Here is a 110,001-nt window from a genome sequence, read left to right on the forward strand (position 1 = left end):
CGAGCGAGATCACTGCGGAGATGAAGAAGCCGCGGTTGATGGCGGTCATGCCGCTGCGGTCGGTACGGCGCGGGGAAACCGCGAAGATGCCGATCATCGCGGTGACCACACCGATGGCGGGGACGATCAGCGGGAAGGCGAGGCCCAGGTCGCCGAAGGCGGCCTTGCCGAGGATGAGCGCGGCCACCAGGGTGACGGCGTAGGACTCGAAGAGGTCGGCGGCCATTCCTGCGCAGTCTCCGACGTTGTCGCCCACGTTGTCGGCGATGGTCGCGGCATTGCGCGGGTCGTCCTCCGGAATGCCCTGCTCGACCTTGCCGACCAGGTCGGCGCCGACGTCGGCGGCCTTGGTGAAGATGCCGCCGCCCACGCGCATGAACATCGCGATCAGGGCGGCTCCGAGGCCGAAGCCCTCCAGGACCTTGGGGGCGTCGGCGGCGTAGACCAGGACGACGCAGGAGGCGCCGAGCAGGCCGAGGCCGACGGTGAACATGCCCACCACGCCGCCGGTGCGGAAGGCGATCCGCATGGCCTTGTGGGAGACCTCGGTCAGGTCCTTGGCGGGCTCGCCCTCGGCGGGGGTGGCCTCGCGGGCGGCTGCGGCGACGCGGACGTTGGCACGGACCGCGAGGCGCATGCCGATGTAGCCGGTGGCCGCGGAGAAGATGGCGCCGACGAGGAAGAAGGCGGAACGTCCCGCCCGCTGCGTCCAGTCGTCGGCGGGCAGCAGGAACAGCAGGAAGAAGACCACGACGGCGAAGATGCCGAGGGTGCGCAACTGGCGGCCGAGGTAGGCGTTGGCGCCTTCCTGGACGGCTGCGGCGATCTTCTTCATGCTGTCGGTTCCCTCGTCGGCGGAGAGGACCTGGCGGACCAGGATCTGCGCGACGACGAGCGCGGCCAGTGCCACGGCCGCAATGACGATCACGATGAGCCGATTGTCATCGGTGAGTACTGCGGATGCCAGATCAGTGGTGCGATCGGGCGCGATAGGGGTGAAGAGCCCCGTCATTCGTCCTCCTTGACGTGATGAGCTCAAGATGTGGACGGATTGTAGGGAGCGCGCCCTGATCAAAACAGTGCGCGGGAAACGGAATTGGCCTGCTCTTGCTCCTCAGCAATAGATCGCGTCACTCCATTACCCTCGAAAGGGGTAATGGGACAAAGGCATTGACGCCTGGTCATTGATCTAGGAATTTGCGCGAGAGGCGGCGCGGAAACACAAAAAAGGCCCTGCTCAGCAGGGCCGGGATAAAGATCGGAAGATACGACGACCCGCGCACGCGGCGGCGTTGGACGGCGGGATCGGGGGCGACCGGGGGCCACCGGAGGCGACCGGGGGGTGGTCGGCGGACGGGCCGTCCGAGCAGCAGACGGCCAGCAGACGCACCGTCGGACGCGCAGCCGGTCTCGCAGCAGGGAGCGGGCAGGTCGGCAGGGCGGGGCCGGGCAGGGCGGGCAGCACAAAGCGCGCCGGGGCCACAGGCCCGGCGCGATCCCGGCGGTCCGGGCGACCCCCACCGCAGGAGGGTCGTGCCCTGACGCCTTACGGAAGTTCGGAAACCCCGGCCACGGGCCAGCTCATCCGGATGGTCCCGCCCGCTTCCCCGCTGGTCACCTCGACGTCGTCGACGAGCCCGCTGATCACCGCGAGGCCCATCTCGTCCTCGCCCTCGATGTCCGGGTCAAGGACGGCGTCGATGCCGGGCACGGCGTCGGCCGGGCCTCCGGGCGGCCCTGGAACCTCGTCGCCGACCTCGATGGAGAACACCTTCTCCTCCTCGGTCAGCACGACCCGGACGGGCGCGGTCAGCCCGTTGCTGCGGTGCAGTCCGACGGCGCGCGAGCAGGCCTCGCCCACGGCGAGGCGAACCTCGTCGAGGACGGCTTCCTCCACGCCGGCCCGCCGCGCCACGGCGGCCGCGACCAAGCGGGCCGTCCTGACGTGTTCGGGCTGGGCGCTGAAGCGCAGTTCAACGGTGGCCATGCGCGTCCCCCTCGGACTACGGGCGTGCCTTGCAGGGGCCCGGACCGCCTGTGGTCCGGTACCCCCCGCTCCTCATGCGGCTCCTCGGCGGCTGCCCGCCGGGCGGCTGCCGGGAAGCCGTCAGTCGGTGGCGCTGACGGCGTCCTCCACCGAGGTGTGGATGGGGAACACCTTGGTCAGGCCGGTGATGCGGAAGATCTTCAGGATGCGCTCCTGGTTGCAGACCAGACGCAGCGAGCCCTCGTGCGCGCGGACGCGCTTGAGGCCTCCCACGAGCACACCAAGCCCGGTGGAGTCGAGGAAGTCCACTCGCTCCATGTCGACAACCAGGTGGTAGCTGCCGTCGTTCACCAACTCGACCAACTGCTCGCGCAGCTTGGGCGCGGTATACACATCAATCTCGCCACCGACCTCCACGACCGTACGGTCGCCGACAGTGCGAGTCGACAGGGACAGGTCCACGGATCCTCCAGCACCTTGCTATCGAGCGGCGCCCCCCAGGGGCCTCCCCACCCGAAGGTAGGCGAGGGATTGGCTGCCGCGATGGCATTCAATCACTTACCGGCAGGCGCGCACGACGCCTTGGGACCATTGTCCCGCACGCCAGTGACACACTCGGTTCCAATGGCCAATACTCACCGCCCCGGTCGGCCCACGGCACCCGTGGACCCACGACCCACCCCCGCCACGGTCCTGGACCGGCTGGCAGGGGGGCCATCCCGGGCTGCGCGCATCACCCATACGGAGCACTTGCCCCCTCGGGCGGGCCGTCATGCGGTCTGGCCCGACCGCATCCGAACTGATGTCGTAGCCGCCATCCAGGCAGCCGGCATCGACCATCCGTGGGAACACCAGGCCGCGGCGGCCGAGCACGCCCTCGACGGCGAGTCGGTGGTCGTCGCGACCGGCACCGCCTCGGGCAAGTCCCTGGCGTACCTGGCTCCCGTGCTCTCCGCCCTGGCGGACGGCGCCGAGGCCCCCAACGGGCGCGGTGCGACCGCCCTGTACCTGGCCCCGACCAAGGCCCTGGCCGCCGACCAGCGACGCGCCGTACGGGAACTGGCCGCCCCGCTGGGCAACGCGATCCGCCCCGCCGTCTACGACGGCGACACCCCCGTCGAGGAACGCGAGTGGGTGCGCCAGTACGCCAACTACGTCCTCACCAACCCCGACATGCTGCACCGCGGGATCCTGCCCGCCCATCCCCGCTGGTCCTCCTTCCTGCGGGCCCTGCGCTACGTGGTGATCGACGAGTGCCACAGCTACCGGGGAGTTTTCGGCTCCCACGTCGCCCAGGTCCTGCGCCGGCTGCGGCGGCTGTGCGCCCGCTACGGCTCCGAACCCGTCTTCCTGCTGGCCTCCGCCACCGCGAGCGACCCGGCGGCCGCCGCGTCCCGCCTGACGGGCCTGCCGGTCGTCGAGGTCGCCGACGACGCCTCCCCGCGCGGCGAGGTCGTCTTCGCCCTGTGGGAGCCGCCCCTGACCGACCTCAAGGGCGAGAAGGGCGCCCCAGTACGCCGTACGGCCACGGCCGAGACCGCGAGCCTCCTCACCGACCTGGTCGTCCAGGGCGTACGCACCGTCGCCTTCGTCCGCTCCCGGCGCGGCGCAGAGCTGATCGCCGTCATCGCCCAGGAACGGCTCGCCGAGGTGGACCGCTCACTGCCCCGGCGGGTCGCGGCCTACCGGGGCGGCTACCTGCCCGAGGAGCGCCGCGCCCTGGAGCGGGCCCTGCACTCCGGGGAACTGCTGGGGCTGGCCGCCACGACCGCCCTGGAGCTCGGCGTGGACGTCTCCGGGCTGGACGCCGTACTGATCACCGGCTACCCCGGCACCCGGGCCTCCCTGTGGCAGCAGGCCGGCCGTGCCGGGCGCTCGGGCCAGGGGGCCCTGGCCGTGCTGATCGCCCGTGACGACCCGCTCGACACGTACCTCGTCCACCACCCGGAGGCGCTGTTCCGCCAGCCGGTCGAGGCCACGGTGCTGGACCCGGACAACCCGTACGTCCTGGCCCCCCACCTGTGCGCGGCCGCGGCCGAGATCCCCCTGACGGAGGCGGACCTCGACCTCTTCGGCCCGGCGGCCCGGGAACTGCTCCCCCAGCTGGAGGCGGCCAAGCTGCTGCGCCGCCGGGCGACGGCCTGGCACTGGACCCGCCGCGAGCGGGCCTCGGACCTGACCGACATCCGGGGCGACGGCGGCCGCCCCGTACAGATCGTCGAGGCCGCCACGGGGCGGCTGCTGGGCACGGTCGACGAGTCCGCCGCCCACACCAGCGTCCACGACGGGGCGGTCCACCTCCACCAGGGCCGCACGTATCTCGTGAAGCACCTGGACCTGGAGGATTCGGTGGCCCTGGTGGAGGAGTCCAGCCCGCCCTTCTCCACCACCGCCCGCGACACCACCTCGATCTCGGTCCTGGAGACCGAGACGGAGGTCCCGTGGGGCCGGGGCCGGCTCTGCTTCGGCTCCGTCGAGGTCACCAACCAGGTCGTCTCCTACCTGCGCCGCAAGCTGATCACCGGCGAGGTCCTCGGCGAGGCCAAGCTGGACCTGCCGCCCCGCACCCTGCGCACGCGGGCCGTGTGGTGGACGGTCACCGAGGACCAGCTCGACGAGGCCCGGATCAACCCGGAGATCCTCGGCGGCGCCCTGCACGCCGCCGAGCACGCCTCCATCGGCCTGCTGCCGCTCTTCGCCACCTGCGACCGCTGGGACATCGGCGGGGTCTCCGTCCCGCTGCATCCCGACACCCTCCTCCCGACGGTCTTCGTCTACGACGGCCACCCCGGCGGCGCCGGATTCGCCGAGCGCGCCTTCCACACGGCCCACGCCTGGCTGAGCGCGACCCGCGACGCCATCGCCGCCTGCGAATGCGAGGCCGGCTGCCCCTCCTGCATCCAGTCCCCCAAATGCGGCAACGGCAACGACCCCCTCCACAAACGCGGCGCCATCCGCCTCCTGACCCACCTCCTCAAGGAATCCCCCCACCCCTAACCCCGGGCCGGCCCTGGCGCCGGGGGCCCCAACCCGGCACGGGCACAGGTCCCGCCACCGCACCCCGGAGCCCCGGACCGCTGGCCCCAGGTCCCGCTGCCGCGCCGCGGAACCCCGGGCCCGTCCGGTCCCGCAGGGCCCGCTGCCGGACCAGGCCCCCGCGGCCCGGGCCAGTCCCGGGGCGGGGGTACCGGGCCGCGGGGCCAGCCCCGCCCCGGATCCGGACCGGTACTGGTCCCGGCAGGGCCTGGGGCCCGTGACCCGGACCCCGGGGATCGGGCCGCCAGCGGGTCCGAGCCGACACCGGGCGAGCGGGCCGGTACTTGTCCGGCCCCAAGCCCCGGACTGGAACCGAAGTCCGGACCTTGAGGCCGGTTCGGGCCGGTACCGGAACCACGGTCCAACCCGGCACCGGAATCCGGGCCCATACTGGTCCGGGCCGACACCGCGGTCCGGGGCCACGCCAAGGCGCGGACCAGAACTCGTCCGCCCCCAGCACCCGAGCTGGAACCACGTACCGGGCCGGCACCGGAGTCCAGGCCGGTACTCGTCCGGGCCGACACCCGGGGCGGGCCGGTACGTGCCGGACCCGGATCCCGGGCCACAGCCACGGTCTGGGCCGGAGCCCGGAGCCGAAGTCGGACCCCGAGCCGGGCCAGAACCCGGACCCGGGCGCCCACCGGGAGGCCCCCAGAGCCGAAGTCGGATCCCGAGCCGGCCAGAACCGGGACCCGGGCGCCCACCAAGGCCTGGTTCTGGCCTTAGCTGGGCCGACTGCGGGGCCGGGACCGTGCCGTACTCAGGGCCCGGGGTTGGGGCGGCGGCAGGGCCCTGGACGGGCTTCGGCTCAGGTCGGGGGCCCGGCCGGGGCGGGCGGCCGTTGCCCCGGTATGGCGCCGCCGTCCGGTGGCGGCAGGGGCGGGCCCGCCCGGGCGCGGATCGGCGGTGTGAACGGGCCCGTCGCCACACGGGCCGTGACCTGCGCCGTCTCTCCCGTCACCACGCACCTGGTGACGCGCGCACCCTGCGCCGCGGCAACCCGTATCGCCGTGGCGCAGGCGGCCTCCGGGCCGTGGGTCCAGCTCGCGGCGGCCGAGAGGGCCGCCAGGTCGGCGGCCGCCGCCGCACGGTGGCGGGCCACGACGGCCTGGCCGAGCAGGAGCACTCCGCCGAACACCGCCCCGAGCACGGTCATCACGAGCGCAGCCCATACCGTCGCCGACCCTCGATCCCCAGCCCGGCCCCGAGCCGGACCCACAAGACGACTCGCGCCCCGGCCCCGAGCCCGCCTCCCAGCCCCGTCCGGGACCCGCCCCGCCACCCAGCTCAGGGCCCGGCACCTGGCCCTACCCCGGCTCCCGGACCAGCCCAGAGCCCGGTTCGGGGGCCCGTTTGTGGACCGGCCCGGGGGCCAGCACGCAGTCCAACCCACGGCCCTGCCCACAGACCGGCCCAGGGACCAGGACACGGCCCGCCTCAGGGCCCGGCCCACAGACCGGATCAGGGGCCAGCCCACGGACCGGCCCGGGGCTCGGTTCGCCGTCCAACCCACGGCCCAACCCGGGGGCCGGCTCAGGACCCGGTCCATAGCCCGGCCCCGACCCCGGCTCTCGGACCGGGCGTGACCCCGGTTCGGTGACCGGCCCACGGGCCGGCCCGGGGCCCCGTTCGCGGTCCGACCCACGGACCGGCTCAAGGGCCAGTTCGCAGCCCGGCTGATGAGCCAACACGCGGCCCAGCCCGGAGGGCGGCTCGGGACCCGGGCGGCGGACCGGCTCAGGGCCCGGTTCATGGCTCGGCTCGTCGTGCGGCTCGGGGGACGGTTTGGCGGCTGGGGGGCGCGGCCGGTCATGGCGGGGGTCCCACGGTGTCTTCGGCCAGGGAGACCGCCTGGGCGCCGAGGTGGAACGGGAGGCCGGGTGGGCCCGGGGCGGGGGCTGACACGCGGACGCGCCACAGGTCGCCCGTCCGTTCCACCCTTACCTCGGCGCCCGGCGGGGCGGCCGCCTCGGCCGCCGCCACCGTCACCTCCGTCGGCTCCGCGCGGGCCGCCGCCCGGGCACCGGCCCGCGCGGCGTCCACGCACCGGATCTGCGCGGCAGCCGCCATCAGCGCCCACACGAGCAGCGCCGCGAACAGCACCAGCGCCGGGATCACCAGGGCGGCCTCCGCCGTCACATATCCCCGGTCGTCCCTCCCGCCCCGCATTCCCCGTGAGTTTCGCTCAGAACGGCACATCGAGTGCCTTCCCGATGGTCGTTTGGAGCGCCGTGGAGACCACCTCGCTCGTCACCACCTTGTACAGGACGGCCGCGAATGCACACGCCGCGATCGCGCCCATGGCGTATTCCGATGTCGACATTCCCGCATCTCCGCCGCGGCCCGTCAGTGCCGCCCGTACGCGAGACCAGATGATCCTCATGCCAACCTCCTGTTGATTCAGCTTCTTGACGTGATTTCAGATTTGGATTTCAGGTGTTCGAGAGGAGGCCCGAAGCCATACCGATCACCACCGGAGCCACTCCGATCGCAAGAAAGGCGGGGAGGAAGCACAGCCCCACCGGCGCCGTGACGAGCACCGCCGCCCGCTGCGCGCGGGCGCCCGCCAGCCGGGTCCGATCCGCCCGCAGCGCCCCCGCCAGCCGCGAGACCGGTTCCGCCGCCGGCGCACCCGTCCGGGCGGACCGCTCCAGGCACTCGGCCAGCGCCCTGGCGCCCGGTATCTCCGCCAACCTGCCCCACGCGGCGCCCGGTTCCCCGCCGAGCCGCAGCTCCGCCCCGGCCAGGGACAGCCGCTCGCCCACGGGGCCGCCCAGGGACTCCCCCACCACCTCGGCGGCCTCCACGGGCCCGGCTCCCGCCGCCAGGCAAGCGGCCAACAGGTCTGCCGCGAAGGGCAGCTGGCGCTCCGCCTCCTTCGGGTCCACCCCGGCGGGCGGCGGCGGGCGGCCCGACCACCACCGCACCCCGAAGGCCGCCGCGCACCCGACCGCCGCCCCCGCGAACCCGCCGATCAGCACCCAGCCCGCCGCCAGGGCCCCGGCCGACCCCGCCCAGGCGGCCGCCGCAGCCCGTATCCGCGGCCCCAACACCAGCCGTTTCCGCGCTGGTTGCGTCGCCAGCAGGACGCAGACCCGCCGCCGGGCGGCCCGCTCCCGGGCTCCGCCCGCCCAGGCCGTCGCCCCGCACAGCACCACCGCCGCGAGGCACAGTGCCGTCCCCAGCCTGTGGACCGCGAAGCCGCCCATCACCGCTCCCCCGCCCGCACGATCCGTCGGCACCACAGCAGTCCCAGCGCCTCCAGGACCCCGCCCGCCAGCAGGCAGCCCCAGCCCACGGGCGTGTGGAGCAGCACGCGCAGCGGATCCGCCCCCAGCCCCATGCCGATCAGCAGCGCCACCACCGGCAGCAGGGCCAGCACCGCCGTCGTCGATCTCGCCCCCGCCAACTGGGCCCGCAGCGACTCCTCCCGGTCGCGCTCGGCCCGCAGCGCCGCCTCCAGCCGGTCCAGTCCGGCGGCCAGCCCGGCGCCCCCGTCCACCGAGACCCGCCAGCAGGCCGCCATTCCGGCCAGCCCCTCCGCGCCGGGTTCCCGGGCGGCCTGCCGCAGGGCCCCGGGCACCTCCCCGCCGAACGTCGCCGCCGCCAGCACGGCCGCTTCCGCCCCGCCCGGCCCGCCGGGGCCCGAGACAGTCCGGCGAAGCGCCGCGGTCAGCGCCTGGCCGGGCTGCGCCCCGGCCCGCAGCTCGCCCACCACCGCGCCGCACAGGGCCGCCACCTCCGCGGCCCTCGCCGCCCGGGCGCGCTCCCGCTCCCGGGCACGCAGCCAGCGCCGCACCAGCGGCAGCGCCACGGCGCCCGCCACGACCGGAATCACCGACCCGCCCATCAGCCCGAGCACCAGCCCGGCCCCGAGGCAGGCCCACTCCCGCCACCGCGCGGCCCCTACCCGTACGCCGGTCACCAGCCGCTCCCAGCGCACCGGCCCGCTCGGCACCACCGGTCCCGCGCCGGCCAGCACCATCCGGGTCCGCCGGGACTCCCGGTCGCCCCCGGCCAGCGTCCAGGCGGCCGCCCCGGCGCACAGCACCCCGGCGAAGACCGGCACCGGCACCGCCGCCACGGCGCTCACCGGGCACCGCCCAGCAGCGGGCGCAGCCGCTCCCAGCCCCGCTCCCGTACGAACCCGCGCGCGGCCCAGCGCAGCGCCGGCACGGTGACCACCAGCCCGGCGGCGTCCCGCTGGAGCACATGCACCTCGGCGACCCGGCGCCGGCCTGCCCGGTCCCGGACCAGGTGCACCACCAGGGTCAGCGCGGCCGCCAACTGGCTGTGCAGGGCGGCCCGGTCGAGCCCCGCAGCCGTCCCGAGCGCCTCCAGCCGGGCCGGGACGTGCGCCGCGGCGTTGGCGTGGACCGTGCCGCAGCCGCCTTCGTGGCCGGTGTTCAACGCAGCCAGCAGGTCGGCCACTTCGGCGCCCCGCACCTCGCCGACGACCAGCCGGTCCGGGCGCATCCGCAGTGCCTGGCGGACCAGATCCGCGAGGGTGACCAGGCCCGCCCCCTCCTGGTTGGCCGGGCGGGTCTCCAGCCGCACGACATGTGGATGGTCGGGGCGCAGTTCGGCCGAGTCCTCGGCCAGTACGATCCGCTCTCCGGGTCCGACAAGCCCCAACAGGGCACTGAGCAGGGTGGTCTTGCCGGTACCGGTCCCGCCGGAGACGAGGAACGACAGCCGGGCCTCGATCATGTCCCGCAGCAGCCGCTGCCCGCCGGGCGGAAGCATCCCCGCCGCCACCAGCTCCTCCAGCGTGAACGCCCTCGGCCGCACCACCCGCAGCGACAGGCAGGCCGACCCGACCGCCACCGGCGGCAGCACCGCATGCAGCCGGGTGCCGTCCGGCATCCGGGCGTCCACCCAGGGCCGGGCGTCGTCGAGGCGCCGTCCCGCGACGGCGGCGAGCCGCTGGGCGAGCCTGCGCACGGCATCGGTGTCCGCGAAGGTCACCGAGGTCAGCTCCAGCCCGCCGCCGCGGTCCACCCACACCCGGTCGGGGGCGGCCACCAGAACATCGGTGACCTCGGGGTCGGCGAGCAGCGCCTCCAGCGGGCCCGCGCCGACCAGTTCGGAGCGCAGTTCGGCGGCCACGCCCAGCACTTCCGCGTCGCCCAGCAGTCGGCCCTGCTCCCGCAGGGCCGCCGCGACCCGGGCCGGGGTCGGGTCCGCCCCGCTCTCGGCGAGCCGCCGGCGCACCGCGTCCAGCAGCACGGCGCTCATACCGTCACCCCCTGGGCGGAGCCGAGCACCCGCTGCCAGAAGCCGTCGCAGAACCGGGCCAGCGCACCGCGCCCCTGCGCACCCGGCGGTTCCCCCTCGGCCACCCGCCCCGGGAGTCCCACCTCGACCGGCACCTCACCGGCCAGCGGCGCCCCCAGCAGCCCGGCCACCGCCTCGGCGTCGAGTCCGCCGGGTCCGCGGCCCCGTACGACGACGCGTACGTCCCGGGCCACCATCCGCACCCCGGCAGCCACCCGGCCCGCCGCGGCCACCGCCCGCAACTCGCCCGGGACCACCATCAGCACCAGGTCCAGCTGCGCCAGCACCTCGGCCACGGCCTCGTCCACCCGGCGAGGCAGGTCCACCACCACGACCCCGCCACGACGGCGGGCGGCGGCGACCACCGACCGCATCGCGGCGGGCGGCACCACCACCCGGTCCCCGCGGTCCCAGCTGAGCACCCGCAGGGCGTGCAGTTCGGGTAGCGACTCCTCCAGGGCCCCGGCGCCGACCCGGCCCCTGGAACCGGCGAAGTCCGGCCAGCGCAGCCCCTCGGCGGCTTCACCCCCGAGCAGTACGTCCATGCCCCCGCCGAGCGGGTCGCCGTCGATGAGGATGGTCCGCTCCCCGGCTCGGGCGGCCCGCAGGGCCAGCGCGCAGGCGAGGGTGGACGCTCCCGCTCCGCCGCTGCCGCCGATCACCCCGACGGCCAGGGCGGGCCGTCCTGCCCCCTCCACCACATCGGCGATGCGGTCCACGAGCAGGCCCTCGGCGTCAGGCAGCCGGAGCACTTCCTCGGCGCCGATCTCCAAGGCCCGCTGCCACACCAGGGGGTCGTCGACCTCGCGGCCGACGAGGAACACCCCGTCCCGCCTCGGGGCCCCGCGCACGCGCCGCGCGGCGTCGTCCCCGACCAGGACGAGCGGCGCCGACTCCCAGCCGACCTCGCCGGCGCTCCGACCACCGCCCGCGGATCCGGCCCCCGATCCGGCCCCGCTCTGCTCCGGCACCGCATGCTGCACGTGCGGCTCGGCACCCGCCGCGGCGCACAGCCGCAGCAGGTCGTCCAGCAGCACGGGGTCCTCGGTGATGATCAGCGGTCGTCCCCCACCGGGTGCGGCAGCACCCGAACCCGCGATCCGACCCACCCCGCCCGCCACGACGGCTTCCCGGACTTCCCACGACTTAGATCCAGCCACGATCTCCGCCCCCTTCTCACCGCATATCCAGCACCGCGGACTTCGCGGCCGGAATCACCGTGCCGCGATCAGGAAAAAGAAGTGGATCTTGCTTGAAAACTGTGGACAACCGGCCGGATGTGAATAACTCACTCACCCCAACAGGTGAGTTCCAGAGCGCGGCGGAACCACTACGCACCGTGACGAGTCTGATCTGGTGAGGGCCTTCGCCGCGCTGGCCCCGTCAAGAGGAAGGGCCAGAGGGATGGTCACTTGGGGCCGAAGGCAGGGACGCGAACCGCGTCCGGACATGCGACGACCCCCGCCGGGGGGGAGAGCGGGGGTCGTCCCCACGGTCCGACTCGGGGGGGGAGGAGCCAGACCGGGTTAGCACGGTCGCGAACGATCCGTGACTTCCATGGTGTACCCGAGAGCCTTCTCAGGCAAACCCACGCGCCACACCTTACGCCGAATGGTGGGCGCATATGCTCGGGTCGTGGAAAATCAGCCCTTGCCGCACTCCTTGCCTCGCACCGCAGCCTTCTTCGACCTGGACAAGACGGTCATTGCGAAGTCGAGCACTCTGACGTTCAGCAAGTCCTTCTACCAAGGCGGCTTGATCAACCGGCGAGCCGTGTTGCGCACGGCGTACACGCAGTTCATCTTCCTGGCCGGCGGCGCGGACCACGACCAGATGGAGCGGATGCGGGAGTACCTCTCCGCCCTCTGCAAGGGGTGGAACGTGCAGCAGGTCCGGGAGATCGTCGCGGAAGCCCTGCACGACCTCATCGACCCGATCATCTACGACGAGGCCGCGTCCCTCATCGAGGCCCACCACACCGCCGGCCGCGACGTTGTGATCGTGTCCACCTCAGGCGCCGAAGTCGTCGAGCCGATCGGCGAGATGCTGGGCGCCGACCGGGTCGTCGCCACGCGGATGGTCGTGGGCGACGACGGCTGCTTCACCGGCGAGATCGAGTACTACGCCTACGGTCCGACGAAGGCGGAGGCCGTGCGCGAGCTCGCGGAGTCCGAGGGGTATGACCTCGCCCGGTGCTACGCGTACAGCGACTCCGCCACCGACATCCCGATGCTGGAGGCCGTGGGGCACCCCCACGCGGTCAATCCCGACCGGGCGCTGCGGCGCGAGGCGACGGCCCGCGAATGGCCGGTACTGGTCTTCAACCGGCCGGTACGGCTGAAGCAGCGGCTGCCCGGGCTGTCGATGCCGGCCCGCCCGGCACTCGTCGCCGCGGCGGCCGTCGGTGCGGCCGCGGCCACCGCCGGACTGGTCTGGTACGCGAGCCGGCGCCGCGCCGCCCTCGCCGCCGCCGGCTCCGCCTGAGCTGCCCGAGCCGCCGCCTGAGCCACCCCTAGCGACCGCCCGAGCCGCCCCGAGCAACCGCCTCGGCCACCCCGGGCGGCCGCCTGACCTGCGCCGATTTGGGCTGTCCGGTTCGCCCCCGGACGCCCCGTAAAGCAAAGAAATGCGGCCAGGGGTTTCGCTCGACTCGGAAGCGGAGTACAAAGGAGTCAACGGCCCGCGAGACCAAAGAACATCCGAGAGGATCATCTTTAAAACGCAGTAAGGCCCACGGACCGAAGCATGAACGCCGAGCACCCACGCGACGTCGACCCGTCGATTACGGGCCAGCCGCACCAGGTGACGGGCAAAGTTCCCGACCTGATGGGCAACCATCGAGGACGCTTGGTAACTGGGCGTAAATGCCAGCGGCGACACCAAAGCAAGACGGTGTCGCCGCAACCCTTTGTCGGCGCGTAGGCGCCTACGCCACGCCTACGCCGCGCCCCGCTGCAGCGCCTCGCACACCGCCGTCGACTCGCGCACACCCAGCTCGATCGCGCGCCCGCAGTGGGCGATCCAGGCGGACATCCCCTCCGCGGTACCGGACACGTACCCGTCGAAGGCCGCCAGGTAGGCGTCGCGGCCCTGCTCCGCATGGCCCACCTCCGCCGGGCAGATCGCCTTCGGGTCGAGACCGCTGTTGATCAGCACGATCCGCTCCGCCGCACGCGCGACCAGGCCGTTGTACGAGCCGAAGGGGCGCAGGGCCAGCAGCTCGCCGTGCACCACCGCCGCCGTGATCAGCGCCGGGGCGGAGCCGCCCGCGATGATCAGCCGGGAGAGCCCGTCCAGTCGGCCCGCGACTTCCTCCGCACTCGGCAGCGGGGCGGTGACGAACGGCTCGTCCACCGGCTCGCCCGCCAGCCGCGGGCGCCCCACCGCATCGCCGTCCGCGGTCGACCCCGAGGCCACGAGGTGCAGCCGCGCCAGGACCCGTAGCGGCGACTGGCGCCAGATGCTGAGCAGTTGCCCCGCCTCGGCCGTGAGGCGCAGCGCCGCGCCCACCGTGCGCGCCTCGGCCTCCGCACCGAAGTCGGTCCGGCGGCGCACCTCCTCCAGCGCCCAGTCGGCCCCCGACAGCGCCGCGCTCCCCCGCGCACCACGCAGTGCGGCTTCCGAGGTGATCTCCCCGCTGCGGCGGCGCATGACCCGGTGTCCGTACACCCGGTCCACGGCCTTGCGTACGGAATCCACGGACTCGGCGACCCCGGGGAGCGCGCCCAGCGGGGCCAGCGGGTCGGCGGCCGAGGCAGCGGCAGCAGGGGTGGCGGAGTCAGAAGCACTACTCATAAGTAAGGAGCCTACGCACTGCGGCCCCATAGCACCGACCCCTCCTTGGAGTGGTCTTCTTCACTTACCGAGACAACTCAAAGCGACCAATCCACTACTCTTTGTGAACATGAAGATCGCTTTCGTGGGAAAGGGCGGCAGCGGCAAGACCACGCTGTCCTCCCTCTTCATCCGCCACCTCGCCGCCAATGAGGCCTCCGTCGTCGCGGTGGACGCCGACATCAACCAGCACCTGGGCGCCGCGCTCGGACTCAGCGAGGACGAGGCGGCCGCGCTGCCCGCCCTGGGCGCGCACCTGCCCCTGATCAAGGACTACCTCCGCGGCTCCAACCCGCGCATCGCGTCCGCGGACACGATGATCAAGACCACCCCGCCCGGCACCGGCTCGCGACTGCTGCGGGTCGGCGAGGACAACCCCGTGTACGAGGCGTGCGCGCGCACGGTGCTGCTCGACGGGGAGCCCGTACGGCTGATGGCCACGGGTCCGTTCACCGAGTCCGATCTGGGAGTGGCCTGCTACCACTCCAAGGTCGGAGCGGTGGAGCTGTGCCTCAACCACCTCGTCGACGGGCCGGACGAGTACGTCGTCGTCGACATGACGGCGGGCTCGGACTCCTTCGCCTCGGGCATGTTCACCCGCTTCGACGTGACCTTCCTGGTCGCCGAGCCGACCCGCAAGGGCGTCTCCGTCTACCGCCAGTACAAGGAGTACGCGCGGGACTTCGGGGTCACGCTCAAGGTGATCGGCAACAAGGTGCAGGGTCCGGAGGACATCGAGTTCCTGCAGGACGAGGTCGGCCAGGACCTTCTGGTCACCGTCGGGCACTCGGACTGGGTGCGGTCGATGGAGAAGGGCCGCCCGGCCGCCTTCGAGCTGCTGGAGGCGAGCAACCGGCTGGCGCTTCAGGCGCTCCAGGACGCGGCCGACGACTCGTACGCGCAGCGCGACTGGGACCGGTACACCGAGCAGATGGTGCACTTCCACCTGCGCAACGCGGAGAGCTGGGGGAACGCGAAGACCGGGGTCGACCTGGCGGACCAGATCGACCCCGGTTTCGTGCTGCGGGAAGTCGTCGCCCCGGGGGACTTCGTCAGTCCTCGCCCTGACTCTCGTCGGCCGACTCCTCAGCCGGCTTGACCCCGGCGGGGGCGGCCGGCGGCGCCGGCGGCCCCGCCGTCAGGAACTTCGTCCAGCCCTCCTTCGGCGCCTGGCCGACATCGAGCGTGCGCATCCACTCCAGGACCTTGGGGTCCTGGGCGTCCAGCCAGTCGGCCAGCTCGCGGAAGGGCACGCAGCGGACCTCCTTCTGCGTGCACATGCCCTTGATGGAGTCCTCGACGGCGCGCATGTAGGTGCCGCCGTTCCAGGACTCGAAGTGGTTGCCGATGATCAGAGGCGCCCGGTTGCCCTGGTAGGTGCGCTCGAATGCCTTCATCAGGCCGTCGCGCATCTGCTCGCCCCAGTACGCGTGCTGCGAGGGGTCGCCCTGCGAGGTCGTACCGGACTGGTTGACCATGTAGTTGTAGTCCATGCTCAGGGTGTCGAAAGCGCGGCCCGGCATGGGCACCAACTGGAGCGGCAGGTCCCAGAGTCCGTCCGTCTTCTTGGGCCAGATCTGCTTGCTGATGCCGCTGGAGTCGTAGCGGAACCCCATGCCCTTCGCGGCCAGCATGAAGTTCTTCTGACCTTCGAGGCAGGGGGTCCGGGCGCCGATGAGCTCCTTGTCGTAGTCGAAGGGGAGCGCCTCCATGTCCTTCAGGGCGGCGTTCGTCTTCCAGTTCTTGACGAAGGACTTGGCCTGATTGATCTCGCTCTTCCACTCGTCGACCGACCAGGTGCCGACCCCGCCGTCGGGTCCGCAGAAGTGGCCGTTGAAGTGGGTACCGATCTCGTTGCCCTCCAGCCAGGCGGCGCGCACCTGGGTGGCGGTGTCCTTGATGCCCTGGAGGTCGCCGAAGCCGATGTCGGAGCGGCCCGGTGAGTGCTGCGGGGCCGTGTAGAGGTCCTTCTTCTCCTCCGGGAGCATGTACACGCCGCTGAGGAAGTACGTCATACGGGCGTTGTACTTCTTGCCGACCTCACGGAAGTGCGAGAAGAGCCGCTGACTGTCCTCGCCGGCCCCGTCCCACGAGTACACGACGAACTGCGGCGGCTTCTCGCCGGGCTTCAGCTTCTGCGCCTTCTGTACGTTCGGCTGCGGACCGGTGTACGAGGTCGAGCCGTCGCCGATGAGCCGCTTGACGCTGCCCGGGGCCTCCGGGGCGGCGGCGCCCTTGCGTACGGGCGGGGACTTGGCGGGCTCCGAAGTACTGCACCCCGCAACTCCCAGGACCAGCGCCGAGGCGGCAATGCCACCGGCGATCTTCTTCGTGGCGGCGGTCATCGGGCCACCCCTTCCTCGCGGTTCCTTCGCGGTTCCCTCGCAGGACTTCCGCGCCGCAACGTCCCATGCGGTCCGATTTGAGGAAGGTGTGACAAGCCGGACTAAATGCTTAATCACTCCCAAGGGTCAATTCATAGTCCATTTGCCCGTATTACCTACCACAACTCTTTACTCTCCATTACCGTTCATTTACCGAGTGTTGAGACTCCCGCCGCTTCACCCCTCCCCACAGAGGAGACGGGACCTATGACAGCCCTTACCAAAGACTTCAAAGACTTCCCCGCCGACCTCTCCGCCTCCATCGCCGTCTTCCTGATCGCCCTGCCGCTGTCCCTCGGCATCGCGCTGGCCACCGGCGCCCCGCTCCAGGCCGGGCTGGTCGCCGCGGCCGTCGGGGGGATCGTGGCCGGGCGGCTCGGCGGCGCACCGCTCCAGGTGAGCGGCCCCGCGGCCGGACTCACCGTCGTCACCGCCGAGTTGATCCAGCGCTACGGGTGGCGCACCACGTGCGCCATCACCGTGTTCGCCGGCTGCTGCCAGCTCGGGCTGGCCGCCCTGCGTACCGCCCGGTCCGCGCTCATGGTGAGCCCCGCCATCGTGCACGGCATGCTCGCGGGCATCGGCGTGACCATCGCGCTGGCCCAGCTGCACATCGTGCTCGGCGGCACCCCGCAGAGCTCCGCCATGGCCAACGTCCTCGGACTGCCCGGCCAGTTGGCCGACCTGCACCCGGCCGCCCTCGGCGTCAGCGCGCTCACCCTGGTGGTGCTGCTCGGCTGGCCGCGGCTGCCCGGACCGGCCGGGCGCGCCCTGCGCAAGGTTCCGGCCGCGCTCGCCGCCGTCGCCACGGCCACCGCCTTCGCCGCACTCGCGGGGCTCACCCTGCCCCGCGTCGACCTGCCGTCCTGGCGCAGCCATGCGCTGCCCGAGCTGCCCGAGGGGCCGGTCCTCGGCATCATCGCCGCCGTCCTGACCATCACCCTCGTCGGCAGCGTGGAGTCCCTGCTCTCCGCGGTCGCCACCGACAAGCTGATCGCCTCCGAGCGGGCCACGGGCAACCGCCCCGCGCGGGCGGACCTCAACCGCGAACTGCGCGGCCAGGGCGCGGCGAACATCGTCTCCGGGGCACTGGGCGGCCTGCCCGTCACGGGTGTGGCCGTCCGCAGCGTGGCGAACGTCAAGTCCGGTGCGGCGAGCCGGAGGTCGGCCATGCTGCACGGCTTCTGGGTGCTGCTCGCGGCCGCGCTGCTGGTCCCCGTGCTCGACCTGATCCCGCTCGCCGCGCTGGCCGCCCTCGTGATGGCCGTCGGCGTGCAGATGGTCAGCATCACGCACCTGCGTACGGTCACGCGGCATCGCGAGGCCCTGGTCTACGCGACCACGATCGCGGCCGTCGTGCTCGGCGGGGTCCTGGAGGGCGTTGCCATCGGCGTCGCGGTCGCCGTCGCGCTGGCCCTGCACCGGCTCGCCCGGACCCGGATCACCGTGGAGGAACTCGAAAGCGGGGTCCACCGGGTGTGGGCGCGCGGACAGTTGACCTTCCTCGCGGTGCCGCGGCTGAGCCGAGTCCTGAACCAGATCCCGCACACCGGGCACGCGGTCATCGAGCTGGACGGCTCCTTCATCGACCACGCCGCCTACGAGACGCTCCATGACTGGCAGGACTCCCACCTGGCCCACGGGGGCTCGGTGGAGATCACCGGCCGCTCGGGAGCCCGGATCGCCGAGGTCGAGCGGGAGCGCGCGGAGGCCGAGCTCGCGGGCGGCCCGCGCGGCGCCCACCACTGCTGCCGGCCCTGGACTCCCTGGCAGAACCACTGCGACCACCGGCACACGGTTTCCCGTACGACGAGCCCGGAGGCGGGCACCGGGGCGAAGGCGAAGGCGGACCCCGCGGCCGCCGAGCCGGTCGTCGCCTCGGCGCAGCCCGGCGGCCGAAGCCGGGGCGCCGGCCAACTGGCCAACGGGATCAGCGCCTTCCAGCGGGACACCGCGCCCCGCGTGCGGGACGAGCTGGCCAGGCTGGCGCGCGAAGGGCAGCGGCCCTCGCAGCTCTTCCTCACCTGCGCGGACTCCCGCCTGGTGACCAGCATGATCACGGCCAGCGGCCCCGGCGACCTGTTCACCGTCCGCAACGTCGGCAACCTCGTACCGCTGCCGGGCGCCGAGTCCACTGATGATTCGGTCGCGGCGGCCATTGAATACGCCGTAGACGTGCTCAAGGTCGACAGCATCACCGTGTGCGGGCACTCGGGCTGCGGAGCCATGCAGGCGCTGCTCAACTCCTCGCCCGGGGCTCCGATGACCCCGCTGCGCCGCTGGCTGCGGCACGGTCTGCCCAGCCTGGAGCGGATGGGCAGCCGTCACCACGCCTGGGCCCGCATCGCGGGCCGGCTCCCGGCGGACGCCGTGGAGCAGCTGTGCCTGACCAATGTGGTGCAGCAGCTGGAGCACCTGCGGGCACACGAAGCGGTGGCCAGGCGGTTGGCGGAGGGCACGCTGGAGCTGCACGGGATGTACTTCCACGTGGGCGAGGCACAGGCGTATCTGCTCTCCGAGGGCGAGGACTTCTTCGACTGCCGCGTGTTCGACAGCGTCGGCCAGCACGCCTGAACCGATACTCTCCGGTATCCGTGCCACAGAGTGGCCCCTTCCCGCACCCTGCAGCGGGAAGGGGCCACTCACACGTGGGGCGCGCGGCGCGTGTGGAGCGTGCGATCCGAGCCGGGTAGCCGTGATATAGGTCTAAACCAATTTCCGGCCACCCCTTGCCACCAGGCCCTGTGACTGATGAGCTATGCCCGGGGACACAACGGACACCCTGGGAAAGGGAGATGTCGTGAGCAACGAAAGCCTGGCCAACCTGTTGAAGGAGGAGCGTCGGTTCGCTCCTCCTGCCGACCTGGCCGCCGCTGCCAACGTGACAGCGGCTGCGTACGCACAGGCCGACGAGGACCGGCTGGGCTTCTGGGCCGAGCAGGCCCGGCGGCTGACCTGGGACATCGAGCCCACCGAGACGCTCGACTGGACCAACCCGCCCTTCGCGAAGTGGTTCGCGGACGGCAAGCTGAACGTCGCGTACAACTGCGTGGACCGGCACGTCGAGGCCGGCAACGGCGACCGCGTCGCCATCCACTTCGAGGGCGAGCCCGGCGACAGCCGCTCGATCACCTACGCCGAGCTCAAGGACGAGGTCTCCAAGGCCGCCAACGCCCTGACCGAGCTGGGCGTGCGGGCCGGCGACCGGGTCGCCGTCTACCTCCCGATGATCCCCGAGGCCGTCGTCGCGATGCTCGCGTGCGCCCGCGTCGGCGCCGCGCACTCGGTGGTCTTCGGCGGCTTCTCCGCCGACGCCGTCGCCTCCCGCATCCAGGACGCGGACGCCAAGCTGGTCATCACCGCCGACGGCGGCTACCGCCGCGGCAAGCCCTCGGCCCTCAAGCCCGCCATCGACGAGGCCGTCGGCAAGTGCCCGCAGGTCGAGCACGTCCTCGTCGTACGGCGCACCGGCCAGGACACCGCCTTCACCGAGGGCCGCGACATCTGGTGGGACGAGCTCGTCGGCCGCCAGTCCGCCGAGCACACCCCGCAGGCGTTCGACGCCGAGCACCCGCTCTTCATCCTCTACACCTCGGGGACCACGGGTAAGCCCAAGGGCATCCTGCACACCTCCGGCGGCTACCTCACGCAGGCCGCGTACACCCACCACGCGGTGTTCGACCTGAAGCCGGAGAGCGACGTCTACTGGTGCACCGCCGACATCGGCTGGGTGACCGGGCACTCGTACATCGTCTACGGGCCGCTCGCGAACGGCGCCACGCAGGTCATGTACGAGGGCACGCCGGACACCCCGCACCAGGGCCGGTTCTGGGAGGTCGTGCAGAAGTACGGCGTCACCATCCTCTACACCGCGCCCACGGCCATCCGTACGTTCATGAAGTGGGGCGACGACATCCCCGCGAAGTTCGACCTGTCGAGCCTGCGCGTGCTGGGCTCGGTCGGCGAGCCGATCAACCCCGAGGCCTGGATCTGGTACCGCAAGCACATCGGCGGCGACCGCTGCCCGATCGTGGACACGTGGTGGCAGACCGAGACCGGCGCAATGATGATCTCCCCGCTGCCGGGCGTCACGGAGACCAAGCCGGGCTCCGCCCAGCGCGCGCTGCCGGGCATCTGCGCCACCGTCGTGGACGACGAGGCGAACGAGGTGCCGAACGGCGGTGGCGGCTACCTGGTCCTCACCGAGCCGTGGCCGTCGATGCTGCGCACCATCTGGGGCGACGACGAGCGGTTCATCGACACCTACTGGTCGCGCTTCGAGGGCAAGTACTTCGCGGGCGACGGCGCCAAGAAGGACGACGACGGCGACATCTGGCTGCTCGGCCGGGTGGACGACGTGATGCTGGTCTCCGGCCACAACATCTCGACCACCGAGGTCGAGTCGGCGCTCGTCTCGCACCCCTCGGTCGCCGAGGCCGCCGTGGTCGGCGCCGCCGACGAGACCACCGGCCAGGCCATCGTGGCCTTCGTCATCCTGCGCGGCAGCGCCTCCGAGACCGAGACGCTGGTCGCGGAACTGCGCAACCACGTGGGCTCCACGCTCGGCCCGATCGCGAAGCCGAAGCGGATCCTGCCGGTGCAGGAGCTGCCGAAGACCCGCTCGGGCAAGATCATGCGGCGTCTGCTGCGCGATGTCGCCGAGAACCGAGCGGTCGGTGACGTCACCACGCTCGCGGACTCCTCGGTGATGGACCTGATCCAGAGCAAGCTCCCGGCCGCCGGCAGCGAGGACTAGGCACCGGCAGGACGCCGGCACACGAGTAGGACACACCGGCAGGACACGGTGGGAGGGGCATTCGGCGCACCGCGCCGGATGCCCCTTTCGCGCATAAAGTGATGATCACCGGATACGCCCCTGCGTGCACCCTGTAAAGTATTAGAAGCGTAAAGAAATACATACAGGGTGCGCCGGGAAGTCTGGTCGGCAACGTGGTTCGTCATGCCGTCCAACCCACCCCGGAGGTGCCACCCGTGGCCGCGCCCAACACCACCGACAACCACCACCGCAAGCTCCTCGGCAGGCTGTCGCTGCCCGAGCGCCGCTTCGTGGCCGACGCCCTGCGCGCCGAGACGGTCGGCGGTGTACTGCTCCTCGTGGCCGCGATCGCCGCCCTGATGTGGGCGAACATCCCCGCGATCTCGGACAGCTACGACAGCGTCCGGTCCTTCCACATCGGCCCGTCCTCCCTCGGCCTGGACCTCTCCCTCCAGCACTGGGCCGCCGACGGCCTGCTCGCGGTCTTCTTCTTCGTCGCCGGCATCGAGCTCAAGCGCGAGCTCGTCGCGGGCGATCTGCGCGACGCCAAGGCCGCCGCCCTCCCGGTGATCGCCGCCATCTGCGGCATGGCCGTGCCCGCGCTGGTCTACGTACTGGTCAACGTCCTCGGCAACGGCTCGACCGACGGCTGGGCGGTCCCGACCGCCACCGACATCGCCTTCGCGCTCGCCGTCCTCGCGGTCATCGGCACCTCGCTGCCGTCCGCCCTGCGCGCGTTCCTGCTGACCCTCGCGGTCGTCGACGACCTGTTCGCCATCATGATCATCGCGGTGTTCTTCACCAGCGAGATCAACTTCCTCGCGCTCGGCGGCGCGGTCGTGGGCCTGGTCCTCTTCTGGTTCCTGCTCCGCAAGGGCGTCCGGGGCTGGTACGTCTACCTCCCCCTCGCCCTGGCGATCTGGGGCCTGATGTACAACAGCGGCGTCCACGCCACCATCGCCGGCGTGGCCATGGGCCTCATGCTCCGCTGCCACCGCAAGGACGGCGAGCACCACTCCCCCGGCGAGCACATCGAGCACCTGGTCCGGCCGATCTCGGCGGGTCTGGCGGTGCCGCTCTTCGCACTGTTCTCGGCCGGGGTCTCGCTCTCCGACGACTCCATCGGGCAGGTCTTCACCCGGCCCGAGACCCTCGGCGTGGTCCTCGGCCTGGTCGTCGGCAAGACGGTCGGCATCTTCGGCGGCACCTGGCTCGCCGCCCGCTTCACCAAGGCCGAGCTGAACGACGACCTCGCCTGGCCCGACGTGTTCGCCGTGGCCTCGCTCGCCGGAATCGGCTTCACCGTGTCCTTGCTGATCGGCGAGCTCGCCTTCACCGGCGACCCGGTGCTCACCGACGAGGTCAAGGCCGCCGTCCTGTTCGGCTCGCTCATCGCCGCCGTCTTCGCGGGCGTCATGCTCAAGCTGCGCAACCGCAAGTACAAGGCGCTCACCGAGGCCGAGGAGCGCGACGAGGACCTCGACGGGATCCCGGACATCTACGAGGAGAACAAGCCCGAGTACCACCTGCGGATGGCGAAGATCTACGAGGAGAAGGCCGCGGAGCACCGCCGCAGGGCCGAGGCGACGGCGGGCGCCGCGGCGCGGGCGGCAGCCGGGTCCAGCGCCGACGGCGACCGTCCGGCATGATCTGACTGACGCAGGACAGACTTGAGCACAGCCGTCGCCGACGGACGACAGAGGGAGAGAGCGATGAGCGCAGTGGACCAAGAGGCGCAGGGAGCCGAGCGCACACTCGGCCAGCTGGTCGCCTCGGCCACCGCCGAGATGTCCGCCCTGGTGCACGACGAGATCGCCCTCGCCAAGGTGGAGATCAAGCAGGACGTCAAGCGCGCGGGGATCGGCAGCGGCGCCGCGATCGTCGCGGGAGTGCTCGTGCTCTTCTCCCTCCCCGTACTGAGTTTCGCCGCGGCGTACGGGATCCATAACCTCGGGCTCGGGCTCGCCTGGTCCCTCCTCATCGTCGGCGGTGCGTTCTGGCTGCTCGCGGGCCTGATCGGGCTGCTTGCCGTCGCGAAGTTCAAGAAGGTCAAGCCGCCGACGAAGACCATCGACTCGGTCAAGCAGACCGCCGCCCTCGTCGGGACCGTCAAGCCGCACCCGCGGCCGGTGAGTGACAAGGCCGTGGGTGTGGCACGCTCGTCCTCATGACAGCTCCCTCGCCGGACTCCAGCACTCCGCCCACCGCTGCCTCCGCGGTCAGGATCGACGTGCCCGGCGGGCGGACGGTGACGCACCGCGACGTCGCCGCCAACGGCGCGAGGTTCCACGTCGCCGAACTCGGTGACGGGCCGCTGGTGCTGCTCCTGCACGGTTTCCCGCAGTTCTGGTGGACTTGGCGGCACCAGTTGGTGGCGCTGGCCGACGCCGGGTACCGGGCCGTCGCGATGGACCTGCGGGGCGTGGGCGGCAGCGACCGCACCCCGCGCGGCTACGACCCCGCCAACCTGGCGCTCGACATCACCGGGGTCGTACGGTCCCTCGGCGAGCCGGACGCCGCGCTCGTGGGGCACGACCTGGGCGGCTACCTCGCCTGGACCGCGGCCGTCATGCGGCCCAAGCTGGTGCGCCGGCTGGTGGTCTCCTCCATGCCGCATCCGCGCCGCTGGCGCTCGGCGATGCTGTCGGACTTCGGGCAGACCCGCGCCAGTTCGCACATCTGGGGCTTCCAGCGGCCGTTCGTCCCCGAGCGGCAACTGGTCGCCGACGACGGGGCGCTCGTCGCGGAGCTGATCCGGGACTGGTCGGGCCCCGTGCCGCCCGAGGAGGCCGATCTCGCCGTGTACCGGCGGGCGATGTGCATTCCGTCCACCGCGCACTGCTCCATCGAGCCGTACCGCTGGATGATGCGCTCGATGGCCCGGCCCGACGGGCTCCAGTTCAACCGCCGGATGAAGCGGCCGGTGCGGGTGCCGACGCTGCACCTGCACGGCTCGCTCGATCCGGTGATGCGTACGCGCAGTGCGGCGGGATCCGGGGAGTACGTCGAAGCCCCGTACCGCTGGCGGCTGTTCGACGGTCTGGGGCATTTTCCCCACGAGGAGGACCCGGTCGCGTTCTCGACCGAGCTGGTCAACTGGCTGAAGGATCCCGAGCCGGACCGCTGAGCACGGTCGCGGATCACTCGTACGACCATGTGACAAGCATTCAATTGCCCGGCGCATAGGCCAATTGGCCGCCCCCAACGCGGTTACGGACCTTGGGGCACGGGCAGAGCTCGGAGTATGGGCTGGACGCACGACTACGGTGAGACCGCACACGAACGCCGCTCGGCAGCTACGCCGGGCACCCACGAGAGGGCGGGCCGACGCGGCCACGACCCCAGACTCGGCATCCCGCGCATCCTGCGCCGCCGGGCCCGCTGGGTCTCGGCCAAGCTCCGGCACCAGCGCACGTAGGAACCCGGCCCGTACGGCTCACAGGGCGCAGCCCTGGGTGTCGACCCGCCGGTCCGCCGTCCTGCCGATCCGGATGTCGTCGCGGACCTCGTCCGCGGTCAGGGCGTAGCCGGTGTTCGGGTCGTCCAGGGACTTCGCGAAGACGACCCCGTACACCTTGCCTTCGGGCGTCAGCAGCGGGCCGCCGGAATTGCCCTGGCGGACCGTCGCGTACAGGGAGTAGACGTCACGGCGGACGGTGCCACGGTGGTAGATGTCCGGGCCGTTGGCGTTGATCCGGCCGCGGACGCGCGCCGCCCTGACGTCGTACGCGCCGTTCTCCGGGAAGCCGGCGACGATGGCGTCGCTGCCGCTCGCCGCGTCCTTGTCGGCGAACTCCAGCGCGGGCGCCTTCAGCTTGGGCACGTCCAGGACGGCGATGTCGCGCTCCCAGTCGTAGAGCACGACCTTGCCGTCATACAGCTTGCCCTCGCCGCCGACCTGCACGGTCGGCTCGCCGACTCCGCCGACGACATGCGCGTTGGTCATCACCTTGCCGGGCGCGAAGACGAAGCCCGTGCCCTCCAGCACCTTGCTGCAGCCGGGCGCGGTGCCGACGACCTTCACGATCGAGCGCTTGGCCTGCTCTGCGACCGGGCTGCGGGCGAGCGCCGGGTCGGGCGCCTTGACCTCGGTGATGGGTTCGTTGGAGAACGGGCTGAAGACCTGCGGGAAGCCGTTGCGCGCCAGGGTGGAACTGAAGTCCGAGAACCAGGTGTTCGCCTGGGCCGGGAGCACCCGCGACACGCCGAGCAGGATTTTGGAGTTGCGGACTTCCTTGCCGAGCGTGGGGAGCGAGGTCCCGGCGAGCGCCGAACCGATCAGCCAGGCCACCAGCAGCATCGCGACCACGTTCACCAGCGCCCCGCCGGTCGCGTCGAGCGCGCGGGCCGGTGACCAGGTGATGTGGCGCCGGACCCGGTTGCCCAGGTGCGTGGTGAGGGCCTGGCCGATCGAGGCACAGATGATGATCACGACGACGGCGATGACGACGACCGTGGTGGACACCTGGGTGCCGTTGTCGGTCACCCGGTCCCAGATCAGGGGCAGCAGGGACACGGCGACGAGACCACCGCCGAGGAAGCCGATCACCGACAGGATGCCGACGACGAACCCCTGGCGGTAGCCGACGATCGCGAACCACACGGCGGCGAGCAGCAACAGGATGTCCAGCACGTTCACGTGGGCCACCGTCTCATGCGCGCCAGTCGAGCGGGACCTGACGTGATCGGTCCCACGGGCGCTCCCAGCCCGCGAAATGCAGGATGCGGTCGATCACCCCGGCGGTGAACCCCCAGACCAGGGCCGATTCGACCGCGAAGGCCGGGCCCTGGTAGCCACCGGGGTGGACGACGGTGACCCGGTGCCCGGGGTCCGCGAGATCGGCCACCGGGACCGTGAAGACGCGGGCGGTCTCGGCCGGGTCTACGGCGCCGACCGGGCTGGGGGCGCGCCACCAGCCCAGCACCGGGGTCACGACGAACTCGCTGACCGGGATGTAGAGGCGGGGCAGCACCCCGAAGAGCTGTACGCCGGCCGGGTCGAGGCCGGTCTCCTCCTCGGCCTCGCGCAGCGCGGCGCGCAGCGGGCCGGTGGTGTGCGGGTCGCCGTCCTCGGGGTCGAGGGCGCCGCCGGGGAAGGAGGGCTGGCCGGCATGCGAGCGCAGGCTTCCGGAGCGCTCCATGAGCAGCAGCTCGGGGCCGCGGGGGCCCTCGCCGAAGAGGATCAGCACGGCGGACTGGCGGCCGCGGCCGTCCTCGGGCGGCAGGAAGCGGCTCAGCTGCGTCGGCCGGACGGTCCGTGCCGCCTCCACGACGGGGTCGAGCCAGCCGGGCAGGCCGTCGGTGGTGACGGCCACCTCACCGCCCTCGCGGGCTCCGGCCGTGGTCTCGCCCTGCGTACCGCGCGTCATAGGCACCCCTGTCCGCGTCTTTCTGTCCACACCGTGTCCCACACCGCCAAACGCGGCCCGGGTACCGATTCGTTCCTACGGCCCTACGGCTCTACGGCTGCTGCGCCGTCCGCCCGCCCGCCCAGCGGCGCCGCCGGGAGGCCCGGGTAGTCCGGGGGCGGGGTCAGGCGCTGGCCCGGCTGGCCGCCCTTCTCGTACTTCAGCAGCTTCCTGGCCTTCTCCGGGTCCGTTTCGCCCTCTCCGTACGCCGGGCAGAGCGGGGCGATCGGGCAGGCCCCGCAGGCGGGCTTGCGCGCATGGCAGATCCGGCGGCCGTGGAAGACGACGCGGTGCGAGAGCATCGTCCACTCGCTCTTCGGGAAGATCGCGCAGATCTCCGCCTCGACCTTCTCCGGATCCTCCTGCTCGGTCCACTTCCAGCGGCGCACCAGCCGGCCGAAGTGCGTGTCGACGGTGATCCCCGGGACTCCGAAGGCGTTGCCCAGGACGACATTGGCCGTCTTGCGGCCGACTCCGGGGAGGGTGACCAGGTCCTCGATCCGGCCCGGCACCTCGCCGCCGAAGTTGTCGCGCAGGGCCTGCGAGAGGCCGAGCAGGGACTTGGACTTCGCCCGGAAGAACCCGGTCGGCCGGATGATCTCCTCCAGATCCTCGGGGGCGGCGGCGGCCATGTCCTCGGGGGTCGGGTAGGCGGCGAAGAGCGCCGGGGTCGTCTGGTTCACGCGCAGGTCGGTGGTCTGCGCGGACAGGACGGTGGCGACCAGCAGCTCGAAGGGGTTGCGGAAGTCGAGCTCCGGATGGGCGTACGGATAGATCTCGGCCAGCTCGCGGTTCATGCGGCGCGCCCGGCGGACCATCGACAGGCGCGATTCGGGCTTGGGCGCCTTTGCCGGAGGCTTGGCGGCGGGTTTCTTGGCTGAACCTTTGCCCTGGGGAGGCGGTGACGCCGTCCGGGACACCTTCCCGGGGGCTTGTTCGCCCACGGCTGAATTATGGGCCGCCGTCACTCCCGCGGACCCCTTGGCCTGTGCTCTCACCGGCTTGTTGGACACCCGGCCAGCCTAAGGCCGGCCGCTGACACCCGCCCGGACCTCAGGTAACACCACCCCGATTGGTCTCTCACCGCACAGCACACGCGTACGTCCGGCATCCTAGGTAGTGATTGATCGCACTGTTTGAGCCGTCCGGCAAAATGGGAGACCGGTCCCCTGAGCTGGTCGACATAGGAGAGAGACTCGTGGACGACGTTCTGCGGCGCGCCCCGCTCTTCGCGGCGCTCGATGACGAGCAGGCCGCGGAGCTCCGCGCCTCCATGGGCGAGGTGACCCTCGCACGCGGTGACGCCCTGTTCCACGAGGGCGACCCCGGCGACCGGCTGTATGTCGTGACCGAGGGCAAGGTGAAGCTCCACCGCACCTCCCCCGACGGCCGCGAGAACATGCTGGCCGTCCTCGGCCCCGGCGAGCTGATCGGAGAGCTGTCGCTCTTCGACCCGGGCCCGCGCACCGCCACCGCCACCGCCCTGACCGAGGTCAAGCTGCTCGGCCTCGGCCACGGCGACCTCCAGCCGTGGCTCAACGCCCGGCCCGAGGTGGCCACCGCCCTGCTGCGCGCCGTCGCCCGGCGCCTGCGCAAGACCAACGACCAGATGTCCGACCTGGTCTTCTCCGACGTGCCGGGCCGCGTGGCCCGGGCGCTCCTGGACCTGTCGCGCCGCTTCGGCGTGCAGTCCGAGGAGGGCATCCACGTCGTGCACGACCTGACGCAGGAGGAGCTGGCCCAGCTCGTCGGCGCGTCGCGCGAGACCGTGAACAAGGCCCTGGCCGACTTCGCGGGGCGTGGCTGGCTGCGGCTGGAGGCCCGTGCGGTCATCCTGCTGGACGTGGAGCGGCTGGCGAAGCGCTCGCGCTGACGCCGGTACCTGCTGCGGGAAGGGTCCTGCCCGGTCGGGCGGGGCCCTTCCGCATGTCCGGACGCGGCGCCTGAAGCGCCGGCGGGGCCGCATATTGCACAGTGGGGCCATGGAGCACAGAGGGCTGGACGCGTACGGGTACTTCGAGCGGGAGGGGTCCCTCGGGGCGATCCAGCCCGTGTTCGCACCGCTCGTCTCCGCCGCGCGGGAGCGCATCGCCGAGGCGTACGGGCGGCGGCTGCACAGCGCGTACCTGTACGGGTCCCTGCCGCGCGGCACGGCCCGGCCCGGGCGGTCCGACCTCGACCTGCTGCTCGCCCTGCACCACGAGCCCTCCGACCAGGACCGGGACACCGCCGAGGTACTGGGACGCGGTCTCGACCAGGACTTCGCCGAGGTCGACGGGGTGGGGGTCCTGCTGTACGGCAAGGACCGCCTGCTGAGCGAGCAGGAACGTTACGACCTGGGCTGGTTCCTGGCCTGTCTGTGCACGCCGCTGCTCGGGGCCGACCTGGCCGAGCACCTGCCCCGCTACCGCCCCGACAGCCTGCTCGCCCGAGAGACCAACGGCGGCCTGGCCGAGCTGCTCCCGCGCTGGCGGGCCAGAGCCGCGGCAGCGGCGACACCCGAGGAGTACCGCGCCCTCGCCCGGGGCTTCTCCCGGCACCTGGTGCGGACCGGGTTCACCCTGGTCATGCCCCGGTGGGGCGGCTGGACCAGCGATCTCCCCGAGTCCGCGGAGATCTTCGGCCGGTACTACCCCGAGCGCGCCGCGCAGATGCGGGCCGCGGCCACTGTCGCACTGGACCCGGTCGCGGACCCCGCGGTGCTGCGCTCGTACATCGAGGACCTCGGGCCCTGGCTAGCGGACGAGTACACGGCCCGGCACGGCACGAGGACGCCCCGCGGCTGACGCGGCTAGCGCCCGGTCACTCGACCGGCCCCCCGGGGATCAGGCCGTGCTCCCGGAGGTACTCCAGCTGCGCCTGTACGGACCACTCCGCCGCCGGCCACAGGGAGCGGTCCACGTCCGCGTAGACCTGCGCCACGACGGCCGACGGGGTGACGAAACCGTTCTCCACCGCCGTCTCCACCTGCGCGAGGCGGTGTGCGCGGTGGGCCAGGTAGAACTCCACCGCGCCCTGGGCGTCGTCCAGGACCGGTCCGTGGCCCGGGAGCACGGTGTGGACCCCGTCGTCGACCGTCAGCGAGCGCAGCCGGCGCAGCGAGTCGAGGTAGTCGCCGAGGCGGCCGTCGGGGTGGGCGACGACGGTGGTGCCGCGGCCCAGGATCGTGTCACCGGTCAGGACCGCCCGGTCGGCCGGCAGGTGGAAGCACAGCGAGTCGGCGGTGTGGCCGGGGGTGGGGACCACCCGCAGTTCCAGGCCGCCGGTCCGGATCACGTCCCCGGCGGCCAGTCCCTCGTCGCCCAGGCGCAGGGCGGGGTCGAGGGCTCGGACCTTCGTACGGGTCAGCTCGGCGAACCGGGCGGCGCCCTCGGCGTGGTCGGGGTGGCCGTGGGTGAGGAGGGTCAGGGCGACCCGCTTGCCCGCCTCCTCGGCGGCGGCGAGCACCGCGGCCAGGTGCCCCTCGTCCAGCGGGCCGGGGTCGATGACGACGGCCAGGTCGGAACCGGGCTCGGACAGGAGCCAGGTGTTGGTGCCGTCCAGGGTCATGGCGGAGGCGTTCGGGGCCAGGATGTTCACCGCACGGGCGGTGGCAGGCCCGGAGGTGACCATTCCGCGAGGCTGGCCGGGCAGGGCGGCGGCGTCGGTCATACGGGGTCTCCAGGACGTGCGGGGCCGGCGGGGTCAGCGGGGCTCGCGGGACCGGCGGGGCTTGCGGGGCCGTCCGCCGGACGCCCGAGGCGGACGCGCTTGGTGAACTCGTCGTGCCCCGGCCAGCTCAGCACCAGCTCGCCGTCCTCCAGCGCGGCCCGGGCGAGGACGGGGGTCAGGTCCTGCGCGGCGGCTGCGGCGAGCGCGTCGGCGGCGCCCTCGTACGCCTCCAGGGAGCGCAGCGTGGAGATCGTCGGCGGCATCATCAGCAGCTCGCCCTTGTCGTAGCCCTCGGCGGCGTCCGCGGGGCGGATCCAGACGGTCCGGTCGGCCTCGGTGGAGGCGTTGCGGGTGCGCTGGCCCTCGGGGAGGGCGGCGACGAAGAACCAGGTGTCGTAGCGGCGCGGCTCGAACTCCGGGGTGATCCACCGGGCCCACGCGCCGAGCAGATCGGAACGCAGGAGGAGCCCGCGGCGGTCGAGGAACTCGGCGAAGGACACCTCGCGGGCGACGAGCGCCCGGCGGTCGGCCTCCCAGTCGTCGGCGGTGGTGTCGCCGACCACGGTGTCCGCGGTCTCGCCGGCGAGCAGGACGCCGGCCTCCTCGAAGGTCTCGCGCACGGCCCCGCAGACGATCGCCTGCGCGGTGGCGGCGTCGGTGCCGAGGCGGGCGGCCCAGGCCTCCTGGCTCGGGCCCGCCCAGCCGATGCGGTGGTCCTCGTCCCGGGGGTCGACCCCGCCGCCGGGGTAGGCGTACGCGCCGCCCGCGAAGGCCATGGAGGCCCGGCGGCGCAGCATGTGCACGACGGGGCCGGCGGGGGTGTCGCGGAGCAGCATGACGGTCGCGGCGCGCTTGGGCGGGACCGGGACGAGGGCGCCCTCGTTGAGCGCGCGGATGCGGTCGGGCCACTCCGGCGGGTACCACTGCCCTCCGGCGGTGGCGGGGTCCTGCGGCGGCTGGCTTTCCTGACCATTCGGCATGGCGGGATGCTACGGCCATCCGGCCCGATGTTCGAGGGCTCCCCGCCCCGGGTGTGCCGGTCCGCGGGCGCCCGCGGGGGACGTGGAGCCCCGGACACCGCGCCCGAACGCCGACGGGGCTGGAATCAGCCCCGCCCGCGCCCGGGCAGCGCCACGGGACCGGCGCCGCCGGCCGGAGTCCGGCGCAGCGGCCCGAAGCCGGGGAGGCGCCCCGGCGCCGAGCCGTGCCAGGGGTGCGTCAGGAGGGAAGCAGCTCGACCTGGATCTCGACCTCGACCGGCGCGTCCAGCGGAAGGACCGTCACGCCGACCGCGCTGCGGGCGTGGACGCCCTTCTCGCCGAGCACCTGGCCCAGCAGCTCGCTCGCACCGTTCAGCACGCCCGGCTGCCCGGTGAAGTCCGGGGCCGAGGCGACGAAGCCGACGACCTTCACGACACGCGCGATCTTGTCGAGATCACCGATCACCGACTTCACCGCGGCCAGGGCGTTCAGCGCGCACACGGCGGCCAGTTCCTTGGCCTGCTCGGGCGAGACCTCGGCGCCGACCTTGCCGGTCACCGGCAGGCTGCCCTTGACCATCGGGAGCTGGCCCGCGGTGTACACGTACGCGCCCGACCGCACGGCCGGCTGGTACGTGGCCAGGGGCGGGACGACCTCCGGCAGCGTCAGGCCGAGTTCGGCCAGCTTCGCGTCGACGGCGCCGCTCATGCCTTCTCCCGCTTGAGGTAGGCGACGAGCTGCTCGGGGTTGTTCGGGCCGGGTACGACCTGGACGAGCTCCCAGCCGTCCTCGCCCCAGGTGTCCAGGATCTGCTTGGTGGCGTGGACCAGCAGCGGGACGGTCGCGTATTCGAACTTCTTGGTCATGGGAGCGAGCGTAGTGCCTGTCGCGCGGGGGCCACGCGCACGTCCCGGGACGCCTTGAGGGCCACCCGGCACGCCCGGAGCCGATGGCGAGGAATTAGGCTCGGGCGCTGTGAGCAGGCTCCAGGTGGTCAGCGGCAAGGGCGGCACCGGCAAGACCACGGTCGCCGCGGCACTCGCGCTCGCCCTCGCACGCGAGGGCAGGCGGACTCTTCTGGTGGAGGTCGAGGGCAGGCAGGGGATCGCACAGCTCTTCGGGGCGGAGGCGCTCCCGTACGAGGAGCGGAAGATCGCCGTCGCCTCGGGCGGCGGGGAGGTGTTCGCGCTCGCCATCGACGCGGAGCGGGCGCTGCTCGACTACCTCCAGATGTTCTACAAGCTCGGCTCGGCCGGCCGCGCCCTCAAGAAGCTCGGGGCCATCGACTTCGCGACGACCATCGCGCCGGGGCTGCGGGACGTACTGCTGACCGGCAAGGCGTGCGAGGCGGTGCGGCGCAAGGACAAGGCCGGGCGGTACGTGTACGACCACGTGATCATGGACGCCCCGCCGACCGGGCGGATCACCCGCTTCCTGAACGTCAACGACGAGGTGGCGGGCCTGGCCCGGTTCGGGCCGATCCACAACCAGGCCCAGTCCGTGATGCAGTTGCTGAAGTCACCCGACACCGCGGTCCACCTGGTGACGCTGCTGGAGGAGATGCCCGTCCAGGAGACCGCCGACGGGATCGCCGAACTGCGGGAGGCGGGGCTGCCGGTGGGCCGGGTCGTCGTGAACATGGTCCGGCCGCACCACCTCGACGAGGACGCCCTGCGCGCCGCGGCCGGCGAGCGCCGTGCCGATGTCGCCAAGGCGCTGTCCCGGGCGGGCCTCGGCGGCGCCCGGCGCGGGGGGCTGGCCGAGCGGCTGGTGGACCCGCTGCTCACCCAGGCCGCCGAGCACGCGAGCCGGGTGGCGCTGGAGCGCGCGCAGCGCACCGTACTGGAGGAGCTGGGCGTGCCGGCGTACGAGCTTCCCCTGCTCGGCACGGGGATGGATCTGGCCGGGCTCTACGGGCTGGCCACGGAGCTGCGGAAGCAGGTGGGCGACGCATGACGGAGCGCGCAACGGGCACCACGGGCCTGGAGACACCGCCGCGGCTCGGGGTCGACCGGCTGCTGGACGATCCCGCGACCCGGATCATCGTGTGCTGCGGCGCGGGCGGGGTAGGCAAGACCACCACCGCGGCGGCGCTCGGCGTACGGGCGGCGGAGCGCGGGCGCAAGGCGGTGGTGCTCACCATCGACCCGGCGCGCAGGCTCGCCCAGTCCATGGGGATCGACTCGCTCGACAACACCCCGCGCCGGGTCACCGGGGTGGGGAGCGACGGCGAACTGCACGCCATGATGCTGGACATGAAGCGGACCTTCGACGAGATCGTCGAGGCGCACGCGGACGGGGAGCGGGCCGAGGCCATCCTCGCCAACCCCTTCTACCAGTCCCTGTCGGCCGGTTTCGCGGGCACGCAGGAGTACATGGCGATGGAGAAGCTGGGCCAGCTGCGGGCCCGGGACGACTGGGACCTGATCATCGTGGACACGCCGCCGAGCCGGTCCGCGCTGGACTTCCTGGACGCCCCCAAGCGCCTCGGGTCCTTCCTGGACGGGAAGTTCATCCGGGTGCTGATGGCTCCGGCGAAGGTGGGCGGCCGGGCGGGGATGAAGTTCCTCAATGTCGGCATGTCGATGATGACGGGCACGCTCAGCAAGCTGATGGGCGCCTCGCTGCTGAAGGACGTACAGACCTTCGTGGCCGCCATGGACACGATGTTCGGCGGTTTCCGCACGCGCGCCGACGCGACCTTCCGGCTGCTGCAGGCTCCCGGTACGGCCTTCCTCGTGGTCGCGGCGCCCGAACCGGACGCCCTGCGCGAGGCGGCGTACTTCGTGGAGCGGCTGGCCGCGGAGCGGATGCCGCTGGCCGGGCTGGTGCTGAACCGGGTCCACGGCAGCGGGGCCGACCAGCTGTCCGCAGAGCGGGCGTTGGCGGCCGCAGAGAATCTTGAAGAAGGCGGCATTGTCGATCAGGAGTCCGGGAAAGCTGGACTTCGTGACTGCGCCGACGACGGTTCCCCCACCGACGAGGACGCGAGCACCAGGGCCGAGGCCGAGGCCGAGGTGGACGAGATCACGGCGGGACTGCTGCGCCTGCATGCCGAGCGGATGCAGGTGATCGCGCGCGAACAGCGCACGCGCGACCGCTTCACCTCGCTGCACCCCGAGGTGGCGGTGGCCGAAGTGGCCGCCCTGCCCGGCGATGTACACGACCTCGCCGGGCTTCGGGCCATCGGAGAGCGACTCGCGGCCGGGGTTCCGGCCGGAGCGTAGGCGTTCGTACGTGATGCCTCGTACGGGGTGGCGTTCGGGTGATCTACCCGGCCGCCGCGTACGTCTCGTACGGAACGTCAATCTCCACATCGACATCCCCGGTGAGGATGCCCGTACTGCGCTCGTACTCCGTGCGGGCGGTTTCAAGCAGTCGCCGCCACGAGGTGACGGTGGGACGCCGGCGCAGCAGCGCACGTCGTTCCCGCTCGGTCATTCCGCCCCACACGCCGAACTCGACACGATTGTCGAGCGCGTCGGCCAGGCATTCGGTCCGCACCGGACATCCGGTGCACACCGCCTTGGCCCTGTTCTGTGCCGCTCCTTGAACGAACAGTTCATCCGGATCGGTAGTGCGGCAGGCTGCCTGCGCACTCCAGTCGGTAACCCAGCCCATCCCGGCGCCGTCCTCTCCCGAATCGAGGCTCCCCCACGGCGGTAGCGGCATATTCACCGCTGCCAGTTGAGGACGTTACGGAAGGCGGGCACAGTGCAACACCCCCGACGGGCCCAATCTTGAATGGTCCGAACGGACTATGGGTAAGCGGCAGATCACCCGACGGAGTGATCCGGCGACATGCCCGACCATTCCGGCAATTCGGGTGGAATCGGCGGATCGCCCGGACAGCAGGGGGCGGGATTCGGACATGAGTCCACCCCATTCGGGAAGGGTGAAAAACAAGCCGAGGGGTTGATGTCGCACCGCACTGCTGTGACAGTTGGGGACAGCTTAGGCCAAGGCATTCGCGCGTGTCCGGCGAATGAGAACGTAGGCTGCCCTCCATGGGAAAGAAGCGCTCGGGCGGCGGGCTCACGGGGCCACAGCAGGCCGCCAAGTTCCTCGGGGTGTCCGTTCTCTCCGGTGTTGTACTTGCGGGTATCGCGATCCCGGGCGCCGGCGCCCTGGGACTCGCGGCCAAGGGGACCGTCGAGGGATTCGACGAGATCCCGGCCAATCTCAAGACTCCGCCGCTGAGCCAGCGCACCACGATTCTGGACTCAGAAGGTGGCTTGATCGCCACTGTCTATTCACGTGACCGGCAGGTGGTGCCGCTCACGGCCATCTCCCCGTACATGCAGAAGGCAATCGTCGCGATCGAGGACTCTCGTTTCTACGAGCACGGCGCGGTCGACCTCAAGGGCATCCTGCGCGCGGTCAACCAGAACGCACAGGAAGGCGGCGCCGCGCAGGGCGCGTCGACGCTCACCCAGCAGTACGTGAAGAACGTCTTCGTCGAAGAAGCGGGCGACGACGAGACCAAGGTGCGAGAAGCACAGGTCAAGAGCCTCGGCCGCAAGATCCGCGAACTGAAGTACGCGATCCAGGTCGAGGAGGAGCTCGGGAAGAAGAAGATCCTCGAGAACTACCTCAACATCACGTACTTCGGCCAGCAGGCCTACGGAATCGAATCCGCCGCCCAGCGCTACTTCAGCAAGCCGGCCAAGGACCTGACCCTTGAGGAGTCGGCGCTGCTGGCGGGCGTCGTGCAGTCGCCGAGCCGGTTCGACCCGGTGAACGACTCGGCGGAGGCCACCAAGCGCCGCAACGTCGTCCTCCAGCGGATGATCGACATGAAGGACATCACGGAGGCGGAGGGCGAGGCCGCGAAGGCCAAGCCGGTCCAGCTGAAGGTGACCAAGCCGAAGAACGGCTGCATCACCGCCGTGAAGGGCGCCGGCTTCTACTGCGACTACGTGCGCAACACCTTCCTGACCGACCCGGTCTTCGGCAAGACGCGCGAGGAGCGGGCGAAGGTCTGGAACCAGGGCGGTCTGACCGTACGGACCACCCTCGACCCGCAGTCGCAGGACGCGACGAACGAGTCGATCAAGGACCACGTCGACCAGGACGACAAGGTCGCCACCGCCGTCACCCTGGTCCAGCCGGGCACCGGCCGGGTGCTCGCGATGGGCCAGTCCAAGCCGTACGGCTTCGGCAAGAACGAGACCCAGATCAACTTCTCGGTGGACAAGCAGATGGGCGGGTCGAACTTCGGCTTCCCCACCGGCTCGACCTTCAAGCCCTTCGTCGCGGCCTCGGCCCTGGAGCTCGGCATCCTGCCGACGAAGGTGTACACCACCCCGCAGGAGATGGAGTACCCGAGCCCCGTGCAGACCTGCGGCGACAAGCCGTGGGTCAACCTGAAGCGGGAGCGGGTGCCCAACGAGGCGGAGAACGAGTTCGGCGCCTTCGGCATGAAGGAGGCGATGGCCAAGTCGGTCAACACCTACTTCGTGGAGATGATCTCGGAGACCGGGATCTGCCCCGTCACCCAGATGACCAACAAGCTGCGGGTCGTCCCGGCCGACGGCACCAAGCTTCCCGAGGTCCCGGCCATCGCGCTCGGCACCCAGGGCATGTCCCCGCTGACCATGGCCAACGCGTACGCGACCTTCGCCAACCGGGGCGTGTACTGCACGCCCGTCGCCATAGAGTCCATCACCGACTCGCACGGCAAGGCGCTGACCGTCCCCAAGAGCCAGTGCGAGCGCGTCATGTCGGAGAAGACCGCCGACACCATCAACACGCTGCTGCTCGGCGTGGTCGACTCCGGTACGGGTACGGCCGCGGGCCTGACCGACCGGCAGAACGCGGGCAAGACCGGCACCACCGACAACCGCTACAACGCCTGGTTCGTCGGGTACACCCCGAACATGTCCGGCGCGACCTGGGTCGGCTCGGGCGGCGCCAAGCAGGTGTCGATGGAGAACATCACCATCGGCGGCACGTACTACCCGAAGGTCTACGGCGGCGGGCTGCCCGGCCCGATCTGGAAGCAGGCGATCTCCGGCGCGCTCTCGGGCCGCGAGGCACCCGGCTTCTCCACCGTCAACATCCCCGACAACCCGGCGGCCAACGGCGGCGGCAGGCCCGACCCGAACACCAACCCGGGCAGGCCCGTCAAGCCCGGGAAGCCGGGCGGCGACGGCAAGCCCGGCGAGGGACGCCCTGGCGGGCAGGAGACGGTCGCCGGAGCCACCGGCGGGAACCCGGGCGGCGCCACCGGCGGCAACGGCGGCACCGGCGGCAACCCGTTCCCCGGGTTCACCCTGGAGCCCGGGCTGATCGGCGGCCGCGACTGACGGGGGCCGAACCCGCATAAAAAAAGGGGGGCCCCGCCGGACCGAATCCGGCGGGGCCCCCCTTTGTTTTTCTGTGTCCCGGTTACGCGAGGGCCTTCTTCACGGCGGCGGCCACGCGGCCCCCGTCCGCCAGACCGGCGACCTTCGGGTTCACGATCTTCATGACGACACCCATGGCACGCGGCCCCTCGGCGCCCGTCGCCCGGGCCTCCTCGACGGCCTGCGCCACGATCGCGTCGAGCTCGTCGTCACCGAGTTGCTTGGGCAGGTAGGTGTCGAGGAACTCGCCCTCCGCGGTCTCCCGCGCGGCCTGCTCCGGACGACCGCCCTGGGCGAACGCATCCGCGGCCTCGCGCCGCTTCTTCGCCTCCTTGGCGATCACCTTGAGGACTTCCTCGTCGGAGAGCACGCGCGCTTCCTTGCCCGCGACCTCCTCCTTGGTGATGGCGGAAAGGGTCAGTCGCAGCGTGGACGAGTGCAGCTCGTCACGCGCCCTGATGGCGGCGGTGAGGTCTTCCTGGAGCTTGGCCTTGAGCGTGGTCATGCCCCGAGTCTGCCAGGTCCGGGGCCTGTGGCGCCCGTTGGTTTTCCCGGTCTGCGACGATGGGGGCATGCGTGCGCGTTACGGAGTACCCCTGAAAGTCACCGCCGGAATCGCGGCGGTCGGGGCCGCTGGTGTGGCCTATTCCGCCGGTTTCGAGGCGCGGTCCTTCCGCCTGCGCCGGGTCACGGTACCCGTCCTCCCGCGGGGGATGCGTCCGCTGCGCATCCTTCAGGTCTCGGACATCCACATGGTCAGCGGGCAGCGCAAGAAGCGCGCCTGGCTGCAGTCCCTGGCCGGGCTGCGCCCGGACTTCGTCGTGAACACCGGCGACAACCTCTCCGACACGGAAGGCGTGCCCGAGGTCCTGGACGCGCTCGGCCCGCTCATGGAGTTCCCCGGGGTGTACGTCTTCGGGTCGAACGACTACTACGGGCCCCGGCTGCGCAACCCCGGGCGCTACCTGATCGAGAAGGTCCAGGGCCGGCACGGGCTGAACGGCAACAAGCCGGTCGTCGGCGCCGTCCACAACCCGTGGGAGGAGATGCGGGACGCCTTCGACGCGGCGGGCTGGCACAACCTCACCAACACGCGGGCCCGGCTCAAGCTCGACGGCGTGGACCTCGCCTTCACCGGCCTGGACGACCCGCACATCAAGCGCGACCGCTACGAGGAGGTCGCGGGCGGCCCCGACACCGCGGCGGACTTCTCGATCGCCGTCGTGCACGCCCCGTACCTGCGCGCGCTGGAGTCCTTCACGGCCGACGGCTACCCGCTGATCCTCGCCGGGCACACGCACGGCGGGCAGCTGTGCATCCCCTTCTACGGGGCACTGGTCACCAACTGCGACCTGGACACCAAGCGGGTGAAGGGCCTGTCGACGTACGAGAGCGACGACCAGCGCGCGTACCTCCACGTGTCGGCGGGCTGCGGCACCAACCGCTTCACCCCGGTGCGGTTCGCGTGCCCGCCCGAGGCGACACTCCTGACGCTGACCCCGGCGGCGTAACCGCGGTGCTGCCCGCGATCTTCCGCGCCCTGATCGCCGCCGCGGCGGTGACCGGTCTCGTGATCGAGTGCGCGTACGGCAGCGTGCCCGTGGTCCTGAGCTACTTCACGATCTGGACGAACATCCTGGTCGCGGTCGTCTTCGGGATCTCCGCCCAGCGCTCGCTGCGGCGCCGGCCGCCGCTGCCCGCGCTGTGGACGGGCGGGGTGCTGCTCTTCATCCTGATCACGGGGCTGGTCTTCCACCTGGTCCTGGCGAACCACGCGAGCCCCTTCAACAGCGCCGACGCCGTCGACCGCCTCACCGGCGCCAAGGCCGTCTCCAGCCAGCTCCTGCACACGGTCACGCCGATCGGCGCGTTCCTGGACTTCGTGCTGCTCACGGCCCCCCGCGCCCTCACCGCCCGGCACGCCCTCCAGTGGCTGGCCTTCCCGGGCGCGTACCTGGCCTTCGCCCTGATCCGCGGCGCGCTCCTGTCCCCCGACGTGCCGAGCCGCTACACGTACCCCTTCCTGGACGCGGCGAAGTACGGGTACGCGGGGGTCTCCGTGAACGCGGTCGTCCTGGGCATCGCCTTCTACGCCCTCGGCCTGGCTCTGGTGGCGGCGGACCGCCGCCGCCCGGCACCACCGCGCGCAGCCGGGGCTCCCGGTGAAAACCGGATTTCGTCTCCGGCCGAGGGTCCGCTAAAGTAATCGATGTCGCCAGGCAGCAACGCTGCAAGGATGACGATCGGGGTGTAGCGCAGCTTGGCAGCGCGCTTCGTTCGGGACGAAGAGGTCGTGGGTTCAAATCCCGCCACCCCGACTTCGTAAGACCAGGTCAGGGGCCTGATCCACTCAGTGGATCAGGCCCCTGAGTGGTTTACGGACCTGTCTTGGGAGCCAACTGGGAGCCGACCTCGGAATCCGGCTCCCAGGGGGAGCCGGGCCGAGCGCCCGCCCGGAAAGCTCACCGCATGGCTTGTGTCGGCACGAGGGCTGACAGTACGACGATCACATGCACCGCTGGTCACCCCTCGACGATCATCAGCTCGCCCTTCTGAGCCGGAACGCCCCGGAACAGATCGCCGAGCAGGGGAACGGGGCGCGGTTCCTACGGGGCCTTCTTTAGGTACCAGCCAGTGGTGGCCGGGTGGAACAGCCAGGTGGCGAAGCCGTTGCGGCGCCAGTGTGCCTGGAGCCGCGGTACTCACCGAGTTGTGGGCTGCGCTCTCGCGTGGCGTCCTGAACTTACGACCAAGGGGGCGTAGGGGAGCCGTCCGGGTCAAGTCCGTACGGCCACCTCATCTTGGCCTCGTCGTCGGGAAGCTCGCCGGTATCGGCGGCTCGCTGGTAGAAGATCTCAGCGCCCTCCTGGTCCCCGGCCTCGTCTCGTATCCGCGCTAGGTGGATCAAGGTGTCGGGGTCGCCGGTGGCGGCGGCCTGCTGGTAGAAGGTCTCAGCGCCCTTCTGGTCCCCTGCCCACTCCCTCAGCTCTGCCAGGCGAACCAGAGCACCAGCGTGGCCTGCGTCTGCGGCTCGCTGGTAGAAGGCTTCGGCGCCCTCCCAATCCCCAGCCTGTTCCCGCATTCGTGCCAGGTCTGTCAGTGCCCTGGGATTGGTAACAGCCTGCTGGTAGTGGGACTTGGCGCCGTGTAGGTCTGCGGCTTCCTCCTTCAGCTCGACCAGGTGGCCAGTGGTGTAGGTGTCGCCGGTGTCGGCGACCTGCTGGTAGAGGGCTTCGGCGCCTTCGAGGTCTCCGGCTTCCTCCTTCAGCTCGGCCAGGTAGATCAGGGAGTCGGTGTCGCCAGCGTCAGCGGCCCGCCGATAGTGGGCTTCGGCGCCTTCGAGGTCTCCCGCTTCCTCCTTCAGCTCGGCCAGGTAGATCAGGGAGTCGGTGTCGCCAGCAGCGGCGACCTGTAGGTAAAGGGCTTCGGCACCTTCCCTGTCCCCGGCTTCCTCCCGCATGTCTGCCAAACGGGCCATGGCGTAGGTGTCACCGGTGGTAGCGGCCCGTTCGTAGAGAGCCTTGACCCCCTCCCAGTCCCCGGCCTCTTCCTTCAGCTCCACTAGGTCGACAAGGGCATCAGCGCGGCCGGCGTCTGCGGCCCGCTGGTAGAAGGCTTCGGCGCCCTCACGGTCTCCGGCTGCCTTCCGGCGGCTGGCCACGAGGAACAAGGCGTCTGCGTCGCCAGCGGCGGCGGCACGCCGATAGAGGGCTTCGGCGCCCTCCGGATCCCCGGCCTCTCTCCTTTGCTCCGCCAGGTCAGTCAGAGTGCTGCTGCCGCCGGCGTCTGCGGCTCGCTGGTAGAGGACTTCGGCGCCTTCCACGTCCCCAGTTACCTCCCGGATCCGTGCCAGGTAGTTGAGGGAGTAGGGGTGGCCTGCGTCGGCGGCGCGGAGCCGGAGGTGGTGTGCCCACTGCAGGCGGTGCCTTCGTTCAGCGGCGAGCGCGAGGTTGCCGAGGTCGTCGGGGTGGGTGGTGAGGTGGGCGTGGGCGGCCGCCCAGAACGATGCGGGTGGACACAGTCTCAACCGGGTGGTGCGACCGTGCTGTTCGAGGTAGTCGGCGAGCCGGAACGCTGGTCCTGTCACCGAGAGGGGCGTGGGTGCCGATGTCGGGCCGCTGGGCGGGCGGCGCCTGGGCCGGGCTCCGGTTCGGCGTAGGGGTGCCTGCTTGCCGTGGACGGGGCGGGCGAGGTCGGCGAAGGCCGCTTCTGCCCAGTCGTTGGTGAGTTCGTCGTAGTCCTGGTCGCTGAGGTAGTCGATCGCCGCATCCGTGAGGAAGGTTTGTGGGAGGTGGAGGCCCACGCCAAGACGGCGTGCGTCCATAGCCGCATGCAGTACGGCCTTGGCTGTGGGTGTGCCGTGCTCGTAGCGGCGTAGCAGTTCGGGGGCGCCAGCGAGATCCTGGGTGACCCGTCCGTGGTCATGGGCGCGGGTGAGGGCGTCGGCGAGCAGTTGGTCGCCGTCTTGCGCCAGGACAGCTGCGGTCCGCAGTGCGTCCTGGTCGAAGGTGTCGGGGATGGCGAGAGTGCGTCCGGCAAGTATCTCCCGAACCCGGCTGTGTGGATCCGGGGAGCCAGCGGGGGGCAGGGCTATGAACTGGTCGGCGTACTCGGGCCAGAGGGTGCCCAGAACTAGGACGGGTAGGCGCTTGGGATGGGTGAGGAGGGCATGGACGGCGGCTGCGATCCGCTCGCCGAGGTGGGGGTTGCCGAGGTAGTGCTGGGCTTCGTTGAGCCAGACCACTGTGCGAGATGTGACGCGTTCGAGGTCGCCGAGGGCGGCTTCGGCTCGGGTCGGGTCGAACGGGTGCCACAGCCGCCACCCGCGGGTCGCGAGCGGCTGTATGGCCTCCCAGCAGGCTCTTGTCTTGCCGGTGGAGGACGTGCCGACCAGGACCAGCATCTGGCTGTTGCCCTCTGCGGCCTCCAGCACCACGTCGGTGAGGATCCGATCATGGCCACGTGGGACGTAGCCGGACAGCGTTCGCTGCGGCACGGCCCCATAGCCGACCCCGGCGGGATGGACCTCCAAGTCGTGAGGGTCCCACTCCGTAATCGGCTTACCTGGGCCGTAGTCCTTTCCAAGGGCAGGGTCGATCTCTCCGGCGGCGACGCGCCGCAGATCCAGCAGTTGCTGGTCTGGTAGGCGTAGCACGCGAGCCAGCGCGACAACCGTCTCGGCCGATGGAGCGGGCTTGCCCGCCTGGAGCGCCTCCTGGACGGTGGTGCGACCCAGCTCTGCTCGGGTGGCGAGCTGAGTCTTGTTCAGCCCGGCACGAGCCAGGCCGTCGGCGAGCCTCTTGCGCAGCTCGATGAGCGCCGCCAACTCGCTAGGTTCGTCGTGCATTCGTCCCGCCCGGCTCGATGTGTACGCCGGTGTTCATCATTGTCCAGCCGGGCCCCGGCGAACATCGTTTCCTGGACCTTCATCACGTCAACGCCTCACCTTTGCAGGGAGCCTGCCGTGACCCGTTTTGTCGTTGTCCTCGTCATCGCTGCGCTGGTCGTCATGTTCGCCCTTCTGGCCTCCGCCGCTGCGGGCCTGCTCGCTCGGCTGGATGGCGCCACTTATCCCGCTGCTCTCATGCGGGCCGCCACCACGTTCGCCGCCGCGCTCACCCTTGCGGCCGCCCTGACCGGTGCTCTCGCCCAAATCGTCTCCTAAGCCCTACTCCGTAAGACCAGGTCAAGGCCTTGATTCGCATCGCGGGCCAAGGCCTTGAGTGGCTTACCGGCGTGTCTTGGGAGCCATCTGGGAGCCGACCTCGGAGCCCGGCTCCCACGGGGAGCCGGGCCGAGCGCCCGGAAAGCTCACCGCATGGCTTGTGCCGGCACGAGCGCCGACGGTACGACGATCACATGCACCGTTGGTCACCCCTCAACGATCGCCAGCTCGCCCTCCTGACCCGAATCGAGGAGGGCGTCGAACCTGTCACGTCAGACACTCCCGAACTCGCCGTCACCACCAGGGCCCTGAAAGCGCGGGATCACGTCACGATGCCCAAAGAGGGCGGGAAGTGGCGGGCGGAGATCACCGAGGTCGGGCGCTTCTACCTCCAGCACGGCCATCACCCCGACCGGCCTGACCCGGCACTGCGGAAGAGCCGCCCGGCGACGACGCCCGGACCCAAGAAGCCGGAATCCGCCCACGTCGCGGAGAAGGCCGCTGCGGAGCAGAAACCCCCGGTACAGCGCGTTGCCAGAGCACCACGGCCCTCTCCTGCCGACATCGGACGGGCTCTGATCACCGAGGTGCAGCAGGCCGGCCGCTTCCTCCGAGTCCCCAACCCGGACGAGGCCGCGCGGGCCCGCTACCGAAGGGCATTCGACGCGGCTCGCCAGTGTGCGCCTGCCGGGTACCACCTGAAGTACAGCGGGCGGACCAAGGGGGACTTCTTCCTGGGGCTGCTCCGGGTGACCGGCGAGGACGACACGGAGTGGAACCGGATCCGTCTGGCACGCAGCCGCGTGATCACCGACGTGGACGATGTCCTCGCGGCCGTGACCGCGGACCACAGCGCCTTCGAGATCTCCGACGGGGCACTTCCCCGCGTTCTGTCCCTGCTTCGCCTCATCGCCGAGCAGGCCCTCCCTCTCCACGGGGAGATCGCGGTCTCGAAGAAGCGCAGGCAGCCGAGGCCACTGCTCACGATCCATGGCCGTACATACGAGATCACCTTCAAGGAACGGCAGAAGCAGGTCCGGTACGTGCCCAAGCCGGCGGGCCGCCGCACGTACGACTGGCAGCGGGTCGTCCCGGCGCAACGGTTCGAGCCATCCGGGGAACTGGAGATGGTCCTCGCCCAGCAACAGGGCTACCAGTACGGCTGGAAGAAGGAGTGGGCCGACACCGAGAAGAAGCCGCTTGAGGACCAGATCGGTTCGGTACTCCGGGCGCTGAGAACCCGGGCCGATGAGCAGGAACGGGCCCGGCTGGAGCGGGAGGCCGAACAGCGCCAGCAGCAGGACGAGCGGGAACGGCAAGCAGCTGAGAACCGCCGACTGGAGGTCGAGAGGCAGGAGCGCGCCCAGCGGGAGTGGGAGGCCGCAGTCGGCGTGGCTTCGATCAAGGCGGTGGACGCCGCTCGGGCCGAGCACTTCGGCACCGCGCTGGAACAGTGGCGAGCAGCCGGAGAGATCCGAACCTTCTGCACCGCGCTGGACGAGGCCGCCGCCCAGACGCAGGACCCCTTCGAGGCCGAGCGGCTCCGGGAGTGGTCGGCCTGGGGCCGGACGGAGGCCGACCGTCTGGACCCCACCTTGAACGGGAAGGGGCTTGGCGTCCGGAACTTCCACGCGGAGCCGACGAAGAACGAACTGCGGCCGTTCCTCGACGGCTGGCACCCACACCGCCCGGAGAAGGTTCAGCCACCGGCGGAGCCCACACCGCCCAAGGCGGAGCCCGAGCGGTGGCGGGACGGTTTCAACGACGTACGTCGGGACCAAGGCTGGAGACATGGACCCCAAGGCCGCGCTCAATGGTGGAGGCGATGACGCCGTGCCCACGGTCCCGGAGCGCCTTCACCGCCTGCTCGACCAATTCGCCGAGTCGCAGCACCTCGGCGCGTAGGGCGACGAGCTCGTCGTAACGCTCGGCCTTCTCCTCCCCGCACCACTCCCGGACCGTGCGCAGCGTGGCCGCTTCCGCGTCCAGCTTGCGGTCGTCCCGACGGTGGTACGAGTGCCAGGAGGGCCGGGCGCGCTCCTCATCCACGGCCTGCTGACGGTGGTCCACCTCCGGCAGGACCTCCTCGGCCAGGCTCTGAGCCACCTGCCGCGCGATCCGCTCGGCTACCGGCCAGCCGACCAGGCAAAGGCCGTTGCGGTCCTCGTGAACCATGCCGTCGCCGCGAAGCTCGGCGGGGTCCATGCCGACCAGCGGCGCCGTCTCGTCGAGGTGTCCGAGCTCCAGCACGCCCGCGTCCGCCACCGCCTTGCGTAGACGCAGCCTCCCCTTGGGGCGGACGAAGCCCAGGATCATCCGCGCCGCCTCGAACTCGGCGCTCCCCCGCGCCTCCCTTGACGCCTCGGCCAGGGCGAGCTCCGCCGTGTCATCCGCACGGAAGGCGTCGACATCAGCCCAGAGCACGAGCAGACAGCCGGCGCTGACCCACTCCTGTAGTCCGGCCTCATCACCGTCCAGGAACCGCACGTGGATTCCTGACCTGCCGGAGGCGCCCATTCGGACGATCTCCACCTGGCGCAGGGCGCCGCCCAGTTCCTTCGGCTTGGCCCGATAAGCCCAGCACTCCCCGATCTCCATCCCTCCATTGAGCCAGGTCGACGGCATCGCCGGATGCCCATCAACAAGATCTCGACGGCGAGCTGAGTTCGGAGTCAGCCCCACCCCGTCCGTGATCTACCGGAGCAACTGCCCCGGGGCGCGGCCCGCACGTAGGCTCGGGGCGGTCGGTGCGGGAGCGCCTGGCTGACGGACTGGGGCAGGGGGACAGCGTGGATCATCTCTTCACCGTCGAAGGGGCCTTGGCCGCACCCGTCGCACCAACCGCGCTCGCAGCGGAGGGGCTCCTCGAACGACAGCACCTCCAGGAGTGGGTGATCGCGCACCCGCAGGTCCTCGGAGAGTCGGTGCTGGTCATCACCGCCGAGTTCGACCGGTGGGCCGACACGGACGGGGTGCCGGCGCGGGACCGACTGGACGTCCTGGGCCTGGATGCCACCGGGCGCCTCGTGGTGGTCGAGCTGAAGCGGGGAACGGCAGACCGAGACGTACACCTCCAGGCGATCACCTACGCCGCCCTGGTTTCCCGGTTCGACCTCGGCACCCTGGCCCAGGCGCACCGTGACTTCCTGAAGGGCAGGGGCCAGAGCCTCGACCTCGACGAGTGCCGACAGCGGCTCTTGGACCACGTGGACGGAGACTGGAGTCCGGAGCTGCTCCAGCGCCCTCGGCAGGTGATCATCGCGGCTAGCTTCCCCAAGCAGGTCACCCACACCGTCGTGTGGCTGTCCGAGATGAACCTCGACATCGACCTCATCGAGGTCGGCCTCTGGAAGGTCCAGGGGCAGCTCGTCGCCGGGTTCACCAAGGTCTATCCCACCCCGGAGGTCGAGGAGTTCACACTCGCTCCGGCCCGGATCGAAGCCAAGGCCGCAGCCCAGAAGCTGGAGGAACGCTCACGCACCCGCAACGCGGTGCACGTCCTCGTCGACGCCGGTCTGCTGCCGGACGGGGCGCGGCTGCGGCTGGTACCGAGGCATGGCGCACCGGAATCCATCCGCGAGCGCATCCGCGCATGGGTGGATGAGGACGGCAGACGCGCAAGCGTCACATGGAACAACAACACCACCGAGCCACTGACCTGGGAAGCCGACGGCAAGCCGTACACGCCGACCGGGCTGGCCAACCACATCTTCACTAGCGTGACCAGCCGCAAGGCCGACGGGATACAGGGCACCACCTGGTGGGACGTCGATGCCGAACCCGTCCCGGACACCGTCGACCGCGACGAGTGGGCAGCGCTGGCGGGCAGCCACCTCGCGGACCTGGCCAAGCAGCTCGGCGGTACCCGCAAGGACTGGTCGAGTCTGCACGCTCTCCTGGAAGCCATCCCGTCCGGTCGGTGGACGACCTACGGGGATGTGGCGACTGTGATCGACAGTCATGCCGTCCCGGTTGGTACGCACCTGGCAACCTGCGGCAAGTGCCCCAACGCCTGGCGGGTGCTCACCACGTCGGGGGCTGTCAGCTCCGGCTTCCAGTGGCCCGACCCGGGGCGCACAGAAACTCCCGCAGATGTCCTCGGCAGCGAGGGCATCCACTTCGAGGCGGGCGCCGCCGCTCGGGAAGCACGCCTGCCGCTGGACGACCTCCGGCGTCTCCTGCGCAACTGACGTACTGCCGGGCGCGGCACGTGCCCCGTCCGGCTACCGCGCTGCCGATCGAGCTCGCAGCAGCGTGTCGAGCGCACGCACTGGGGACCTCGGAGTCATCGACAGGCGGGCATCGAGCGCTACCTCCCACTGCTGGGTGAGGCCCGCGAGCAGGCGCTGGCGCATGCCCGGGGTCACGTGGGCGTAGCGGGCGGAGACGGATCCGTCGATGTGGCCCATGCGCTCGTCCATGAGGACCTTCTCCGTGCCGAGGTCCTCCATGAGCGTGCGGTGGGAATGGCGTAGGCCGTGCGGGGTGAGGCCCCTGGCGATAGCCGTCCAGCAGGCGTCGGCGCGACCCTGGGCGTTGCGACCCCGGACCGGTATGCCCGGGAACGGGTCGCCGAGGAGCGGAACGGGACGGGGCTCCTGCGGCGCCTTCTTCGGGTACCAGCCCGTCGTCGCCGGGTGGAAGAGCCAGGTGGCGAAGCCATTGCGGCGCCAGTGGGCGGCGTGCTCCGAGGGCGCGCCGCCTCGTACGAAGCCCAGCTCGGTGATGGCGAGTTCGACGCGGGTACGGGTGGCCTCGCGCACACGAGCGGGGTGGTTGAGGACGTTGGACACCGTGCCTGTGGAAACGCCGGCGCGGCGGGCTACGTCGACCAGCTTCGCGCCCTGGTGGCCTCCGGTGCGGGCGGTGCCCTGGCCTTGGAAGGCGTACGTCCTGCCATGGCACGGGCACGGCGTGGGCTTGGTGCGGGCGACGTGGTCGGCCACGAGGGCCGAGAGCCAGTCGGGGGCGTCGATGGTGCGGTAGCTGTCGTCCTTGGGCGGGCAGCGGACCATCACACCCGAGTCGAGCTCGTACAGCTGCCACTCGACACGGACCGAGCCGCGGCGGGCGAACTCGGTCTCCAGACCGACAATTTCACCCCATCGCATACCGGTGTACGCCTTGAGGATCACTGCGACGAACTCGTCGTCCCGGCCGGACAGCAGGGCAGCCCGCTCGGCGATCAGGAGGGCGCCGAGGGCGTCCGTGACGACCTTCTCCGGACCGCGGTCGGCAGAGCGGCCGGCCCGCTTGCCCCTCCCCCGGCGCTTGGCGGCGGGGTTCGCGTCGATAAGCCCCTCGTCCACGGCATCGGCGAGGATGAGGTGGAGCGTGGCCCGCCAGGTCTTGACGCTGGAGGCGGCGTAGGAGGCCCGTTCCTTCTTCTCCCACAGCGCGACGTCGGTGCGGAGGATGCCGGAGAGGGCCTTGTCCTCGAAGTCGGGGAGCAGGTGCTCCTCGATGTGGCGCCGGTAGTTCTGCATGGTGGACGCGGCCAGGTCCTGGGCCTCGTACCAGCGGCTCGCGTATTCACCGAACGTCTCCTGGCCCAGTGACGGGTCGCGTACGGTACCGCGCCGGAAGCCGATCTCCGCCTCGTCGGCGACCCGCTTGGCCTCTCGCTTGGTGGCGAACTTGATGGTCGCTCCGGTCGAGTCGACGACCGTGGTGTGCTTGCCGGGCGCCGTCTTGTACCGACCGCGCCAGTAGTTGCCGCGCTTCTCCGCGAAACCCACTATTACCTCCCCTCTGGTTACTGATCCGTCTACGCGGTGGTGTCGAAGTCGTCCTGACGAAGGCGGCGGGGCGGGCGGGCCCGGAGGCGGGCGGCCGGGCGGACAGCCGTAGTCAGCGGCGGCACTGGGCGGATGGCGGGTGCACTGGGGCTTGGTGCGCTGGGCGGCCGTATCTCGTGGAGCCTGACGATCTCGACGAGGTGCTCGGCTGTGAAGCGGTACGCCCGCCCGACCCGCGTGGATGGGATGAGGGCGCGGCCGGCCCGGTCCTTGACCCACCAGGCGGAGCAACCAAGGGCTTCGGCTATTTCCTCCGGGCGGTAGAGGCGAGGCAGAGCCTGCGCCGCGGGGTGGGCGAGGGGAATGGGCGAGTGATGCAAGACGGATCCTCGTCTGGCGCGACAGGCAAGCCGGTGCCGTGGCGGCGGTTCAGGAGTGGGCGGGGATTGCGCTGCGAGAGCCCGGGCGACGGCGCTGGCACACCGTCGGCCTGGGGAGTACCGCTACGAGGCCTGCTGGAGCAGGGCGAGCGGGGAGACCCCGAGGGCGGCGGCGATGGCGACGAGGTCGTCGACATCGCAGCGGCGCCGGGTGCACTCGATGCGGGAGAGCATCGTGTTGGTCATGGGGTGGCCGAGCGCGGTTACGCGGTCGGCGAGCTCGCGCTGGGCGAAGCCTCGCGCTATACGCAGGTTCTCAATGGCGGCGGCGGTCCGTTCTCCGGCAGGGCCGATTTCCGTGGGACGTCGGGGCATGAACCTGTTGTAGCTCTGGATCCATGATTTCGGAAATCCCGGATCGGGATGTATAGGCGTCCCATGACCGCGACCGCGTTCGCGTTCGCGTTCGACGAAATACCGGGATGAACTCAAGGTGTGCTCGCAGCCAAACCGCTATATGCGACGATTCCAGACACCCTTTCCCCATCTATAGAGACCTGCTGGTCACGACCGCCCCGCACCAGCGGAGGCGGCAAGTTGGATCGAGGACTGCACTCCGGTCAAGGCCCTTCAGGGCGCATTCTTCTTCGCGGCGTCACGCATCGCCGGCTCTTTGGCCATTCCCGAATCGGGCCCTATCGTGAACGAAACCCGCGACCGCGATTTCGACCGGTGCTGTTCCGTAGCCGGAATCGCTGGACTTGCGCGCGCCGGGTGTGGCTATGTTGGCCACGATCCGGTGAGGGAATACGAAAACGGCCCCCGGCGTACCAGCGCCGAGGGCCGAAGAGTCCCCTACCGAACCGCCCACTCCTGAACGATCGAGTCGGTGGTGACGGGCTGCCAGGCCTGCCGCCGCCGGGTGAGGAACGTAGATGCCCCACAGTACGGCCCAGGCGGCCGTCGACACACCCCTGCCCACTTCGCACGTCTCGTCCGGGCCCAGCGCGAAGGCGGGGCGATAGACATGGCACGCATCCGCACCATCAAGCCTGAAGCCTTCAGCTCCGAATCGCTGGCCGCCGTCAGCATCGCCGCCGAACGGACCTTCTTCGGCCTGCTCACCCAGGCCGACGACCACGGGCGCTTCCGCGACCAGACGGCCGTCATCGCCGGCCTGCTGTGGTCCCTGCGCCCCGACCACGGCCCCGTCGAAGTCGAGGACGACCTCAACCAACTCGCCATGGCCGACCTGATCTGCCGGTACGAGGGCGAGGACGGCAAGCGGTACCTGCACATCGTCACCTTCGCCCAGCACCAAAAGATCAACCGCCCCAGCGGCGTCCGCCATCCTGTCTGTCCCCACCACGACGGCGGCCAGATGTCCTCGCCCTCACCGCTGACTCACGGAGGGCTCCATGAGGACTCCGCACAGGCTCACGCATCCCTCCGCGAGGGTTCACAGGAACGGCGCGAACCCTCAGCGAGCCACGTTTCCGCAGGTCAGAGCGGATTCACTGAGGCCTCCATGAGGGCTCACGAACGATTCCCCGAGCCGTCCATGAGCCCTCACGGTCCGGATCTAGGACCTAGGATCAGGGATCTAGGATCAACTCCGTTGGGGGGCGCGGGCGCCCCCGCGCCCGAGACCGTCTCGGCCCAGCAGATGGTCGCCGAGTACGCCGCCGCATGCCCCAACCGCCCGCCCAGCGCGGTGCTGGGACAGCTCGGGCGGTCCGCCACAAAGCTTCTCGACGACGGCATCGACCCAGCCCACATCCGCGTCGGACTGCTACGGCTGCGGGAGAAGGCCCTCCACCCGAGCGTGCTGCCCAGCCTGGTCAACGAGGCCATGAACCCGCCGCAGCAACCCGTGCGCCAGGCCCACCGGACCTACGCCAACCCGGCTGACGCCGAAGCCGCTTACGGAGGCGCCCTGTGACGACCGCAACCCGCGAACCGCAACGTGCCGGGATCCTGGCGGCCCGCCTGAACGCGATCCTCGCCGCCCGGGGCATCGACCCCGACTCCGCCCCCGCACAGCCCGCGTCCGAGCCCGTGACCGCACTGGAGCTGGCCGACCGGCGCATCCCGGCCCGCTACCGCGAGGCCACCACCACCGACCCCGGCGTACAGGCCTGGACCGCCGAGGTCACGCGCATGGGCAGGGTCGGCCCCGGCGGCACCCGCGGGATCTCGCACGGGCCCTCGCTGCTGATCGTCGGCCCCACCGGCACCGGCAAGACCTACCAGGCGTACGGCGCCGTCCGATCCCTGCTGATCGCCGGGGTCCGGCTCCGCTGGCAGGCGGTCACCTCCGCCGACCTGCACGCCCAGCTCCGCCCCCGCCCCAGCCACGACGCCGAGCGCGAGATCCAGGACCTCGGCAGGTGCCCACTGCTGATCCTCGACGACCTCGGCGCGGCCAAGCAGTCCGAGTGGACCGAGGAGCTGACGTACCGGCTGATCAACCGCCGCTACACCGAGATGCTCCCCACGCTCATCACCACCAACCTCCCCACCCAGGCACTGCGCGACGCCGTCGGCGACCGCGTCGCCTCCCGCCTGGCCGAGATGACCGACCGGGTCATCCTCAGCGGCACCGACCGCCGCCGGGCCGCCCCGCGCACTGCCTGACCAGCGCTGGCGACTCCACCACCACCTCCGTCCCCTTCACACCGCCCCTCCACCGCTCGCGCCCAGCGAGGCCGGTGGAGGGCCCTCTGGAGTCCCCGCTTGACCTCACACGCGTACGCGTCCCTACCGCGCACCACGGCGTGGGACCGGGCCGCGATCCTCACGCTCGGCGCCGCCGGATGCGCACTCTCCTACGACGCGCTCCAGCAGATGGCTGTCGCCGTCCACATCCGCGGATACCTGACGTACCTCTTCCCGCTGGTGATCGACGGCTTCATCGCCTACGGCGTCCGCGCCCTCCTCGTCCTTCACACCGCGCCCTACCGCGCTCGCCTGTACGTGTGGACGCTCTTCGGCACCGCCACCACCGCCAGCATCTGGGCCAACGCCCTCCACGCCATCCGCCTCAACCAGCTCGCCCCGCCCACCGGCGGCCTGCGGCTGGGCGACGTCACCGTCGGCATCCTCTCCACCCTCGCACCTCTCGCCCTCGCCGGCGCCGTCCACCTCCACATCCTCATCACCCGCCAGCCCTCCCCCGCGTCGGACCGCGCGGTCCGGCCTCCTCGCGGCCAAGGGGCCGAGCAGAGCAGTGGACCGGATCCGCCAGTGGCAAGACCCGAAGTCGATGACCCTCCGGCGGTACAAAAAGCCCTGCACAAGCCCCGGCGCCAGAACAGGATCGGACGCCCGCCTGAAGCTGAACTACACGAATTGCTGGAGCTGGTCCGCCCTGTCCTAGGAACGCACGAAAAGCCAACCCGCGGACGGGTCCGCGGGATCATCCGGGACGCCGACCTCGGCATCGCAGAGAACCGCCTCACCGAGCTCCTGACCGTCTTGCGCGCGGACCACCTCGCCGCCGACGGTTCTCGCACGCATCCCGAGTGACCCAAAGTCTCCGCAGGTCACAGCCCTGCACCAGCCTGGACCAAGGTGCGGACCACACTTCCGTCCGCGGAATACCGGCCGGCGTCCCCGCTGCCTGAAACACGCACTCCACCGCCCTCAGACGATGCTCGGCGGTCCGGCCCCACCCCGCGCCGCGGACCACGGACTCCCGCTCCATGCGGACCACCACCGCGTACGAGCCCACCAGCCCACGCATCCGGCCGAAGAACCAGCGCATGCACGACGCGGAACGCGAAGAACGCAGGCGTCGCCGCAGCCGCCTCCAGCCAAACCCCGACACCAGCGGAGCAAGTTATCGGCCAAGACACTCTTCCCCGTTGGGGAAGGCGCCTCGGCCAGAGCCCGCCCCGGGGGTGACGGGCCCGGACCAGCGCCGGGGGCACTGGTCCGGGAGGCAGCGACCGAGGGCGGACCGCAGCCGGAGGAGAAGCAGCCATAGCGCCGACAGCTCTCGGAAGTGCACAGTTCACGTAAGCACTTCCCCTAGGCCGGTCGCCCGCACCGCCGACTCCGCCAGGCCGGCGGAAGAGTTGGACGCGGCCCCCGTCGCGTCCGAAAGACCTTGGGCCGCGTCCAGGCGGCGACCGACTGAATGCTGAACCAGCCCTCGGAACACGCCGTGGGCAACAGCCAGACCTGCCGTAGTCCAACTCGCCAAGTGGAGGCATTCGCTGTGCCCGAGAAGGTCACGAAGGAAAAGGTCCTCGTCTACGTCGTGCGCGACGGGCGTCTGCTGGTGTTCCGCCACACCGACTACTCGTACGAGGAGGTCGGCATCCAGGTCCCCGCAGGCAGCATCCGCCCCGGTGAGACCCCGGAGGCGGCCGCTCTGCGAGAGGCCCGCGAGGAGACCGGCCTGTCGGACTTCAAGATCGTCCGCAAGCTCGGCGAGACCGAGTACGACATCAGCCCGTACCGGTTCGAGATCCAGCACCGGCACGTCTTCCACCTGGAGCTGACCGAGTCGACCCCGGAGCGCTGGATGAGCCAGGAGGACCACGACGGCGAGCAGGACCCGACTCACTTTGAGTGCTTCTGGATCCCCCTGGAGGCCGCGCACATTCTCCAGTCCGGCCAGGGCGCCCTGCTGGGGCGTCTGTCCGACTAGCCAATCATCCCGCCACAATCCGGGCAAGGCCGCCCTGAGAGCCGGGATGGTGCCCGCACGGTGCTTCGTGGCAGGGTCGACTCCATGCGGATTTTGGTGATGGGTGGCACCTGGTTCCTTGGTCGCGCGATCGTTGACGACGCACTTCGGCGTGGGTGGGACGTAACGACGTTCAACCGAGGCCGCTCCGGAGCGGTTGAGGGTGCCGACACGGTCCGGGGTGACCGGACGAGTCCCGACGACCTGAAGCAACTCGCCTCACACGGACCGTGGGATGCCGTGATCGACACGTCCAGCAGCGAGTTCCCACCCCGTGACGTGCTCCTCGCCGCCGATGCCCTGCGTCCGGCCGCCGCCCGGTGGGTGCACGTCTCCACGGTGTCCGTCTATCAAGGGTGGCCCCACCACCCGCTCACCGAGGACTCCCCGCTGCTGGAATGCCCGCCAGACGCCGATGAGTCGTTCGGGCACACGGGCGCTGACGGCAGCCCGACGAAGTACGGGTTCCAGAAGGCAGGTGGAGAGGCTGCCGTGTGCGCCGCCTTCGAAGACGACGTGGTGTTCCTGCGGCCCGGAGTGATCTTGGGTCCTGGCGAGTACGTCGGCCGCCTCCCGTGGTGGCTCACCCGTGCCCAGCGCGGCGGCCCGATCGTCGTCCCGGCGCCGGCCGCCCAGATGATCCAGCCCGTTGATGTGCGGGACGTCGCCACGTTCGCCGTCGATCAGGCCGCTAGCACCGCTGACCCTGGCCGGGCGTTCAACATCGCCCACCCCGAGGGCATCAGCTGGGCTGACTTCATTGCCGCATGCCAGGCCGTCACCGGTAGCACCGGCAGCCCGGTGTGGGCCGATGCGGCGGCACTCACCGCGCACGGCGTCAAGCAGTGGACGGAGCTTCCACTGTGGCGCACCCACTCCGGGGTCTGGTCCGTCGACGCCTCCCGTGCTGTGGCGGCCGGGCTCCGCTGCCGTCCGCTTGCCGACACCATTGCCGACACCTGGGCGTGGATGCAGGCAGACGGTCGACCGGTCGAGCACCCGAGGTGGGCCGAGCACGGAGTGGACCCAGGCAAGGAAGCCCAGATCCTCGCCGCCCTTGGCCACCCTTAGATACAGGAGGCAAGGGGCAGGGGCAGCGTCAGGGCTCGATGGCAAGGAGCCCGCTCCCCGTACCCAGCTGCCTCGGCGCCGAGAGGCGCCCGAATTCCTCGATCTGTTCGCCGAGCGTGACGGCCACCCGCGTTCCCCGGAAAGCGGGTGCCGTCAGAGCTCGGCGCAAGCCGCCGGTGCGCTCCAACAGCCCCGCCACACGCTGTTCCGCCGGGATCACCCACACCGCCTCCAGCGTCGCCGCCGCCGCGTCCAGGTCGCCCCGAAGCACTTGCGCCGCGGCGAGGTCGGCTGCGGCCTTGCCCCGTACCGATACCGACTGTCGTGCCGGCGGCCGGGACGCGACCAGATCAAGCGCCCGCCGCGCCGTCACCTCCGCCCCCGCTCCGTCGCCGACGAGCAGGGCGGTTGATCCGTTGGACATCAGCAGCCGTTCCTCGTTGAACCCGAACTCGCCGCCGACGTCGTCGTGCAGTGCGTCCCGCTCACCCCTGTCCTGTCGCGTGGAAGCGACAAGCGCCCGGGTGGCCCGCTCCCGGTCCCCGAGGTGCCCGTGAGCACGGGCCTCGATGGACAACAGCCGCCGCCTGGCCGTGTCGCCCAAACCGGCGTAGGCCAGCGCAGTCCGCGCGTGCCGTACGGCCTCCGAAGGCCGGCCTGTGAAATAGGCGCAGATAGCCAAGGACCCGGTGGCATAGGCCCGTAGCGGATCGAACCGCGCCATCTCCCCGTACAGGGCCGCCGACCGGGCGAGGCGTGCCGAGTCGTCCAGGGCGCCAAGGTCGAACGCGGCCGTCGACAGCAGCGCGCACGCCTGCCCCGCCACGATCAGCAGGTCCTGCTGCTGCATGGGCACCTTGGTGAGTTCCCGTTGATGCTCCGCCTCCGAGCGTAGGACCTTCGCTCGCCGGAAGACGTCGAAGGCGCTCACGGCGCCGTACGAGCGGGCGAGGGACAGGGCGTCGTCACGGAGCTGGTCGATGGTCGTGTCGGATACGGACTGCGCGGCGGCAGCACCCGCCTCATCAGCGGCGTCACGTGCGGTCATGGCGATTTCACTTTCGAGGTTGTACGCAGTGGGAGTCACCGATGCCGAGGTCGACAGCGCGGGCGGTGGCCCGAACAGTGCTGCGGCCTCCACTTCGAAGAGCTGCTCCAGTACCCGGCACGTGTCCGGCCCCGGCAAGGTTTTGATCCGGCCCGACGTCCAGCGTCGGAACTGTGCCTCCGACACCGACATCCCCTGCACGCCGGCCTGCGTTGCCGCGCGCTCGAACGCCGTGACGAAGTCCCTGTAACGCCAATGCCGTTGCTGGACTAACACGCGCAGCAGCGTGGCCGGATCGCCCATCGGTCGCTCCCTCAAGGTCAGGAGACGGGTCATGGTGCCCCGCTCCACTTCGTGCCTACCGGCCAACACCCTCGCCGCGCAACGAAATCCGCGCAGATGACATCGCAGTGCCACCTTCATGACACCCCGGTCACCCTCGCGAGCGCCAGATGACACCACCCGCGTCGTGGTCGCGACACCCGCACCAGGGGGACTCTTACGCCACCTCGACGACCCCAGCGAAAGGGAGTGGACCGTGAGCAGCCCCCGGCTTCCCCGACGAACGCCCGGCGCGACCAGCACGCGCTACGAGGCTGTCGTGGCGCCGTATGTGGAAACGGCCGCCGGTACCCCGTCGGAGCGCCGCAGTCTGCCCCGGGCCGCCGAGGCATTCCGTAGCCGGAACGGCGACCCCTCCACTTGGAGCTCCGCCCAGTTCGACGCCTTCCTCGGCCTCGGGGGTGCCCAATGAGCGCGACCACGGAGGCGAACCTCTGGGTCACGGAGGACACCGGGCACCGGCTCCTGGGCCAGGACGTCGCGCACCCCGCCAGCGGACGTCGCGGAACCGTGGGCGCAGTCCTGATCTACGCATCGAAACTCACCGGCAGACCGGTCAGGAAGGTGGCGCACATGCGCCCGATGGATCACTCGGGTCGGGAATGGACCGCTGATCCGGACACCCTCCGCCTCCTACAGCCGGTCGTCCACCCGACACAGCCCAGCGACATGGGCTGAACAGGCTTCCCGTCGGTGCTGACCAAGTGGTCGGCACCGACGGGGAACGGCGCCCAGGGCGCCGTGCACGAAACCGGTCTGGTGCCGTACGGCACCAGACCGGCGGCACCAGAGCGGATCCAAGCTGCCCGTCCCGGGCAGTCACCCTTCCACCAAGGAGATCAGCTATGCCGAAGCCCAGGAAAGAGAAGCAGAACCACCTCATCTACGCGGACGTCGTGGACTCCAAGTCCAAGGCGGGCGTGTGGATGGGTGAGCGTGCTTCCTTCCGCGACAAGCAGGGCCGCATCCTGGAGGCCCTGAAGGACCGCACCGACTGGGTCAGCCTGGAGGGCGCGGTCGTGGTCATCAGCACCGAGCCGGCCGGGCTCACGGTCATCGCGCCGAACCCGACGCTCCCCGGTGTGATCGTCCTCTCCGACGGCGGTTCCCCCGCGGCCTCCGCCCGGCTCCAGGCCGACGCCGAGGACAAGGTCCGCGCCGTCATGGCCGAGCTGGGCATCGCCGAAGAGGAAACGGCGGCCTGACCCAGTGGCCACTCCCCAGCTGCTGTGGGGGAAATACTTCCAGTACGACCGGGACGGGGAGGCTGTCCTCCTCGACCCGGTCACGCTGGAGAGTGTGATTCTCGACTCCGGCGAGGTCTCTGACCTCGCCGGAGTCCCCCCGACCGCGACGCACTTAGCCCTCGCCGGGCTCGGCTTCACCCAGGACGGCCCCGCGGCCGACCGCCGTGAAGCACTCCACCACCGCCTCCACACCCTGGGTATCGACCCGACGCCGCGCCGGATCAGCGGTCTCCGGGTGGTGCTCACCGACCGCTGCAACATGGCCTGCACGTACTGCTTCGTCGACACCAACAGCGGCAAGCCGGACATGACGGAGCAGGAGCTCGCCGCCGGCCTGGAGTTCCTGTTCGAGCAGAACGCAGGGCAGGAAGAGGTCTCGATCCAGTGGTTCGGCGGCGAGCCGACCATCCGCTTCGACCTCATGCAGTACGGCGACGAACTCGCCGACACCCTCGCGGCCCGCTACGGCGTCGATCGGGTCCGGCGCACGGTCGTCACCAACGGCGCCCGCCTGACGGACGAGGCCCTCGACCACTTCGTACAGCGCGAGTACGGGGTGGGCATCTCCATCGACGGCCCTCCGGGGATCAACTCGGCGAACCGACTCCTCCTCGGTGGACAGCCCGCCGACGACCGCATCCGCCGCAACGTCCGGCGCCTGGTCGAGGCGAAGGGCCTGCACGTCGGCTGCAACCTCACCCCGACGGCGTCCAACATCGGCCGCCTTGCCGAGAGCGTGCAGTGGATCATCGACGACCTCGGCCTCAAGTTCATCTACGTCAACACGCCCATCCCCACCGGGGGCGAGTGGCGGGTGAACGGCGCTGACCTGGCCCGGGAGCTCTACGCGGCCCGCCTGACCGCACTCGGCAAGGGCGGGATGCTGTTCTCCGTCCTCGACCGGGCCTTCCAGGCCCTCGACACCCGCCGGCCGATGCTGTTCGACCACATGCAGGGCGACCGCAGCCTCAACGCCGCCCTGCTGCCCGGCAACCGGGTCAGCGTCTGCGACATCAACTTCACCGAGCCCTCGTTCCTCCACACACTCGATGAGCTGCGGTCGGACCCCAACCGCCTTACAAGGGCGACGAAGAAGGTCGCGCCGATCCCCGCGTGCGGCGACTGCCCGGCGCTGGCCATCTGCGGCGGCCCGTCCCGCAACGAACAGGCTCTCATCGGCGGCAGCACCCCCGACCCTCAGATGTGCGCCTTCTACACCAGCACCGTGGCCATCGCGGTGTGGGACAACACGGGGGTGCAATGAGTACCCCCGTCCGCACGGCACTGGTCTCGACGGCCGGGCACTGCGAGGTCGCGTGCAGCTTCTGCTTCCGGGCCGACCGAGCTCGCGGCTTCCTCACCACCGCGACGTACATGCGTGCCCTGTCGCGGCTGAAGGAGAACGGGGTCGAGGGCGTGTGCCTCACGGGCGGTGAGCCGACCCACCACCCAGAGCTCCGGCAGCTCGTCCGCCTGGCCCTCCAGTTCGGCATGACGGTATCCATCGTGACCTCGGCCCGCTCGGAGGCTGAGGTCACCGCCCTCACGGAGGTCGGCCACCTTCTGACCAACGTGACCGTCTCCGCGGACTCGCAGGGCGCGATGACACTCGGTCGCACCACCCGCACGGCGGCCTCGGCTGTAGCGACGCTGGACGCCGTCGACACCCCCTCGAAGGTCCTTCACCTCACCTACTGGGATGTGGGCGACGAGGAGGCCGCCCAGCTCGCCGACCTTGTAGCGGGAACGGGGATCGACGTCCAGCTGAGCCCCGTCCTCCTCTCCGAAAGCGCCCTGCGCCGGGACAGCCGATCACTCCAGGACTCCCTGATGCAGAGGGCGCGCGACACGGCGGCACTCGACCAGTACTTCCGCCTGTCCAACGGATACCGCTCCTACCTGGACGACCTGCGGCAGCTACAGCTGTCCAAGGAGGAGAGCCACCCCTGTCGGTCGGCCACCCTCTACATGTCGGCCGACGGCGAGGTGCGGCACTGCCCCTACGGAGCATCCGAGGTCAGTGTCCACGCCCCACGTACCGAGATCCGAGCCTTCCTCGACGCGCCAGCCACGGACCGCGTCGGACCCGACTGTGCCGCCATCTGCCGCCCCGCGTCCCGCGACTGCGCGGCGGCCTGACCTTGGGGGTCCACGTGCAACCGTCGGTCTCCGTCATCGATCCCAACGACTTCAACAGCCACTGGAGGCAGCCGCCGAACTTCCGCATGCAGGTCCCGTTCGACTACCTGTTCCCACCGGCGATCGACATCCTCGACCACATCCGCCGGGACGAGGAGGTGCGGTTCACGGTCCTCGGCGAGGATGACTGGGCGGTGCGCATGGAGCGCACGGCCGCGTTCCGGACGGCCCCGGTCGAGGAGATCGCCACGTGGCCGTTCCGTCTGGTGCACTTCAACCTGACCCGGCTCTACAGCGAGATCCTGGCCGGCTTCCAGGACGAGGTCATGGTGCCCTGGCGCACTCACCTGTCGTCGCAGGGATTCACGTGGCAGCGGTGCGTGCCCATCCTCTTCCTGTCCACCGAGGGGGCGGCCTCGACCTACCACAACGACAACTCGCACGGTCTGGTGTGGCAGGTCCAAGGGATCAAGACCTTCCACAGCTATCACAACCCCGACAAGCACCTGTCCCCCGAAGCCGCGGTCCTCGGTGAGACCACCGCTGAGGATCCCCCGCCGCACGACGAGGCGGCCCGTCAGTCGGTGACGATGCAGCCAGGCGACCAGCTGTGGAGCCACGCCCTGACCCCGCACTGGGTCACCACCGAATCGCCGCTCGCGCTCAGCGTCACGCTCTCCCACGGCGGCCTCTCCCGCCGCGGTCGGTACGCCGACCGCGAGCTGGCCCTGCGCGACCACTGGGACAAGAACCCCGCCGAGGCGTGGACCCTCGACCTCGGCCACACCCGGTACTGAGCGAGCCCCAGCTGCCCCACCGCCAGACAGGCGGTGGGGCAGCGGTGCGTCCACCCCTGGCTCAGGGGGTGAGGCGGTTCGGTCCCCGGAACAGGAACGCGGCCTCGCGGATCGAGTCCAGGCCGAGCATGACCATCAGGATCCGGCCCAGGCCGGCACCGAGGCCGCCGTGGGGCGGGCACCCGAACCGGAAGATGTTCATGTAGTCCTGCATCGGCTCGGTGTCCATGCCCTTCTCCTCCGCCTGCTTGAGCAGCACGTCGGAGCGGTGCTCACGCTGGGCCCCGGTGGTGATCTCCAGGCCCTTCCAGAGCAGGTCGAAGCTGAGCGTCAGGTCCGGCCGGTCCGCCGGACGCATGTGATAGAAGGGCCGGATGCTGGCCGGGTAGTGCGTGATGAACACGAACTCGTGGCCCGTGAGCTCCTTCATGTGGGCGGCGATGGTGCGCTCGCCTTCCGGGTCCAGGTCCTCCTTGACGCCTTCGGGGTCCCAGCCGCCGGCCCGCAGGATCTCCTGTGCCTCGGCCATCGTGATCCTGGGGAACGGAGCCTCCGGCACGACGACCTCGATGCCGAAGACCTCCCGGATCGCCTCACCGTGGACCTCGGCGACCTTGGCGATGGCGTGGGCGAGCATCCGCTCCTCGAACGCCATCACGTCCTCGACGTCGTCGATCCACGACAGCTCGACGTCCACTCCGGTGAACTCGGTCGCGTGCCGGGAGGTGTACGACGGCTCGGCCCGGAAGACGGGTCCGATCTCGAAGACCCGGTCGATGCCGGCGGCCACGGCCATCTGCTTGTAGAACTGCGGCGACTGCGCGAGGTAGGCCGAGCGGTCGAAGTACCCGAGCTTGAACACCTCCGCGCCGGACTCCGAGGCAGTGCCCATCAGCTTCGGCGTGTGCATCTCCGTGCAGCCGTTCTGCATGGCGTACTCGCGCAGGCCTTGCTCCAGGGTCGTCTGCGCGGTGAACACGAGCTGCGCGGTGGCCCGCTTGCGTACGTCGAGGAAGCGCCAGTCGAGCCGGTGCTCGGGGCCGGTGTTCTCGTCGATCGGCAGGGGTGTCTCCGCCCGGTTCAGCACCTCAACCGATTCGGGGACGAGCTCCAGACCGCCGAGCTTGACCTGGGCCGCGTCCACGACGCGGCCGGTGATCCGGACGGCGGTCTCGGGGGTAAGGGACTCGAGGACGGCTTCGAGCGGGCTGCCGTCGCGCTTGTGGGTCACCTGGATCATGCCGGAGTGGTCCCGCAGGATGACGAACTGCATCTTGCGCTGCAGCCGGAGCGCGTTCACCCAGCCGGAGACTGTGACGGTCTGGTCGAGGTGTGCGCGTAGGTCAGAAGCCAGTACGCGGCTAGTGGTGTGGATCATCGCAGCCCTCCAGGGGCGTCGTCATGATCCCTTGGAAGCGTGGGCGAGAAGGGTACTCGCGGTGCCACCACGCCTTTGCCACCGCCAGACAGCGGCGGCCTCATTCAGCCCGATGACGGGGGCAAACCGGCGGGGCATTGGGCCTGTGGGCCTTTCCTCCCCGCGCTCGGGAGGGTCTTCACCATGGGCACGAGTCCGCCTTCACAGCTGCCGGCGGCTCTCTCTGCTCGCGTGATCCGTGGCTACTCGTCTCCGTCGACGCGTTGGTCACGAGAATAGGGATGCCACAAGCCCCTCGCAACGGATTCAGGGCGGTGGCGCGCCAGGTGACCGGATGGTGCCCCTGCCGAGGCCAGATAGGACGCCCCCCTAGTCCATCGCTGCGTGCAAGGCCGCCACGAGTGCGCGGCAACTACGATCGGGCCGCGAAGCCGTCCGGGCCGGGCGCGGCCCTGGACTCCCGACCAGGAGGGGACCGCCGCACATGGGTAGGACTGAGTACTACAACGACCCCACCGCACCGAAGGCCAACACCCTCATCCCTGCCAGCAACCTGCTCGTCATCGACGACAACGGCGCCATCCTGCTCCAGCGTCGCCGGGACACCGGCCAGTGGGCGCTGCCCGGCGGCGCCCAGGACATCGGCGAGACCGCCGCCGAGTGCGCGGTACGCGAATGCCTGGAGGAGACCGGCATCGTCGCCGAGATCACCGGCTTCCTCGGCGTCTACACCAACCCGAAGCACATCGTCGCGTACACCGACGGCGAGATCCGCCAGCAGTACGAGAACACCTACATCGGCCGCCCTATCGGCGGGGCACCCGCGATCAACGACGAAGCCGACGGCGTCCGCTTCATCCAGCCCGCGGACCTCGACCAGTACGACATCCACGCGAGCATGCGCCAGCAGATCGGCGACTACCTCGCCGGCACGTACCCCTACCTCGGCTGAGCCACCAGCGCCGCCTCCACCCGCCCCACCGCCGTGAAGATCTCCGGCGACGCCCGACGGATGAAGCGCCCCACGAGGCTGTCGGCCCCGTAGCGGCCCACGATCTCCGCCACCCGCTTCTCAGCGGTGGTCTGTTCGCCGTCGGGCGTCGTCGTCATGTCGCAGTACACGAGCGCATCCACGAGCAGAGGCTCCTCCAGCAACGGGAACTCGCGCTCCAGCGTCTCCCTCAACCCACGCTCCTCGGCCTCCAGCAGCGCGAACGAATGGTTGGCGACCAACCGGACCAGACGTTCGTCCGCACCATGCTCGTCACGCAGGAACCGGGCCCCGTCGAGCGGATGGAACCCTGTCAGGGCGAGGCGGGGCGCGTAGCCCACGTCGTGCAGCACCGCCGCAGCAGACGACAGCTCCGCGTCCCCCGCCAGTGCCGGGCCAAGCCCAGCGGCACGCGCCGCCACACCCTGCGAATGCGCCCACCTTGGGGGAAGCACGGCGCTGAGCTCCCTCTCGGCAACCTGCCTTGCCCACGCCAGCATCGTTTCCTCCATGGCCCGTTCGATGCCCATCAAGGCCCAAGATCAGTCCCATGCCAGGATTCCGACACGCCTGCAGCCAGTCACCGCCGAGGATGAGGGCCGAGCGATAGCCAACCGAGGGAGAGCCGTGAACCTGCTACCGACGACCACAAGCTCTGACGTCCAGGATCAGCAGCCCTCGCTGGCTGTTCTCCCCATCGGCTCTTTCGAGCAGCATGGTCGCTACCTCCCCCTGATCACCGACACAGCGATCGCCTGCATCATCGGTCAGGAGATCGCCAGCACCTACCAAGTGCACCTCCTGCCGCCGATCACCATGTCGTGCAGCCACGAGCACGCCGCCTTCCCCGGCACGGTCAGCATTAGCGCGAAGACCCTCTACGCCGTGATCGACGACATCCGCGCGTCCCTCGCCCGCTCCGGCATACACAAGCTGGTGATCGTCAACGGCCACGGCGGTAACTACGTCCTGTCCAACGTCGTCCAGGAGGCCAACTTCGACGGCCCCGCGGTCTCCCTCTTCCCTCTCGGGGCCGACTGGGACAGAGCCCGCGACCACGCTGGCCTCGTCTCCGACCGCCACGCCGACATGCACGCTGGCGAGATCGAGACGTCCGTCCTTCTTCGCGCGGCGCCCGAGCTGGTGCGGGACGGATTCGCTGATGCCGACCATGACGGTGGCAGCCGTCCTTTCCTGCTGGTTCAGGGCATGAGCGCGTACACCGAGACCGGTGTGATCGGCTTCCCGTCCAACGCAACTGCGGCCAAGGGCGAAGCCGTGCTGGCCAGCCTGGTCGACAGCTTCGCGGGCCACGTGGAGATCCTCGGCCCCTGGGACTGAAGCCAGCCAAGGCCCTACTCCGTGATCTCGACGAAAGCCGACGACGGAACGTGAAGGCGGTGCCAGCCAAGAGAACGTCCGGGGACTTGGCCTGAGCGGCGGTCACCCCGGGCGGGATGTCTTTCTCCAGGGCAAAGCCCGCACGTGGCGGCGGCCGTGATCAAGAAAAAGAGCTCGGAGACTCGGTCCGATACCACCGCCCCCTGCCGGCCAGCGCGCGACTCCGCCACTAAAACTCCACCGAACCCATGGCATGACCGCTAATTAGTGACCGCAATGCAAGGAGCAGCCAAGAGAGGCTCACCAAGCGCACAACGGGAAAGCCCCCGCCAATCTGGCGAGGAAACTGCTAGACCACCAGCGGGCATTTCACCTGCTTCAAATGCCGTCGGATGGAATCAGCCCTTGCAGGCTCAGCAGGCGAGGTCGACAGCAGAGGCAGCGAAGTCGTCCTCGAGCAGCTGGGGAGCGTAGTCCTTCGCCTCCAGAACGCCGGCGTCGAAGAGCTTGGCGGTCAGGGCCTCGGTCAGAGGCGGGGGTACGGCGTTGCCGATGATGATCTGAACCTCGGTGCGCGTCAGCTCGTAACGAGGCTTGGCCCTCTCGTCGACGAACTTAAAATAGTCCGGAAAGCCCTGGATACGCGCGGCCTCGTGAGCGGTCAGACATCGGGGGACACCAGGATGGACAAACCGTCCGCGACCCATCGTCGCGAAACCGCTGGTAATGGTCTGAGACGGGCGGTCCCACCACAAGCGGCCATACATTGAGGTGTAATTGTGCTCACCCTGGTGACACTCGGGGCGCTCTTCGTTCGGCAGATTATGCTCGTCGTTGTCAAAGAGATACTTCATACGCCGCTGGTTATCCGCGTTGGGTACGGCAGCTTCATCGAAGAAAGACTTCGGTCGAACGTCGAGCAGGTCGTCGATCGCCCAACGCAGGTCATGTGGTGCAGCATTGTGGTCTTCGATCTGCAGCAGGTCAGCAGCCGAATAGCCAAAAGGCAGCGCGTCTTCGCGGACGGCCAGTAGTATGTGGCGCTTGCGCGTCTGTGCGACCCTGAGCTTGAGCAGGTCGATGCGCTTGGTGGCGACATCGTATCCAAGCTTCTTAAGATGAACGATGGCGCGGGAGACCACCTGCTGCTTGTCATTGACAACGGCCAGCACGTTCTCGATGACCACTACAGAAGGGCGCAGAACCTCTGTGGCACGAGCCATACGCAGGTACAGCCGGTTCTTGGGATCATCGCGGCGGGTGTGGTTGTTGAGGTTGCTGTGCCCCTGACACGGCGGCCCGCCGATCAGGAGCCCCACCTCACCCACCATGGAGAGAGTCTCGGTCTCCCGAGCGGTCAATGAGGCGCCGAGGTCACCGTCGAAATAGGACTCGACGGTTCCCTGTTGGACGTTGGCCTTGGGAAAGTTAGCCTTGAAGACCTTGGTGGGAGCTGCCTCAAAGTCAACTGCGAGACGAACATCGAGCGAGACATCGTGCTTGTGGGCGGCCTGGGCAATACCGAGGGTGAGGCCACCGCAGCCGGCGAAGAGGTCCACGACTGCCAGGGAGCCGACACCCTCCTCAAACTTCGGCCGCCGTTTGGCCCGCAGGGGGTACCGCTCACCCACGTGTGACCCCCATCTGCGCTTGCTTGTAGAACCGGCGGAACGAGCGGTCATCGTACTCGATCAAGGGTGAGCGCGCACGGGAGACCGATACCTGAGTGACGCCTGACGTGCCGATCACAACGGTTGCACGCCTCACCTTCCGGCATTACGGGCCCCTTGAACGAGCTCATCAGCAACCATCAGCTGCGGCGCTGCTACCACGGCGTCGCCAAGGCCCACACCCCGCACGTCCTAAACGCAATCGCAGTCAACATCCAGCACCTCACCGGCCAAGCACGATGATCAAGGACTCTCAGATCCTCGACACAGTCACGCGCTAACGAGCCAGGCGCACTACTTCAAGACTCCGACACGGGATTTGATCTACCGTCAGAGGTGCTGACAGCTAGACTTCCGCTGCGCTCCCGGCTCGGTCGACGAAGGACAGCAGCATGCCGCTAGAGGTCAACAAACACGTCCAACGGATACGTCGTTACCAGCCGTTCGACGTCGACACCTCTGAGATGATCTACGAGTCGCAGGCGGACTGGACGCAGTCACTGTTTCCCGTCGTGACGCTGGACTACCTGCTGAACGCCATTGAGCGACCGACCACGAAGACCATCGTCCTCACCGGGGACGCCGGGCATGGCAAGACGAGCCTGTGCGCCAGCCTTTTGGCCGCGCTGCAGATCGATGCCGAGACGATCACACCAGAGGTCCGAAAGGCAGTTTTCCGCGAGCTGTCCGAGGCCGGAAACGCCAGCCGCCCTGTCGGCCGGACCCGTAGCGGACGCCCGCTGTACATCCTCAGCGATCTCAGCGAGCTCAGCCTGCAGGCTGGCGCTCGCAAGCTCGTGGAGCTGCTTGACCCTCCAGAGGAGGGTGTCGCAGTCATCTGCGCAAACGAGGGCCAACTACGAAAGTGCGTCGCCGAAGATGACAACCTGGACAACGGCGGCACCGGGCGCGCCAAGATTCTAGTGAAGACCCTCACGGAAGGCATTGTCCGCGGGCAGGTCAGCGACCCCGATGGCACAGTTACCGTCATCAACCTCAACTACCAGTCCGTAGCGGCCGACAGTCCCAACGGCGGGCTCATCCCTTGGGTCCTTAAGCAGTGGACGACGACGCAATGGTCGCGGTGGAAGCCCTGCGAGACCTGTGAAGCGCGGAAGGTCTGCCCAATCCTGGCCAACCGCAACGAGCTAAGCGATCCCACACGCGGGCCCCAACGCCGGGCCGCGATCCGGGACGTGTTCGCAGCGGCCGAGCGCACCGGAGCCGTAGTCACGACCCGTCAGGCACTGTCGGTGACCAGCTATATGATCACTGGCGGACTGTCCTGCGAGAACGTCCATGCGAAGTACCAGCGGTCACACTCGAACAGGTTGTGGCAGGCTCCCCACTTGTACCACCAGGCGCTCTTCGGTGACCGGCTAACTCAGCAACAGCGTCATCTGGTTCCTGCCTTCTTCGCGCTACGAAAGCTGGACCCGGGCAAGGTCTCCCGTCGCCAGGTCGACGACCGGCTGGACCCGGACACGGCCGGCGACTTCCCTCCCGCGGACGCCAGCAGCTACCTGCAGAAGGTCCGTACAAATCGGGACGTCCAGAAGCAGGCCGAACAGTTGCGCGGCTTGTACACGTTCCTGCGACGAGCTGACTTCTTCAACAGCGACGACAACACAGACCGGTTCGCCCGCATGGGCCTGGAGGCCGGCGACGACTTCATCCGTGTCCAGGACAAGAACCGGGATCTGGCAGACACGAGGGTGCGAGACCGCTTCCTCAAGGGCCTGGAGGCCGTCCAGGGCATCCACCGGGCGGGGAGCAATCCTGACTTCTTCATACTTGACCCCGCCTTCTTCACCCACCGCGCTCGCGCGGCTGTGATCTCCCGGCGAGTGCCCAGCAAGGGCGTCGAGGTCGTCGATCAGGTCACCCAGTGGCAACAGGAAGGCCGCACGGGCGACACCCCCGAGATGCAGAACGCCGTCGAGTGGCTCAACCGGGCCATCTACATCCGCATCCCGGCCGTCCACCCTGACCAGGACGCAGTCTCGGTGGAAGCGGACCTTCTACGCTTTGAGCTGCTGACACGGTGGGCCGCAGGTCTGCGTAGCGAGGTCCAGCACGAGGCAGAGATCCGCGGCCTGAGTGGATCCTTGGCAGAGCTGGCTGACTCCTCAAACAGGGACGACGAGATCCAGGTACTGGTGGGCAACGTCATGAGGAAGCTCATGATCGACGTCGGCGACAAGATCAGGTCGGTGCGTGCGTGATGGCTGATCGTTCCAAGGCAGAGGTCGTTCTCCGTCTCTTCGGGGTGAACCTCGAACAGCAGGGCCGCGGCTTCTACGTCCCGCTTGAGATGCTCGCCATCGCCCGCGGCGTCTACCTGGCACATCAGGAAGAACCGGAGAAGTTCGCAGGGCTCCTGGACAGCGGAGCCAACACGGCTTACAAGAGGACCTCGCACGACCTGGCCCGGCGGATTGCTACCAAGGCACGCATCGTCGAGGGCGACGAGGAACTCGGCAAAGCCGTGGAGCTGGACTCTCCCGAGACGATGGAAACGCTCCACGCCTTGTTCTCGTCCCTGCTGGTCGAGATCCCCGGGCGTCGTAGCCAGCCCAGTTGGTTCGGCGCACACATCTATCCGTTCGTAGGCGAGCTCATCCACTACGACGCGGTCGAACGTCGAATCAAGCAAATCGACGCCTCCCCCAAGAAGAGCGCAAAGAAGCGCAAGCAGGCCGGCAAGGTCGCTGCTGGCACTAACGCTCCGAATATCGAGCGCTACCTCTTCCGCGATGGCGGCAGCTGGGCCTACAAGGTCCTACGCAGCGACTCTGATCCTCACCGCAAGGAAGCCACCCGACAGGGCCTGCGCGACCTCGTGCAGGACAGCGGCACCCCGCTGGGCAACCTTGCCAAGGCCCTCAGCGCGCACGACTTCGACTACGACGAAGCCCCCGTGGAGGGCTCAGACGCAGGAATCAAGCTGCACGAGGATCTCAGCCCGTGGCCTGATCTGCTGAGGGAAGGGACTCGCAATATCGTCGCTCGGACTGCGACGGTCCCCAGGGCCAAGCGCACCGAGAGCCTCATGCACTGGGTCCCCTACTGCTTGGCACGCCACCAGCTGCAACTCGCACGCCGAAAGCTCGGCGCTACCGATCGCGAGTCGATCCTGTTGGACTTCGGTAACGAGGCAACCCCGCTGCGCAGGGAGTCGCAGAAGAACCTCACCGGCTTCCGCAATGACATCGTCAACGCGATCAACGTCCAGGCTCGGGAAATGATCGACGAGATCGACGACGAAAGCGACGAGGTCAGGAAGCGCCGCTACGAAAGATTCACCAAGGAGGCCGGCAACGCGGTCGCCTCGCCCCGAGCATTCTTCAGCGAGACCCTCGCTGCTGTGGGAGCCCTGAACGCGACGGTCGGCCGACGACACTTCACCATGAAGCCCCCGATGCTTGAGGGTCTGGTGTCTGCCACCGTCCCGCAGGGCACGGAGATGGAGTTCGACCAGTTCTGCGCGCTGCTGTACGAGAAGTACGGACTCGTGGTGGAGAGCAAGGTCGCGGCTGCAAGCCCGTTGGCCTACGAGGTCGACCCATCGGTCCTTGACCACAACGGCAAGGCGTTCCGGGAGAAGCTGGCCGCCATCGGTCTGCTCACTCAGTATTCAGATGCAACCAGCATGGTTCGAGGGGAGCCCCGGTGACCGACAGCAGCATCCGAGCGCTCGGTCGGTTCGTCGCCGACGAAGCACTCCGCAAGGTCACTGAGATCAGCGGAGCCCGTGCCGTCCTGCGAGTCAGCGGGTTCGACCAGCCGACCGTGGCCGAGGCTCTCCGCCGGATGGCCCAGAGGCTGCTGGAGTCGCCGGACCGTCAGGTTGTCGTCAAGGTCGGCACCTCAGAGCCGATCGAAGGCGTACCTGTTGATTACCTGCTAGATCCGCAGGACCAGCTGACCAAGTGGCGAAATTCGGGACAGGGTACGGCGGTGTTGCTCTTCGAGTGGGGGCAGTCTCCGGACGCACAGGGGCTGGCGGCCATGAACGCCCTCGACGATGCCACGATCCTGGGCGACTACCACGACGCCTCTGGCGAGCGCGGGTTCGACAGGTTCATGGCAGAAGCGTGGCGGGAAGCGGGTGGCATCGGCACGGTTCCGGCCCTGATGGCCACCTCTTTGCCGGAGATTTGGCGTGCCATCACCGATGAAGAGCCCCGTTCTTTGCACCGCTGGGCGGCCTTCCTGGTCGAGACCGCGCAGAAGGTCGCAGCAACTCAGGTCCACACCCCTGACGTGGTCTACCCCGAGATCTCCTCAGCCCTGCCCGCTCTTGACCTCTTTCCGGACCGGGCACTGTTCATCAAGCCTGCCGCGCTGCCCGCCCGGATCAGGAAGAACGTCTCTGTCAGTGCCTTCAAACAGCCCACCGGCAAGGAGATCACCGAGGACGACCTGATAGACCGGATCACCACGACCGAGTTCAGCGCGGAGTCCCTCGACCACATCGGTACGGACTCCGAGACTGTCAAATCGCGCATGCGCAGCCTCGTACTCAACCTCAATCGCAGTGGTACTACCCCGCAGGATCCTCGTCAGCTCCGCTCCGATCAGGACCTGACCCTCTGGCTTGAGGTCTTCGAGCAAAAGTCCAAGAAGATCGGCCTAGGCCAGCAGGTCCGGCAGGAGATTGAGCGGACCGACGCAGAGCGGGTCGACGAGTTCGACGCCATGGTGATCGAAGACGCGCTCGACCACGGAGATCAGGAATCCGCACAGCGCTTCCTTGACGAGGCTCCCGTCAGTGGGGCCGAACCGCTGGCCGACCTGCTGTCCAAGCGGTCGCGCCGCAAGGTCGAGAAGCTTGCCTTCCCGGACTCTCAGTTCGTCCAAGACCCACTGCGTGCCCTGCTGCGCGAGCTGACCTACTTCTCCGACGAAGAGGAAGGCTCCGTTGTCGTCGGGCTCGAAGGCAACCAGGAAGCCGGCCGGTGGAGCCGCTGGCTGTTCGCGTTCCTGTACTCACGCACCCTGCATGATGTCCGGGACTCCACCGATCTACGCCTGACTCTTGAGGTCAACGGGTGCCTGCTGGACGTGACCAAGCCGCCTCTGCCAGCGGAGGACGAGCCGTTTGACCTGAACACCGAGTGGGCCCCACTTCGCATCCTGGTCGAGATGGACGGCGCCGCCCAGCGACGCTTTCGCTGGGATCCCCTGGGCATCCCCGGGCAGATCGCACTGGCGGCCCTCATCCACGGCTGGCGAAACCCACCTGGCCATGCCAGCAACCTGACCTTCGACACCTTTCTCGAGACGTTCAATGACCCCCGGCAGTGGCAGGTTGGCGAGCCTGCGCCTGTCCCCGCATCACATTTCGCCAGTCAGCTGGAGCGCCTCAAGCTGGAGCACTTCGAGCGGTTCCAAGACGGGCTTGACGCCGGGAAGATCAACGATTATGTGCGCGAGTGGGAAGGCGTACTCCGCGAAGCTCGCACCATTCTGGTTCCCGACAACGCTCCGAACGCAGACCTTGAGGCCGTCGTCCTGACCGATGTCGTCGGGCTGGCCGATCACCGCATGATGATGTTGGCCACCCATCCGCTGAAGCTGCGCTGGCTGGCAAAGAACTACACGGAGGCCGCCGACAGCATCGAGACCGCCTTGAACAGGGAGGGAGGTCTGAGCCTCAACCAGGAGAACGAGGACCTCTTCTTCGACGCCATCGACCGTATCTCCCCACATGGAACGCCGGCTGTCCTCGTCGGGCCCGGCGGCACGATCGCCATTCCGATGCGGGAATCGGCCGGGCACGAGGAGTACGCGCCGGTCCGCTACGGCGGCAACGAGTCCAAGGGCTGGCTCTCCAGCGTCGACGAGACCGCGATCGACGAGATGGTCCGGGTCATCACCGACTACCTGACGACCTACCCCCACAAGCTCGACGGCCTACGCGTACTGCTTCTGGACCGCAACGGCGACCCTGTTCTGCCCATGCGCGTGGCAAAGCAGATGCGGGCCAAGAACCCTCGCCTGAAGGTTGATCTGGTCGTGCTGGCTCCCCAGGCCACCCATCACGAGATCATTCAGGGTTTCGACCTGCAGTTCTCCGGTGCGGAGATGTCCGAGGACAGCTTCCTGCCCGACGTCCAACTCCTCCTCCAGGCATGGGAGCCCGACCAAGAAGCAGACCTGTCAGGGCTGGTAGACACCATCGACCTCGCTCTGGCTCCCGCGCTGTTCGGCACCCAGACCAGTATCAAGGAGAGCACCAAGAAGGAATCCTTGTCGGGCTCCTTCAACTCCTGGAAACACCCGGCCTCACACAACCTGGCTCAGACCAGCGAGAACGTCGTTCGAGCACTGCTGCCCGAGACCGCCGACGAGACTCTTGAGTCTTGGTCGACGTTGTGCGTGCGCTACGACCGCCGTTCCCCTGTCTCCCGGGAGAGTGTCGACGGCATCGACTACTTCGAGATGCAGGTGCAGTTCGACCAACACCAGGACTTGTTCGCCACCTTGCACCGCGTGGCCCACTGGGTCGTCACCCTCGACAGCTTCATCGGCCGTGAGCAGATCGATGCCCTGCGTAACCGCCCTGACGTCATCCTCGTCAAGCCCAGTGTCGGCAAGAACGAGTCCTACACCCTCATTGTCAGCTCGCAGACCGGGCAGCAGTTCGTCGTCCAGCGACTGCGGCGCCGGCTGGAGCAGATCGGGGTGGTCTCCCCGCAGGACTCCGAAGGCACCGCTAAGCGGATCTACGAGGTCGGCCGCAATGTGGCCCCTGGCGCCGTGCTGCGCTCCCTCGGTATCGGCACCACAGTCAACGAAGTCGTCGGCCTGGTCGCCACCCGGTTTGTCATAGACCAGCAGTTCCCCGTCCCTCGGCAGGGCACAAGTTTGGTCACCTGGATCAGCTTCGACGAGCACCACCGCTGGTTCGGCCGGGGACACAAAACCCGTGCCGATCTGGGCCGCTTCGTGCTGACCGTCCAGGACGACGGCACGGTTCGCCTGGATGTCCTGGTCGCCGAGTCCAAGTTCCGCCAGACCTTCGACGTCGGCTCGGCCGAGGAACAACTCAACCGCACCACCGACCTGTGCGAGGATGCCTTCCGCTCAGACGGCGAGGCTCGCCATGACCGTCCCTTCTGGCTGGACGAGCTTGCCGCCGCGATCGCTCAGACCAGTGGAAACGCCCTACAGGCCGCAGACCTTCCAGCTCGCACCGTGATCGGCAACGACGACCACCGTCAGGTCGAGGCGAAGGTCCTGGACGCCCTGCGCTCCGAGGATGTCCAGCTCGGTCAAGTCACCGGAGTTGCCGTGGCCATCTCAGCCGAGGACGACCAGCCAGCCCCCGCTGTTGGAAGCCTCGGCAAGCACACCCTGGTGAGGCTGAACAAGCACGAGCTGCTGAACCTCATCGGCGCTCTGCGCGCCAACCAGGACCCCGCCAATGCCGACCCCCTTGTTTCCTCTGGGTACCGCAGTGGGGCCGTGCAGGTCTCCGACACTGTCGCCAAGGGCTCTTCAGCAGGCATTTCCGCCGAACTGTTTACTCCGGAAGAACCGACGGCACCTGTCGGGGTTGTCGGCATTACTGCGCCGGCAAATCTGTCCGAAGCGGTAGTTGTGCGTCACTCTGCCGCAGAGCAACTTCCTGTCCCTCTGAAGGCTCACCGCGGTGGGCTCCCCGAGGAGGAGCTGAGGCTTCGATACAACAAGGTCGCCGACGTCTTCGCTCGCCACAAGGTCGCGGTCACCGCCCCAGAGGTAGGCAAGTGGCAGGAAGGCCCCGGCTTCTATATCTTCCGGTTTATCCCCAATCCTGGGGTCACCGTGGACAAGCTGACCAACCGACGCGACGAGATCTTCCTGGCCCTGGCACTGCCCTCCGGGTTCAGCATTCGCACCCGCAGCGACCGCGGCTCCGTGCTTTTCGAGATCCCAAAGATCGACGACGAGAAATACGGGGTCGACGCCGGGGCACTGTGGCAGCGGTGCCCGGCAGATCCCGAGAGCCTCATCGCCCCGCTGGGCACCGACATCGAAGGCAACCCGGTCACCATCGACCTGTCCTCCGCGGACTCACCTCACTTGCTGGTGGCCGGCACTACCGGATCAGGAAAGTCAGTCGCTCTGGACACGCTCCTTAAGGGCCTGGTCCGATACGACAAGAGCACCCTGCGACTCCGCCTCGTCGATCCCAAGGGCACCGAGCTAGTCGACTTTGAGGACGACCCTCACCTTGATGGCGTGATCGGTATGGACGCCGCAGACGCCATCGAGATTCTTGAGGAAACCGTCGAAGAGATGGCCGTGCGCTATAAGGACATGAAGGCGATCCGCACACGGAAGCTCGTCGAGTACAACGCCAAGGTCGACAAAGGAGACCGAAAGCCCTGGATCGTCATCGTCCTGGACGAGTACGCCGACCTCACCAGCGATCCCGAAGAGAAGAAGCAAATCGAAGTGCTGCTCAAGCGCCTGACGCAGAAGGCCCGCGCTGCGGGTATCCACGTCATCGCAGCCACGCAGCGACCAAGCGCCGACGTTATCTCGACGACCATCCGCTCCAACTTCCCTGCCCAACTCGCCCTGCGGGTCAAGACCGCGACCGACAGCCGCATCATTCTGGACGAGACCGGAGCGGAAGCTCTGGCCGGGCAGGGCGACGCCTTCCTGCACACGGCCAAGGGCACCATACGGGTGCAGGTTGCCTACGACGGGAGCTGACCAGGCACCGCCATGTTTCACGCAGCGAAGACGCGTCAGGTCCTCGGGGACCGGCTTCCCTGTCTCCGTCACGATGCGTACCGCCCCCTCACGAGACTCCGCCGTGAACACTCGATGCTTCTCCGCCACGACAACCAACATCCCCTGCTGTCACGGACTCCACGCTACGAGGGGAGCCTCGATCACCTGGACCATGCCGGAGTGATCGCGCAGGATCACGAACCGAATGTTGCGCTGCAGCCGGAGTGCGTTCACCCAGCTGGAGACACAGACGGTCTCGTCGAATGCGCCGGCCCCTTCTCAGGTCCAAGTCAGGAAGGCGTGGACCGGGTCGTTTCAGCGTCGTACCGTCCAGGTGTGGCAGATGTTGAGAATGGTGCAGCGACGGGTGCTCCCCGTGGGGAATCCCCTACCCGCAGCATGGAGGCATCCCCTCGCTCATGGCGTCCGCGAGCAGGGCTGACCAGGACGCGGCGCTCGCGGGAACAGGATCGGGCGGCCGGCGGTGCCTCCAACCGCCTCGTGGATGTGGGCGGGGGACGCAGAGGGCTGGCAAGCGTGGCCTTGAGTCCCTCCGGCAAGACGGGGCGGGTGTCGGCAGTCCTGCAGTGGACTTCGGACGGCCGAAGACGGCGGCTGCGCCTCGGGGAGGTCGATCTCCCGACTCGTTCTGCCAACCTGCGGGAGGCGTGGAGACTGGCGGGGCAGACCGGCCTGCTCGTCGGGGAGGACACAGCAGGGTCGTGGGCGTCCTCGCCAGCGACTCGCGCGTCGATGCGCTCCAACAAGAGCCGGGACACCAAGCCGGAACTCCGATTGCGCTCGCTACTGCATAGGGAAGGACTTCGCTACCGCGTATCCACCAAACCCCTCCCGTATCTGCGCCGAACGGCCGACGTCGTCTTCTCCAAGGCCAGGGTGGCGGTGTTCGTGGATGGATGTTACTGGCACGGCTGCCCTGAACACGGGTCGATACCGGCGACAAACCGCGACTTCTGGAGGGAGAAGATCGAGGGCAATATCAGGAGGGACAGAGAGACGGACCGACTCCTGACAGAGGCGGGGTGGACGGTCGTCCGAGTATGGGAACACACACCCCCAAGCGAAGCCCTCGAAGTCGTCAGGCAGACCCTCGCCCAACCAGCCGGCCAGCCCCTCAGAGCAAACGGCCGCTGAGTGGGTCCTCGACTGCGTCGGCCTCCCTGCGGAGTACGATCCGGCCATCACCGTCGCTATAGACGAGGATCGAGGATACGGGCCAGGACGGCCCCTGCACCTGTGGGAATGGGACGACTGCTGCGACCGAAGGCAGGCATCCAAAATCGGACTGCGATGGAAATGAAGCTCGCTGCCCTTGAAGCAGTGCAGGCCTGCCCCGTCCGGCGCACCGTGCCTCTCTGACCTGCATGGTTCGTCCGCAGACGGCCGTGCAAGTCCGCCTGTGCGCACCCCGGTTGTTACCCAGTTAGACAGTCGGCCGGTGTCGCTGTCAGTGCTCCCGTCTAGCGTCAGGGGCAGTTGGCCTGTCGACCCGAGAGGCCTGCACTACCCAGCTCATCACAGGCTCCAGCCCTGGAGAGAGCAAAGGATCCGGGGGGTTGCCGCTGTGAGTGTCCGAGGGCTCAGATAGCGTGCTAGGAGCGTGATCGGATCGCGGCTCGGGGGACGGATGAACTTGGACTTCACGACGCAGCTGGGAGATGGGGCGTACTCCTACCTGCCGCCGGGCCGGTTCCATGTTGCCTACGAGGACGCGCGGCAGCTGCTCGTCGACCGCGAGTTGTTCAAGCACTCGGAAACCCGCCTCCCTATCTGGGAGGGCTTCGAGCGCTATCTGGCCCGGTTCTTTGCCCTTGAGGAGCATTTCGAGGGGGTACTGCAGGGCGAACCGCTGATCCATCGTCTGTGGCTGGGAGGGAGCTGCGTGAGTTCGAAGCTGAACCCTTCAAACCTTGACGTTGCTGTCCTGATCAACACCCCCGGTGAACAGTTGATCAAGGGCAAGCCCAAGTCAGGGTGGATGACGAAGGCGTTCGACCGTGACGTCGTACTGCCTGAGTTCAGTGTCTCTAGTCTACGGATCGGCTACAGGCCGATTCGCTCCGTATTTAAGTCCAAGGCGCTGCCGGCCGATGACCAGGACTACCTGCGCGAGCGGGGGGCATGGGATGATTGGTGGCAGCGTTGTCGGCCGCCCGGCGAGAAGGGCGCGCCCACCTTGGAGTCTGCTAGACCTCAGCGCGGGTACCTGGAGGTGGCACCGTGAGCAGCTGGCGACAGCGCATCCTCGATAGCCATCGCGAGAGCCTTGACGCATGGCTGGAGGCCGAGGACGTCTCTTCGCGCACAGAGGACGAAGTTGATTCGGAGCAGCGCTCCAATTGGCTCAGTTCTGTACGTGAATGGGAGCCCGAGTATCTACTTCCAGAAGAGCTGTTGATTCGCCTTTATGGAGGGGAATCGGGCACTGGGGGCTTGAGATTTTCGGTGGGCAACGCCCTCCTCAAGCCTCTTCAGGACGGGGTCACTGCATCTTCCGCCGAGGATGTCGAGCTGGAGCTCATCGGGGTTTCTGCGGGTAGCACTGTTTTGCATGTCCGACCTATCGCGGGCTCCAATCAGCAGGATTCTGCTCAGGAAATCTCAGCAGAGCCGAACTCCACGTCTCAGGTGATGAATTCACTTTTGGACGCAGTAGGGACACTCGAAGCTCGAGCTGATGTGTCTGAATGGACACCCATGCTATCCAGCCTCTCAAGGGTGGTCAGTGCGCTGGATCGGTTCGATCTTTCGATGCAGTTGCGCTGGCTGCAGTCCGGCGGCGAGGTGCGTAGCTCCTCGTTGACGGAAACCGGCAAGGGCTACTTGCGCGAGCTTAGAAAAAGCCACGGTGAAGCTTTCTCTCCAGTGCGACGTTCGGTGTCCGGCCTGGTTACTGAACTAAAGCTCTCTGGCGTGGCAGTTATTAGGCCTGCTGCGAGCCCGGCGGTAACTGTAAAGTTTGAACCCGGACAGATCGCTTCGGTGGGGTGGCAACTGGGACAGCATGTGACGGTGACTGTAGAGGAACGTCATCGAATTTCGCGCCGTGGTGCGCGGTCGGTGACTGATTTCGTCTACGCTGAACCGGATGATTTCATGCAAATTAGTCCAGTGGAAGATTTGCCGGTATCGTTTAAAGAAGAGCGCGAGGCGGGCCACGGCGAGGTTTAGGCCTGATGTGGGTGCGTGAGGGTGTCGGTTATATCGGCCTTTCCGGGCCATCATGCGATGATTGGTCCGGCGGGCTGACCTGCGATGCCTTCCACCTGCTTCAAATGAGGCGAGTGGTGAACCCCAGGACTCGTTGACCAGCACCCGTAGTGCCGCCAGCGTCTGCGGCTGTGCGCCGTGGTTGTTACCCAGTTAGACAATCACTGGCGCCGAGCGGCTGAGACGTTCACTGAGGTGCTGTACGGCACCTTTTGTGCAGGTGGAGGCCTTTATTCGCGAGCATCCATCTGCGTTCAGGGTCGTTCGCCTACAGGCAGTCGTGAACGCTGACGTACAGAGATGAGTGAGCGGAAAGCGGGACGGAGAGGTGGCCTGGCGTTGCTGGTCAGCTCATCGCCTACGCCGTCGCCGTCCGGACGACCGCGAGGGAGCACGCGCGTGACGACGTCGGCTGCTGGGAGCCAGCTGGGAGCCGGTCTGCTCCCCGAGGCCCCTTGAGACTGGCCCAGACCGTTCGAGGCCATGGCCCTGACCTGGGGAAACCTTGTTCGCGCAGGTGGGGATCTTGGGTGGACCTCATTCGGGACGAAGAGGTCGTGGGTTCAAATCCCGCCACCCCGACTTCGTAAGACCAGGTCAAGGGCCTGATCCGCATCGCGGATCAGGCCCTTCCTGCGTCCCCGAGGCCCTGAGCGGCCTCGCCCTTCGCGTCTTCTCCGCGCGCCCTCCTGTCGGTTCGGGTGTGCCCGAGCCCGAGCCCGAGGTCCGTGCCCCGTGTCTTCCTCTTCTGTACTCATATCCGCGCGGCTGCGTGACGCCCTTCGTCCGACGCGGCCCGTCTGGCTGTCACCGAAGGTCTTCCGGACCGAGGTCCTCGCCGGGCTGGTCGTCGCGCTGGCGCTGATCCCCGAGGCGATCTCGTTCTCGATCATCGCGGGGGTGGATCCGGCGATCGGGCTGTTCGCCTCGTTCACGATGGCCGTCGTGATCTCGGTCGTCGGGGGGCGGCCGGCGATGATCTCCGCCGCGACGGGCGCCGTGGCCCTCGTGATCGCTCCGCTGAACCGGGAACACGGGCTGGGCTACCTCGTTGCCGCGGTGGTCCTGGCCGGCGTCTTCCAGATCGTGCTCGGCGCGCTCGGCGTGGCGAAGCTGATGCGGTTCATCCCGCGCTCGGTGATGGTCGGCTTCGTCAACTCCCTCGCCATCCTGGTCTTCATGGCCCAGGTGCCCGAGATGTACGGGGTCCCCTGGGCGGTCTACCCGCTGATGGGGGCCGGGCTGGCGCTGATGGTGTTCTTCCCGAAGGTCACGAAGGCGGTCCCGGCCCCGCTCGTGTCCATCGTCATCCTCACCACGATCACCGTGGCCGCGGGCATCGCGGTCCCCACCGTCGGCGACAAGGGCGCGCTGCCGTCCGCGCTGCCGGTGCCGGGCCTCCCGGACGTGCCGCTCACCCTGGACACGCTGACCCTCATCGCGCCGTACGCGCTGGCCATGGCGCTCGTCGGGCTGATGGAGTCGCTCATGACGGCCAAGCTCGTCGACGAGATCACCGACACCCGGTCCTCGAAGACACGGGAGTCCATCGGCCAGGGCATCGCCAACATCGTCACCGGGTTCTTCGGCGGCATGGGCGGCTGCGCCATGATCGGCCAGACGATGATCAACGTGAAGGTGTCCGGCGCCAGGACCCGGCTGTCGACCTTCCTCGCCGGCGCCTTCCTGATGGTGCTGTGCATCGCCTTCGGGCCGGTGGTTTCCGACATCCCGATGGCGGCCCTCGTCGCCGTCATGGTCATGGTCTGCTTCGCGACCTTCGACTGGCACTCCATCGCGCCGAAGACCCTCAAGCGGATGCCCGCCGGTGAGATCGCCGTCATGGCCGTCACCGTCGTGTGCGTGGTCGTCAGCCACAACCTGGCCGTGGGCGTCGTCGTGGGCTCCGTCACCGCGATGGTCATCTTCGCGAAGCGGGTCGCCCATCTGGCGAACGTCACCTCCGTCCTCGACCCGGACGGCGGACAGGTCGTCTACTGCGTGACCGGCGAGCTCTTCTTCGCCTCCTCCAACGACCTGGTCGAGCAGTTCGACTACGCCCGCGACCCGGACAAGGTCGTCATCGACCTCTCCGCCGCCCACATCTGGGACGCCTCCTCGGTGGCCGCCCTCGACGCGATCGAGCACCGCTACGCCCAGCGCGGCAAGACCGTCGAGATCACCGGCCTGAACGCCCCCAGCGCCCGCCTGCACGGAACCCTCAGCGGCGAACTCACCGCCGGCAGCTGAGCTGCCCTACGCCGGCCTTGAGGCCTGCTGCAGGCGGACGACCTCCACGGAGGCGCCGCCTGCAGCTGCGCCTTCGAGAGAACAACGCTCCGGCCTCGTGGTGGCGGGTTGGCGGTTACTCGGAGGGGAGCCGGCCCTTCGCGGTCCGAGCGCGGTATGCCCAGCGGGTCAGTGCGCCGACGGCGAGGGACGTGAGAATCGCACCCCAGTCGATGACGTGGGGGAGCCCGGGGAGGAACGCGAAGAAGGCGAGGGAAGCGACGACTCCGGCCAGGAAGGCGACGATGCCGGCCCGTCGACGCCTTGCTTCCCAGGCGGCGTCTTCAGGGGTGGGCTGGGTGGTCATGCGCGGCTCACTTCGTAATGTGGTGGCACTGGCTGACCCTGCGGACACCGTTGATGTTGAGATGGGCACATGCCTTGCCGTAGCGGGGCAGCGTCTGGGGAGCGTTGTCCCGCATGGGGTGGATCTCGCACTCGGTGTGGGTCTTGCCGGGCGAGGTCTTGTAGGTCTTGTTGTCGGTATCGGCGTACGTGAAGTCGATGCGCCAGTTGCAGAAGCCCGCGTTGAGGGCTCCGACGAAGCCGCAGTCGACGCCGGCGTTCTGGTAGGTGATCTTCTTGCCATCACCACGGATGATGTGGGTGAACATACAGCCCGTCGGGACCTTCATCGTGACGCCACCGACCTGGTAGTCGAAGGTCGCCACCGGGGTGGAGCCGATGGCGCCGGCGTGGGCCGGCGCCGGGGTTAAGAGCGCGAGCGTGACTGCCGTGGCCATGGCGGTCGCGACGCGAACTGCGAGGTGGCTGACCATGTTTGATCGCCCTTCTGAGGGAGTGTCCTTACAGAGGGCGGAACTCCTCCCGATGACTTTTGGGATCTCTCGCACGCGCACATCCACTACGAAGAGTGATCAAACAGGTCGGCAGGCCGATTACTCCGTACGGACCACCGAATACTCACCCGCGTCGAGCCCGGCCGCTCCCTGCGCGTCCCCAACCCGGACGAGGCGGAACGAGCCCGCTGCCGACGGGCATTCGACGCGGCTTGCCCGTGCGCCAGCCGGATGCCACCTGAAGTACAGCGGGCGGGCCAAGGGGGGAGTTCTTCCCGGGGCTGCTCCGGGTGCCCGGCGGGGACGAGACGGAGTGATGTGGACGCCCCCTCCGGCGGCCGGGAGGCATCTCGGGCGCCGGACCCCTTGCCACGCGGGGGCCCTCGCCTGGAAACTGACGGATCGTCAGGTACGCGAGGAAGGGAACCGGGGATGCAGACCATCTGGCTCGGCGGGCCCGAATGGGTCGCCGTTCTGCGCATCGGGCTCGGGCTGTGGTGGCTGGAGAGCTGGCGGCACAAGGACAAGAAGGACTGGTTCGGCGGCGGTGGCATCCGGTGGGCGGCCGGGGTGGCGGCCGAGCACCGGTGGGGCTTCGTCACGCGCGGCTTCGACCTGGTGGTGAAGCCGTACCCGCGCTTCATGGCCTACCTCGTCGCCTACGCGGAGCTGGCCCTCGGGCTCGGGCTCATCGTCGGGTTGCTGACCCCGATAGCCCTGGTGGCCGGGCTGGTTCTCAACCTGGTCTACCTCGTGCTCATGATCCACGACTGGGGCGAGCAGGGGCAGAACCTGATGATGGCGCTGATCTCGGCCGTCGCCCTCTTCGCGATGGGCTGGCAGGTCTGGTCCTTGGACAACCTCATCGGGCTGTTCTGACCCGCCCGGCCGCCCAGCCGCCCCGGACAGCCCGGGGCGGCCGGTCCCGGTCAGCCGAGCGGGTTCGCCGCGATGCGCGCGGCCGCGCCGCCCGCGACGTACGCCGCCGCCGCGCAGGCGGGCTTGCGTACGGCCTGGTCCTCGACCAGCGCGAGGAAGGACGCGCCGAAGCCGCCCCGCGGGTGCTGCGCGAGGAGGCCGGCCGTGAACGCCGGGTCGAAGTCCGCCACCCGCAGCCCGGAGACGTCCGCGCTCGTGCCGACCTGGAGCAGGTGGCTCTCGACGTCCTCGGCCGCCGTGACGTCGTCGCGCATGTGCAGCACGATGACCTCCGCCGCGCGGTCCCGCCGCTGCGCCGGCCAGCCCAGGCCCGCCGTCAGGACGCGCGCGACGTGACCGCCCGCCTCCTCGAAGGGGAGCGTGTGGCTGTCGAAGGGCGCCGTCAGGCCGAGGTCGTGCAACAGGGCGCTGACGTAGAGGAGTTCCCCGTCGTACGCCAGCCCGTGCTGCTCCGCGTACTGCGCGGCGAAGGCGTAGGAGCGTACGGAGTGGGCGAGCAGCTCCGCGTCCGCGTACTCGGTGGCGATCTCCAGGGCGGCCCGCCCCGCCGGGGTGTCAAAAGTCCATGTCATGAGGTGTCAGGGTAGGCGGCGCCGGGTGAAGTCCACCTCGGAGGGGACCTGTTCGCCCGGCCACGCCAGCAGCCGGGCCGGCGCCGGCGGGGTCTCCGCGAGGACCGTGCCGCGCGAGACGACGTACCGCGGGCGCACCTGGCGGCGGATCGCCTCCTCGGGGCTCGGCGCCGGGAGCAGGACGAAGGAGGCGGGGGCGCCCTCCGCGATGCCGTACTCCGCCTCCGACAGGCCCAGTACGCGCGCCGCGCGGTCCGTCACCATCGAGAAGGCCACCGGGATCTCGTCGGCCCCCGTGAGCTGGGCGGCGTAGATGCCGACGAGGGCGGTCTGCAGCGGGTTGCCGGTGCCGAGCGCGTTCCAGGGGTCCATCACGTCGTCGTGTCCGAAGGCCACGTTGACCCCCGCCGCCAGCATCTCCTTGACCTGGGTGAGGCCGCGCCGCTTGGGGTAGGCGTCGAAGCGGCCCTGGAGGCCCAGGTTGGCGAAGGGGTTGGAGACCAGGTTGATCCCGGAGCGCGCCAGCAGCCGCTGGAGTTTGAAGCTGTACGCGCCGCCGTAGGAGCCCATCGCCGTCGTGTGGGAGGCGGTGGCGCGCTCGCGCAGGCCCGAGCGCAGGGCGAGGGTGGCCAGTACCTCCACGAACCGGGACTGCTCGTCGTCGATCTCGTCGCAGTGGGCGTCCACCCGCAGCCCGTACTCCTCGGCCAGTGCGAAGGCGGTGCCCAGCGAGGCCACCCCGTCCTCGCGCGTGTCCTCGAAGTGCGGGATCGCGCCGACGACGTCGGCCCCGCGGACGATCGCCTCGCGCAGCAGCACCGCGCCGTCCGGGAAGGAGGCGATGCCCTCCTGGGGGAAGGCCACGATCTGCAGGGTCATGACGTCCCGGACCCGGTCGCGGACCTCCAGCAGGGCGTCGAGCCCGGTGAGCGCCGGGTCGGTGACGTCGCAGTGGGTACGGACGTGCAGCACGCCCTGGGCCGCCTGCCAGCGCAGCACCTCGGTGGCCCGCGCGATCACGTCCTCGCGGGTCAGGGTCCGCTTGCGCTCGCTCCAGCAGGCGATGCCCTCCCAGAGGGTGCCGGAGGCGTTCGGCCGCGGTTCGCCCGCCGTCAGGGCGGTGTCGAGGTGGATGTGCGGCTCGACGAAGGGCGCGGTGAGGAGCCCGCCGTGGGCCTCGATCAGCACGCCCGTGGCCGGCGGTTCCTTCTGGTCGTCGTGCGGGAGGACGCGCGCGATCCGCCCGTCCTCCGCGACCTCGACGTCGTGCAGGCCCCGGCTTCCGGTGCCGTCGCCGGCGTGCAGCAGCCGGGCGCCCCGGACGATCATCCGCATGGCGCCACCCTAGCCACCGCGGGCCGCCGTGGGGTCAGCCGCGCTTGGACTGGGCCTTCTGCTGCATGCCCCGGGTCTTCGCGGCGGACGAGTGCACGTCTTGGACCGCGGCCTTGGCGCGTGCCTCGGCCGCCGTGTTCTTCGCCAACGCACGCTGGGAATCCTGGTGGCCGTGCTGACCGGTACGAGCCTTCTTGGCCATGATCACTCCTCCTCGGGAACGTCAGGACGATCGGAGTACGCACACCACCATGCACCCGTTCGGACCAGTCGGCATCCCGGGGCATCGGGTTACATAGGGGCATGACTGACGCACACGCCATGCCCGACTGGGAAAAGCGGTTCAGGGCGCCGCGCGTAGGACTGCCCGACTGGGCAGAGGACGCCCCGGACCGTTCGCTCTTCGTCTCCAACGCGACCGGGACCTACGAGCTCTACGCCTGGGACCGCGCCACCGGCGCGCAGCGGCAGGCCACCGACCGCCCGAACGGCACGACCGACGGGGCCCTGTCCCCCGACGGCGAGTGGATCTGGTGGTTCTCCGACACCGACGGCGACGAGTTCGGCACCTGGGTGCGCCAGCCCTTCGCGGGCGGCCCCGACGAGCCGGCCACGCCCGGACTGGAGCCCTCGTACCCCGCCGGGCTCGCCATCGGCCGTGACGGTACGGCGGTCGTGGGCCGGTCCACCGACGAGGACGGGTCCACGATCCACGTCGTACGGACCGACGGCAGCGCTCCCGCCGTCGTCTACCGGCACCGCGAGTCGGCGGGCGTGGGCGACCTGTCCCACGACGGGTCCCTGATCGCCATCGAGCACACCGAGCACGGCGACGCCATGCACTCCGCCCTGCGCGTGCTGACCCTCGACGGCAAGACCGTCGCCGAGCTGGACGACTCCAAGGGCGGTACCGAGGAGCTCGGCCTGGAGGTACTGGGCTTCGCCCCGGTCGCGGGCGACACCCGGCTGCTGATCGGCCACCAGCGGCGCGGCCGCTGGGAGCCGATGGTGTGGGACGTGGCCACCGGTACGCAGGAGGAGCTGGCGGTCGAGCTGCCGGGCGACGTCAGCGCCGAGTGGTACCCCGACGGTTCCGCGCTGCTGATCGCGCACAGCTTCGAGGCGCGCAGCGAGCTGTGGCGCTACGACCTGGCCGCGCGGGGCCTCGTACGCCTGGACACCCCGCCGGGGACGGTCTCGGGCGCCACGGCGCGGCCCGACGGGTCGGTGGAGTACCAGTGGTCCTCGGCGGCCGAGCCCTCGGCGCTGCGGTCGACGGCGGGCGGGGTCGTACTGGACCCGCCGGGCTTCCGGCCGCCCGGCTCGGTGCCGGTGGAGGACGTGTGGGTGGAGGGCCCCGGCGGGCGGATCCACGCGCTGGCGCAGCGGCCGGTGGGCCACGGCGACGGCCCCTTCCCGACGGTCTTCGAGGTGCACGGCGGGCCCACCTGGCACGACAGCGACGCCTTCGCGGCGGGCCCGGCGGCCTGGCTGGACCACGGCTTCGCGGTGGTGCGGGTCAACTACCGGGGCTCGACGGGGTACGGGCGCGAGTGGACCGACGCGCTCAAGCACCGGGTCGGCCTGATCGAGCTGGAGGACATCGGGGCGGTCCGCGAGTGGGCCGTCGCGAGCGGCCTCGCGGATCCGGCGCGGCTGGTGCTGTCGGGCGGGTCGTGGGGCGGCTACCTGACGCTGCTGGGCCTCGGCATGCAGCCGGAGGCCTGGGCGGTGGGGCTGGCGGCGGTGCCGGTCGCCGACTACGTGACGGCCTACCACGACGAGATGGAGGCGCTGAAGTCCCTGGACCGCACCCTCTTCGGCGGCACGCCTGAGGAGGTCCCGGAGCGCTTCGAGGTGTCCTCGCCGCTGACCTACGTCGACGCGGTGAAGGCTCCCGTCCACATCGCGGCGGGCGTCAACGACCCGCGCTGCCCGATCCGGCAGATCGACAACTACGTGGACCGGCTCGCGGCGCGCGGGGCGGTGCACGACGTGTACCGCTACGACGCCGGGCACGGCTCGCTCGTGGTGGAGGAGCGGATCAAGCAGGTCCGGATGGAGCTGGACTTCGCGCTGAAGCACCTGCCCGCCTGACGGAGCCCCGGAAGAAGGCGACCGGTGCACCCCCCGTACGGTGGTGGGGTGCACCGGTTTCTCCTGACCCCGCGGTGGTGGGGGATCAACGTCTTCGTCGCGCTCGGCGTTCCCTTCTGCCTGTTCATGGGGACCTGGCAGCTCGGCCGGTTCGAGGACCGCGTCGCCACCCACCAGGAGGCGACCGCCGGGCAGCCCGCCGGCCAGGCGCCCGTACCGCTGGAATCGCTGCTTCCGGTGGACAAGAAGACCTCCGGGCGGCTCGCTTCGGCCTCCGGTGAGTACGCCGAGCAGCTGCTCGTCCCGGATCGGCGGCTCGACGGCAAGACCGGCTTCTACGTATTGACCCTGCTCAGGACCGACTCCGGCAAGGCCGTCCCGGTGGTCCGGGGCTGGCTGCCGGGCACCGCGGACGCGGGCCGGGCGCCGGCGGCGCCGACCGGGCGCGTCGAGGTGGCGGGCGCGCTGCAGTCCTCCGAGAACTCCAGCACCAAGGGCGTGAACGCGGAGGGCGGCCTGCCGGCCGGGCAGCTCGGCGTGATCGGCGCGGCCTCGCTGGTCAACCTGGTGCCGTACGAGCTGTACGACGCGTGGCTGACCGTGCAGACCCCCTCGGACGGGCTGGTTCCGGTGCCCGCGGAGGCGCCGAGCAACACCGGACTCGACCTCAAGGCCTTCCAGAACCTCGGCTACACCGGCGAGTGGTTCGTCTTCGCCGCCTTCGTGCTCTTCATGTGGTTCCGCCTCTACCGCCGCGAGGTGGAGACCCTGCGCGACGCGGAAGCCGGCCTGGCGGTGCCGTAGCCGGCCTGGCCGTGCCGTAAGCCGGGCAGCGCCTGCCCTGAGGGCTACGGCGCCGCCGGGGTCTGCGCCGGGACCACTCCCGTGCGGTAGACCGTGCCCCCGCACACGTCGGGGATCGTCGTCTGCGTCGTGGTCGCCCCGGGCAGCGGGGTACTGGGCGTGTGGGACACCGTCACCCCCGTACCGGCCGGAGCCGGCGGCGTCGTGCCGCCCGTCCCGCCGGTCGTACCCGAGCCCGAGCCGCCGTCCGCACCCGTGGCGCCCGAGCTGTCGGCGTCCACCGGGGCGTTCGCCACGCCGCCCTGCGGCTGCGTGCCGCCCGGCTTCGGGGTCGTCGCCGAGCAGGCCTGCTCCGGCGGCACGTACGCGAAGCGGACCTCGTACGCCGCGTTCGGCGCGAGCAGCATCAGCGGCTCCTCCTTCGACGGGTCGGGCAGCAGCCCGCTCGCCGGATCCCCCGCGCTGTGGCCGGCGACGGCCACGGCGGTACCGCCCTGGCCGGGCGCGGGCCCGCTCGCGGGGGCCGCGGTCACGGTGTCCGGGCCGAGGACGGTACAGCCGCGCGGCGAGACGTTGGTGACCTTGAAACTCCCGTAGACCTTGCCGTCCGCCTCCGGGGCGCGCGCACTCGCCGACACCCCGAGCTGCTCGGCACTGCACCCGGGCACGCCCGGAGCCGCCGGCGGGGGCAGCATCCCGCTGCCGGAGCCGACGACGCTGCCGCCGCTGGGGAGGCCCGAGGGGCCGGCGCCCGTCGCCGCGTCGGAGGCGCCGCTGGGCACGGGCGAGGGTCCGCCCCCGACCCCGCCCGCGCCGCCGTAGTTCCGGCCGGAGCGCTCGGTGGGCCGCGGGTGGGTGCCGGAGCCGTTCTGGTGCGGGTCGGAGGAGCCGTCCTTGCCGCCCTGGTGCTCGCCGTGGCCGGCCATGGCCGAGCGGTCGGCGCTCCCGCCCTGCGCGGCGCCCATGTGCAGGGCCGCCGGGATCGCGGTCCCGGCCAGCAGCACCGCCGCGGCCGCGCTCACGATGGCCTGGCGCCGTCGGGTACGGCGCACGGGGACGGCGTAGCGCAGCCGGTCCAGCGCGCCCTCGGAGGGTTCGAGTCCCTCGACGGCCCCGCGCAGCAGGCTCCGCAGTGCCTCTTCCTCGCCCGGCTTGTGGTCCTCGTTCATGACTGCGCAGCCTCCATCGCCACCCGCAGCGCGGCAATGCCCCGCGATCCGTACGCCTTCACCGAGCCGAGCGAGAGCCCGAGCGTCTCGGCCACCTGGGCCTCCGTCATGTCCGCGAAATAGCGCAGCACCAGTACCTCGCGCTGGCGCCGCTGGAGTCCGCGCATCGACTTGATGAGATCGTCCCGCTCCAACTGGTCGTACGCGCCCTCCTCCGCGCTCGCCATGTCCGGCATCGGTTTCGGCAGCAGCTTGAGGCCGAGGATGCGGCGGCGCAGGGCGGAACGCGAGAGGTTGACGACCGTCTGGCGCAGGTACGCCAGGGTCTTGTCCCGGTCACGGACCCGGTTGCGGGCGGAGTGCACGCGGATGAAGGCCTCCTGGACCACGTCCTCGCAGGAGGCGGTGTCGTCGAGGAGCAGCGCGGCGAGCCCGAGGAGCGAGCGGTAGTGCGCCTGGTACGTCTCGGTGAGGTGGTCGACGGTGGTCCCCGCCACCAGATCGGCCGCCGACTCGGCCGCCGCAGCCGTGGCGGCCGCCGGGATGCTCGCGTGGTCGTCCGCGCCGTCGCGGGGCGAGGGCACGCGGCCGCGGATCGGCACCGCGGGCGCCAGCGCCGAGGGCGCGGTGGGGGCTGGAGCTGTCGGCCGGGACGGCGGGACGGGAACGATCACCGGGAACCCGCCGGACAGCCGGGAGCCCCGGCGCGACGGAAATACCCCGGTGCGCACCGGTATGACCGCGAAGTCCAGCAATGCCTCTGCCACGCCAGTTGGACACGCGTCCCCCCGTCAGGGTTGTACGCGCGCGGCGGACTGCTCCGCGATATCCCCAATGCCCTCATGCGTAGCCGCTCTTCCCGGTTGCCCCGTGTTTCGAGGCGGCAGTCGGGCCATCACCTTGATCCAGGGATCAGTGACGATCCTACAAAGTGAACTACGCAAACTCACCCGCGACCAGTTCCGCGACCCGGGTCGCGTTCAGCGCGGCACCCTGGCGCAGATTGTCCGCGCAGACGAAGAACTCCAGGCCGCACGGATCGTCGAGCGAGGCCCGCACCCGCCCCACCCAGGCCGGATCCGTGCCCGCCGCGTCCGACGGGGTCGGGAACTCCCCCGCCGCCGGGTCGTCCACCAGGACCACCCCGGGCGCGGCGTCCAGGATCTCCCGCGCGTGCGCGGCGTCGACCTCGGCCCCGAAACGGGCCCGAACGCTCAGCGAGTGCCCCGTCAGCACCGGTACCTGTACGCAGGTCACCGCCACCGGGAGCCGGTCGAGCTGCAGGATCCGCCGGGTCTGCGCCCGTACGGCCAGCTCGTGCGAGGACCAGCCGCCCTCGCGCAACTCACCGGACCACGGTACGACGTTCAGCGCGAGCGGCCCCGCGAAGGGACCGGTGTCCTCGCCGACGGCACGGCGTACGTCCCCGGGCTGCTCCCCCAGGTCGGTCCCCGCCACCAGCGACAACTGGCGGCGCAGCGCCTCCGAGCCGGCCCGGCCCGCGGCGCTCGCGGCCTGGTACGTGGAGACGGCCAGGTCGGCCAGCCCGTACTCGGCGTGCAGCGCGCCCAGGGCGGCGATCATCGCGCCCGTCACGCAGTCCGGAGCGGCGACGATCCCGCGCGGCAGCGTCCGTACGGCGTGCCCGTTCACCTCGGGCACCACCAGCGGCACCTCGGGGTCCTCGCGGAACGCCGCGGACTGGTCCACGACGACGGCGCCGCGCGCGGTGACGGCGGGAGCCCACCGGGCCGAGACCTCGGCCGGGGTGAGGAAGAGCACGACGTCGCCCGCGCCGAAGCCGTCGAAGGCGTCCTCGGTGAGGGCGAGCACCTCGCTCTCGACGCCGCGGACGGACAGCGTCCGGCCGGCCGAGCGCGCGGAGGCGATCAGGCGTACGTCACCCCAGACGTCCGCCCGCTGGGACAGGAGCCGGAGCACGACGGAGCCGACTGCTCCGGTCGCCCCGACCACGGCGAGCGCCGGGCCGGGGGACCGGGTCGCGGTCATCGTCCGCTGCCGCCGTAGACGACTGCTTCGTCGCTGTCGGAGTCGAGGCCGAAGGCCGTGTGCACGGCACGGACGGCCTCGTTGACGTCGTCCTGGCGGGTGACCACCGAGATGCGGATCTCCGAGGTGGAGATCAGCTCGATGTTCACGCCCGCGTCGGACATCGCCTGGAAGAAGGCGGCGGTGACGCCCGGGTTCGTCTTCATGCCCGCGCCGACCAGGGAGATCTTGCCGATCTGGTCGTCGTAGCGCAGGGACTCGAAGCCGATCCTGCCCTTCGCCTTCTCCAGCGCGTCGATGGCCTTGTGGCCCTCGGTCTTGGGGAGGGTGAAGGAGATGTCCGTCAGGCCCGTGGAGGCGGCGGACACGTTCTGCACGATCATGTCGATGTTGATCTCGGCGTCGGCGACGGCGCGGAAGATCGCCGCGGCCTCACCCGGCTTGTCCGGGACGCCGACGACCGTGATCTTGGCTTCGGAGACGTCGTGAGCGACTCCGGAGATGATGGCGTGCTCCACCTGCTCGTCCCCTTGCGGATTCTCGTTGCTGACCCAGGTGCCCGGAAGTCCCGAGAAGGACGAACGGACGTGGATCGGGATGTTGTAGCGGCGTGCGTACTCGACGCAGCGGTGCAGCAGCACCTTGGAACCGGAGGCCGCGAGCTCCAGCATGTCCTCGGAGGAGATCCAGTCGATCTTCTTGGCCTTCTTCACGACGCGGGGGTCCGCGGTGAAGACGCCGTCGACGTCGGTGTAGATCTCGCAGACCTCGGCGTCCAGCGCCGCGGCGAGCGCGACGGCGGTCGTGTCCGAGCCGCCGCGACCGAGGGTGGTGATGTCCTTGCTGTCCGCGGACACGCCCTGGAAGCCGGCGACGATGGCGATGTTGCCGCCGTCCAGCGCGGTGCGGATACGGCCCGGCGTGACATCGATGATGCGCGCTTTGTTGTGGACCGAGTCGGTGATGACGCCCGCCTGGCTACCGGTGAACGACTGGGCCTCGTGGCCCAGGTTTTTGATCGCCATGGCCAGCAGCGCCATGGAGATCCGCTCTCCGGCGGTCAGCAGCATGTCGAATTCGCGCCCGGCAGGCATCGGCGACACCTGCTCGGCGAGATCGATCAGCTCGTCCGTCGTGTCGCCCATCGCGGAAACCACGACGACCACCTGGTGGCCGTTCTTCTTGGCATCCACGATCCGCTTGGCGACGCGCTTGATGCCCTCGGCATCGGCTACGGAGGAGCCTCCGTACTTCTGCACGACAAGGCCCACGTGCGCTCCTCGCTCGGTCCGTCTCATTGCTGGTGCAGTCTAACGAGCGACCGCGATCCGGCCGCTCCGTGCCACATCATGAGACGAACAGATCAAAGAACAGGTTCCCTGACCAGGCGGTCTGCGGCGACCGGGGCGGCCGACAGGGCGAATCCCACGGCGGATCTCACGGTTTCCCGAGGCGGCCGAGCTCCTCCGCCATCACCCGTCCGGCCTGCTCCGCGAGCTCCTCCTCGGCCAGGTCCTCATCGGTGTCGAGGCCGTCGAGCTCCTCCAGCGGCTGGTTCATCCGCACGTGCGCGACGAGCGACTGCAGGGCGCGCAGCGTCGCCGAGGCCGTCGGACCCCAGTTGGTGAAGTACGAGAACTGCCACCACCACAGCGCCTCGGTGACCCGGCCCGCCTGGTAGTGGATGAGGCCGTGGCGCAGGTCGGCCACCACGTCGGCGAGGTCGTCGGAGATCCGGTGCGCGACCGGGGCCTTGCGCGGCTCGTAGGGGTCGAAGACCTCGGAGTAGACGTCGACCGGCTCCAGCATCAGCGCGAAGCGCTCGCGAAGATCGTCCACGTCCGGTTCGGGGCCGAGGTCGGGCTCGTAGCGCTCGTCCGGGAGGACGTCCTGGTACGCGCCCAGCCGGCCGCCCGCCAGCAGCAGCTGGGACACCTCCAGGAGGAGGAAGGGCACCGCGCTGTCCGGGTCCTCGCCCTTGGCCACCTCGGTGACCGCGACGATGAAGGACTCGATCTGGTCCGCGATCTGGACGGCGAAGTCGTCCGGGTCCTGGCCCAGGGCGTGCAGCGTTGCGTCAGACATCGAGAAGTCGCCTTCCTTCAAAGGCCCGCCCGAGCGTGACCTCGTCCGCGTACTCCAGATCTCCCCCGACGGGGAGCCCGCTGGCCAGGCGGGTGACCTTCAGGCCCATGGGCTTGATCATGCGAGCGAGGTACGTGGCGGTCGCCTCGCCCTCCAGGTTCGGGTCGGTGGCGAGGATCAGCTCGGTCACCTCGCCGTCCGCGAGGCGCGCCAGCAGCTCGCGGATGCGCAGGTCGTCCGGGCCGACGCCCTCGATCGGGCTGATCGCGCCGCCCAGGACGTGGTACTTGCCCCGGAACTCGCGGGTCCGCTCGATCGCGACGACGTCCTTCGGCTCCTCGACGACACAGATGACCGTCGTGTCGCGCCGCTGGTCACGGCAGATGCCGCAGCGCTCCTCCTGCGCCACGTTCCCGCACACCGCGCAGAACCGGACCTTGTCCTTCACCTCAAGAAGCGCGTGCGCGAGGCGGCGGACGTCGGTGGGCTCTGCCTGCAGGATGTGGAAGGCGATCCGCTGCGCGCTCTTGGGCCCGACGCCGGGCAGCCTGCCCAGTTCGTCGATCAGGTCCTGGACCACGCCTTCGTACAACGGACTGCCTTCTTTCGCTTCGGTGGGAGGATGCCGCGGCCGCGGGGGCCGCCGGGGCTAGAAGGGGAGGCCGGGGATGCCGCTGCCGCCGCCCAGGCCCTGGGCCAGCGGGCCCAGCTTCTGCTGCTGGAGCGCCTGGGCATTCTCGCTGGCCGCCTGGACCGCCGCGACCACCAGGTCGGCGAGCGTCTCGGTGTCCTCGGGGTCCACGGCCTTCGGGTCGATCACCAGGGCGCGCAGCTCACCGGAGCCGGTGACGGTCGCCTTGACCAGGCCACCGCCCGCCTGGCCCTCGACCTCCGCCAGGGCCAGCTCCTCCTGGGCCGCGGCGAGGTCCTGCTGCATCTTCTGGGCCTGCTGGAGCAGCTGCTGCATGTTGGGCTGGCCACCACCGGGAATCACAGGTCACTCACTCCGTAGCTCGGTCCAAGCCCGGGACGGCTTGGTCAATCCGAGCCTACGTGCTCCCCGCGCGCCGCGCCCTACGCCGTGAGGACCAACTCTTTCGAGTGAGAGACCAGGCATGCGCGTACCTGATGGAGACCTCCTTGCGGGCGGAAATCCGGGGATTCGTTGCCCATGGCCCGCCATTCGAAGGTAGGAAGAGCATGCGCATCATTGCGCACACGCGCACCACCACACGTCAGCGCAGGCAGAGGGAGTGCCGGGTGAGTCAGCCGGAGATGCAGCCCGAGGGGCCACCCCGGGATCCCGCAGAGGACGGCGACCTGACCGGCCGGCCGTTCCCTCTCGGGGACTGGGGCGAGCCCGCCGAGCGGCTCGACGAGCTCTACCGCCGGGTCGAGGCCGACGCCCTGCGCACCGCCGAGTGGTACCTGTCCGACCGGGCGTGGAAGCGCCGGGGCGCCCGGCTGCTGCGCGCCGGGGCGGCGGCCGGGGCCGTCGCGGGCGCCGCGATGCCGCTGCTGGAGCTGACGGGCTCGGCCCCGGGCGCGGCCTCGTACGGCTATCTCTCGCTCCTCCTGGCGGCCGCCTGCATGGCCTGCGACCGGTTCTTCGGGCTGACCTCGGGCTGGATGCGGGACGTGGCCACGGCGCAGGCCGTGCAGCGCCGACTCCAGGCACTCCAGTTCGACTGGGCCTCGGAGAACGTACGGGAGATCCTGGGCCCGACCGAGGGCACGGCGAGCGAGGCGGCGGAGCGCTGCCTGACGGTGCTGCGCCGGTTCTCGGAGGACATCACCGAGCTGGTGCGCTCGGAGACGGCGGACTGGATGGTGGAGTTCCGCGCCGGGCCCGCACCGCTGGTGATGCAGTCCCTGGGCGGCTCCCCGGCCCGCCAGGACGCCGGCATCCCCCCGGCCCGCTTCCCGCTCCCCCCGGGCACCCGCCCCAACATGCCGCGCCAGCGCCCGCCGGAACAGCCGAGGTAGCCGTCCGGCGGGCGGGAGCATCAGGTTCCGGGTCCGGGGGATCCCGTCAGCTGAAGATGATCATCGAGCCCTGGCCGAGGCTCCGGGTCGCCGCCGCGTGCAGTCCCAGCCATACGTGCCGCTCCCGCGCGAAGGGGCTGTCGTCGTACGGGATCGGCCCCGCGGGCTCCTCCAGCGACGTCGGCCGCCCCGGCGGAGCGGGCGCCGCCGGCGGGTTCCCCGGGTCTATCCCGATCGCGGGCGCCACGAACGTCAGCTCCCGCAGCAGCCCCTGCGCGGACCCCAGCGGCCCGCCCCCGGCCAGCAGCTCCTCGTTGGCCAGCGGAGCCGCGAAGTCCACCGGGACGTACGCCCCCGCGTGGTCGTAGTGCCACACCAGGTGCGACTGCTGGGCCGTCGGCTCGAACATCTCCAGCAGCTGCTCGTAGTCCCCGCCCAGCTCGTCCACCGGCGTCACCGGCAGCCCGCAGATCTGCAGCAGGTAAGCCCGCCGCAGGAAGTGCAGGGCGTCGTAGTCGAAGCCGGCGACCGGGGCGACGTCGCCGCTCAGGCCCGGCATGTACGCGAACACCGGCACGGACGGGAGTCCGGCCTCGCCCAGCGCTTTGTCGTACGAGGCGATCTCTTCCGCGAACGGGTTGTCGGGGCTGTGGCACAGCACGTCGACAAGGGGGACCAGCCACAGGTCACAGGCCACTCGGCCTCCGATCAGTCGTTTGCCGCCGATCGGGCCAGAGTAGTGCGCCGGACACCCTCCGCGAAGGGGTGCGCAGAACCCCGCCGGACCGGGAGGTCCGACGGGGTTCATGGAAGTGCGTACTGGGGCGGCTGTGGCTACTGGGGAGCGACCCGCCACACCAGGGAGTCGGCGACCTTCTCCGGCTCCTGACCGAGCAGCTCGGTGATCGTGGTCCGCAGCTCCTTGGCGTGCTTCTGGCTCTCGGGGAGGACCAGCGCGCCCGCGTTCCAGAAGGCGAGGTCCTTGCGGGCCTCCTCCTGCATCTGCGAGGTGACCACCGGCGACGGGGCGCCCCAGCGGATGTCGCTCAGCAGGCTGGACAGCATCCGCGGCTTGGCGCCGTAGATGCCGACCTTGTCCGGGCCGTCGGGGCCGTTGAAGTAGCCGCCGGCCAGCTTGAAGCCGAAGCCGGTGCTGCTCTGCCAGTGGAGCGGGTTGCCCGTCATCGGGTCCGGCAGCGGTACCGGTACGAGGGACTGGCCGTCCTTGACGTAGTCCTTGTACAGGCCCTGCGTGATGAAGGTCGGCACGGGCTCGCGGGCCTTGACCACCAGCGGCAGCGGCAGGATCGGGATGAGCGCGGCACCCACGGCCATGTAGCCGAGGACGCGGTGCTCACGGGCGCTGAAGCCGATGAACCGGTCGAGCGCCAGGGCGATCAGCAGGCCGAAGGCGGGCGCGCAGACCATCGCCACACGGCTCTCGATGACCGACTCCAGCAGCGGCGCGTGGCGCAGGAGCGCCCACGGGCCGGGGACGGTGATGCCGAGGGTCTCGATCTTCACCGAGGGGCCGAGGGACAGCACTGCGGCGACCACGGCGGTGATGCCCAGCGCGCGGACCACGGTCCGGCGCCACATCCACACGGTGATCGCGGCGGCCAGGGCCAGCAGCGCCCAGCCGTAGAAGGCGTTCTGCTCGGTGGTGTTCATCGAGAGCTTGCCGGCGTTGTCCGCGTCACCGAAGAGCGAGCGGGCCGAGTACTCGGTCAGGGCGCGGAGCGGGTTGCCCGCCCCGTTCTCGCCGTGCAGCACCGAGTGGTAGCTCTGCGGGCCGAAGAACTGCCAGTACAGCGGGAAGGCCACCAGCGGCACGGAGACGGCCGCGGCGATGGCCAGGCCCTTGCCCAGCGGCTTGATGGCCTTGCGGGCCGTCTCGCGGTCGTAGAAGGCGTACGCGAGGGCGAAGATCAGCATGCCCATGGCGGAGAGCAGGAACGGCTCCTCGCCCAGGAGGACCTGGTACGCGGAGAACAGGCCCAGCAGCACACCGTCGCGGACGACCCTCTTGCCCTCGCACAGGCGCAGCGCCCGGTCGATGATCACCGGGATCATGAAGAGCACGACGAAGTTCGGGTGCGCGTTGGCGTGCGAGATCATCGGCGGCGCGAAGGCGGCGAGCGCACCACCCACGGCGGCGGCCCAGCGGCTCTCGGTCAGCCGGCGGTGGATCAGCCAGTACCAGGCCCAGGCGGTCCCGGCGATGCCGAGGGTGAAGACCAGCGCCAGGGTGACGGTCGGGCCGAAGAGCAGCGTGATCGGAGTCAGCGGCACGGACAGCCCGAGCATCACCGTGTTGCCCATCAGATTCACGCCGTCTGGCATGTTCTGGAAGTCGGTGAAGAGCGGATTGCGCAGGTGGGAGACGTTGTCGGCGGTGACGCCGAAGAACCACTCCCACTGGTTCTGGTCCTGGAGCGAGTGCGCCAGGATCTTCCCGTCGAGGTCGCTCCACAGCCCCTTGTAGAGGAAGAGCGAGCCCAGCAGGTAGAGCGCGGCGACGGCGATGCCGCCCGCGTTCAGGCGCATCAGCTCGCCGAGCGTGCGCAGGTAGTCGAGGAGCTGGACCTTCGAGCCGTCCTGGTGTGCCCAGCGCACCGGAACCTCGGCCACGGGCCACCCCTTGCGCCGGAAGTACTGGAGGATCTCCACGTCGATGGCCCAGCCGTCGAGCTTGGAGGCACCGAAGGCGGTGCGTGCCTGGTCGCCGTCGAACAGCTTGAAGCCGCACTGCGTGTCGCGGATCCCCGGGACGGCGACCAGGCGGATGACCCGGTTGCCGACCCAGCCGAGGACCTCGCGCAGCATGCTCTGCTGGCGCTCGATGGCGGAGTCGCGGTGTGCGCGGGAGCCGATGGCGGCGTCGAGGTTCTCGTCGCCGGCCAGGGACTGCTCCAGCTTGTCGAGCTCCTCGATGGGAGTCGCCAGGTCGGCGTCCATGATCAGGACGCGCCGACCGAGGGAGCCCACGACACCGAGGCGCAGGGCGTTGCCCTTGCCGCGGTTCTGCTCGGACTGGATCAGCCGGATCCTGGAGTCTTCGTCGGCCGCCTTCAGCGCGATGGCGGCGGTCCCGTCCGGGGAGCCGTCGTCGACGACGACGATCTCCCAGTCGGCGGAGCCGGTGCCGACGTGCTCGTCGAGGTACTCCCGTACGACGTCAAGGGTCGGAGCGAGCCGCTCCTCCTCCTTGTAGGCCGGGATGACCACGGACAGGCCGACGGACCCGGGCGAGGGGTCGGCGGACTTGCCCCTGGCGGAGACCGCGGGGGCAGTGAGTATGCCGTTCTTGGTTTTCAACCCGTTCAAGCCGTTCGTCTCGTCGTCCCGCGGCCGGTCTCGGTGGAGACCGAACGCCCGCCTACAGAGCGGCAGCCCAGTCCAAGCCGTGCTGATTGTAGGCGTGCACCAAGCGGCGCACCTCCTCGGCGTCCGCGAGTGTGATCGCGTCCACGAGCTCGCCGTGCCCGTCCCACAACGCGGCGCGCATCTGCTGCGGCGCACGCTGCAGGTGGGGTACGGCGAAAACCCAGCACTGCACCCGGATCCGGTGCAGGAACTCGGTGATGTACGAGTTTCCGACCAGCCCGCTCAGTTCCCGCCAGAAGCGCAAGTCGTAACCGATCAGCACTTCGAGCGAGCCGTTCTGCGCGGCCCGCCGCGCCTCCTCTGCACGCCGACGCACCGACACCAGCCGCTCGCCATAGCTTGCGGAGGTGCCACGCTCGACGAGCCGACGGAAGATCCCGTCCACTATAAGCGTCCGAGCCTCGATCATTCCCCGGAAATCGTCAACGGAAAAGACACGGACCCGGAAGCCCCGGTGCTGGACCGAGTCCAGCAGCCCCTGCGCCGAGAGGTCCACCAGGGCCTCACGGACGGGCGTGGCGGAGACTTCGTACTGCTCAGCGATCTGTTTGACCGTGAACTCGGTGCCCGGCGGGAGGCGTCCGGCAAGCACTTCGTCACGCAGCGCATCCGCGATCTGCTGCCGAAGTGTGTTGCGCGTGACAGCGCCGCTGCCTGGCATAGGGGTCCGTCTCCTCCGTAGATCTTCGGACACCATAGGCCAGACAGCGAGGCTGAAACCGAACGATTTGTGGCCGGTATGCGGATTTAGCAATCGTTATACGGACGCTATGCGGCCGAAGTGTGACGGTCCGCGACCGTCAGCGCCTCGTCGAGAAGGGCCAGACCCTCCTTGACCTCGGCCTCCGTGATGGTGCACGGGGGCACGACGTGCGTGCGGTTCATGTTCACGAAGGGCCACAGACCGGACTTCTTGCACGCCGCGGCGAACTCGGCCATGGGCGTGTTGGCGGCCCCGGCCGCGTTGTAGGGCACGAGCGGCTCGCGCGTCTCCTTGTCCCGTACGAGCTCCAGGGCCCAGAAGACGCCCAGGCCGCGGACCTCGCCGACCGAGGGGTGGCGCTCCGCGAGCTCGGCCAGGGCCGGGCCGATCACGTTCTCGCCGAGGTGGGCGGCGTGCTCGACCACACCCTCCTCCTCCATGGCGTTGATCGTCGCCACGGCGGCGGCACAGGCCAGCGGGTGCCCGGAATACGTCAGTCCGCCCGGGTACGGGCGTGTGGCGAAGGTCTCGGCGATCTCGGCGGAGATCGCGACGCCGCCGAGGGGGACGTAGCCGCTGTTGACGCCCTTGGCGAAGGTGATCAGGTCGGGGGTGACGCCCCAGTGGTCGGCGGCGAACCACTTCCCGGTCCGGCCGAAGCCCGACATGACCTCGTCGAGGATGAAGACGATGCCGTGGCGGTCGCAGAGCTCGCGCACCCCGGCGAGGTAGCCGGCGGGCGGGGTCATGATCCCGGCCGTGCCGGGCACCGACTCCAGGATGATCGCCGCGATCGTCTGCGGCCCCTCGAAGGCGATGGTGTCGGCGAGGTGGGCGAGGGCGCGTGCGCACTCCTGCGCCTCGGTGGTCGCGTGGAAGGCCGAGCGGTAGAGGTAGGGGCCCCAGAAGTGCACGACTCCGGCGGCCGCCGTGTCGGAGGGCCAGCGGCGCGGGTCGCCGGTGAGGTTGATCGCGGCGGCGGTGGCGCCGTGGTAGGAGCGGTAGGTGGAGAGCACCTTGGCGCGGCCCGTGTGCAGACGGGCCATGCGGACGGCGTTCTCCACGGCCTCGGCGCCGCCGTTGGTGAAGAAGATCTTGTCGAGGTCGCCCGGGGTGCGCTCGGCGATGAGGCGTGCGGCCTCGGAGCGCGGTTCCACGGCGAACCCGGGGGCCAGGGTGCAGAGCTTCGCGGCCTGCTCCTGGATGGCGGCGACGACCTTGGGGTGCTGGTGGCCGATGTTGGTGTTCACCAGCTGGGAGGAGAAGTCGAGGAAGCGGTTGCCGTCGTGGTCCCAGAAGTACGAACCCTCGGCCCCGGCGACGGCGAGCGGGTCGATCAGGGCCTGAGCGGACCAGGAGTGGAAGACGTGAGCGCGGTCGGCGGCCTTGACGGCGGCACCGGAGGTGACGTGAGGGGTCATGCGGCCACGCTAGAAGTGCGCAGGTGGGGAGGGACATCGGCGGACTGTATGGGGGTGGGGGGCGGGTCTCGGCAGTCTGTCTGCGCGGCGGGTGCGGTGGGGGTCTCGTTCGGGTGATTGACAGCATCCTGTCGAGATGACAGTCTCTTGTCATCAGAGAACGCAGTGATGCACGGACAGTGGAGGCGAGCCCCATGACCGGAACATCGAACGAGACGCCGAGCGCGACGGCGGACGCGACGGCGAAGGCCACGGCGGAGACCGGGGCGACCGCCCCGCGGCGGCAGGTCCACCTGGCGGTCTACGACACCTACGCGGACTGGGAGACGGGCCACACCACCGCGCACCTCACCCAGCGCGGCCACCGGGTCCGCACCGTGAGCGCCTCCGGCCCCGGCCGGCCGGTGACCACCATGGGCGGCGTCCGCGTCGAGCCCGACATGGCCCTCGCCGACCTGCGCCCCGAGGACTCCGAGCTGCTGATCCTCACAGGCGCGAGCCTGTGGGACACGAGCGACGAACTGGCACCCTTCGCGGCCAAGGCCGCGGAGTTCCTGGCGGCCGGCGTCCCGGTCGCGGCGATCTGCGGAGCCACGGCCGGCCTCGCCCGGGCCGGCGTACTGGACGGCCGTACGCACACCAGCGCGGCCCCCTTCTACCTGGCCGGGCAGCCGGGCTACGCGGGCGCCGAGCGGTACGTCGAGGCCGACGCGGTCACGGACGGCGACCTGATCACGGCGGGCCCGACCGAACCCGTGGCGTTCGCCCGCGAGGTCTTCGCGCGGCTCTCGGTGTACAAGCCGGAGGTGCTCGACGCCTGGTACCGGCTGTTCCACGACTCGGACGCGAGCGCGTACCCCGTCCTCATGGCCGCGGCGGAGTCCGGCGATGCCTGACCTCCCCGTACGCGCCCGGCAGGACCTGCTGAGCCGCACCGCGCTCGGGGTGTTCCGGCTGAACGGCCAGTTCCTCGCCGTCTCGGAGGAGCTGGCCCGGCCCGCCGGGCTGACCGCGGCCTGGTGGCAGGTGCTCGGAGCCGTGCTCCGGGAGCCGCTGCCCGTCGCCGGCATCGCCCGGGCCATGGGCATCACCCGGCAGAGCGTGCAGCGGATCGCGGACCTGCTCGCCGCCAAGGGCCTGGCCGAGTACGTACCGAACCCGGCTCACCGGCGCGCGAAGCTGCTGCGCCCGACGGAGGCCGGCCGCGCCGCCATCGCCCGTATCAACCCGGGACACGCGGACCTGGCCGAACGCCTCGCGGAGGAACTCGGAGAGGAGGGCTTCGCCGAGACCGTGCGCGTCCTGGAGCGCCTGGCCGCGGCCTTGGACGTACTGGCGGAACAGCAGTCGTGAGGACGCTCTGCAACCGGTCGAGTTCCTCCGCGATGGCGGCGCGCAACGCGTCGTGGCGCGGGCCGAGTTCGTACTCCGGGCTCCTCCAGTACTCCTCCTCGTACAGCCAGACGGGCATCCGGACGAGGTCGGCGGGCTCCCGGCCATAGCGGGGCCAGACGTGGGCGTGGAGGTACGGGTCGGTGTTGCCCAGGATCTCTGTGTTCACGCGGCGGAAAGCCGGATCGAAGCGGCGGCAGGCCAGTTCGACGGCCTCGGCGAGCCGCTCCATATCGCCCAGGTGCGCGGCCCTGCGCGCCCGGGGCCGGTCCGAGAGGCGCGTCACGGCGGGGTCGTCGGTCCCAGGAGGACCGCGTGGCCGCTCCGCGCGCCGGCGGGCTCCAAGCACGGGCGGGCTCCAAGCACGGGCGGGCTCCACGCACCGACGGGGTCGTCATGGCTCCCAAGTACCCCTTGTCATACCTGAGAGCCAGCTCAGAAGGCGGCTCCGCAGCGGGACGCCGATGACGGGGTCCGATTCCTAATTTCGAAACCAGAGAGAACGCGGGTGGCCACAACGGCCCCCGCAGCCGCCTGTGTATCGAGCAAAGGAATCGGGGAGCCATGACCGCCCGCCCCACCGCCCGTCCCAACGGCCGCCGCCCCGGCGGCCGTCTGCGCCGCACCCTGCTGGCCGGGCTCGTCGCCGCGGCCGTCGTGCTCCCCGTCTCCGCCGCCGCCTCCCCCAACGTCCCCGCCCCCGACCCCGTGGCCTTCGACGCCCGGACGGGCCTCCTCGCCCGGTACTCGGCCAACCGCGCCAACCTCGCCGAGGCCGCCCTCATGGCGCAGGACGCCGGCCGCGACGCCCGGGCCCGCAAGCTGCGCGCGATGGAGGCCGACGACAGCGCCCGGTTCCTCGCCTTCGACGGGCGCGGCAAGGGCCGCGTCACCGCGGTGTTCGGCGATCTGGAGACCGCCGACCGGGTCGCCGTCCTGGTGCCCGGTTCGGACACCACCCTGGACACCTACGAACGCTTCCGCGCCGGGGCCGTCGCCCTTCAGGAGCGCCTCCGGGCCGAGCACCCCCGCTCCGCCGTGGTCGCCTGGCTGGGGTACGACACCCCCGGCACGGTCAGCACGACCGTCCTGGCCGCCGCCCGGGCGGAGGAGGCCGCGGCCGAACTGGGGCCCTTCCTCGAACGGTTGCCGCGGATGGCCGCTCCGGGAGCCCGGCTCTCGCTGCTGTGCCACTCCTACGGTTCCGTGGTCTGCGCCCGGACCCCGACCGGCCCCGAGGTCACCGATGTGGCCCTGTTCGGCAGCCCGGGTACGGGGGCCGACTCCGCCGCGGACCTGCCGACCGGCGCCCGCATATGGGCCGGGCGCGGCAGCGGCGACTGGATCGGAAACGTCCCGCACGTACGGCTCGCCGGGCTCGGCTTCGGCGCCGACCCCGTGGACCCCGCCTTCGGCGCCCGGGCCTTCGCGGCCGGTTCCGCCGGCCACAGCGACTACCTCAAGCCCGGCACCGAGTCCCTCGGCAGCCTGGCCCGGATCGTGCTCGGTCCCCCGGCGGCCCCCGCCGCAGCTGCCGCGCCCACCGCCCTGGAGGCCTCCCGTGTCTGAGCCCCTGCGCCGCGCCCGAGCCCGCTGGTCCGTACTCGCGGACCGCATCGACTCCGGCACCCCGGCCGACCGGGACCGCTCCGTGGACGCGCTGCGCGCCTTCGCGATCCTCGGGGTGGTGCTGGGCCACTGGCTGGTCACCGCGCTCACCACCACCAACGGCGGCCTGAGCACCACCAGCCCGCTCGCCCACATGAGCGCACTGGCCCCGGTCTCCTGGCTGTTCCAGACCCTGGCCGTCTTCTTCCTGGTCGGCGGCCACGTCGGCGCCCAGAGCCACGCCTCGGCCCGGGCGCGCGGAGTCCCGTACGGCGCCTGGGTCGGCCGGCGGCTGGGCCGGCTGTTCCGGCCGGTCGCCGCGGTGCTGGTCCTGTGGGCCGTGGCGGCGGGCGGACTGCTGCTCGGCGGAGCGGAGTTGGACACCGTCCGGACCCTGCTCAAGCTGGTGCTCTCCCCGCTGTGGTTCCTGCTCGTCTTCGCTGCGCTCACCGCCGCGACCCCGCTCGTGGCCCGGCTCAGCCTGGTGTGGCCGCTGGCCGTCGTGGCCGGCGTCGATGTCTGGCGGTTCGGCTTCGGCGGGCCCGAGTGGACCGGCTGGGTCAATGTGGCCGCCGGCTGGCTCGTCCCCTACACCCTCGGCGCCGCATGGTCCCGCGGGGCGTTCGCCCGGCGCACCCCGGCCGCGCTCCTGCTGGGCGGTGGCGTGCTGGCCACTGCCGCGCTGATCCTCTGGGGCGGGTATCCGGCGTCCATGGTCGGCGTCCCCGGAGCCGCGATCTCGAACCTGAATCCGCCGACCCTCGCCGCCGTCGCCTTCGGCCTGGCGCAGTGCGGCCTGGCCCTGCTGCTCCGGGAGCCGCTGGCCCGTGCGATGCGCCGACCGCGGGCCTGGGCGAAGGTGGCCCTGGTGAACCTGTCCGCCATGACGATCTTCCTCTGGCACCAGACCGCCATGATGGCCGTCACCGCGCTCGGGCTGCTGGTCTCCACCGACCTGCCGGGGCTGCACACCGTGCCCGGCTCCGCGGGGTGGATAGCCGCCCGGCTGCTGTGGCTGCCCGTGTTCGCGGCAGCGCTGGCGATCTGCTGGGCCGCGTTCCGCACGTACGAACAGGGCACCCGCCCCCGGCCCCCGCGGACCCCGCGGACGGCCCGGACCACCGCGACACCCGGCAGCCCCCGTCTGCGGACCGGCCGCCTGAAGGAGGCCGGGCATGCCTAGGCTGATCCGTGTGACCAAGCAGCGCGCACCCCTGGCCGAAGCCCCGCCCTCAGCCGCCGTCCAGGGCGGGGGCCAGTGGCGGGAGTTGGTCGGGGCGCTGTTCACCCTGCGGGCGGACCCGCTGCCCCGGATGTCGCGGCCGCGCTGGCTGGCATGGCTGCCGCATGCGGTCGTCTGCTACGCGGCGGTCTTCATGGGGTTCCTCATCTCGGAGCAGATGCGCGACCACTACCACGTCGGCGGCGGCCTCGTGGACCTCGCCGCCGCCCTGACGGGTGTGTCCATCCTGTTGGCGATGTTCCGCCCGATCCCCGCCTGGTGGCTCGGCCTGCTGACGGCCAGCCTCATCTCGTGGACGATCCACGACCATGTGGGCCATGGGCAGATGTGGCCCTGGCTGCCCGGCGGGTTGTTCGCGTTCGCGCCGCTGGTGCTGCTCGTCGCGCTGCGGGTGCCGCCCCGGGTGACGGTCGCGGTCGTCGGCGTCTCGATCGCCTGGACCGCCCTGGCCGAGGGCTTCTTCAGTCCGCCCCAGAACCAGAGCAGCGTCGTCGGTGCCGGTCTCCTCTTCGGCTTCGTGGGCCTCCTCGGGTACGCGCTGCGCGCCCTGCGGCTGGCCCGGGGCGAGCTCGTCGAGCAGGGAGCCCTCACCGAGGAGGAGCGCGCCCGGCGCACCCTGCTGGAGGAGCGCAGCCGCATCGCCCGCGAGCTCCACGACGTCGTCGCGCACCACATGTCGGTGATCTCCATCCAGGCACAGGTCGCCCCGCACCTGGTGGACAACCCCTCCGAGGAACTCAAGGAGAACCTGGCCGGAATCCGGGAGAACGCGCTGGAGGCCCTGACCGAACTGCGCCGCGTCCTGGGCGTGCTGCGCTCCGAGGACCCGGACGATCCCGCCAACCCGCACCATCCGCAGCCGACCCTGGCCGAGTTGGACGGCCTCGTGGACAACGTCCGGGGCGCCGGGCTGGATGTCACCACCGAGATCGCGGGCATCCGGCGGCCGCTGACCCCGGGCGTCGAGCTCACCGCGTACCGGATCGTGCAGGAGGCCCTGAGCAACTGCCTGCGCCACGCCCCCGGCTCCCGCGTGGAGGTCGGCATCGCCTACGGGCCCCGCGAGTTGCACCTGTGCGTCGCCAACAGCGCGCCGACCCGGCCGGCCCCACCGTCGCACGGGGCGGGACACGGGCTGCTCGGGATGCGGGAGCGGGCAGGCATGCTGGGGGGTGAGCTGGCGGCCGGCCCGCGTCCCGACGGCGGGTACGAGGTGAGCGCCGTGCTCCCCATGGGGGCGGCTCCCGCCGCCGACACAAGGAAGAAGGACGCATGAGTGCCCCGACCGACAGCGCCGGTCCGATCAAGGTGATGATCGCCGACGATCAGATGATGGTCCGGCAGGGCTTCACCGTGCTCCTCAACACCCAGCCCGACATCGAGGTGATCGGCCAGGCCGTGGACGGCGCCGAGGCGGTGGCGAAGGTCGCCGAGCTCGTCCCCGACGTGGTCCTGATGGACATCCGGATGCCGGGGATGGGCGGCATCGAGGCCACCTCGGTCATCACCTCCGTCCCGGGCTCGGCCGTGAAGGTGCTGGTACTCACCACCTTCGACCTCGACGAGTACGTGTACGAGGCGCTGCGCGCGGGCGCCTCCGGCTTCCTGCTCAAGGACGCGTCGGCCGACCAGCTCGCCGAGGCGGTGCGCGTGGTGGCGGCCGGGGAGGCCCTGCTCTCGCCGAACATCACGAAGCGGCTGATCACCGAGTTCTCCCGGATGGGCGCCCCGCGGGCGCCCACGCGGGCCCGGATCGACGAGCTGACCGAGCGGGAGACCGAGGTCCTGTCCCTGATCGCCCAGGGCCTGTCCAATGCGGAGATCGCCGGACACCTGGTGCTGGCCGAGCAGACGGTGAAGACCCACGTCGGCCGGATCCTGGTGAAACTGGGCCTGCGGGACCGCACCCAGGCGGCGGTGTTCGCGTACGAGAGCGGCCTGATCCGCCCGACGGGCTACTGAAAGGACCCCGGGTAGTACTTGAGGGGGACCCCGGGAAATCCCCTTCAGCGGCGACGCGGGTGACAGAGGGGCGCACGTACCGTCTAGTACATGAGCGAGACCACCACCGGGGGAGCCTCCCGGACACCGGAGATCAAAATGGCGACGGGCCTGCTGCGGTCCCTGCGCCAGGACCTCTTCACCGACGCCTTCGCCTACCGGCCGCTGGCGCTGGCGGGGGCCGATGACCCCGTCGTCCGCCTGCTCCCCAAGGGCATACGCCACCGCGCCCTGTGGCGTCGCCATGCGGCGGTGGCGGTGTTGGCCTTCTTCATCATGTTCTTCGCGGCCACCACGCATGAGGGGTACGTCACCGACTCCTCCCGGTTCGCCGTCGGGCTGATGTCGGCCGCTCCGGTGCTGATGACCCTGGTCCGCCCGATCGCCGCGTACTGGCTGGCCGTGGGTGTGACGCTGGTGGCGGCCGTGGTGAGCGGCCCTTGGTCGCAGACCTGGCCGTGGACTCCGGGCACCTTCGTCTCCTACATCGCGGTCATGGTTCTGGTGACCCTGCGGACCGGGCCCCGCGTCGCGGGGTGGATGTGGGCGATCACCGTGGCGTTCGGCCTGAGCACCTCGCTCGTGTTCGGTGACCGCTTCGGCGGCTCCGGCCAGCCCACCATGTTCGTCTTCTCCGCCTTCGCGCTGGCCATCGCCGCCAGCATCCAGATCCGCCGCCATGCGGCGGCGGAGGTGACCGCGCAGCAGGAGGTCACCGCCGTCGAGCGGGACCGGCGGACGCTGCTGGAGGAGCGGACCACGATCGCGCGCGAGCTGCACGATGTGGTGGCGCACCACATGTCGGTGGTGGCGATCCAGGCGGAGGCCGCGCCGTACCGGGTGAAGAACCCGCCGCCGGAGCTGGAGGCGGCCTTCGTCACCATCCGGGAGAACGCGGTGGCGGCTCTGACGGAGCTGCGGCGGGTGCTGGGTGTGGTGCGCTCCGCGGACTACGAGGCACCGGATGCCCCGCAGCCGACGCTGGCCTCGCTGGACGGGCTCCTGGCCAATGTGCGGGAGGCCGGGCTGAGCGTGGACAAGACGGTGACGGGCGCGGTGCGGGAGCTGCCGCAGGGCGTGGAGCTGTCGGCGTACCGGATCATCCAGGAGGCCCTGAGCAACACCCTGCGGCACGCGCCGGGCGCGGTGGCCGGGGTGGAGGTGTCGTACGTACTGGGCGGCCTGGGGATCCGCGTCGTCAATGGGGCGGCCACCGGGGATGTGCGGCCCTCGCCGGGGGCGGGGCACGGGATCACCGGGATGCGGGAGCGGGTGGCCATGCTGGAGGGCGAGATGACCGCCGGGCAGACGGCGACCGGCGGGTACGAGGTGGCGGTGTTCATACCGGTCAGCAGCCGTGCCCAGCCCGAGCCCGGGTCCGAGCCCGTGGAGGGCAAGGCATGACCATCAGGGTGCTGATCGTGGACGATCAGATGATGGTCCGTGAGGGCTTCTCCGTCCTGCTGAACGCGATGGAGGGCATCGAGGTCGTCGGCGAAGCGGTGGACGGCCGCGAAGCCATAGCGCAGGTCGCGGCGCTGAAACCGGACGTCGTGCTGATGGACATCCGGATGCCGGAGATGAACGGCCTGGAGGCGACGCGGGAGATCGTGGCCGCCGACACGGACGCGAAGGTGCTGGTCCTGACGACCTTCGACCTCGACGAGTACGTGTACCAGGCCCTGCGGGCCGGGGCCTCAGGCTTCCTCCTCAAGGACGCCTCGGCCCGCCAACTGGCCGACGGGGTGCGGGTGGTGGCAGCCGGGGAGGCGCTGTTGGCGCCTTCGGTGACGAAGCGTCTGATCTCGGAGTTCTCCAAGCTCGCCGAAGCCCCGAGGATCGTGAACCCGGGGAGCGTGGAGGAGTTGACGGAGCGGGAGACGGAGGTGCTGGTCCTGATCGCGCAGGGGCTGTCCAACGCGGAGATAGCGGACCGCCTGATCGTCGCCGAGTCCACCATCAAGACCCATGTGAGCCGGATCCTGGTCAAGCTGGGCCTGCGCGACCGTACCCAGGCGGCGGTATTCGCCTACGAGACCCGTCTCGTAACCCCGGCCTGACCGCCAGACACCCCCTAGGGTGCGGGGATGGGCTTTGATCCGTGGGATGCCGCGTTCGTCGCCGATCCGTACCCCGCCTACCGGGAGTTGAGGGAGCAGGGGCGGGCCCTGTGGTGCGAGGCCACCGGGCAGTGGCTGGTGCCGCACCATGCCGACGTGAGCGCACTGCTGCGGGACCGCCGGCTCGGGCGCACCTATCTGCACCGCTTCACGCACGAGGAGTTCGGGCAGCAGGCCCCGCCGGCCGAGCACGAGCCGTTCCACGTGCTCAACGGGACCGGCCTGCTGGACCTGGAGGACCCCGCGCACGCGCGGGTTCGGCGGCTGGTGGCCAAGGCCTTCACCCCGCGCACGGTCGAGCAGCTCGTCCCCGCCGTCGAGCGGCTGGCGCGGGAGCTGGTCGGGCGGCTGGTCTCCGACGGTGGCGGCGATCTGCTCACCGCCGTCGCCGAACCGCTGCCCGTCGCGGTGATCGCGGAGCTGCTCGGGGTGCCGGAGGCGGACCGGGGGCTGCTGCGGCCCTGGTCGGCGGACATCTGCGGGATGTACGAGCTGCGGCCCGACGAGGAGACGGCGCGCAAGGCCGTGCGGGCGAGCGTGGAGTTCAGCGACTACCTGCGCGGGCTGATCGCCGAACGGCGCAAGCGGCCCGGAGGCGATTTGATCTCCGGCATGATCGCCGCCCACGATGAGGGCGGCCGACTCAGCGAGCAGGAGATGGTCTCCACCTGCGTGCTGCTGCTCAACGCGGGACACGAGGCGACCGTCAACGCCACGGCCAACGGCTGGTGGGCGCTGTTCCGCCATCCGGCGCAGCTGGAGCTGCTGCGCACCTTCCGTGCGGATCCCGAAAAGTTGTCCACAGCTGTGGATGAACTTCTGCGCTACGACACACCTCTGCATATGTTCGAGCGCTGGGTGCTGGACGACATCCGGATCGGGGACACGGCCATCCCCCGCGGAGCCGAGGTCGCGCTGCTCTTCGGGTCCGCCAACCGGGACCCCGCGCGCTTCGCGGACCCCGACGCCCTGGACCTCGTACGGGCCGACAATCCGCATCTGAGCTTCGGGGCCGGGATCCACTACTGCCTGGGCGCGCCCCTCGCCCGGCAGGAGCTGGTCGCGTCCTTCGGGGCCCTGCTGGTCGACGGCGTCCCGCCGCTGCGGCTGGTCCGGGAGCCGCAGTGGCAGGGCGGATTCGTCATGCGCGGACTGCGGGAGCTGGCAGTGGAGTTCTAGCGCGGAGCCAGGAAGCCAAGTCTGGAAATATTGAGATGCGGGGCTATTGGTCTGGACATTAGGGTCTTCGACCGTGGAACCGCTCAGTGAAAAACAGATCCGCTCCTCCTTCGTGAACTGCACGAAGGGCGAGGCAGCGCGCCTGCGACTGCCCCTCGACTTCACCGAACTGCCCTGGGAGGACCTGGACTTCCTGGGTTGGGTCGACCCCGGCGCGCCACTCCGGGCGCACCTCGTGCTGCACCGGGAGGAGGGACCGCTGGGCATCTCCCTGCGCGTCCCCGCCATCGGCCGCACCAGCGCCATGAAGTCGAGCATGTGCCAGGTCTGCCTGACGGGCCACGCCTCTTCCGGGACCACCCTGCTCGTCGCCCCCTTGGCCGGCCCGCGCGGCCGCGAGGGGAACACGGTCGGCACGTACATCTGCGCGGACCTCGCCTGCTCCCTGTACCTGCGGGGCAAGCGGCAGCCGAAGCTGCGTACCGTGCGCTACGAGGAGTCCCTGACCCTCGACGAGCGCCTCGCGCGCATGGCGGGGAACCTGGACGCCTTCGTCGCGAAGGTCACCGCGTCATGAGCGCCGCCGAGTGGATCACCACCCCCGTCGACGCCGGCCTGCTGGGGGGGGGGGGGGGGGGGGGGGGGGGGGCGCGGGGGGGGGGGGGGGGGCGGGGGGGTGGGCGGGGGGGGGGGGGGGGGGAGGGGACGGAAG

At 70.2% G+C, this 110,001-nt stretch carries 97 protein-coding genes, 1 tRNA gene and 1 pseudogene (1 of these 99 running past the window's edge); 52 read left to right on the forward strand and 47 right to left on the reverse strand.

Going from position 1 to position 110,001, the window contains the following annotated elements; genetic code table 11:
- From ACZ7GJ_RS14490 to bldG, 3 genes are all read right to left on the reverse strand, one after another.
- A protein-coding gene (locus tag ACZ7GJ_RS14490; protein WP_470751724.1) for a sodium-translocating pyrophosphatase crosses the window boundary here: on the reverse strand, nucleotides 1-1,012 show its 5' end (the start). It extends 1,394 nt beyond the left edge of the window; only the first 1,012 of its 2,406 coding nucleotides appear in the window; the start codon lies at nucleotides 1,010-1,012; its stop codon lies off the left edge, out of view.
- A 534-nt stretch (nucleotides 1,013-1,546) separates the two neighbouring features.
- Complete coding sequence (locus ACZ7GJ_RS14495) at nucleotides 1,547-1,987, reverse strand: ATP-binding protein (protein ID WP_470751726.1); 441 nt, start codon at nucleotides 1,985-1,987, stop codon at nucleotides 1,547-1,549.
- A gap of 120 nt (nucleotides 1,988-2,107) precedes the next feature.
- Nucleotides 2,108-2,449, reverse strand: coding sequence for an anti-sigma factor antagonist BldG (gene bldG, locus ACZ7GJ_RS14500; RefSeq protein WP_267751850.1), 342 nt, complete (start codon nucleotides 2,447-2,449; stop codon nucleotides 2,108-2,110).
- A gap of 81 nt (nucleotides 2,450-2,530) precedes the next feature.
- Here bldG and ACZ7GJ_RS14505 point away from each other — a divergent pair, with 81 nt between their 5' ends.
- Complete coding sequence (locus ACZ7GJ_RS14505) at nucleotides 2,531-4,984, forward strand: DEAD/DEAH box helicase (protein WP_470751727.1); 2,454 nt, start codon at nucleotides 2,531-2,533, stop codon at nucleotides 4,982-4,984.
- An 847-nt stretch (nucleotides 4,985-5,831) separates the two neighbouring features.
- On the opposite strand, the gene ACZ7GJ_RS14510 is transcribed toward ACZ7GJ_RS14505, so the two are convergent.
- From ACZ7GJ_RS14510 to ssd, 7 genes are all read right to left on the reverse strand, one after another.
- Nucleotides 5,832-6,242 carry an Rv3654c family TadE-like protein gene (locus tag ACZ7GJ_RS14510; protein WP_470751729.1) on the reverse strand — a complete coding sequence of 137 codons (411 nt, stop codon included), beginning with the start codon at nucleotides 6,240-6,242 and terminating at the stop codon, nucleotides 5,832-5,834.
- Between the two features lie 590 nt (nucleotides 6,243-6,832).
- Nucleotides 6,833-7,222 carry a TadE family type IV pilus minor pilin gene (locus ACZ7GJ_RS14515; RefSeq protein WP_470751731.1) on the reverse strand — a complete coding sequence of 130 codons (390 nt, stop codon included), beginning with the start codon at nucleotides 7,220-7,222 and terminating at the stop codon, nucleotides 6,833-6,835.
- The gene (locus ACZ7GJ_RS14520) at nucleotides 7,209-7,406 is read right to left on the reverse strand and encodes a DUF4244 domain-containing protein (protein ID WP_470751732.1); all 198 of its coding nucleotides are present in this window, start codon (nucleotides 7,404-7,406) and stop codon (nucleotides 7,209-7,211) included. Before ACZ7GJ_RS14520 ends, ACZ7GJ_RS14515 begins: the two co-directional genes overlap by 14 nt.
- Before the next feature lie 49 nt (nucleotides 7,407-7,455).
- On the reverse strand, nucleotides 7,456-8,232 hold the full coding sequence (locus ACZ7GJ_RS14525) for a type II secretion system F family protein (RefSeq protein ID WP_470751733.1): 777 nt from the start codon (nucleotides 8,230-8,232) through the stop codon (nucleotides 7,456-7,458).
- Complete coding sequence (locus tag ACZ7GJ_RS14530) at nucleotides 8,232-9,116, reverse strand: type II secretion system F family protein (RefSeq protein WP_470751735.1); 885 nt, start codon at nucleotides 9,114-9,116, stop codon at nucleotides 8,232-8,234. The genes ACZ7GJ_RS14525 and ACZ7GJ_RS14530 overlap by 1 nt, the downstream gene beginning before the upstream one ends.
- Complete coding sequence (locus ACZ7GJ_RS14535) at nucleotides 9,113-10,261, reverse strand: TadA family conjugal transfer-associated ATPase (protein ID WP_470751737.1); 1,149 nt, start codon at nucleotides 10,259-10,261, stop codon at nucleotides 9,113-9,115. Before ACZ7GJ_RS14535 ends, ACZ7GJ_RS14530 begins: the two co-directional genes overlap by 4 nt.
- Entirely contained in the window at nucleotides 10,258-11,421 is a 1,164-nt protein-coding gene (gene ssd, locus ACZ7GJ_RS14540; RefSeq protein WP_470751876.1) for a septum site-determining protein Ssd, read from the reverse strand. The genes ACZ7GJ_RS14535 and ssd overlap by 4 nt, the downstream gene beginning before the upstream one ends.
- A 490-nt stretch (nucleotides 11,422-11,911) precedes the next feature.
- Between ssd and ACZ7GJ_RS14545 the strand changes: the two genes are divergently transcribed.
- A complete protein-coding gene (locus tag ACZ7GJ_RS14545; protein ID WP_470751738.1) occupies nucleotides 11,912-12,784 on the forward strand; it encodes an HAD family hydrolase in 873 nt (290 codons plus the stop codon).
- 453 nt (nucleotides 12,785-13,237) lie between these two features.
- On the opposite strand, the gene ACZ7GJ_RS14550 is transcribed toward ACZ7GJ_RS14545, so the two are convergent.
- Nucleotides 13,238-14,095 (reverse strand): Fic family protein, encoded by an 858-nt coding sequence (locus tag ACZ7GJ_RS14550; RefSeq protein WP_470751739.1) that lies wholly within the window; start codon nucleotides 14,093-14,095, stop codon nucleotides 13,238-13,240.
- Between the two features lie 109 nt (nucleotides 14,096-14,204).
- Between ACZ7GJ_RS14550 and ACZ7GJ_RS14555 the strand changes: the two genes are divergently transcribed.
- Complete coding sequence (locus tag ACZ7GJ_RS14555; RefSeq protein ID WP_470751740.1) at nucleotides 14,205-15,233, forward strand: ATP-binding protein; 1,029 nt, start codon at nucleotides 14,205-14,207, stop codon at nucleotides 15,231-15,233.
- On the opposite strand, the gene ACZ7GJ_RS14560 is transcribed toward ACZ7GJ_RS14555, so the two are convergent.
- Nucleotides 15,187-16,479, reverse strand: a complete 1,293-nt coding sequence (locus ACZ7GJ_RS14560) for a polysaccharide deacetylase family protein (protein WP_470751741.1) — start codon at nucleotides 16,477-16,479, stop codon at nucleotides 15,187-15,189. The two genes, ACZ7GJ_RS14555 and ACZ7GJ_RS14560, sit on opposite strands and share 47 nt — an antisense overlap.
- A 246-nt stretch (nucleotides 16,480-16,725) precedes the next feature.
- Here ACZ7GJ_RS14560 and ACZ7GJ_RS14565 point away from each other — a divergent pair, with 246 nt between their 5' ends.
- The 6 genes from ACZ7GJ_RS14565 (at nucleotide 16,726) to ACZ7GJ_RS14590 (ending at nucleotide 24,713) form a co-directional block, all read left to right on the forward strand.
- Nucleotides 16,726-19,092, forward strand: a complete 2,367-nt coding sequence (locus ACZ7GJ_RS14565; RefSeq protein WP_470751743.1) for a SulP family inorganic anion transporter — start codon at nucleotides 16,726-16,728, stop codon at nucleotides 19,090-19,092.
- 184 nt (nucleotides 19,093-19,276) lie between these two features.
- A complete protein-coding gene (gene acs, locus ACZ7GJ_RS14570) occupies nucleotides 19,277-21,274 on the forward strand; it encodes an acetate--CoA ligase (RefSeq protein ID WP_470751745.1) in 1,998 nt (665 codons plus the stop codon).
- Between the two features lie 236 nt (nucleotides 21,275-21,510).
- A complete protein-coding gene (gene nhaA / locus ACZ7GJ_RS14575) occupies nucleotides 21,511-22,944 on the forward strand; it encodes a Na+/H+ antiporter NhaA (protein WP_470751747.1) in 1,434 nt (477 codons plus the stop codon).
- A 63-nt stretch (nucleotides 22,945-23,007) separates the two neighbouring features.
- Nucleotides 23,008-23,466, forward strand: a complete 459-nt coding sequence (locus ACZ7GJ_RS14580; protein ID WP_365923645.1) for a phage holin family protein — start codon at nucleotides 23,008-23,010, stop codon at nucleotides 23,464-23,466.
- Entirely contained in the window at nucleotides 23,463-24,422 is a 960-nt protein-coding gene (locus ACZ7GJ_RS14585; protein ID WP_470751749.1) for an alpha/beta fold hydrolase, read from the forward strand. Before ACZ7GJ_RS14580 ends, ACZ7GJ_RS14585 begins: the two co-directional genes overlap by 4 nt.
- 117 nt (nucleotides 24,423-24,539) lie before the next feature.
- Nucleotides 24,540-24,713, forward strand: a complete 174-nt coding sequence (locus ACZ7GJ_RS14590) for a hypothetical protein (protein WP_470751751.1) — start codon at nucleotides 24,540-24,542, stop codon at nucleotides 24,711-24,713.
- A gap of 18 nt (nucleotides 24,714-24,731) precedes the next feature.
- Here ACZ7GJ_RS14590 and ACZ7GJ_RS14595 read toward each other — a convergent pair whose 3' ends face one another.
- The 3 genes from ACZ7GJ_RS14595 to nth all read right to left on the reverse strand — a co-directional run bounded on the left by ACZ7GJ_RS14595 (nucleotide 24,732) and on the right by nth (nucleotide 27,623).
- A complete protein-coding gene (locus ACZ7GJ_RS14595) occupies nucleotides 24,732-25,934 on the reverse strand; it encodes a MarP family serine protease (protein ID WP_470751752.1) in 1,203 nt (400 codons plus the stop codon).
- A gap of 13 nt (nucleotides 25,935-25,947) precedes the next feature.
- Nucleotides 25,948-26,664, reverse strand: a complete 717-nt coding sequence (locus ACZ7GJ_RS14600; protein WP_470751754.1) for an NUDIX hydrolase — start codon at nucleotides 26,662-26,664, stop codon at nucleotides 25,948-25,950.
- A gap of 83 nt (nucleotides 26,665-26,747) precedes the next feature.
- Complete coding sequence (gene nth, locus ACZ7GJ_RS14605) at nucleotides 26,748-27,623, reverse strand: endonuclease III (RefSeq protein WP_470751877.1); 876 nt, start codon at nucleotides 27,621-27,623, stop codon at nucleotides 26,748-26,750.
- 278 nt (nucleotides 27,624-27,901) lie between these two features.
- On the opposite strand from nth, the gene ACZ7GJ_RS14610 reads away from it, so the two are divergent.
- Together ACZ7GJ_RS14610 and ACZ7GJ_RS14615 are read left to right on the forward strand one after the other, a co-directional pair.
- Nucleotides 27,902-28,576: a Crp/Fnr family transcriptional regulator gene (locus ACZ7GJ_RS14610; RefSeq protein WP_003981529.1), complete on the forward strand. Its 675-nt coding sequence runs from the start codon at nucleotides 27,902-27,904 to the stop codon at nucleotides 28,574-28,576.
- 109 nt (nucleotides 28,577-28,685) lie between these two features.
- Nucleotides 28,686-29,489: a nucleotidyltransferase domain-containing protein gene (locus tag ACZ7GJ_RS14615; RefSeq protein ID WP_470751756.1), complete on the forward strand. Its 804-nt coding sequence runs from the start codon at nucleotides 28,686-28,688 to the stop codon at nucleotides 29,487-29,489.
- Between the two features lie 16 nt (nucleotides 29,490-29,505).
- Here ACZ7GJ_RS14615 and ACZ7GJ_RS14620 read toward each other — a convergent pair whose 3' ends face one another.
- The 4 genes from ACZ7GJ_RS14620 to ACZ7GJ_RS14635 form a co-directional block, all read right to left on the reverse strand.
- The gene (locus tag ACZ7GJ_RS14620; RefSeq protein WP_470751758.1) at nucleotides 29,506-30,354 is read right to left on the reverse strand and encodes an MBL fold metallo-hydrolase; all 849 of its coding nucleotides are present in this window, start codon (nucleotides 30,352-30,354) and stop codon (nucleotides 29,506-29,508) included.
- Complete coding sequence (locus ACZ7GJ_RS14625) at nucleotides 30,351-31,334, reverse strand: NUDIX hydrolase (protein ID WP_470751759.1); 984 nt, start codon at nucleotides 31,332-31,334, stop codon at nucleotides 30,351-30,353. Before ACZ7GJ_RS14625 ends, ACZ7GJ_RS14620 begins: the two co-directional genes overlap by 4 nt.
- A gap of 238 nt (nucleotides 31,335-31,572) precedes the next feature.
- Entirely contained in the window at nucleotides 31,573-32,043 is a 471-nt protein-coding gene (locus tag ACZ7GJ_RS14630; RefSeq protein ID WP_470751761.1) for a RidA family protein, read from the reverse strand.
- Nucleotides 32,040-32,201, reverse strand: a complete 162-nt coding sequence (locus ACZ7GJ_RS14635; RefSeq protein WP_007264966.1) for a DUF4177 domain-containing protein — start codon at nucleotides 32,199-32,201, stop codon at nucleotides 32,040-32,042. The genes ACZ7GJ_RS14630 and ACZ7GJ_RS14635 overlap by 4 nt, the downstream gene beginning before the upstream one ends.
- A 109-nt stretch (nucleotides 32,202-32,310) precedes the next feature.
- On the opposite strand from ACZ7GJ_RS14635, the gene bagA reads away from it, so the two are divergent.
- Together bagA and bagB are read left to right on the forward strand one after the other, a co-directional pair.
- Nucleotides 32,311-33,291, forward strand: coding sequence for an ATPase BagA (gene bagA / locus ACZ7GJ_RS14640; RefSeq protein WP_470751763.1), 981 nt, complete (start codon nucleotides 32,311-32,313; stop codon nucleotides 33,289-33,291).
- The gene (gene bagB / locus ACZ7GJ_RS14645) at nucleotides 33,288-34,562 is read left to right on the forward strand and encodes an ATPase BagB (protein ID WP_470751764.1); all 1,275 of its coding nucleotides are present in this window, start codon (nucleotides 33,288-33,290) and stop codon (nucleotides 34,560-34,562) included. The genes bagA and bagB overlap by 4 nt, the downstream gene beginning before the upstream one ends.
- Before the next feature lie 43 nt (nucleotides 34,563-34,605).
- Here the strand turns inward: bagB and ACZ7GJ_RS14650 are convergent, their stop codons facing one another.
- Nucleotides 34,606-34,956: a WhiB family transcriptional regulator gene (locus ACZ7GJ_RS14650; protein WP_365923624.1), complete on the reverse strand. Its 351-nt coding sequence runs from the start codon at nucleotides 34,954-34,956 to the stop codon at nucleotides 34,606-34,608.
- Nucleotides 34,957-35,342: 386 nt separating this feature from the next.
- On the opposite strand from ACZ7GJ_RS14650, the gene ACZ7GJ_RS14655 reads away from it, so the two are divergent.
- A complete protein-coding gene (locus ACZ7GJ_RS14655) occupies nucleotides 35,343-37,643 on the forward strand; it encodes a transglycosylase domain-containing protein (RefSeq protein WP_470751765.1) in 2,301 nt (766 codons plus the stop codon).
- 82 nt (nucleotides 37,644-37,725) lie between these two features.
- Here ACZ7GJ_RS14655 and ACZ7GJ_RS14660 read toward each other — a convergent pair whose 3' ends face one another.
- Nucleotides 37,726-38,187, reverse strand: coding sequence for a GatB/YqeY domain-containing protein (locus ACZ7GJ_RS14660; RefSeq protein WP_470751767.1), 462 nt, complete (start codon nucleotides 38,185-38,187; stop codon nucleotides 37,726-37,728).
- Between the two features lie 67 nt (nucleotides 38,188-38,254).
- Here ACZ7GJ_RS14660 and ACZ7GJ_RS14665 point away from each other — a divergent pair, with 67 nt between their 5' ends.
- The 3 genes from ACZ7GJ_RS14665 (at nucleotide 38,255) to ACZ7GJ_RS14675 (ending at nucleotide 40,000) form a co-directional block, all read left to right on the forward strand.
- On the forward strand, nucleotides 38,255-39,193 hold the full coding sequence (locus ACZ7GJ_RS14665) for a metallophosphoesterase (RefSeq protein ID WP_470751768.1): 939 nt from the start codon (nucleotides 38,255-38,257) through the stop codon (nucleotides 39,191-39,193).
- Nucleotides 39,194-39,198: 5 nt separating this feature from the next.
- Nucleotides 39,199-39,888 (forward strand): Pr6Pr family membrane protein, encoded by a 690-nt coding sequence (locus ACZ7GJ_RS14670; RefSeq protein WP_470751770.1) that lies wholly within the window; start codon nucleotides 39,199-39,201, stop codon nucleotides 39,886-39,888.
- Nucleotides 39,889-39,926: 38 nt separating this feature from the next.
- Nucleotides 39,927-40,000 (forward strand) — tRNA-Pro (locus ACZ7GJ_RS14675).
- A gap of 425 nt (nucleotides 40,001-40,425) precedes the next feature.
- On the opposite strand, the gene ACZ7GJ_RS14680 is transcribed toward ACZ7GJ_RS14675, so the two are convergent.
- A complete protein-coding gene (locus ACZ7GJ_RS14680; RefSeq protein WP_470751771.1) occupies nucleotides 40,426-43,008 on the reverse strand; it encodes a hypothetical protein in 2,583 nt (860 codons plus the stop codon).
- Nucleotides 43,009-43,146: 138 nt separating this feature from the next.
- Between ACZ7GJ_RS14680 and ACZ7GJ_RS14685 the strand changes: the two genes are divergently transcribed.
- Both ACZ7GJ_RS14685 and ACZ7GJ_RS14690 read left to right on the forward strand, forming a co-directional pair.
- Complete coding sequence (locus tag ACZ7GJ_RS14685; RefSeq protein WP_403874726.1) at nucleotides 43,147-43,347, forward strand: hypothetical protein; 201 nt, start codon at nucleotides 43,147-43,149, stop codon at nucleotides 43,345-43,347.
- A 332-nt stretch (nucleotides 43,348-43,679) separates the two neighbouring features.
- Complete coding sequence (locus tag ACZ7GJ_RS14690; RefSeq protein ID WP_470751773.1) at nucleotides 43,680-45,176, forward strand: PE-PGRS family protein; 1,497 nt, start codon at nucleotides 43,680-43,682, stop codon at nucleotides 45,174-45,176.
- Here ACZ7GJ_RS14690 and ACZ7GJ_RS14695 read toward each other — a convergent pair.
- Nucleotides 45,106-45,945: a PE-PGRS family protein gene (locus ACZ7GJ_RS14695; RefSeq protein ID WP_470751775.1), complete on the reverse strand. Its 840-nt coding sequence runs from the start codon at nucleotides 45,943-45,945 to the stop codon at nucleotides 45,106-45,108. The two genes, ACZ7GJ_RS14690 and ACZ7GJ_RS14695, sit on opposite strands and share 71 nt — an antisense overlap.
- A gap of 191 nt (nucleotides 45,946-46,136) precedes the next feature.
- On the opposite strand from ACZ7GJ_RS14695, the gene ACZ7GJ_RS14700 reads away from it, so the two are divergent.
- Complete coding sequence (locus tag ACZ7GJ_RS14700; protein ID WP_470751777.1) at nucleotides 46,137-47,537, forward strand: MGMT family protein; 1,401 nt, start codon at nucleotides 46,137-46,139, stop codon at nucleotides 47,535-47,537.
- A gap of 33 nt (nucleotides 47,538-47,570) precedes the next feature.
- Here the strand turns inward: ACZ7GJ_RS14700 and ACZ7GJ_RS14705 are convergent, their stop codons facing one another.
- From ACZ7GJ_RS14705 to ACZ7GJ_RS14715, 3 genes are all read right to left on the reverse strand, one after another.
- Nucleotides 47,571-49,085 carry a LacI family DNA-binding transcriptional regulator gene (locus tag ACZ7GJ_RS14705; RefSeq protein WP_470751778.1) on the reverse strand — a complete coding sequence of 505 codons (1,515 nt, stop codon included), beginning with the start codon at nucleotides 49,083-49,085 and terminating at the stop codon, nucleotides 47,571-47,573.
- A 29-nt stretch (nucleotides 49,086-49,114) separates the two neighbouring features.
- Nucleotides 49,115-49,465 (reverse strand): DNA-binding protein, encoded by a 351-nt coding sequence (locus tag ACZ7GJ_RS14710; protein ID WP_470751780.1) that lies wholly within the window; start codon nucleotides 49,463-49,465, stop codon nucleotides 49,115-49,117.
- Between the two features lie 123 nt (nucleotides 49,466-49,588).
- Nucleotides 49,589-49,840, reverse strand: a complete 252-nt coding sequence (locus ACZ7GJ_RS14715) for a helix-turn-helix domain-containing protein (protein ID WP_470751782.1) — start codon at nucleotides 49,838-49,840, stop codon at nucleotides 49,589-49,591.
- Between the two features lie 652 nt (nucleotides 49,841-50,492).
- On the opposite strand from ACZ7GJ_RS14715, the gene ACZ7GJ_RS14720 reads away from it, so the two are divergent.
- The 5 genes from ACZ7GJ_RS14720 (at nucleotide 50,493) to ACZ7GJ_RS14740 (ending at nucleotide 55,232) form a co-directional block, all read left to right on the forward strand.
- On the forward strand, nucleotides 50,493-51,407 hold the full coding sequence (locus tag ACZ7GJ_RS14720; RefSeq protein WP_470751783.1) for a hypothetical protein: 915 nt from the start codon (nucleotides 50,493-50,495) through the stop codon (nucleotides 51,405-51,407).
- Nucleotides 51,404-52,102, forward strand: coding sequence for an ATP-binding protein (locus ACZ7GJ_RS14725; protein WP_470751785.1), 699 nt, complete (start codon nucleotides 51,404-51,406; stop codon nucleotides 52,100-52,102). Before ACZ7GJ_RS14720 ends, ACZ7GJ_RS14725 begins: the two co-directional genes overlap by 4 nt.
- 99 nt (nucleotides 52,103-52,201) lie before the next feature.
- The gene (locus ACZ7GJ_RS14730; RefSeq protein WP_470751787.1) at nucleotides 52,202-52,993 is read left to right on the forward strand and encodes a DUF2637 domain-containing protein; all 792 of its coding nucleotides are present in this window, start codon (nucleotides 52,202-52,204) and stop codon (nucleotides 52,991-52,993) included.
- A 694-nt stretch (nucleotides 52,994-53,687) separates the two neighbouring features.
- Nucleotides 53,688-54,122: an NUDIX hydrolase gene (locus ACZ7GJ_RS14735; RefSeq protein WP_470751789.1), complete on the forward strand. Its 435-nt coding sequence runs from the start codon at nucleotides 53,688-53,690 to the stop codon at nucleotides 54,120-54,122.
- Between the two features lie 84 nt (nucleotides 54,123-54,206).
- Nucleotides 54,207-55,232 (forward strand): NAD-dependent epimerase/dehydratase family protein, encoded by a 1,026-nt coding sequence (locus ACZ7GJ_RS14740; RefSeq protein ID WP_470751790.1) that lies wholly within the window; start codon nucleotides 54,207-54,209, stop codon nucleotides 55,230-55,232.
- Nucleotides 55,233-55,260: 28 nt separating this feature from the next.
- Here ACZ7GJ_RS14740 and ACZ7GJ_RS14745 read toward each other — a convergent pair whose 3' ends face one another.
- Entirely contained in the window at nucleotides 55,261-56,616 is a 1,356-nt protein-coding gene (locus tag ACZ7GJ_RS14745; protein WP_470751791.1) for a DNA-binding protein, read from the reverse strand.
- Nucleotides 56,617-57,467: 851 nt separating this feature from the next.
- On the opposite strand from ACZ7GJ_RS14745, the gene ACZ7GJ_RS14750 reads away from it, so the two are divergent.
- From ACZ7GJ_RS14750 to ACZ7GJ_RS14765, 4 genes are read left to right on the forward strand one after another with little or no spacing between them, the layout of a single operon-like run.
- Nucleotides 57,468-57,827 carry a hypothetical protein gene (locus ACZ7GJ_RS14750; RefSeq protein WP_470751792.1) on the forward strand — a complete coding sequence of 120 codons (360 nt, stop codon included), beginning with the start codon at nucleotides 57,468-57,470 and terminating at the stop codon, nucleotides 57,825-57,827.
- 4 nt (nucleotides 57,828-57,831) lie between these two features.
- Nucleotides 57,832-59,133 (forward strand): radical SAM protein, encoded by a 1,302-nt coding sequence (locus ACZ7GJ_RS14755; RefSeq protein WP_470751794.1) that lies wholly within the window; start codon nucleotides 57,832-57,834, stop codon nucleotides 59,131-59,133.
- Nucleotides 59,130-60,008, forward strand: coding sequence for a radical SAM protein (locus tag ACZ7GJ_RS14760; protein ID WP_470751795.1), 879 nt, complete (start codon nucleotides 59,130-59,132; stop codon nucleotides 60,006-60,008). The genes ACZ7GJ_RS14755 and ACZ7GJ_RS14760 overlap by 4 nt, the downstream gene beginning before the upstream one ends.
- Nucleotides 60,009-60,022: 14 nt before the next feature.
- Nucleotides 60,023-60,805: a hypothetical protein gene (locus ACZ7GJ_RS14765; RefSeq protein ID WP_470751797.1), complete on the forward strand. Its 783-nt coding sequence runs from the start codon at nucleotides 60,023-60,025 to the stop codon at nucleotides 60,803-60,805.
- Between the two features lie 61 nt (nucleotides 60,806-60,866).
- Here the strand turns inward: ACZ7GJ_RS14765 and aspS are convergent, their stop codons facing one another.
- Nucleotides 60,867-62,183, reverse strand: coding sequence for an aspartate--tRNA(Asn) ligase (gene aspS, locus ACZ7GJ_RS14770; protein WP_470751799.1), 1,317 nt, complete (start codon nucleotides 62,181-62,183; stop codon nucleotides 60,867-60,869).
- Nucleotides 62,184-62,667: 484 nt separating this feature from the next.
- Between aspS and ACZ7GJ_RS14775 the strand changes: the two genes are divergently transcribed.
- Nucleotides 62,668-63,135, forward strand: coding sequence for an NUDIX hydrolase (locus tag ACZ7GJ_RS14775; RefSeq protein ID WP_470751802.1), 468 nt, complete (start codon nucleotides 62,668-62,670; stop codon nucleotides 63,133-63,135).
- Here ACZ7GJ_RS14775 and ACZ7GJ_RS14780 read toward each other — a convergent pair.
- Nucleotides 63,123-63,704, reverse strand: coding sequence for an HD domain-containing protein (locus tag ACZ7GJ_RS14780; RefSeq protein ID WP_470751803.1), 582 nt, complete (start codon nucleotides 63,702-63,704; stop codon nucleotides 63,123-63,125). The two genes, ACZ7GJ_RS14775 and ACZ7GJ_RS14780, sit on opposite strands and share 13 nt — an antisense overlap.
- A 97-nt stretch (nucleotides 63,705-63,801) precedes the next feature.
- Between ACZ7GJ_RS14780 and ACZ7GJ_RS14785 the strand changes: the two genes are divergently transcribed.
- On the forward strand, nucleotides 63,802-64,515 hold the full coding sequence (locus ACZ7GJ_RS14785) for a creatininase family protein (protein WP_470751804.1): 714 nt from the start codon (nucleotides 63,802-63,804) through the stop codon (nucleotides 64,513-64,515).
- Between the two features lie 413 nt (nucleotides 64,516-64,928).
- On the opposite strand, the gene ACZ7GJ_RS14790 is transcribed toward ACZ7GJ_RS14785, so the two are convergent.
- The gene (locus ACZ7GJ_RS14790) at nucleotides 64,929-66,074 is read right to left on the reverse strand and encodes a DNA cytosine methyltransferase (RefSeq protein ID WP_470751806.1); all 1,146 of its coding nucleotides are present in this window, start codon (nucleotides 66,072-66,074) and stop codon (nucleotides 64,929-64,931) included.
- Nucleotides 66,075-66,577: 503 nt separating this feature from the next.
- Here ACZ7GJ_RS14790 and ACZ7GJ_RS14795 point away from each other — a divergent pair.
- The 7 genes from ACZ7GJ_RS14795 to ACZ7GJ_RS14825 all read left to right on the forward strand — a co-directional run bounded on the left by ACZ7GJ_RS14795 (nucleotide 66,578) and on the right by ACZ7GJ_RS14825 (nucleotide 80,399).
- On the forward strand, nucleotides 66,578-68,410 hold the full coding sequence (locus ACZ7GJ_RS14795; protein WP_470751808.1) for a hypothetical protein: 1,833 nt from the start codon (nucleotides 66,578-66,580) through the stop codon (nucleotides 68,408-68,410).
- Nucleotides 68,410-69,861, forward strand: coding sequence for a hypothetical protein (locus ACZ7GJ_RS14800; protein ID WP_470751809.1), 1,452 nt, complete (start codon nucleotides 68,410-68,412; stop codon nucleotides 69,859-69,861). The genes ACZ7GJ_RS14795 and ACZ7GJ_RS14800 overlap by 1 nt, the downstream gene beginning before the upstream one ends.
- The gene (locus tag ACZ7GJ_RS14805) at nucleotides 69,858-74,897 is read left to right on the forward strand and encodes an FtsK/SpoIIIE domain-containing protein (protein ID WP_470751811.1); all 5,040 of its coding nucleotides are present in this window, start codon (nucleotides 69,858-69,860) and stop codon (nucleotides 74,895-74,897) included. The genes ACZ7GJ_RS14800 and ACZ7GJ_RS14805 overlap by 4 nt, the downstream gene beginning before the upstream one ends.
- A gap of 714 nt (nucleotides 74,898-75,611) precedes the next feature.
- Nucleotides 75,612-76,073 (forward strand): very short patch repair endonuclease, encoded by a 462-nt coding sequence (locus tag ACZ7GJ_RS14810; RefSeq protein WP_470751878.1) that lies wholly within the window; start codon nucleotides 75,612-75,614, stop codon nucleotides 76,071-76,073.
- A 499-nt stretch (nucleotides 76,074-76,572) separates the two neighbouring features.
- The gene (locus ACZ7GJ_RS14815; protein ID WP_470751813.1) at nucleotides 76,573-77,163 is read left to right on the forward strand and encodes a DUF6932 family protein; all 591 of its coding nucleotides are present in this window, start codon (nucleotides 76,573-76,575) and stop codon (nucleotides 77,161-77,163) included.
- Nucleotides 77,160-78,110 (forward strand): hypothetical protein, encoded by a 951-nt coding sequence (locus ACZ7GJ_RS14820; protein WP_470751815.1) that lies wholly within the window; start codon nucleotides 77,160-77,162, stop codon nucleotides 78,108-78,110. Before ACZ7GJ_RS14815 ends, ACZ7GJ_RS14820 begins: the two co-directional genes overlap by 4 nt.
- 774 nt (nucleotides 78,111-78,884) lie before the next feature.
- The gene (locus ACZ7GJ_RS14825) at nucleotides 78,885-80,399 is read left to right on the forward strand and encodes a SulP family inorganic anion transporter (RefSeq protein WP_470751816.1); all 1,515 of its coding nucleotides are present in this window, start codon (nucleotides 78,885-78,887) and stop codon (nucleotides 80,397-80,399) included.
- A 115-nt stretch (nucleotides 80,400-80,514) separates the two neighbouring features.
- Here the strand turns inward: ACZ7GJ_RS14825 and ACZ7GJ_RS14830 are convergent, their stop codons facing one another.
- A complete protein-coding gene (locus tag ACZ7GJ_RS14830; protein ID WP_470751817.1) occupies nucleotides 80,515-80,745 on the reverse strand; it encodes a hypothetical protein in 231 nt (76 codons plus the stop codon).
- Nucleotides 80,746-80,752: 7 nt separating this feature from the next.
- Nucleotides 80,753-81,181 (reverse strand): hypothetical protein, encoded by a 429-nt coding sequence (locus tag ACZ7GJ_RS14835; protein WP_470751818.1) that lies wholly within the window; start codon nucleotides 81,179-81,181, stop codon nucleotides 80,753-80,755.
- Nucleotides 81,182-81,670: 489 nt separating this feature from the next.
- Between ACZ7GJ_RS14835 and ACZ7GJ_RS14840 the strand changes: the two genes are divergently transcribed.
- Nucleotides 81,671-82,117, forward strand: a complete 447-nt coding sequence (locus ACZ7GJ_RS14840; RefSeq protein WP_470751819.1) for a DoxX family membrane protein — start codon at nucleotides 81,671-81,673, stop codon at nucleotides 82,115-82,117.
- 50 nt (nucleotides 82,118-82,167) lie between these two features.
- Here the strand turns inward: ACZ7GJ_RS14840 and ACZ7GJ_RS14845 are convergent, their stop codons facing one another.
- Genes ACZ7GJ_RS14845 through ACZ7GJ_RS14855 form a run of 3 tightly spaced genes read right to left on the reverse strand, consistent with a single transcriptional unit; the run spans nucleotide 82,168 to nucleotide 84,286 of the window.
- Nucleotides 82,168-82,749 (reverse strand): HD domain-containing protein, encoded by a 582-nt coding sequence (locus ACZ7GJ_RS14845; protein WP_470751820.1) that lies wholly within the window; start codon nucleotides 82,747-82,749, stop codon nucleotides 82,168-82,170.
- 6 nt (nucleotides 82,750-82,755) lie between these two features.
- Complete coding sequence (gene codA, locus ACZ7GJ_RS14850; protein ID WP_470751822.1) at nucleotides 82,756-84,084, reverse strand: cytosine deaminase; 1,329 nt, start codon at nucleotides 84,082-84,084, stop codon at nucleotides 82,756-82,758.
- A 34-nt stretch (nucleotides 84,085-84,118) separates the two neighbouring features.
- Nucleotides 84,119-84,286, reverse strand: coding sequence for a hypothetical protein (locus tag ACZ7GJ_RS14855; RefSeq protein ID WP_470751823.1), 168 nt, complete (start codon nucleotides 84,284-84,286; stop codon nucleotides 84,119-84,121).
- 101 nt (nucleotides 84,287-84,387) lie between these two features.
- Here ACZ7GJ_RS14855 and ACZ7GJ_RS14860 point away from each other — a divergent pair, with 101 nt between their 5' ends.
- Together ACZ7GJ_RS14860 and ACZ7GJ_RS14865 are read left to right on the forward strand one after the other, a co-directional pair.
- Nucleotides 84,388-86,181, forward strand: coding sequence for a S9 family peptidase (locus ACZ7GJ_RS14860; RefSeq protein ID WP_470751824.1), 1,794 nt, complete (start codon nucleotides 84,388-84,390; stop codon nucleotides 86,179-86,181).
- 48 nt (nucleotides 86,182-86,229) lie between these two features.
- On the forward strand, nucleotides 86,230-86,985 hold the full coding sequence (locus ACZ7GJ_RS14865) for an SURF1 family protein (RefSeq protein WP_470751825.1): 756 nt from the start codon (nucleotides 86,230-86,232) through the stop codon (nucleotides 86,983-86,985).
- 44 nt (nucleotides 86,986-87,029) lie between these two features.
- Here ACZ7GJ_RS14865 and ACZ7GJ_RS14870 read toward each other — a convergent pair whose 3' ends face one another.
- The 7 genes from ACZ7GJ_RS14870 to ACZ7GJ_RS14900 all read right to left on the reverse strand — a co-directional run bounded on the left by ACZ7GJ_RS14870 (nucleotide 87,030) and on the right by ACZ7GJ_RS14900 (nucleotide 93,243).
- Entirely contained in the window at nucleotides 87,030-88,154 is a 1,125-nt protein-coding gene (locus ACZ7GJ_RS14870; RefSeq protein ID WP_470751827.1) for a hypothetical protein, read from the reverse strand.
- Nucleotides 88,151-88,885, reverse strand: coding sequence for a SigE family RNA polymerase sigma factor (locus ACZ7GJ_RS14875; protein ID WP_470751879.1), 735 nt, complete (start codon nucleotides 88,883-88,885; stop codon nucleotides 88,151-88,153). The genes ACZ7GJ_RS14870 and ACZ7GJ_RS14875 overlap by 4 nt, the downstream gene beginning before the upstream one ends.
- A 205-nt stretch (nucleotides 88,886-89,090) precedes the next feature.
- Complete coding sequence (locus ACZ7GJ_RS14880) at nucleotides 89,091-90,164, reverse strand: aspartate-semialdehyde dehydrogenase (protein WP_470751828.1); 1,074 nt, start codon at nucleotides 90,162-90,164, stop codon at nucleotides 89,091-89,093.
- On the reverse strand, nucleotides 90,161-91,435 hold the full coding sequence (locus ACZ7GJ_RS14885) for an aspartate kinase (protein ID WP_365923570.1): 1,275 nt from the start codon (nucleotides 91,433-91,435) through the stop codon (nucleotides 90,161-90,163). The genes ACZ7GJ_RS14880 and ACZ7GJ_RS14885 overlap by 4 nt, the downstream gene beginning before the upstream one ends.
- 166 nt (nucleotides 91,436-91,601) lie before the next feature.
- Nucleotides 91,602-92,249 carry a DUF5063 domain-containing protein gene (locus ACZ7GJ_RS14890; protein WP_365923568.1) on the reverse strand — a complete coding sequence of 216 codons (648 nt, stop codon included), beginning with the start codon at nucleotides 92,247-92,249 and terminating at the stop codon, nucleotides 91,602-91,604.
- Entirely contained in the window at nucleotides 92,242-92,841 is a 600-nt protein-coding gene (gene recR / locus ACZ7GJ_RS14895) for a recombination mediator RecR (RefSeq protein ID WP_470751829.1), read from the reverse strand. The genes ACZ7GJ_RS14890 and recR overlap by 8 nt, the downstream gene beginning before the upstream one ends.
- Nucleotides 92,842-92,898: 57 nt before the next feature.
- Complete coding sequence (locus ACZ7GJ_RS14900; protein ID WP_470751830.1) at nucleotides 92,899-93,243, reverse strand: YbaB/EbfC family nucleoid-associated protein; 345 nt, start codon at nucleotides 93,241-93,243, stop codon at nucleotides 92,899-92,901.
- Nucleotides 93,244-93,509: 266 nt separating this feature from the next.
- Here ACZ7GJ_RS14900 and ACZ7GJ_RS14905 point away from each other — a divergent pair, with 266 nt between their 5' ends.
- Nucleotides 93,510-94,235 (forward strand): SLATT domain-containing protein, encoded by a 726-nt coding sequence (locus ACZ7GJ_RS14905; protein WP_470751832.1) that lies wholly within the window; start codon nucleotides 93,510-93,512, stop codon nucleotides 94,233-94,235.
- Between the two features lie 46 nt (nucleotides 94,236-94,281).
- Here the strand turns inward: ACZ7GJ_RS14905 and ACZ7GJ_RS14910 are convergent, their stop codons facing one another.
- The 4 genes from ACZ7GJ_RS14910 to ACZ7GJ_RS14925 form a co-directional block, all read right to left on the reverse strand.
- The gene (locus ACZ7GJ_RS14910) at nucleotides 94,282-94,932 is read right to left on the reverse strand and encodes a hypothetical protein (RefSeq protein WP_470751834.1); all 651 of its coding nucleotides are present in this window, start codon (nucleotides 94,930-94,932) and stop codon (nucleotides 94,282-94,284) included.
- A 137-nt stretch (nucleotides 94,933-95,069) separates the two neighbouring features.
- Nucleotides 95,070-97,553, reverse strand: a complete 2,484-nt coding sequence (locus ACZ7GJ_RS14915) for a dolichyl-phosphate beta-glucosyltransferase (protein ID WP_470751880.1) — start codon at nucleotides 97,551-97,553, stop codon at nucleotides 95,070-95,072.
- Between the two features lie 61 nt (nucleotides 97,554-97,614).
- A complete protein-coding gene (locus ACZ7GJ_RS14920; protein ID WP_365923560.1) occupies nucleotides 97,615-98,283 on the reverse strand; it encodes a GntR family transcriptional regulator in 669 nt (222 codons plus the stop codon).
- A 107-nt stretch (nucleotides 98,284-98,390) separates the two neighbouring features.
- Nucleotides 98,391-99,746, reverse strand: a complete 1,356-nt coding sequence (locus tag ACZ7GJ_RS14925) for an aminotransferase class III-fold pyridoxal phosphate-dependent enzyme (RefSeq protein WP_470751835.1) — start codon at nucleotides 99,744-99,746, stop codon at nucleotides 98,391-98,393.
- Between the two features lie 194 nt (nucleotides 99,747-99,940).
- Here ACZ7GJ_RS14925 and ACZ7GJ_RS14930 point away from each other — a divergent pair, with 194 nt between their 5' ends.
- Nucleotides 99,941-100,642, forward strand: a complete 702-nt coding sequence (locus tag ACZ7GJ_RS14930) for a DJ-1/PfpI family protein (protein ID WP_470751837.1) — start codon at nucleotides 99,941-99,943, stop codon at nucleotides 100,640-100,642.
- On the forward strand, nucleotides 100,635-101,099 hold the full coding sequence (locus tag ACZ7GJ_RS14935) for a MarR family winged helix-turn-helix transcriptional regulator (RefSeq protein WP_470751839.1): 465 nt from the start codon (nucleotides 100,635-100,637) through the stop codon (nucleotides 101,097-101,099). The genes ACZ7GJ_RS14930 and ACZ7GJ_RS14935 overlap by 8 nt, the downstream gene beginning before the upstream one ends.
- Before the next feature lie 4 nt (nucleotides 101,100-101,103).
- Here ACZ7GJ_RS14935 and ACZ7GJ_RS14940 read toward each other — a convergent pair.
- Nucleotides 101,104-101,487, reverse strand: a pseudogene (locus ACZ7GJ_RS14940) (hypothetical protein); the annotation flags it as partial.
- Between the two features lie 215 nt (nucleotides 101,488-101,702).
- On the opposite strand from ACZ7GJ_RS14940, the gene ACZ7GJ_RS14945 reads away from it, so the two are divergent.
- The 8 genes from ACZ7GJ_RS14945 to ACZ7GJ_RS14980 all read left to right on the forward strand — a co-directional run bounded on the left by ACZ7GJ_RS14945 (nucleotide 101,703) and on the right by ACZ7GJ_RS14980 (nucleotide 109,866).
- Nucleotides 101,703-102,707 carry an alpha/beta hydrolase gene (locus tag ACZ7GJ_RS14945; RefSeq protein ID WP_470751840.1) on the forward strand — a complete coding sequence of 335 codons (1,005 nt, stop codon included), beginning with the start codon at nucleotides 101,703-101,705 and terminating at the stop codon, nucleotides 102,705-102,707.
- Nucleotides 102,700-103,929: an acyltransferase family protein gene (locus ACZ7GJ_RS14950; RefSeq protein ID WP_470751841.1), complete on the forward strand. Its 1,230-nt coding sequence runs from the start codon at nucleotides 102,700-102,702 to the stop codon at nucleotides 103,927-103,929. The genes ACZ7GJ_RS14945 and ACZ7GJ_RS14950 overlap by 8 nt, the downstream gene beginning before the upstream one ends.
- Nucleotides 103,922-105,265 carry a sensor histidine kinase gene (locus tag ACZ7GJ_RS14955; protein WP_470751842.1) on the forward strand — a complete coding sequence of 448 codons (1,344 nt, stop codon included), beginning with the start codon at nucleotides 103,922-103,924 and terminating at the stop codon, nucleotides 105,263-105,265. Before ACZ7GJ_RS14950 ends, ACZ7GJ_RS14955 begins: the two co-directional genes overlap by 8 nt.
- Nucleotides 105,262-105,951 (forward strand): response regulator, encoded by a 690-nt coding sequence (locus ACZ7GJ_RS14960; protein WP_470751843.1) that lies wholly within the window; start codon nucleotides 105,262-105,264, stop codon nucleotides 105,949-105,951. Before ACZ7GJ_RS14955 ends, ACZ7GJ_RS14960 begins: the two co-directional genes overlap by 4 nt.
- 90 nt (nucleotides 105,952-106,041) lie before the next feature.
- Entirely contained in the window at nucleotides 106,042-107,394 is a 1,353-nt protein-coding gene (locus tag ACZ7GJ_RS14965) for a sensor histidine kinase (protein WP_470751845.1), read from the forward strand.
- Entirely contained in the window at nucleotides 107,391-108,050 is a 660-nt protein-coding gene (locus ACZ7GJ_RS14970; protein WP_470751846.1) for a response regulator, read from the forward strand. Before ACZ7GJ_RS14965 ends, ACZ7GJ_RS14970 begins: the two co-directional genes overlap by 4 nt.
- Nucleotides 108,051-108,077: 27 nt before the next feature.
- Nucleotides 108,078-109,289 (forward strand): cytochrome P450, encoded by a 1,212-nt coding sequence (locus ACZ7GJ_RS14975; RefSeq protein WP_470751847.1) that lies wholly within the window; start codon nucleotides 108,078-108,080, stop codon nucleotides 109,287-109,289.
- A gap of 73 nt (nucleotides 109,290-109,362) precedes the next feature.
- Nucleotides 109,363-109,866 carry an FBP domain-containing protein gene (locus tag ACZ7GJ_RS14980; protein ID WP_470751849.1) on the forward strand — a complete coding sequence of 168 codons (504 nt, stop codon included), beginning with the start codon at nucleotides 109,363-109,365 and terminating at the stop codon, nucleotides 109,864-109,866.
- Nucleotides 109,867-110,001: the final 135 nt, after the last annotated feature.

The organism is Streptomyces sp. NPDC037242 (assembly GCF_055604165.1).

Bases quoted from the DNA above. Each gene is read 5' to 3' on its own strand.
- ACZ7GJ_RS14620 (WP_470751758.1), bottom strand. From the start codon at position 30,354: ATGACCGACGCCGCCGCCCTGCCCGGCCAGCCTCGCGGAATGGTCACC.
- ACZ7GJ_RS14650 (WP_365923624.1), bottom strand. From the start codon at position 34,956: ATGGGCTGGGTTACCGACTGGAGTGCGCAGGCAGCCTGCCGCACTACC.
- ACZ7GJ_RS14565 (WP_470751743.1), top strand. From the start codon at position 16,726: ATGACAGCCCTTACCAAAGACTTCAAAGACTTCCCCGCCGACCTCTCC.
- ACZ7GJ_RS14515 (WP_470751731.1), bottom strand. From the start codon at position 7,222: ATGTGCCGTTCTGAGCGAAACTCACGGGGAATGCGGGGCGGGAGGGAC.
- ACZ7GJ_RS14550 (WP_470751739.1), bottom strand. From the start codon at position 14,095: ATGAGTAGTGCTTCTGACTCCGCCACCCCTGCTGCCGCTGCCTCGGCC.
- ACZ7GJ_RS14925 (WP_470751835.1), bottom strand. From the start codon at position 99,746: ATGACCCCTCACGTCACCTCCGGTGCCGCCGTCAAGGCCGCCGACCGC.
- ACZ7GJ_RS14890 (WP_365923568.1), bottom strand. From the start codon at position 92,249: ATGTCTGACGCAACGCTGCACGCCCTGGGCCAGGACCCGGACGACTTC.
- ACZ7GJ_RS14660 (WP_470751767.1), bottom strand. From the start codon at position 38,187: ATGACCACGCTCAAGGCCAAGCTCCAGGAAGACCTCACCGCCGCCATC.
- bagB (WP_470751764.1), top strand. From the start codon at position 33,288: ATGACGGAGCGCGCAACGGGCACCACGGGCCTGGAGACACCGCCGCGG.
- ACZ7GJ_RS14695 (WP_470751775.1), bottom strand. From the start codon at position 45,945: ATGGAGATCGGGGAGTGCTGGGCTTATCGGGCCAAGCCGAAGGAACTG.
- ACZ7GJ_RS14745 (WP_470751791.1), bottom strand. From the start codon at position 56,616: ATGACCCGTCTCCTGACCTTGAGGGAGCGACCGATGGGCGATCCGGCC.
- ACZ7GJ_RS14830 (WP_470751817.1), bottom strand. From the start codon at position 80,745: ATGACCACCCAGCCCACCCCTGAAGACGCCGCCTGGGAAGCAAGGCGT.
- ACZ7GJ_RS14635 (WP_007264966.1), bottom strand. From the start codon at position 32,201: ATGACCAAGAAGTTCGAATACGCGACCGTCCCGCTGCTGGTCCACGCC.
- ACZ7GJ_RS14775 (WP_470751802.1), top strand. From the start codon at position 62,668: ATGGGTAGGACTGAGTACTACAACGACCCCACCGCACCGAAGGCCAAC.
- ACZ7GJ_RS14855 (WP_470751823.1), bottom strand. From the start codon at position 84,286: ATGGCCAAGAAGGCTCGTACCGGTCAGCACGGCCACCAGGATTCCCAG.
- ACZ7GJ_RS14960 (WP_470751843.1), top strand. From the start codon at position 105,262: ATGAGTGCCCCGACCGACAGCGCCGGTCCGATCAAGGTGATGATCGCC.
- ACZ7GJ_RS14615 (WP_470751756.1), top strand. From the start codon at position 28,686: ATGGAGCACAGAGGGCTGGACGCGTACGGGTACTTCGAGCGGGAGGGG.
- ACZ7GJ_RS14975 (WP_470751847.1), top strand. From the start codon at position 108,078: ATGGGCTTTGATCCGTGGGATGCCGCGTTCGTCGCCGATCCGTACCCC.
- ACZ7GJ_RS14945 (WP_470751840.1), top strand. From the start codon at position 101,703: ATGACCGCCCGCCCCACCGCCCGTCCCAACGGCCGCCGCCCCGGCGGC.
- ACZ7GJ_RS14800 (WP_470751809.1), top strand. From the start codon at position 68,410: ATGGCTGATCGTTCCAAGGCAGAGGTCGTTCTCCGTCTCTTCGGGGTG.
- ACZ7GJ_RS14625 (WP_470751759.1), bottom strand. From the start codon at position 31,334: ATGCCGAATGGTCAGGAAAGCCAGCCGCCGCAGGACCCCGCCACCGCC.
- ACZ7GJ_RS14760 (WP_470751795.1), top strand. From the start codon at position 59,130: ATGAGTACCCCCGTCCGCACGGCACTGGTCTCGACGGCCGGGCACTGC.
- ACZ7GJ_RS14655 (WP_470751765.1), top strand. From the start codon at position 35,343: ATGGGAAAGAAGCGCTCGGGCGGCGGGCTCACGGGGCCACAGCAGGCC.
- ACZ7GJ_RS14780 (WP_470751803.1), bottom strand. From the start codon at position 63,704: ATGGGCATCGAACGGGCCATGGAGGAAACGATGCTGGCGTGGGCAAGG.
- ACZ7GJ_RS14880 (WP_470751828.1), bottom strand. From the start codon at position 90,164: ATGACCGCGACCCGGTCCCCCGGCCCGGCGCTCGCCGTGGTCGGGGCG.
- ACZ7GJ_RS14920 (WP_365923560.1), bottom strand. From the start codon at position 98,283: ATGCCAGGCAGCGGCGCTGTCACGCGCAACACACTTCGGCAGCAGATC.
- ACZ7GJ_RS14840 (WP_470751819.1), top strand. From the start codon at position 81,671: ATGCAGACCATCTGGCTCGGCGGGCCCGAATGGGTCGCCGTTCTGCGC.
- acs (WP_470751745.1), top strand. From the start codon at position 19,277: ATGCCCGGGGACACAACGGACACCCTGGGAAAGGGAGATGTCGTGAGC.
- ACZ7GJ_RS14520 (WP_470751732.1), bottom strand. From the start codon at position 7,406: ATGAGGATCATCTGGTCTCGCGTACGGGCGGCACTGACGGGCCGCGGC.
- ACZ7GJ_RS14795 (WP_470751808.1), top strand. From the start codon at position 66,578: ATGCCGCTAGAGGTCAACAAACACGTCCAACGGATACGTCGTTACCAG.
- ACZ7GJ_RS14535 (WP_470751737.1), bottom strand. From the start codon at position 10,261: ATGAGCGCCGTGCTGCTGGACGCGGTGCGCCGGCGGCTCGCCGAGAGC.
- ACZ7GJ_RS14965 (WP_470751845.1), top strand. From the start codon at position 106,042: ATGAGCGAGACCACCACCGGGGGAGCCTCCCGGACACCGGAGATCAAA.
- ACZ7GJ_RS14665 (WP_470751768.1), top strand. From the start codon at position 38,255: ATGCGTGCGCGTTACGGAGTACCCCTGAAAGTCACCGCCGGAATCGCG.
- codA (WP_470751822.1), bottom strand. From the start codon at position 84,084: ATGCGGATGATCGTCCGGGGCGCCCGGCTGCTGCACGCCGGCGACGGC.
- ACZ7GJ_RS14505 (WP_470751727.1), top strand. From the start codon at position 2,531: ATGGCATTCAATCACTTACCGGCAGGCGCGCACGACGCCTTGGGACCA.
- ACZ7GJ_RS14560 (WP_470751741.1), bottom strand. From the start codon at position 16,479: ATGACCGCCGCCACGAAGAAGATCGCCGGTGGCATTGCCGCCTCGGCG.
- ACZ7GJ_RS14600 (WP_470751754.1), bottom strand. From the start codon at position 26,664: ATGACGCGCGGTACGCAGGGCGAGACCACGGCCGGAGCCCGCGAGGGC.
- ACZ7GJ_RS14750 (WP_470751792.1), top strand. From the start codon at position 57,468: ATGCCGAAGCCCAGGAAAGAGAAGCAGAACCACCTCATCTACGCGGAC.
- ACZ7GJ_RS14630 (WP_470751761.1), bottom strand. From the start codon at position 32,043: ATGAGCGGCGCCGTCGACGCGAAGCTGGCCGAACTCGGCCTGACGCTG.
- ACZ7GJ_RS14545 (WP_470751738.1), top strand. From the start codon at position 11,912: ATGGTGGGCGCATATGCTCGGGTCGTGGAAAATCAGCCCTTGCCGCAC.
- ACZ7GJ_RS14690 (WP_470751773.1), top strand. From the start codon at position 43,680: ATGCCCAAAGAGGGCGGGAAGTGGCGGGCGGAGATCACCGAGGTCGGG.
- ACZ7GJ_RS14585 (WP_470751749.1), top strand. From the start codon at position 23,463: ATGACAGCTCCCTCGCCGGACTCCAGCACTCCGCCCACCGCTGCCTCC.
- ACZ7GJ_RS14720 (WP_470751783.1), top strand. From the start codon at position 50,493: ATGGCACGCATCCGCACCATCAAGCCTGAAGCCTTCAGCTCCGAATCG.
- ACZ7GJ_RS14860 (WP_470751824.1), top strand. From the start codon at position 84,388: ATGACTGACGCACACGCCATGCCCGACTGGGAAAAGCGGTTCAGGGCG.
- ACZ7GJ_RS14935 (WP_470751839.1), top strand. From the start codon at position 100,635: ATGCCTGACCTCCCCGTACGCGCCCGGCAGGACCTGCTGAGCCGCACC.
- aspS (WP_470751799.1), bottom strand. From the start codon at position 62,183: ATGATCCACACCACTAGCCGCGTACTGGCTTCTGACCTACGCGCACAC.
- ACZ7GJ_RS14955 (WP_470751842.1), top strand. From the start codon at position 103,922: ATGCCTAGGCTGATCCGTGTGACCAAGCAGCGCGCACCCCTGGCCGAA.
- ACZ7GJ_RS14715 (WP_470751782.1), bottom strand. From the start codon at position 49,840: ATGCCCCGACGTCCCACGGAAATCGGCCCTGCCGGAGAACGGACCGCC.
- ACZ7GJ_RS14930 (WP_470751837.1), top strand. From the start codon at position 99,941: ATGACCGGAACATCGAACGAGACGCCGAGCGCGACGGCGGACGCGACG.
- ACZ7GJ_RS14870 (WP_470751827.1), bottom strand. From the start codon at position 88,154: ATGAACGAGGACCACAAGCCGGGCGAGGAAGAGGCACTGCGGAGCCTG.
- ACZ7GJ_RS14970 (WP_470751846.1), top strand. From the start codon at position 107,391: ATGACCATCAGGGTGCTGATCGTGGACGATCAGATGATGGTCCGTGAG.
- ACZ7GJ_RS14740 (WP_470751790.1), top strand. From the start codon at position 54,207: ATGCGGATTTTGGTGATGGGTGGCACCTGGTTCCTTGGTCGCGCGATC.
- ACZ7GJ_RS14835 (WP_470751818.1), bottom strand. From the start codon at position 81,181: ATGGCCACGGCAGTCACGCTCGCGCTCTTAACCCCGGCGCCGGCCCAC.
- ACZ7GJ_RS14590 (WP_470751751.1), top strand. From the start codon at position 24,540: ATGGGCTGGACGCACGACTACGGTGAGACCGCACACGAACGCCGCTCG.
- ACZ7GJ_RS14580 (WP_365923645.1), top strand. From the start codon at position 23,008: ATGAGCGCAGTGGACCAAGAGGCGCAGGGAGCCGAGCGCACACTCGGC.
- ACZ7GJ_RS14555 (WP_470751740.1), top strand. From the start codon at position 14,205: ATGAAGATCGCTTTCGTGGGAAAGGGCGGCAGCGGCAAGACCACGCTG.
- ACZ7GJ_RS14525 (WP_470751733.1), bottom strand. From the start codon at position 8,232: ATGGGCGGCTTCGCGGTCCACAGGCTGGGGACGGCACTGTGCCTCGCG.
- ACZ7GJ_RS14495 (WP_470751726.1), bottom strand. From the start codon at position 1,987: ATGGCCACCGTTGAACTGCGCTTCAGCGCCCAGCCCGAACACGTCAGG.
- ACZ7GJ_RS14845 (WP_470751820.1), bottom strand. From the start codon at position 82,749: ATGACATGGACTTTTGACACCCCGGCGGGGCGGGCCGCCCTGGAGATC.